General features: G+C 42.4%; 93 protein-coding genes and 2 riboswitches (2 of these 95 only partly in view). Of the genes, 78 read left to right on the top strand and 15 right to left on the bottom strand.

Going from position 1 to position 115,343, the window contains the following annotated elements:
• The 6 genes from HOP45_RS06655 to HOP45_RS06630 all read left to right on the top strand — a co-directional run.
• Positions 1-998: the 3' portion of an NAD(P)H-dependent oxidoreductase gene (locus HOP45_RS06655; protein ID WP_181348133.1), read on the top strand. The gene continues 430 nt to the left of window position 1, outside the view; only the last 998 of its 1,428 coding nucleotides appear in the window; the start codon falls outside the window, past its left edge; it ends in the stop codon at positions 996-998.
• A 341-nt stretch (positions 999-1,339) separates the two neighbouring features.
• On the top strand, positions 1,340-1,984 hold the full coding sequence (locus tag HOP45_RS06650) for a GntR family transcriptional regulator (protein WP_255437506.1): 645 nt from the start codon (positions 1,340-1,342) through the stop codon (positions 1,982-1,984).
• A gap of 16 nt (positions 1,985-2,000) precedes the next feature.
• Positions 2,001-3,023 (top strand): zinc-dependent alcohol dehydrogenase, encoded by a 1,023-nt coding sequence (locus HOP45_RS06645; protein ID WP_181348132.1) that lies wholly within the window; start codon positions 2,001-2,003, stop codon positions 3,021-3,023.
• A gap of 24 nt (positions 3,024-3,047) precedes the next feature.
• Positions 3,048-4,331 (top strand): 3-oxo-tetronate kinase, encoded by a 1,284-nt coding sequence (gene otnK / locus HOP45_RS06640; RefSeq protein ID WP_181348131.1) that lies wholly within the window; start codon positions 3,048-3,050, stop codon positions 4,329-4,331.
• Complete coding sequence (locus HOP45_RS06635) at positions 4,321-4,923, top strand: class II aldolase/adducin family protein (protein WP_219914500.1); 603 nt, start codon at positions 4,321-4,323, stop codon at positions 4,921-4,923. Before otnK ends, HOP45_RS06635 begins: the two co-directional genes overlap by 11 nt.
• Positions 4,924-5,845: 922 nt before the next feature.
• Positions 5,846-7,072: a DUF819 family protein gene (locus HOP45_RS06630; RefSeq protein WP_181348129.1), complete on the top strand. Its 1,227-nt coding sequence runs from the start codon at positions 5,846-5,848 to the stop codon at positions 7,070-7,072.
• A 569-nt stretch (positions 7,073-7,641) separates the two neighbouring features.
• On the opposite strand, the gene HOP45_RS06625 is transcribed toward HOP45_RS06630, so the two are convergent.
• Positions 7,642-8,118 carry a hypothetical protein gene (locus HOP45_RS06625; protein ID WP_181348128.1) on the bottom strand — a complete coding sequence of 159 codons (477 nt, stop codon included), beginning with the start codon at positions 8,116-8,118 and terminating at the stop codon, positions 7,642-7,644.
• 261 nt (positions 8,119-8,379) lie between these two features.
• Here HOP45_RS06625 and HOP45_RS06620 point away from each other — a divergent pair, with 261 nt between their 5' ends.
• From HOP45_RS06620 to HOP45_RS06595, 6 genes are all read left to right on the top strand, one after another.
• Complete coding sequence (locus HOP45_RS06620) at positions 8,380-9,204, top strand: STAS domain-containing protein (RefSeq protein WP_181348127.1); 825 nt, start codon at positions 8,380-8,382, stop codon at positions 9,202-9,204.
• Between the two features lie 500 nt (positions 9,205-9,704).
• Positions 9,705-9,816: riboswitch (TPP riboswitch) on the top strand.
• 139 nt (positions 9,817-9,955) lie between these two features.
• Positions 9,956-10,060: riboswitch (TPP riboswitch) on the top strand.
• A gap of 87 nt (positions 10,061-10,147) precedes the next feature.
• Complete coding sequence (locus HOP45_RS06615; protein WP_181348126.1) at positions 10,148-11,437, top strand: acetylornithine deacetylase; 1,290 nt, start codon at positions 10,148-10,150, stop codon at positions 11,435-11,437.
• Positions 11,437-12,123, top strand: coding sequence for a thiaminase II (gene tenA, locus HOP45_RS06610; protein WP_370457966.1), 687 nt, complete (start codon positions 11,437-11,439; stop codon positions 12,121-12,123). The genes HOP45_RS06615 and tenA overlap by 1 nt, the downstream gene beginning before the upstream one ends.
• Before the next feature lie 70 nt (positions 12,124-12,193).
• Entirely contained in the window at positions 12,194-12,772 is a 579-nt protein-coding gene (locus HOP45_RS06605; protein ID WP_181348124.1) for an ECF transporter S component, read from the top strand.
• A 13-nt stretch (positions 12,773-12,785) separates the two neighbouring features.
• Positions 12,786-14,255: an ABC transporter ATP-binding protein gene (locus HOP45_RS06600; protein ID WP_181348123.1), complete on the top strand. Its 1,470-nt coding sequence runs from the start codon at positions 12,786-12,788 to the stop codon at positions 14,253-14,255.
• Positions 14,256-14,267: 12 nt separating this feature from the next.
• Positions 14,268-15,071: an energy-coupling factor transporter transmembrane component T family protein gene (locus HOP45_RS06595; RefSeq protein ID WP_181348122.1), complete on the top strand. Its 804-nt coding sequence runs from the start codon at positions 14,268-14,270 to the stop codon at positions 15,069-15,071.
• 42 nt (positions 15,072-15,113) lie between these two features.
• Here HOP45_RS06595 and HOP45_RS06590 read toward each other — a convergent pair whose 3' ends face one another.
• The gene (locus HOP45_RS06590) at positions 15,114-15,662 is read right to left on the bottom strand and encodes a TetR/AcrR family transcriptional regulator (protein WP_370457970.1); all 549 of its coding nucleotides are present in this window, start codon (positions 15,660-15,662) and stop codon (positions 15,114-15,116) included.
• A gap of 277 nt (positions 15,663-15,939) precedes the next feature.
• Here HOP45_RS06590 and HOP45_RS06580 point away from each other — a divergent pair, with 277 nt between their 5' ends.
• The 3 genes from HOP45_RS06580 to HOP45_RS06570 all read left to right on the top strand — a co-directional run bounded on the left by HOP45_RS06580 (position 15,940) and on the right by HOP45_RS06570 (position 19,113).
• Positions 15,940-17,001, top strand: coding sequence for a sulfotransferase (locus HOP45_RS06580; protein WP_181348120.1), 1,062 nt, complete (start codon positions 15,940-15,942; stop codon positions 16,999-17,001).
• A 321-nt stretch (positions 17,002-17,322) separates the two neighbouring features.
• Positions 17,323-18,258: an ATP-binding cassette domain-containing protein gene (locus HOP45_RS06575; RefSeq protein WP_181348119.1), complete on the top strand. Its 936-nt coding sequence runs from the start codon at positions 17,323-17,325 to the stop codon at positions 18,256-18,258.
• Positions 18,259-18,282: 24 nt separating this feature from the next.
• Positions 18,283-19,113 carry an ABC transporter permease gene (locus HOP45_RS06570; RefSeq protein ID WP_181348118.1) on the top strand — a complete coding sequence of 277 codons (831 nt, stop codon included), beginning with the start codon at positions 18,283-18,285 and terminating at the stop codon, positions 19,111-19,113.
• A 126-nt stretch (positions 19,114-19,239) separates the two neighbouring features.
• Here the strand turns inward: HOP45_RS06570 and HOP45_RS06565 are convergent, their stop codons facing one another.
• Complete coding sequence (locus HOP45_RS06565; protein ID WP_370457969.1) at positions 19,240-20,619, bottom strand: NADP-dependent glyceraldehyde-3-phosphate dehydrogenase; 1,380 nt, start codon at positions 20,617-20,619, stop codon at positions 19,240-19,242.
• A 1,093-nt stretch (positions 20,620-21,712) separates the two neighbouring features.
• Here HOP45_RS06565 and HOP45_RS06560 point away from each other — a divergent pair.
• From HOP45_RS06560 to HOP45_RS06520, 9 genes are all read left to right on the top strand, one after another.
• Complete coding sequence (locus HOP45_RS06560) at positions 21,713-23,155, top strand: DUF2254 domain-containing protein (protein ID WP_181348117.1); 1,443 nt, start codon at positions 21,713-21,715, stop codon at positions 23,153-23,155.
• 468 nt (positions 23,156-23,623) lie between these two features.
• The gene (locus tag HOP45_RS06555) at positions 23,624-23,815 is read left to right on the top strand and encodes a hypothetical protein (RefSeq protein WP_181348116.1); all 192 of its coding nucleotides are present in this window, start codon (positions 23,624-23,626) and stop codon (positions 23,813-23,815) included.
• 537 nt (positions 23,816-24,352) lie between these two features.
• Positions 24,353-25,570 carry an ROK family transcriptional regulator gene (locus HOP45_RS06550; RefSeq protein WP_181348115.1) on the top strand — a complete coding sequence of 406 codons (1,218 nt, stop codon included), beginning with the start codon at positions 24,353-24,355 and terminating at the stop codon, positions 25,568-25,570.
• A 22-nt stretch (positions 25,571-25,592) separates the two neighbouring features.
• Positions 25,593-26,468: a carbohydrate ABC transporter permease gene (locus tag HOP45_RS06545; protein ID WP_181348114.1), complete on the top strand. Its 876-nt coding sequence runs from the start codon at positions 25,593-25,595 to the stop codon at positions 26,466-26,468.
• A 3-nt stretch (positions 26,469-26,471) separates the two neighbouring features.
• Positions 26,472-27,356 carry a carbohydrate ABC transporter permease gene (locus HOP45_RS06540; RefSeq protein WP_181348113.1) on the top strand — a complete coding sequence of 295 codons (885 nt, stop codon included), beginning with the start codon at positions 26,472-26,474 and terminating at the stop codon, positions 27,354-27,356.
• Between the two features lie 27 nt (positions 27,357-27,383).
• Positions 27,384-28,658 carry an ABC transporter substrate-binding protein gene (locus HOP45_RS06535; protein ID WP_181348112.1) on the top strand — a complete coding sequence of 425 codons (1,275 nt, stop codon included), beginning with the start codon at positions 27,384-27,386 and terminating at the stop codon, positions 28,656-28,658.
• Between the two features lie 22 nt (positions 28,659-28,680).
• Entirely contained in the window at positions 28,681-32,055 is a 3,375-nt protein-coding gene (locus tag HOP45_RS06530; protein WP_181348111.1) for a glycoside hydrolase family 31 protein, read from the top strand.
• Between the two features lie 19 nt (positions 32,056-32,074).
• Positions 32,075-34,339, top strand: coding sequence for a glycoside hydrolase family 31 protein (locus tag HOP45_RS06525; RefSeq protein ID WP_181348110.1), 2,265 nt, complete (start codon positions 32,075-32,077; stop codon positions 34,337-34,339).
• 13 nt (positions 34,340-34,352) lie between these two features.
• Positions 34,353-36,020, top strand: a complete 1,668-nt coding sequence (locus tag HOP45_RS06520; RefSeq protein WP_181348109.1) for a glycoside hydrolase family 13 protein — start codon at positions 34,353-34,355, stop codon at positions 36,018-36,020.
• A gap of 100 nt (positions 36,021-36,120) precedes the next feature.
• On the opposite strand, the gene rpoN is transcribed toward HOP45_RS06520, so the two are convergent.
• Complete coding sequence (gene rpoN, locus HOP45_RS06515; RefSeq protein ID WP_181348108.1) at positions 36,121-37,389, bottom strand: RNA polymerase factor sigma-54; 1,269 nt, start codon at positions 37,387-37,389, stop codon at positions 36,121-36,123.
• A gap of 605 nt (positions 37,390-37,994) precedes the next feature.
• Here rpoN and gucD point away from each other — a divergent pair.
• From gucD to HOP45_RS06430, 17 genes are all read left to right on the top strand, one after another.
• The gene (gucD, locus tag HOP45_RS06510; RefSeq protein WP_181348107.1) at positions 37,995-39,455 is read left to right on the top strand and encodes an alpha-ketoglutaric semialdehyde dehydrogenase GucD; all 1,461 of its coding nucleotides are present in this window, start codon (positions 37,995-37,997) and stop codon (positions 39,453-39,455) included.
• 116 nt (positions 39,456-39,571) lie between these two features.
• Positions 39,572-40,525, top strand: a complete 954-nt coding sequence (locus HOP45_RS06505) for a U32 family peptidase (RefSeq protein WP_181348106.1) — start codon at positions 39,572-39,574, stop codon at positions 40,523-40,525.
• Positions 40,526-40,612: 87 nt separating this feature from the next.
• Entirely contained in the window at positions 40,613-41,380 is a 768-nt protein-coding gene (locus HOP45_RS06500) for an IclR family transcriptional regulator (protein WP_181348105.1), read from the top strand.
• A 168-nt stretch (positions 41,381-41,548) separates the two neighbouring features.
• The gene (locus HOP45_RS06495) at positions 41,549-42,928 is read left to right on the top strand and encodes a GntP family permease (RefSeq protein ID WP_181348104.1); all 1,380 of its coding nucleotides are present in this window, start codon (positions 41,549-41,551) and stop codon (positions 42,926-42,928) included.
• A gap of 24 nt (positions 42,929-42,952) precedes the next feature.
• On the top strand, positions 42,953-44,110 hold the full coding sequence (locus HOP45_RS06490; protein ID WP_181348103.1) for a mandelate racemase/muconate lactonizing enzyme family protein: 1,158 nt from the start codon (positions 42,953-42,955) through the stop codon (positions 44,108-44,110).
• A 351-nt stretch (positions 44,111-44,461) separates the two neighbouring features.
• Entirely contained in the window at positions 44,462-45,151 is a 690-nt protein-coding gene (gene araD / locus HOP45_RS06485; RefSeq protein ID WP_181348102.1) for an L-ribulose-5-phosphate 4-epimerase, read from the top strand.
• Positions 45,152-45,169: 18 nt separating this feature from the next.
• A complete protein-coding gene (locus tag HOP45_RS06480; RefSeq protein ID WP_181348101.1) occupies positions 45,170-46,858 on the top strand; it encodes a ribulokinase in 1,689 nt (562 codons plus the stop codon).
• An 18-nt stretch (positions 46,859-46,876) separates the two neighbouring features.
• Complete coding sequence (gene araA, locus HOP45_RS06475; protein ID WP_181348100.1) at positions 46,877-48,352, top strand: L-arabinose isomerase; 1,476 nt, start codon at positions 46,877-46,879, stop codon at positions 48,350-48,352.
• Positions 48,353-48,482: 130 nt separating this feature from the next.
• Positions 48,483-49,613, top strand: coding sequence for a GntR family transcriptional regulator (locus tag HOP45_RS06470; RefSeq protein WP_181348099.1), 1,131 nt, complete (start codon positions 48,483-48,485; stop codon positions 49,611-49,613).
• 498 nt (positions 49,614-50,111) lie between these two features.
• Complete coding sequence (locus HOP45_RS06465; RefSeq protein WP_181348098.1) at positions 50,112-51,446, top strand: ABC transporter substrate-binding protein; 1,335 nt, start codon at positions 50,112-50,114, stop codon at positions 51,444-51,446.
• A 105-nt stretch (positions 51,447-51,551) separates the two neighbouring features.
• Complete coding sequence (gene arfA, locus HOP45_RS06460; RefSeq protein ID WP_181348097.1) at positions 51,552-53,069, top strand: arabinosylfuranosidase ArfA; 1,518 nt, start codon at positions 51,552-51,554, stop codon at positions 53,067-53,069.
• Positions 53,070-53,130: 61 nt separating this feature from the next.
• Entirely contained in the window at positions 53,131-54,144 is a 1,014-nt protein-coding gene (locus tag HOP45_RS06455; protein WP_181348096.1) for a carbohydrate ABC transporter permease, read from the top strand.
• The gene (locus HOP45_RS06450) at positions 54,144-54,983 is read left to right on the top strand and encodes a carbohydrate ABC transporter permease (RefSeq protein ID WP_181348095.1); all 840 of its coding nucleotides are present in this window, start codon (positions 54,144-54,146) and stop codon (positions 54,981-54,983) included. The genes HOP45_RS06455 and HOP45_RS06450 overlap by 1 nt, the downstream gene beginning before the upstream one ends.
• Before the next feature lie 61 nt (positions 54,984-55,044).
• Complete coding sequence (locus tag HOP45_RS06445) at positions 55,045-55,668, top strand: YesL family protein (protein ID WP_181348094.1); 624 nt, start codon at positions 55,045-55,047, stop codon at positions 55,666-55,668.
• Positions 55,669-55,804: 136 nt separating this feature from the next.
• On the top strand, positions 55,805-57,292 hold the full coding sequence (locus HOP45_RS06440) for an alpha-N-arabinofuranosidase (protein WP_181348178.1): 1,488 nt from the start codon (positions 55,805-55,807) through the stop codon (positions 57,290-57,292).
• A 29-nt stretch (positions 57,293-57,321) separates the two neighbouring features.
• Positions 57,322-58,539 carry a sn-glycerol-1-phosphate dehydrogenase gene (locus HOP45_RS06435; RefSeq protein WP_181348093.1) on the top strand — a complete coding sequence of 406 codons (1,218 nt, stop codon included), beginning with the start codon at positions 57,322-57,324 and terminating at the stop codon, positions 58,537-58,539.
• A gap of 310 nt (positions 58,540-58,849) precedes the next feature.
• Entirely contained in the window at positions 58,850-60,244 is a 1,395-nt protein-coding gene (locus tag HOP45_RS06430; RefSeq protein ID WP_181348092.1) for a DHA2 family efflux MFS transporter permease subunit, read from the top strand.
• A 312-nt stretch (positions 60,245-60,556) separates the two neighbouring features.
• Here the strand turns inward: HOP45_RS06430 and HOP45_RS06425 are convergent, their stop codons facing one another.
• Positions 60,557-61,759 (bottom strand): thiolase family protein, encoded by a 1,203-nt coding sequence (locus HOP45_RS06425; RefSeq protein WP_219914498.1) that lies wholly within the window; start codon positions 61,757-61,759, stop codon positions 60,557-60,559.
• Positions 61,746-63,809, bottom strand: a complete 2,064-nt coding sequence (locus HOP45_RS06420; protein WP_181348091.1) for a 3-hydroxyacyl-CoA dehydrogenase/enoyl-CoA hydratase family protein — start codon at positions 63,807-63,809, stop codon at positions 61,746-61,748. The genes HOP45_RS06425 and HOP45_RS06420 overlap by 14 nt, the downstream gene beginning before the upstream one ends.
• 161 nt (positions 63,810-63,970) lie before the next feature.
• On the opposite strand from HOP45_RS06420, the gene HOP45_RS06415 reads away from it, so the two are divergent.
• The 13 genes from HOP45_RS06415 (at position 63,971) to HOP45_RS06355 (ending at position 79,009) form a co-directional block, all read left to right on the top strand.
• Positions 63,971-64,750 carry an IclR family transcriptional regulator gene (locus tag HOP45_RS06415; RefSeq protein WP_181348090.1) on the top strand — a complete coding sequence of 260 codons (780 nt, stop codon included), beginning with the start codon at positions 63,971-63,973 and terminating at the stop codon, positions 64,748-64,750.
• A 5-nt stretch (positions 64,751-64,755) separates the two neighbouring features.
• Positions 64,756-65,535, top strand: coding sequence for an IclR family transcriptional regulator (locus HOP45_RS06410; RefSeq protein WP_181348089.1), 780 nt, complete (start codon positions 64,756-64,758; stop codon positions 65,533-65,535).
• Between the two features lie 325 nt (positions 65,536-65,860).
• Positions 65,861-67,408 (top strand): class I adenylate-forming enzyme family protein, encoded by a 1,548-nt coding sequence (locus HOP45_RS06405; RefSeq protein WP_181348088.1) that lies wholly within the window; start codon positions 65,861-65,863, stop codon positions 67,406-67,408.
• Positions 67,409-67,442: 34 nt separating this feature from the next.
• The gene (locus HOP45_RS06400; protein ID WP_181348087.1) at positions 67,443-68,819 is read left to right on the top strand and encodes a solute carrier family 23 protein; all 1,377 of its coding nucleotides are present in this window, start codon (positions 67,443-67,445) and stop codon (positions 68,817-68,819) included.
• Positions 68,820-68,863: 44 nt separating this feature from the next.
• Positions 68,864-69,268: an acyl-CoA thioesterase gene (locus tag HOP45_RS06395; protein WP_181348086.1), complete on the top strand. Its 405-nt coding sequence runs from the start codon at positions 68,864-68,866 to the stop codon at positions 69,266-69,268.
• A 170-nt stretch (positions 69,269-69,438) separates the two neighbouring features.
• Positions 69,439-70,671, top strand: coding sequence for an FAD-dependent monooxygenase (locus HOP45_RS06390; protein WP_181348085.1), 1,233 nt, complete (start codon positions 69,439-69,441; stop codon positions 70,669-70,671).
• Between the two features lie 23 nt (positions 70,672-70,694).
• The gene (locus HOP45_RS06385) at positions 70,695-71,270 is read left to right on the top strand and encodes a hypothetical protein (protein ID WP_181348084.1); all 576 of its coding nucleotides are present in this window, start codon (positions 70,695-70,697) and stop codon (positions 71,268-71,270) included.
• 210 nt (positions 71,271-71,480) lie between these two features.
• The gene (locus HOP45_RS06380) at positions 71,481-72,773 is read left to right on the top strand and encodes a phenylacetate--CoA ligase family protein (RefSeq protein ID WP_181348083.1); all 1,293 of its coding nucleotides are present in this window, start codon (positions 71,481-71,483) and stop codon (positions 72,771-72,773) included.
• A 55-nt stretch (positions 72,774-72,828) separates the two neighbouring features.
• On the top strand, positions 72,829-73,785 hold the full coding sequence (locus HOP45_RS06375; protein WP_181348082.1) for a fumarylacetoacetate hydrolase family protein: 957 nt from the start codon (positions 72,829-72,831) through the stop codon (positions 73,783-73,785).
• The gene (locus HOP45_RS06370; protein ID WP_181348081.1) at positions 73,782-74,273 is read left to right on the top strand and encodes a DinB family protein; all 492 of its coding nucleotides are present in this window, start codon (positions 73,782-73,784) and stop codon (positions 74,271-74,273) included. The genes HOP45_RS06375 and HOP45_RS06370 overlap by 4 nt, the downstream gene beginning before the upstream one ends.
• Positions 74,274-74,288: 15 nt before the next feature.
• A complete protein-coding gene (locus HOP45_RS06365; RefSeq protein ID WP_181348080.1) occupies positions 74,289-75,410 on the top strand; it encodes a cupin domain-containing protein in 1,122 nt (373 codons plus the stop codon).
• A 244-nt stretch (positions 75,411-75,654) separates the two neighbouring features.
• Positions 75,655-77,370, top strand: coding sequence for a pyruvate oxidase (locus HOP45_RS06360; protein ID WP_181348079.1), 1,716 nt, complete (start codon positions 75,655-75,657; stop codon positions 77,368-77,370).
• A 61-nt stretch (positions 77,371-77,431) separates the two neighbouring features.
• Positions 77,432-79,009, top strand: a complete 1,578-nt coding sequence (locus HOP45_RS06355; RefSeq protein ID WP_255437504.1) for an FMN-binding glutamate synthase family protein — start codon at positions 77,432-77,434, stop codon at positions 79,007-79,009.
• A 93-nt stretch (positions 79,010-79,102) separates the two neighbouring features.
• Here the strand turns inward: HOP45_RS06355 and HOP45_RS06350 are convergent, their stop codons facing one another.
• Positions 79,103-79,363: a hypothetical protein gene (locus HOP45_RS06350; protein ID WP_181348078.1), complete on the bottom strand. Its 261-nt coding sequence runs from the start codon at positions 79,361-79,363 to the stop codon at positions 79,103-79,105.
• A gap of 160 nt (positions 79,364-79,523) precedes the next feature.
• On the opposite strand from HOP45_RS06350, the gene HOP45_RS06345 reads away from it, so the two are divergent.
• Both HOP45_RS06345 and betA read left to right on the top strand, forming a co-directional pair.
• On the top strand, positions 79,524-80,039 hold the full coding sequence (locus HOP45_RS06345) for a pyridoxamine 5'-phosphate oxidase family protein (protein ID WP_181348077.1): 516 nt from the start codon (positions 79,524-79,526) through the stop codon (positions 80,037-80,039).
• Between the two features lie 454 nt (positions 80,040-80,493).
• Positions 80,494-82,179 (top strand): choline dehydrogenase, encoded by a 1,686-nt coding sequence (betA, locus tag HOP45_RS06340; RefSeq protein ID WP_181348076.1) that lies wholly within the window; start codon positions 80,494-80,496, stop codon positions 82,177-82,179.
• A gap of 83 nt (positions 82,180-82,262) precedes the next feature.
• Here betA and HOP45_RS06335 read toward each other — a convergent pair whose 3' ends face one another.
• Positions 82,263-83,177 carry a LysR family transcriptional regulator gene (locus tag HOP45_RS06335; RefSeq protein WP_181348075.1) on the bottom strand — a complete coding sequence of 305 codons (915 nt, stop codon included), beginning with the start codon at positions 83,175-83,177 and terminating at the stop codon, positions 82,263-82,265.
• Positions 83,178-83,368: 191 nt separating this feature from the next.
• Between HOP45_RS06335 and HOP45_RS06330 the strand changes: the two genes are divergently transcribed.
• From HOP45_RS06330 to HOP45_RS06305, 6 genes are all read left to right on the top strand, one after another.
• Entirely contained in the window at positions 83,369-85,543 is a 2,175-nt protein-coding gene (locus HOP45_RS06330; protein WP_181348074.1) for a malate synthase G, read from the top strand.
• A gap of 28 nt (positions 85,544-85,571) precedes the next feature.
• Positions 85,572-86,903, top strand: coding sequence for an FAD-dependent oxidoreductase (locus HOP45_RS06325; protein WP_181348073.1), 1,332 nt, complete (start codon positions 85,572-85,574; stop codon positions 86,901-86,903).
• A gap of 135 nt (positions 86,904-87,038) precedes the next feature.
• Complete coding sequence (locus HOP45_RS06320) at positions 87,039-88,199, top strand: ABC transporter ATP-binding protein (protein WP_181348072.1); 1,161 nt, start codon at positions 87,039-87,041, stop codon at positions 88,197-88,199.
• Positions 88,200-88,217: 18 nt separating this feature from the next.
• Positions 88,218-88,862 carry an ABC transporter permease gene (locus HOP45_RS06315; protein ID WP_181348071.1) on the top strand — a complete coding sequence of 215 codons (645 nt, stop codon included), beginning with the start codon at positions 88,218-88,220 and terminating at the stop codon, positions 88,860-88,862.
• A gap of 17 nt (positions 88,863-88,879) precedes the next feature.
• On the top strand, positions 88,880-89,803 hold the full coding sequence (locus HOP45_RS06310) for an osmoprotectant ABC transporter substrate-binding protein (protein ID WP_181348070.1): 924 nt from the start codon (positions 88,880-88,882) through the stop codon (positions 89,801-89,803).
• 15 nt (positions 89,804-89,818) lie between these two features.
• Entirely contained in the window at positions 89,819-90,493 is a 675-nt protein-coding gene (locus HOP45_RS06305) for an ABC transporter permease (protein WP_370457968.1), read from the top strand.
• Positions 90,494-90,791: 298 nt separating this feature from the next.
• Here HOP45_RS06305 and HOP45_RS06300 read toward each other — a convergent pair whose 3' ends face one another.
• The 5 genes from HOP45_RS06300 to gabR all read right to left on the bottom strand — a co-directional run bounded on the left by HOP45_RS06300 (position 90,792) and on the right by gabR (position 94,177).
• Complete coding sequence (locus HOP45_RS06300) at positions 90,792-91,499, bottom strand: FAD-dependent oxidoreductase (protein ID WP_181348068.1); 708 nt, start codon at positions 91,497-91,499, stop codon at positions 90,792-90,794.
• A gap of 21 nt (positions 91,500-91,520) precedes the next feature.
• On the bottom strand, positions 91,521-91,892 hold the full coding sequence (locus HOP45_RS06295) for an iron chaperone (RefSeq protein ID WP_181348067.1): 372 nt from the start codon (positions 91,890-91,892) through the stop codon (positions 91,521-91,523).
• Positions 91,893-91,919: 27 nt separating this feature from the next.
• A complete protein-coding gene (locus HOP45_RS06290) occupies positions 91,920-92,309 on the bottom strand; it encodes an SRPBCC family protein (protein ID WP_181348066.1) in 390 nt (129 codons plus the stop codon).
• Positions 92,310-92,312: 3 nt separating this feature from the next.
• On the bottom strand, positions 92,313-92,633 hold the full coding sequence (locus tag HOP45_RS06285) for an ArsR/SmtB family transcription factor (protein ID WP_181348065.1): 321 nt from the start codon (positions 92,631-92,633) through the stop codon (positions 92,313-92,315).
• A gap of 131 nt (positions 92,634-92,764) precedes the next feature.
• A complete protein-coding gene (gene gabR / locus HOP45_RS06280) occupies positions 92,765-94,177 on the bottom strand; it encodes a MocR-like transcriptional regulator GabR (protein ID WP_181348064.1) in 1,413 nt (470 codons plus the stop codon).
• Between the two features lie 108 nt (positions 94,178-94,285).
• Here gabR and gabT point away from each other — a divergent pair, with 108 nt between their 5' ends.
• The 10 genes from gabT to HOP45_RS06230 all read left to right on the top strand — a co-directional run bounded on the left by gabT (position 94,286) and on the right by HOP45_RS06230 (position 105,549).
• Positions 94,286-95,593 (top strand): 4-aminobutyrate--2-oxoglutarate transaminase, encoded by a 1,308-nt coding sequence (gabT, locus tag HOP45_RS06275; RefSeq protein ID WP_181348063.1) that lies wholly within the window; start codon positions 94,286-94,288, stop codon positions 95,591-95,593.
• A 20-nt stretch (positions 95,594-95,613) separates the two neighbouring features.
• Entirely contained in the window at positions 95,614-97,008 is a 1,395-nt protein-coding gene (locus tag HOP45_RS06270) for an NAD-dependent succinate-semialdehyde dehydrogenase (protein WP_181348062.1), read from the top strand.
• Between the two features lie 25 nt (positions 97,009-97,033).
• Positions 97,034-97,207 (top strand): hypothetical protein, encoded by a 174-nt coding sequence (locus HOP45_RS06265; protein ID WP_181348061.1) that lies wholly within the window; start codon positions 97,034-97,036, stop codon positions 97,205-97,207.
• Between the two features lie 14 nt (positions 97,208-97,221).
• Positions 97,222-98,814, top strand: a complete 1,593-nt coding sequence (locus tag HOP45_RS06260; RefSeq protein WP_181348060.1) for a sodium:solute symporter family protein — start codon at positions 97,222-97,224, stop codon at positions 98,812-98,814.
• A 31-nt stretch (positions 98,815-98,845) separates the two neighbouring features.
• A complete protein-coding gene (locus HOP45_RS06255) occupies positions 98,846-100,063 on the top strand; it encodes a Zn-dependent hydrolase (protein WP_370457964.1) in 1,218 nt (405 codons plus the stop codon).
• Positions 100,064-100,094: 31 nt separating this feature from the next.
• Entirely contained in the window at positions 100,095-101,360 is a 1,266-nt protein-coding gene (locus tag HOP45_RS06250) for an ArgE/DapE family deacylase (protein ID WP_181348058.1), read from the top strand.
• 347 nt (positions 101,361-101,707) lie between these two features.
• Positions 101,708-103,147 carry a sodium:solute symporter family protein gene (locus HOP45_RS06245; protein WP_181348057.1) on the top strand — a complete coding sequence of 480 codons (1,440 nt, stop codon included), beginning with the start codon at positions 101,708-101,710 and terminating at the stop codon, positions 103,145-103,147.
• Between the two features lie 412 nt (positions 103,148-103,559).
• Positions 103,560-103,769 (top strand): hypothetical protein, encoded by a 210-nt coding sequence (locus HOP45_RS06240; protein WP_181348056.1) that lies wholly within the window; start codon positions 103,560-103,562, stop codon positions 103,767-103,769.
• A 152-nt stretch (positions 103,770-103,921) separates the two neighbouring features.
• The gene (locus HOP45_RS06235; RefSeq protein ID WP_181348055.1) at positions 103,922-104,650 is read left to right on the top strand and encodes an MOSC domain-containing protein; all 729 of its coding nucleotides are present in this window, start codon (positions 103,922-103,924) and stop codon (positions 104,648-104,650) included.
• 149 nt (positions 104,651-104,799) lie between these two features.
• Positions 104,800-105,549, top strand: coding sequence for a L,D-transpeptidase family protein (locus tag HOP45_RS06230; protein WP_304650462.1), 750 nt, complete (start codon positions 104,800-104,802; stop codon positions 105,547-105,549).
• 69 nt (positions 105,550-105,618) lie between these two features.
• On the opposite strand, the gene HOP45_RS06225 is transcribed toward HOP45_RS06230, so the two are convergent.
• Positions 105,619-106,944 (bottom strand): MFS transporter, encoded by a 1,326-nt coding sequence (locus HOP45_RS06225; RefSeq protein WP_181348053.1) that lies wholly within the window; start codon positions 106,942-106,944, stop codon positions 105,619-105,621.
• 73 nt (positions 106,945-107,017) lie between these two features.
• Entirely contained in the window at positions 107,018-108,166 is a 1,149-nt protein-coding gene (locus tag HOP45_RS06220) for a winged helix-turn-helix domain-containing protein (RefSeq protein ID WP_181348052.1), read from the bottom strand.
• Positions 108,167-108,324: 158 nt separating this feature from the next.
• Between HOP45_RS06220 and HOP45_RS06215 the strand changes: the two genes are divergently transcribed.
• The 6 genes from HOP45_RS06215 to HOP45_RS06190 all read left to right on the top strand — a co-directional run.
• Positions 108,325-110,073, top strand: a complete 1,749-nt coding sequence (locus HOP45_RS06215) for a sigma-54-dependent transcriptional regulator (protein WP_181348051.1) — start codon at positions 108,325-108,327, stop codon at positions 110,071-110,073.
• Positions 110,074-110,267: 194 nt separating this feature from the next.
• On the top strand, positions 110,268-111,272 hold the full coding sequence (locus tag HOP45_RS06210; RefSeq protein WP_181348050.1) for a 2-keto-3-deoxygluconate permease: 1,005 nt from the start codon (positions 110,268-110,270) through the stop codon (positions 111,270-111,272).
• 27 nt (positions 111,273-111,299) lie between these two features.
• On the top strand, positions 111,300-112,631 hold the full coding sequence (locus tag HOP45_RS06205; RefSeq protein ID WP_181348049.1) for a four-carbon acid sugar kinase family protein: 1,332 nt from the start codon (positions 111,300-111,302) through the stop codon (positions 112,629-112,631).
• Positions 112,594-113,592: a 4-hydroxythreonine-4-phosphate dehydrogenase PdxA gene (gene pdxA / locus HOP45_RS06200; protein ID WP_181348048.1), complete on the top strand. Its 999-nt coding sequence runs from the start codon at positions 112,594-112,596 to the stop codon at positions 113,590-113,592. Before HOP45_RS06205 ends, pdxA begins: the two co-directional genes overlap by 38 nt.
• Positions 113,593-113,896: 304 nt before the next feature.
• Positions 113,897-114,766, top strand: coding sequence for a DMT family transporter (locus tag HOP45_RS06195; protein WP_181348047.1), 870 nt, complete (start codon positions 113,897-113,899; stop codon positions 114,764-114,766).
• A gap of 93 nt (positions 114,767-114,859) precedes the next feature.
• Positions 114,860-115,343, top strand: the 5' portion of a protein-coding gene (locus HOP45_RS06190; protein WP_181348046.1) for a TetR/AcrR family transcriptional regulator. 71 nt of this gene lie beyond the right edge of the window; only the first 484 of its 555 coding nucleotides appear in the window; the start codon lies at positions 114,860-114,862; its stop codon lies off the right edge, out of view.

Raw genomic sequence — 115,343 nt, 5'->3', positions numbered from 1 at the left:
AGTACTTAGCTAATGAAAAAGGTGTAATATATACACCTGTTGATGGTGATCAGCATGGTTTGTTGATGTCTCTATATGAATGGGCAAGGGAAATTGGATTGACAGTCGTATCTGGTGGTAAAGCTAGGGATGGTGAATTTATTTATGATGAAAAGAATCAATCAGTATATATTGAGGCTGATGGAATTACCGTACATGAAACCACCTCAGTATCCATATCAGATGATGATGCAAAGTACCTTAAAAAAATTCCAAAGGGTCACGTGACGGAATATATTAAAAAACGGGAAGAAATTCTAAAATCCTTACCTGGTGCAGGGGCTTTTGATTTATGCGAACTCACAATAATTGTTAACTCCACAGGTTTAAAGCCCGATGTATCAGAATTAAATAAAGCAGCTCTGAAAATTTCAGAGCTACCTATTGCATACGCGAGTCATACTGATGGGGGAATATTTTCTGAAGAAGGTATTATTGATTTGTTCACATGTTTCCGAAGAGAGGACGAAGCTGGTATGGGTGGCGGCGTCTTTATAGTTGTAAAATGTGATAATGCCTACTCTAATTACATTCTTACCACTAAGGGACAAATTCCAAATTATGATCGTTCTACTGCTGTTATATACCGCCCATATCATTTGTGTGGTATTGAAACTTCAATATCAATTGCCTCTGCGGGATTACTTAATATAAGTACTGGGTCGTTAGATTATCAACCTAAATATGACCTCATTAAAAGAGCCACAAGAGACATTAAGGCTGGGGAAACTTTTGGAAATGATCATGATTTGTCTCTGGAAGGATTAATAGCTCCGGCTAAAACAATGGAAAGCAACCATCCAGTTCCCGGTCATTTGATCACATACCAACAGGCAAAAGTGGACATACAAAAGGGAGAAATTATCACGTATGATAAAGTGCGAACCCCCCATAATTCAACGTTGTGGGAACTGAGAGAAAGTCAGGATGAAATTTTTCTATCGAGTGAGGAAAGTTAATATAACCCTTTTGAGAATTATATTATAAAAAAGTTTAGAAGCAGACGGAGAAGATTCGAAGTTAGTAAAAAATAACTTCCTGAAGCAACTAGTTTATGTTTAGCTGCCCGGCAGTATTATATTTAACATAAGGAAATTAAATAAAGAATGAGAAGGCTCGCCAAGCCTTCTCATCAAATTATTTGCAGTGGTCTAAAGAATTTATTATTGGAGAGTACTATCTCTTTTATAGTTGGGGGGGGAGTATAGTTCTTATTTTGATGTGTTTAATAAAGTTATAGCTTTTGACCGACTATTCTGTATGATTTTAACCGTCCTTGACAATGAGGAGGCAGTATTAATTGAAACTAGATCCAAATACTAAATTGTTACTAAAAGATTTTGCATATGAAAAAATAAAAGAAGGTATTCTTCATGAAAGGTACAAACCTGGATCTTTCATTTCTGAGAAAGATTTAATTGAAGAATTAGAGATGAGTAAAACCCCAATTAAGTCAGCAATTGTCCGTTTAGAATCAGAGGGATTTGTTAAAGTGTCATCAAAGCGGGGCATAATCATAAATGATTTATCCATTGATCGCATTAATGATATTTATAATTTACGTATCGCTCTTGAGTCGTTTAATTGTGAGCAAATTTATAACAAAATAACGGGTCACGAGTTAGAAAGTATTGAAAAGAACCTTAATGATATGGAACAAATCGTGGAGGAATTAAATGTAACTGAATTTGCTAGGGTGGATCACGAATTCCATCGTATGATCAGTAAAATAGCTGGAAATGAAGAAATTCAACGAATATTAATAAATTATGGGGATCATTTGTTCCGTATCACGTTGAAACATCTAAATAGGGATCCAATCCGAATGAGACGATTTTATGAAGATCACATTTTAATATTTGATAAATTGAAAAATCACGATATTAAAAGTGCAAAAATGATGAGGAAGCATTTAGAGAATTCAAAATTAATATTATTTCAATAGTATTGGGGCGGAATATATGAATGCGGTTGTTATTAAAGACGTTGATCACGTTACTATAGAGAAAAAAACAGTTCCTAAGATCAGATCCGATGAGATTTTGATTAAAGTGAAGATGGCTGGAATTTGTGGTTCAGATATTCATACTTACAAAGGACTTCATCCATTTCGTAAACCTCCAGTATTAATTGGCCATGAAGTATCAGGTGAAGTTGTCGATCTAGGTTCTAGCGTCAGCGACTATGAATTGGGAGATAAAGTAACGGTTGAACCACAGTTAGGATGTGGGGAATGTGAATATTGTAAAGAACACATGCAAAATTTATGCACATCCCGTCAGGCTCCTGGTGTTGGTGAATGGGACGGAACGATGGCTGAATACTTTAAAGCACCTGCATCTTGCGTTATGAAGCTCCCAGAATGCATTAGTCATGAGGTCGGGGTTTTAGCGGAGCCATTAGCTGTTGCGATACATGCTGTAAACAAAGCGAATATACGTCCAGGTGAGGAAGTAGCAATATTAGGCGGAGGCTCGATAGGATTACTAACCCTAGCAGTTGCCCATGATAAAGGTGCCCAGCAATTGTTGGTAACTGATGTTCTCGACTACCCTTTAAATCTAAGTGAACAACTAGGTGCATCGTATACTATAAACGTGACAAACCATTCTAGTTGGCCAGAAGCAGCCATTAAAAAAACTGATGGTCTTTTTGACAAAGTAATTGTTACCAATAATGCGGACAATATTATTAATGAAGCACTGAGCATCACAAAAAAAGCAGGTAAAATTGTAACGGTGGCCATGTTTGAACAAAATCAAAATGTCAATATTCACAATTTACAAAATACAGAAAAAGAAATTATTGGTTGCATGACATATAATCATGAAGATTTTCTTGGAGCTATTCGCTTTATCCAAAAGGATCAAATTCCAATTAAAAATATTGTTTCTCACAACCTTCCTTATCATCAAGCACCTCAGGCTTTTCGGTTAGTTGACAGAAAGGAAGATAAATCTTTAAAAGTGCTACTCCATTTTTAAAATTCAAACAAGGAGAGGTTAAGAATGGGTGAAATTGTTTTAGGGGTTGTAGCTGATGATTTTACTGGAGCTAGTGATGCTGCTTCTTTTTTAGTTCAGCAAGGAGTAAAAACTTTATTGTTCAATGGTACACCGCAAGAACCATTGCCAATATCAAATGAAAAAATAGCTGTGGTCATAGCCCTGAAAACAAGAACCGAAGAAAAAAATAAAGCTATAGTTGAATCTTTAAGTGCATTTTCATGGTTAAAAGATAATGGGGCTAAACAATTCTATAGTAAGTATTGCTCTACTTTTGACTCGAATGAAACAGGAAATATAGGTCCTGTAATTGACAATTTTTTGGAGTACCAGAATATAAAATATACAATTATCGCCCCCTCCCTTCCTATTAATGGACGGATCGTAAAAAATGGTCACCTGTTTGTCCAAGGGGTTCCGTTGAACAAAACTCATATGAAGGACCACCCACTCACACCGATGTGGGATTCAGATTTAGAAAAATTAATAAGTCCTCAGGGAAAATATGAAAGTTTGAAAATTACAGAGGATATGTTATTTGCCAGCGATGAACAAATTTTTAGCTTAGTTGATGAGTTTGGTAGTGATAAAGATCATTTCTATGTTATACCCGATTATGTAAATGAGAACCATGGTGCGAGGATAGTAGAATTGTTTGGGGACTTACCTTTTTTAACTGGGGGGTCCGGTCTGGTGGGAAATCTTGGGCGAAAATACCGTAAGGAAGGCAAAGCCGTTTCAGAAGTAAACTATAGTTCAACCGAGGGGAAAGCAATTATTTTATCTGGAAGTTGTTCTGAAACAACACTTCAACAAGTTGAGAATTTCCAAATAAATGATGGGAACTCTATAAAGCTTGATGCAAATAAATTAATTGAAGGCACTCAGACGAAAGAACAAATATGGGAAGAGATATCCTCGAGTAAAGATGATGCAGCGCTAGTATATAGTTCTGACACACCAGAAAATGTAAAAAATGCACAAAGCTCAGGTGTTGAAAAAATATCAGAAATTCTTGAACAGACAACTGCTTATATTGCGAAAAGAGCAAAGCAGCATGGTTATAATCGTATTATAGTAGCGGGTGGCGAGACTTCAGGTGCTGTGACACAAGCTTTGGGTTATGATGCATATGTAGTGGGAGAAAGTATTGCAAGTGGTGTTCCTATAATGGTACCGCTTAATAATAAAAAACTTCGCTTGGTCCTAAAATCAGGTGATTTTGGACAGGAAGATTTTTTTATGAGAGCAGTCAATCTTACAAAGGGTGATTCGAATGACAGTTGAGCAAAAGCTGGAAAGTGCAATATGGATTGCCCAATCATTATTTGATAGAGGAAAAGCAACTGGTTCTTCCGCCAATTTAAGCTTTCGTGAGTATAATAAGATTTATATCACAGGAAGTGGTACTTGTTTTGGAGGTTTAACAAGAATGGATTTTTCTGTAATAGACATGGAAGGGAATCATATTGAAGGGAAAAAACCGAGCAAAGAATTATCGCTTCATAAAACTCTCTATGATAAGGATTCAGATATCCAGTCGGTGATCCATACTCATAGTTTTTATTCAGCCTTGTGGTCATGTTTAAATCATCAAAATGAAAATGATATTATTCCAGAATATACACCTTATTTACGAATGAAAATAGGAAAAATAGGTTTAGTTCCATATGCTCCTCCTGGGTCTACAAAGCTCTTCGAATATTTTGAAGAAAAAGTTAACGATAGTGACGGTTTTATTTTACAGAATCACGGACCTGTTGTAGGTGACAAGGATTTAATGTCTACTTTTTATGATTTGGAAGAGTTAGAAGATAGTGCTCGAATTGCTTGGGAGTTAAGGCATGAAAATGCTAATTTAATCAGTCAAATAAATTAGTTCCTTTCTTAAGTATTTTTTAAATTGGATGTTCAGGAGATATTCAATAAATATTTTCGTAGAGGACGTTTGATTTTGCGTAATTAGATATATTCGTATTCACACATAGGGGAATTTGCGGGGCTAACTGCAACATATTAAAAATGCATTCTACTCAACGGCTAAAGGTCCATTTCTTTTAGTGTGAAAATCTAGTCTCAAATGGGAGACTTGATATTACAATGTTCCTCTGTCAATGCCGCCCATTCATTCACCTAGTTAAGGAGACAACAATATATTCGCTATATTCGTCACGTCATTTTCCAAAACGAGGACCTTGCTGAAAGTAGCAAGGTCTGTTTTATGTGCAGGAGTTAATAAGTGATACTCTTTTCCTCGAACAATCACGTTTCCAATTGTTCAACCCTGCTTTGTAGAACACCCGCATAACCACACATATCTAACATCTGAAACCTCGGAAGAAAAACAATCTTTATGTAGAAACATATCTTCACGTAAAAGTAGGACAGTTCGCACTTGTTCACCATATTATCCAATCATACAAAATAAACTGCTGGACATACACCTACACCACTTCTTTTCCCATCTTTCAAATCGTAATTGAAGGCGTTAATGAATTATAGTATTATGAAAAAATATACATAATTTTGAATAAAATTTTTGATCTTCATTCAAACATCATCACGAAATAGCCTTACGCTATGAAAAAGGTGAAACAATGACGTTTGAAAGAAAACATCTCCCGAAGCATAAGAAAAATGGTGTGATCGGTCTTATTTGTGTGATTTGAGTTGAGCTGAAAGTTTCGGCATAATAGGCTCCAAAGATTTTACCAGCTTTTGCAGTATGCAATGTGAATCGGCGATTCCTGTTTGGGCAATAACCTCGCCATGCTTTTGAAAATATCAAAGAGGTGAATAAATTGGATAACACTTTAATATCGTCAGACAATACGTGGGCGCTCTGGTCGTTTCTGACAGGGTGGGCAGCAATCAGTATTTATTTGGAGCAAAAGTACAAATGGGCATCTAAAATTTCCGGAGCAATTATTGCATTAATCGGTGCTATGGTATTAGCCAATTTAAATGTTATACCGCTTGAGTCTAGTGTGTATGATGCTGTATGGAATTATGTTGTACCGTTGGCGATTCCGTTACTCTTATTTCAGGCGAATATTAAGAAGGTTTGGCAGGAAAGCGGACGTATGCTGACTATTTTCCTGTTAAGCTCAATCGGTACGGTTACTGGTACCATTATCTCATTTATGCTCTTAAAAGATGTGATTCCCCATCTGGATAAAATTGGTGGCATGATGGCAGGGTCCTATACGGGAGGTGGCGTGAACTTTGCAGCAATGGCCGCAAAATTCCAAACACCAAGTGATCTTGTTTCGGCTACAGTGGTTGCCGACAATATGATGATGGCTACCTTCTTCTTTGTTTTGATGGCCATTCCGTCATTTTCATTTTTCCGTGACAAATTCAAAACACCTCATATTGATGAGGTAGATGCGGGCTTTACTGGAGATGAGAGTGAAACGCAGGCAGCTTCTTTCTGGAAAGGAAAAGAAATATCATTAAAAGATATTGCTATCAGTGTGGCGAGTGCATTCGCCCTTGTTACAGTATCCTTTAATCTCGCAGATTTTTTTGCAGACATCCTTCCTGGTGATGAGGGTGTAAACATCATTTATCAGGTGTTGGGTGGTATCATTGGCGATCGTTATCTGATGCTTACGACCCTTACAGTGCTAGTAGTTTCATTGTTCCCCAGACAATTCGAAAGTATCAAAGGTACACAGGAGATTGGAACGTTCTTGATTTATCTATTCTTTGTAGTCATCGGGGTACCAGCTTCTATCGCAATCGTAGTAACAACATCACCTTTATTATTAGTTTTTGTTTTAATTATTGTTCTGATGAATGTGCTATTCTCTCTGGTATTAGGTAAACTATTTAAATTTAATTTAGAAGAAGCCCTTCTTGCAAGTAACGCAAACCTGGGAGGTCCCACAACAGCTGCAGCAATGGCGATTGCAAAGGGTTGGCATAAACTGATTGTGCCCATTCTTCTTGTTGGTACACTGGGGTATATAATTGGAAACTACATTGGCACAGGACTTGGATTCTGGTTTCAGAGTCTAATGTAATTCAGGTGAAGCCGGGTATCGTTAAGGTATTCTAAGTTAGGCGGTATCTTCGAGTGTAGAATGGATGCAGCAACTCAACGATTTGAACTCTCTTTGATTGTAGGAGGAGTAGCTGGAGGCATGTCTGGTGCAAAGTATAAGTCATTTAGTAAGTAAACAGCATACCTTTATATACTAACTGGAATCATAGGTTTTTTCTTTTTCCACTTTTTCTTTCAAGCCAACATGTGGTGGAGTATTCTTCTACCAGCACCATGTGTGTTAGTGGGAAGTTTAACATTGAAAGAAAACAATAATGATGAGGGCCCTCTTAATGAAAATACTATAATTTAATGAGATTTAAGCTCCTTGTGAAACGTTTCTGTTCCAAGGAGTTTTTTGCATGGAAGAAAGGCCAGGAGTACAGGAGGGTGGTTAAGGGGTAACCCAGACTTGCCCCGGTTGATCAACTTGAAATGCTAGTTTATTGGAGATGAGTAAACTATCCATTTTTAAAAAAATAGACGGTTCTCATGTGGCAGCCGTTTTTAAAATTGATGACTCTACCTCTGTGGTTAGGGCTTATCTCGTTAGTGATAAGCCCTAATTATTTCATGTTTATGGGAATAAAGGAGCCGTATGCCAATGATAAAACCCAAAACTAATATCAGCCAAAACTCTCCTGTTACAAGGGAGTATGAGAAATTTCTTTCGGCAATAGGATAGAATAGATGTGCACCATTTCCAAGAAAATCTATCAGGATCCCGCCCATCAATAACGTGCACATAATTCCGATCCATTGCTTAATAAAAGGTTCTGTCATTATTTTTCCCGTTAACAAAGCAACTCCTGCACCAATAAAGGGGACAAAAAAGAGCGAATGAGTAAATATAAATCCAAATAGTTTGGGAATGTCTAATGTAAACACCACTATACTGCCTAAAAGGATAATTAATAAGCGTCTTTTTATAGAATATTTATTACCAAAGAAGATATCTATTATTAAGGCTCCCGCTAGTGCATGGAGTGAGCTTGAAGGAATATGATCAATTATTAACTGCAGCATGTTTATTATCCTTCTTCCTTACATAAGAATGACCGTTGTATATAAACTTCTAATAAATCGAATGCTAATGATAAGGGAGGTTCATATTAATTATTTTCAATTGATTTTTACTTTATCTGTATCATCGAAAGGTAACTACTGAGCCTATGAAGAACTTACCCATTAAATGTTTTTCTAACACATACCCTCGTTAGAGCCCCTTCATTGTTTCTGACATCTATGAAATAATAGGTTTTATAAAGTAGAGAAAGGGGCCAGTCTATGGCACAGTCTTCTGGGTACTCCAAGCAATTTAAAGAATTTTATATGGAAAATAGTAAGGCCTTTGAACAAACGCTTTTATCGGAAGCGGTGAATGTTCAAGATAAGATTGATGAAATTATGCGAGTAGGGAATATCGATCTTGTTAACAATGCGCATACCTTAGTCATGTATATCATTAATGGGGAAGATGAGCATTTGAAGCAATTCGCTGAACAAGAAGGGATAGCCTGGGCCACGCATGCCATTGATCTATCATTCAAATTAGAATGGGTCCATTCTATACGTAGAACGTTGTGGTTATTTATTGAAAAATATTATAAGGGGAACGATAATAACGAAATAGAGGATTTTTTCCAGTTGGAAACTGAAATTAACAATCGGGTCGATGACTTTTTAAATACCTTTTTCATTCGTTATTCCACCTATAAGGATGCGTTAATTCAGACTCAGCAGCAGTTGGTTGAGAATCTTTCTGTACCCATTATTCCCATTAATGAGTCCATCTCCGTCCTTCCTCTCATCGGTACAATGGACCCTGATCGTGTAGATATTATTCAAGATAAAGTGTTAACGAAGGTTTCGGAGTTAGGCATAGCCACTTTGATTGTGGATTTATCTGGAGTTGCAAAGATGGAACGAGAATCTATCGTTGATTTAAAGAAGAGTATCGATGGTTTAAATATGATGGGCTGCAAAGCTGTCATTACGGGTTTAAGAAAGGAAATCGTACGAGAGGTACTGGACACCGGGCTTGCATTCAATCAACAGACCGAAACCTTAGCTACCCTGCAACAAGCGTTAAGCAAATATTTTCTTCCTTAGAAAAAGGAGGGAGCTCTTTCATAAATTGATGCATATTCGCTAGTATGCAAAAAAGCCTTCCCTATAAAAAGGAAGGCTTTCGATTTTTGTCGCGAATGTACCGACGACCACATTCGTCGTTTAGCATTTAAGCTTGTACTTCGTCTTATACAAATAGCTCATCGCCCTTAAACTATACACTATTTCTTCATGGTTAGCAATGAAGTTTTTTCAGAAACCGATTTAAATGAATATATGCCAAAGTTTATCTTGTTGGGTAAAGCCTAGACTTGCCGTAGTTATATATAAAGAACGCCGGGAGACTTGAGTCATTTGTTACCATGGGGGTCTTTCTATTAATTGTTTGAAACGTCCGGATTGCTGAAATGACAGACCTCAATAGCCACCTAAAGTAGTTTCGTCGGGGCAACCCAAAAATTGAAAAAAAGTGAAACAACAGTATAGACGATTGAATAAATATGATGTATGGTATTAATTAAATCATTACAAAACTTAATAGGAGAATTCACTAGGGGAGCCTTTGTTTTAAGGCTGAGATCAAAGTATAACTTTGGAACTCTTTGGACCTGTCCTGGCTAAAAAACCAGAAGAGGAAAGTGAAAGTGCATAAATGAATTATATTTTATCTTGCTAGTAATAGACATGTCACTTTTCTTTTCTGGAAAGTGACATTTTTTATGTCTAAAGAGTGCTACTATGAGACTGCGTTATCTATTACCCGTTCACTATGTTTAATTACAACTTAATAAGGATCCTTCACTGGGGGAGCCATGAAATGGCTGAGAGAAGCTTGGAGCTTTGACCCTTATAACCTGATCTAGATCATACTAGCGGAGGGAAGTGAAGCGAGTGGAATTTTTTTCTATTATCTATATTCCAAGGTATGAGCTCGCTCCTTCGCGTGAAGGGGCGGGCTATTTTATTTTAGAAAGGAGGAAGGATTATGGATAACAAGTTACATCGGTTATGTAATGAAGTGGAAGAAAGAGAAGGAGAAATTTTGACCCTATTGTTCGATTTGGTATCCTATCCAACTTTGAGTCCGCCCGCCAGAAATGCGGCGAATGCTCAAGAGTACATGGCCGATAGATTGAAAGGTATGGGCTTTTCAATCGACTCCTGGGATCTGTATCCCGGTGATCCTGTAGTTGTAGGTACTAAACGGGGAGAAGACGAGGAACAAGCGAAGAGTCTGATCATTAATGGCCATCTCGATGTAGCAGCCATCGAGGAAAATGAGCGATGGGATTATGATCCATTCGTATGTACGATAACGAAGGACAACGTATTCGGGCGCGGGGTAGCAGATATGAAAGGAGGCATGGCTGGGGCTCTCTTTGCATTGCAGGTGTTGCATGAAGCTGGTGTAGAACCTAGAGGAAATCTCTATTTCCAATCCGTTGTTGGGGAGGAGGTTGGTGAAGCAGGGGCTAAGTCTTGCTGTGAAAGAGGATATCATGCTGATTTGGCGTTAGTAGTCGATACAAGTGACTGTCATATCCAGGGCCAGGGCGGTGTAGTCACTGGCTGGATTATAATCGAAAGCGCAGAAACACTTCATGATGCCCAAAGGCGGTCGATCATCCATGCTGGCGGTGGTGTGCATGGAGCGAGTGCGATAGAGAAAATGATAAAAATCATTACTGCGTTGCAAGAATTGGAGCGGTATTGGGCGGTCACGAAATCGAGTCCTGGCTTTCCTTCCGGTTCCAATACAATCAATCCGGCTGTAATTGAAGGCGGCCGTCATGCGGCTTTCATTGCCGATCGCTGCTCGTTATGGATCACTGTACATTACTATCCGGAAGAACACCATGAAGAAGTAATCAGTGAGATAGAAGCGCACATTAATCATGCCGCAAAGGCAGACCCCTGGTTAAGAGATCATCCACCTCAATTTTCATGGGGAGGTAAGTCCATGATAGAAGACCAAGGTGAAATATTCCCTGCATTCACAGTGGACACCAGTCATGTCGGGGTTGAGATGCTGACAAACGCACATCAATGTATTCACCAAACTCCAGTTGACTATTCTATGTCTCCTACTGTTACAGATGGGGGATGGTTAGCGGAGGCCGGCATTCCTACTGTCCTGTATGGCCCGGGCGCCTTGGACCAGGCACATGCTATTAATGAGTCGCTGAACCGGAATCAGCTTCTACGCTTCACCAAAACAATGGTCACTTTTTTATATAACTGGTTTCAACATTCTGAGCGAAAGGATGATATATGATGTTTACCGATCGTCTTTATAATCAGGCTAAACCGATATGGGATGCCTATCTCGAACACCCTTTTGTAAAGGGCATTGGAGATGGGAGTTTAGAGCTTGAAAAATTCAAGTTTTTTATGGAGCAGGATTACTTATATTTAATAGACTATTGCCGGGTATTTGCGTTAGGAAGCGTGAAGGCAACTCGTTTAGATACTATGACAATGTTCGCTGATTTACTGCATTCTACCCTGAACGAAGAAATGGAGCTGCATCGAAACTATGCTGAAAAACTTGGAATAAGCAAGGAAGAATTAGAAAACACCGTACCTTCTTCTACACTTCTAGCTTATACGAGCTACATGCTGAACAAGGCCCATCAAGGATCGGAGGCTGAGGTGGCAGCATGCGTGCTTGCCTGTACGTGGAGCTACAATGTTATCGGGCAGGCACTGAACGAAAATGAGGGGGCCAGTGACCATGAATTCTATGGTGAATGGATAAAGACATACGCTTCGGACGAATTTACGGAGCTTGCGGAAGTAACGAAAAACCTGATGAACGAACTTGCGGATGATAAGCCAGAACGAGAAAAAGCTCACTTAGAAGAAATCTTCCTTCATACGAGTAAACTAGAATATTTATTCTGGGACATGGCTTACCACAAGAAAATGTGGCTGGACAATTCGGATCTACTGAACAACTGAAAGGTTTGGCTGACATGAACCTAAATAAATATTCATTTACATTCACTAAGCAAGGGAGATGGAGAAAAATATGGGAAAAGGGTTAAAGCTGTCAGATATTTTAGTAACCATCATTATCGCACTGATATTTGGGGTTATTTATAAATTGTGGGGACCGCTATATGGAGTGGTTGCTACATTGGGACTTCATCTGGAGCAGCTGCTTTATGGTATGTGGTTTATAGCGGCGGTCGTTGCTTATTTGGTCATACGAAAACCTGGCGTCGCTCTATTGGCAGAGGTTGCTGCTGCCCAGGGTGAATTTATTTTTGGAGGGGAGTGGGGAGTCGCTACTCTTATCTTCGGACTTGGTCAGGGACTTGCCGCTGAATTAATTTTCGCAGCGTTCCGTTATAAGCGTTATGACATGTTAATTGCATCTTTAGCAGGTATTGCAGCTGCGTTCGCTTCTCTCGGAATTGATTTTTATTACGGCTACATCGGGGACTTGGCACTTTGGAATATGCTGGTTTTATGTGGCACAAGAATAGCCGGAGCGGTTCTGATTTCAGGTGTTTTTTCTCATCTCCTTGTTCAATCATTAGAAAAGACAGGGGTTACGAACCTGGTTCGACCAGCTGCTAAAGAAGATTATCAGGCTTTAGGCTAACAGGGGGGATTAGATGACAACAATCGCTAGTATGACAAATATGCGGTTAAAGTTTCCCGGAGCGGAATCTTTATTGTTCGAGGACTTCTCCCTTTCTTTTGATAAGGGAGAGAAAGTATTGATACTTGGACCATCCGGTTCGGGTAAATCGACACTATTACACGTATTGACGGGGCTCATACCTCATGCGGTGGAAGTACCAATGAAAGCTGATGCACTCACTATTCCAGAATCCTGGGGGGTTTTATTTCAAGATCCGGATTCCCAATTTTGTATGCCTTACGTAGATGAGGAGATCGCATTTGTATTAGAAAATCTTCAAATTCCCCGGGAAAAAATGAAGCTTTATATCAACCATTATCTCGAGCAAGTTGGATTGGAATTTGCTGATACTCATACGAAAATCCAGACGTTATCCGGGGGGATGAAGCAGCGGCTGGCCATTGCCTCGGTACTCGCTCTGGAACCCGAGGTGTTATGTTTAGATGAGCCGACAGCCATGCTGGATCCGGAAGGTACTAAGCTGGTTTGGGACACGATCAAGAGTGTAGGAGAAGAAAAGACTGTAGTGATCGTCGAACATAAAATTGGGCAGGTGGTCGATTTTGTCGATCGGGTCATCCTTCTCGATGAAAATGGGACAATCATTGCTGATGGGCCAAAACAGACGGTGTTTGATCAACATAGCCACGTGCTTGTCGAACAGGGAATTTGGTATCCAGGCGTTTGGGAGGATTACATGCAGGAGAATGACAGACAGATGCCATCGCCGATAAATACAGCTCACGTGAAACCGGCTGTTCACTTATCCGATTTTTCAGCTTTTAGAGGAAAAGTTACAGCTCTCCATGTGGAAGAGGCTCGTGCATACCCAGGGGAGTGGGTAACGGTACTTGGCAAAAACGGGGGCGGGAAAAGTACGCTGCTTCTCGCCATGATGAATCTGATAAAGACCAGGGGCACTTATCACATTCTTGGACAAGATTATAAGCGGATCAAACATATGGCTGCGTATGTCAGCTTTGTCTTTCAAAACCCTGAATATCAATTTGTTACGAATTCAGTTTATGAGGAAATCGCATTCAGCCTTCATTTAGCGAAATGGGACCAGGAGGCTATTTCCCAGCGCGTCAACCAGATGATGACCATTTATCATCTGGAGGAGCATAAACACACCCACCCTTATCAGCTATCCATGGGGCAAAAGCGAAGGTTGAGTGTCGCTGCTTCGATTGTGAAAGAACAGCCCATTATCCTTTTGGATGAACCTACCTTCGGGCAAGATGCGAAAAACACATTTGCAATTTTAGAACAGCTCGAACAGTTGAGGGCTAAAGGGACTACCATTATTATGGTGACCCATGATCTGAATATAGTGAACTACTTTGCAACGAAAGTGTGGGAGATAGATCACGGGAAACGCGTCAAAGAATCTTCTGCTTTAAACTATATAGAAACATTACAACAAGCCGTTAATTCATAGGGGTGAGCAGCGATGCCAATGGACTTTTCTTACAAGGAAACATGGCTCCATAAAATTAATCCGAGCTTGAAATTACTCGTTATGGTTCTCATATTCATTCATCTGTTGCTGATTCATAATACGAATATCCTTATCAATTATATGATAGGAATGCTCGTACTCTACTTGTTCTTTACCGGTCACCCATGGAGGCGTCTATTGGTGATTTCTATTCCGTTTCTCTTCATTTTTCTTACCTCGTCCACATCGATGATATTCTTTGGGAAAGGGGAGATCACGTGGGCCGAGTGGGGACTGGTCCATATTACCGAAGAGAGTTTCTTCCGGGGGTTACATTTAGGCTTTCGCGGGATTATCTTTGCCGTATTAGGCATTGTTTTTGCCCTAACAACTAGGCCAGTGTTTCTCTTTTATTCCTTAATGCAACAATTAAAACTGAAACCGAAATATGCCTATAGCTTTATGGCCGCCATACGGTTGATTCCGTTGATGATTGAAGAGATGCAGACGTTGCATTATGCCCTGAAAGTACGCGGTGTTCAAGGAGAAAAAGGGGTAAGAGGGTTTTATAACAAACTTAAATCCTATTCCATTCCCCTTCTTTCTCAAAGTATCAGAAGAGCGTATCGGATTGCGGTAGCGATGGAAGCCAAGCGTTTTTCAATCCCCGGAAACCGAACGTATTTTTATCGGTTGGGTTTTTCTAAATTTGATGTTATTTTTCTGTGCTATCTTCTAGTCATCATTCCATTAGCTTATATTACAGCTAACCACTTTCCCTACTTTTCCATCACGGATGTTCGATTTGGCAGGTAGAAGGTCTTTTAAATCGGAGGTTGGCTTATTTGTGCGGAGATTTTAGAAATTGGAACTAATGGAAGATAACAGGGAATTTAATTGTTCTCCCATCGTTTCAGGTGAATCGGACATATCATTATCTAACCAATAATTGATAACGCCGAAATGGACATGAGCGATGGAGTAAATAATCAATTCCTTGTTCATCTTTAATTCTTCATCATTCACATTTAGATGTTTAGCCTCCTCATGAAAATGTTTTTTAAACACTTCGATAAATTGAATGTAAAAATATTTACCGCCTTTATACTTGAAAATGGGTTTATAGAAGTGAGAATAGCGTTGGAAGTGTTTGAAGAATTGCACGTAGGGATCGTTATCCCTCCTTTTTATGCCGTTCTTTATTTGTTCTCGTTCCCGACTCGACATCTCAACTGTTGAAATAAGATCGGTTAATAACTCGTCTACGTATTTTTCATAGAGTTCATATTTATCCCGATAATGTAAATAGAAAGTCCCGCGATTGATATCTGCCCTGTTTGCGATATCATAAACACTGATATTCTCAAATCCTTTGTTATCGAGGAGTTCAGTAAATGCCTGTTTGATCGCTTTCCTCGATTTTTGAATACGCCGGTCCTCTTTTTTTTGTCATGGATAGGCTCCCTCCAATATGACTCATTCATTTATAAATTAATCAGCAATTTCTCAATTTTGTTCATTATTCAACAGACTCTGAAAATTGATTATTGAACGTGCGTGCTATCTGTTGCTACGATTTTAATGTATAAATTGTCCATTAATCAACAATGAGTTCAGTATTATTAGTTCGTTGGGCTCCTGTAAATCATTTTGACTACGCATTCTATTTTTAGGAGATGGTCACATGACAAATCAATTTTTTATTATTTCAACCGGAAGAAGCGGGTCAACGGCACTTTCCAATTGTATTAATCTTCACCCTAATCTTCTAAGCCTTTCAGAATTCTTATTATCTATCAACATGCAACCTTCCGGACCAGAAAATAGCAGCTGGCCGGGGTTGTCACTGGAAAGATGGGATGGGAAACAATTTTGGGACTTTCTTTCAAAAACACAGCCCATGAATTTGGCTCCTTATATTAAAGAAGGGGTGCAGATCAAGGAATTTTTATATGAGGTCTCTGATACCTCACGTTTTAATATGGAAACTGGGATTCCAAGTATTCTAGGTATGACGCTTCCGCATTTAACGGATAAACCAGATCAATTGTTTGAAGAATTGGAGTCGGTTGTTCCCCAATTTCCGGAAGATCAACTGAACAACCAGTACCAACGCCTATTCGATTGGCTGCTGCAACGGTTTCAAAAAGATGTTTGTGTTGAACGGTCCGGCATGTCGGTCGATGTCGTGGATCGTTTGATCACCATGTTTCCAGATGCTAAGTTTATATTCTTATACCGTGATGTTAGGGAAACGGCAATGGCGTTCAATCGATTTCAGCCTTATAAATTAGGCACAGCATTGAAGGAGGCGAAGGAAACAACCGGAGAGGACCCATCGAATCCGACTACTGATATTTCCCGACTTGGCGAGTACAAATGGTTACACCCGGATTACTTTACTGTAGAGAAATTGAAACAGTTTGAAGTACCATACGAGGAATTGGGTGAAAACTTATCTTCATCTCTGGTGTCAGCTGCTGAGCACCTTTCCAAACTACCTTCAGAGCAAGTGCTTAATCTTCGGTATGAGACGCTTATGGAAGCGCCGGAGGATCAACTAAATCGTGTCATTCAATTTATACAGCCGGAATCAACTACACCGGAGCAGGACAAAGCGTGGGTAGAGCAGAGCGCCGCTATTATCCGGCCGAAGCCTGATACATGGTCCGATTTACCTGCAGACAAGCGAAAGCAGCTCGAAAAGGCGAGTGAGCCTGCGCTGAAATTGCTTAATTATGTCTGATCAATAGACGGAATCGATGAAGGTTGACAGTGTGATAATCTACATAAAGTAGAAAGAACCCCGGGTTACCTGAGTTAACGTTACCATGGGGTTCTTTCTACTTAAGTGTATAACTGAATAAAAACGCACAGGACTTCCGACTGGATATCGATCTTCTATACAACTAAACTATTTACATACGGACTACAGAAAGAGGTATAATGTCACTGTTGCGTATGATTCATGTTCCTGCCTGGAAAAGAATTGTATGCTACATACCAGGTTGGATTGAAGAAGTAGAGCTTAGGATAACAGAACGATTCAACGAGGGGGAGTATAGTTGTGGCGCCAGTCATCTCAGTACATGATTTAAGAAAAACCTATAAAAAACTCGATGCTGTGAAGAGCATCAATTTCGAAGTGGAAGAAGGGGAGATCTTTGGATTCCTCGGTCCCAATGGAGCAGGGAAAAGTACCACGATCAACATGATTTGTACCATGTTGGCCCCGAGTGAGGGCTCCATTATGATTAATGGATTTGATGTGAAAAAGCAAAAGAACAAGGTGCGGGAAAGTATCGGCATTATTTTTCAGGAAAATACGTTAGATGAAAAACTGACTGCCAATGAAAATCTCATGCTGCATTGTCGATTCTATCAAGTACCGAAGGATAAACGGGAACAGCGCATTCAAGAGGTGCTGGAAATTGTTGATTTAGTCGGGCAGCGAAAAGACCGTGTGGAGACTTTCTCTGGCGGGATGAAGCGGCGTCTGGAGATCGCCCGGGGACTGCTTCACTATCCTAAGGTACTGTTTCTTGATGAGCCAACAGTCGGTCTCGATCCGCAAACGCGTGCGCACTTATGGGAATATATTTTGAAGCTGAAAGAAAAAGAAGGCATTACGATGTTTTTGACGACGCATTATTTAGATGAAGCGGAAATCAGTGATCGCGTTGCAATTATGGATCAAGGGGAAATTATTGCGATCGACTCGCCTTCCGCTTTAAAAGGTCAACTTGGCGGCGATATCATTGAACTCTCTACAGAAGATAATCAGAAAGCATTAGAAGAAATACATGACAAAATTGATGGTGCCGAAGTGTCGCTTAAAGATGACACCATCCATTTGAAGGTTTCGAGCAGTGATGTTTTTATTTCTTCCATTATAAAAACGTTGAATATCCCTATTACGAAATTAAACATACGCAAACCGACGCTTAATGATGTATTTTTAGCCTTTACGGGCAGAAAAATTGGTGAATCCGATGAAAGCTAATCAGGTCGAGAGGAGGCGCTTTTAATGGAAGGAATTTTAGCTATTTGGCAAAGAGATCTAACGAAGTTTTTTCGAGACAAGGCTAGATTGTTTGGCTCATTTACGATGCCTATTCTATTTTTGTTAATATTCGGTGGCGGCATGAGTGGCACGATGGAAAATATGATGACGGGAAGTATGGGAGCAGCAGGGGGAGCTGAGTTCAACTATGTCGAGTTCGTTTTCCCAGGAATTGTAGCGATGACGTTACTGATGACCTCGATCTTTTCCGCCTTATCCATCATTGAGGATAAGGATTTCGGATATATGAAAGAAATTCTCGTATCCCCGATTTCGCGGGTGAGCATTGCAGTGGGGAAAATGCTGGGAGCAGCAACCGTTGCGACCATCCAAGGTATTATCCTATTTATTCTCATTCCGTTAATTGGATTGTCTTATGATTATATGGCGCTCCTTCAAGTGATTCCTTTTATGTTTTTGCTTGGTAGTGCTTTGTCCGGATTGGGGCTTTTATTTGCTAGTTTCATCCGGTCGACTCAAGGCTTTCAAATGACCGTGCAAATTCTCGTCATGCCAATGATCTTCCTATCGGGTGCTTTGTTTCCGGTTAACAACATGCCTGCCTGGATGGACTTCATCGTCAAAATCAACCCCATTACGTATGGCGTTGACGTTATGAAGAAAATCATGATTGATCTTGAGGGCGTTTCTCCGGTAGTACGTGAAGCCATGGGGCTAGATCTAATGGTCTTTGGAAGACAAGTGTCCGTATTTGAAGAGATCTTATTTATTCTTGGCTTTGCGGTTTTACTCGTTCTGCTTGCAACCTTAAGTTTCAGAAGAGCAAATGCTTAGTTACCATAATACTAGAGGATTGCCTGAGTTCCACTACGTGAGAGTAGCGGGACTCAGGCTTTTTGCTCAGGAAAAAGTTCCCGATAAGCATTACTTTGCTTGATCAGGAACCCTTAAGTGCTGGCGTTATAGATTCAAAATGAATAATTTGTCGCGCGTCATGGATTCAATACTGCGGCGTATCCCTTGGGACCCGAGTCCGGAGTTTTTAGCCCCGATGAATGGGAAATGGTCAGGGCCGCGTTCTGTTTTTGCGTTCATTTGCACGGAACCGACGTCCAGTTTGGTAGCGATGTCCCTGGCTTTCTGAACGTCTTTTGTAAAAATACTTGCTTGCAGACCGTATTGTGATTGGTTGGAAAGCGAAACGAAGTCTTCCGTTTCGTTAATCCGAATAATCGGCAGGACGGGCCCAAAAGGTTCTTCCCACGCGACCTTCATATCTGAATTTACGTGATCGAGTAAGGTTGGATAAACTAAATGATCTTCACGTCTATTGCCCGTAACGAGCTCTGCTCCTTTGCTTAAGGCATCATCAATCAAATCTTGCACAAAGTCAGCTGCCTCATTATTGATCAATGGCGTCACTGTGGCATTATCTTCAGGGGTTCCGACGGAGAGATTTTCAACCTTCTGCTTAATTTTCTCTGATAGATCATGAGCAATCGTGTCGGATGCTAGAACGCGCTTAATTGCCGTACAACGTTGGCCCGAATAAGAGTAGGCCCCACTCACGATGTGTTCAGCTGCCAGATCAAGGTCGGCATCCTCCAGGACAATCGCTGGATCCTTACCCCCGAGTTCTAACACAACAGGGATCATTTTTGCCTTTTGGGAGATGGCTTGTCCTGTTTCTGTACTGCCTGTAAATGTAATCATATCAATGTTCGGGTGGGTAACGAGGAAATCACCAATTTCTGACCCTTTCCCGGAAACAAATTGAATGGTATCAGAAGGCAGATCTGTTTCTAACAGCGCTTCGATCATCAGCTTCCCGCTCAAAGCTCCTTGTGAAGCTGGTTTGAAAACAACGGCGTTGCCTGAGATGAGGGCGGGCGCAATTTTGGAGGCTGCTAAGTTAACTGGATAGTTGAATGGAGAAATGGCGAGGACAACACCGAGCGGCTCCTGCTCTACCATGGCCATTTTGTTTGATGATCCGCCTTTGGACGAATCCCCTTTTAACAGTTCACCGTGGATGCGGCAGCCTTCCTCAGCGGTGTAACGGATGAGATCTGCCGTCCGTACCACTTCTTTGACAGCGGAAGCCAGGTTTTTACCGACTTCTTTAGAAATAACCTCACCAATTTGGTCTTGTTTTTTTACTAATTGCTCGGCCCATTCGTGTAAAATTTCTGCCCGCTTATATACCTCTGTTGAGCCCCAACTTCCTTGGGCGGCACTTGCCTGATGTATTTTATCGCCTACTTCCTCTTGTGACATCAAGGGAAGAGAGCCAAAAACTTCGTTTCCAGAAACAGAATAGACTTTCTTTTCATTTTTGATGGCAATACTGATGACTAATCAATCCTCCTAATATATTTGATTATTCTGATTATTAAGTAAAAACGAAAAGTCATCAAACTCTATTAAAGCGGTTACATCATTCGTTTAACCGCTTACATGTTGCGCAAAGTTACTTATAATCTATTATTCTTTTATTTTGATGCAAGTGGTAAAAATTGGATTTTAGCGCAGGCAGTTAGATCCATGTATGGTGATCGTTTCAGTAGCTTGATAAATTTTATGAACAATATAGAACTGAAAGTTGGCCATTGCTTCTTTTGATAAATTGAGTATAAGGATCCATCAATTTAAAATCTCTAAAAACGAAAAAAGGTTATACAAAGATTCATTCTACATATAAACGAAAATGGATATGTAAATAATACGATTGATTAACTTGCTGATGAGTACGACATTTCTCTTGCCTTTGCTGAACGCTGCCTCATCCATTTACAACAACTCGACCCTCCTGGAATTGGTGTGCTCTTTAAAAGAATCTCTACTACTTCAGGCAAAGCGAACTTTTCGGAGGATAATAAACTGACTTGACTCATTGCCAATTATCTTACAGCCTGTACTGGAATAAACATCCCGAATTGTTAGGCGTTAATAGGGGGTCAATCAACTTCAAGTAACTTTAATTGGGGATGTAATAGTTATTGCTTATTTGACCTTAAGCTAATATTGTAAAGTGGGCTCACCGATAGGTTTTTAACTCTTACCTCGAAGTGTTTTTAATTCAGGGATAAGCAGCATGATTTATAACGCCAAATCCTCCTTAGTTATCATGTTTTTTGCGAATAGAAAAACTAATATATGATTAGAAATTCAGTTTCTTAACAGTCTATTAATTGTTGAGAGGCTTATTGTTATTTATGAAGTGAGGGGGAGCAGTATAATTGTTTTTAGGGTATTCAAAAAATGTAGGTAATAGAAGACCTTCTGTGTTGGTTGCGTAACTATTCTATAAGTTTAAGACAGGATAATAAGGTGAAGTACTACTACATAAAGAAAAAGACTGATTATGAGAGACCCTGAACATAAAGATGTTATTATTGAAAGATAATATTTTCAGGAACTTAGGTGATGTAATATGTTGAAAATATATCACAAGTTAAAAGAACATAAGAAAAAAACACCGTGGGAGAAAAAATTAAATTTTTACGCTAACCTTTGGGTTACACCAATCATTTATACAGGTATTGCGATTTTACTTTTTCTCTTCGCCGTTATTGCAGATCTTCAAATGGACGTGGGGGAAAATTTATCTTCAGCTATAACTATATCCTATCAATTGACACAAACAATTCTCAGTACATTGACGGCAGGTATACTGTCATTGACAACCTTCACATTTTACGGCGTACTTTCTGCTTTGACCACATTCTCTGTTCAGTTTTCGCCTCGGATTTTAAAAAATTTCATGATGAATTCAGTGACTCAGAGGACTTTAGGGATTTTTATTGGAAGTTTCCACTATGTACTTCTATGTTTATTATTTGTTAATAAAGAAACTAGCTTTTTCTTTATTCCGATTATTGCAACGGGACTTACGATGACAACCATTGCTACGTTTATTATTTTTATTAATCATATAGTGACTTGGCTGCAAGTAACCAATATGACAGAAGATATGAAAGAAGAGTCTGCTATTATCGCCAAAAATTTATTAGTAGAAGAAATGGATAACCATCGAGTGGAAAATACAGAGTCTATCAAGCATCAAATTCCCACTTCTGATCATCAAAGCCATTTCATCAAGGTGAAGAATTCAGGGTATATTCAGACAATTAATTTTGTTGCACTCATTAAGGAAGCCGAGAAAGACAATATAGTGCTCAAATTAGAATACAAGGTAGGTAGTTATGCGTTTCAATCCACTCCATTATTCACATATTGGAAAAACGAAAATAACTCTATCGATGAGTCTAAATACTATAAAATGGTTGAAATAGGAAAAAGCCAAAATGAAGTGCAAGATATTGAATATAGCTTAAGTAAGTTAGTAGAAATAGCTTTACGTACTATAGGAAATAATGACCCTAAGACTGCCACAAGGACAGTCTACCAAATTGGGGATTTGTTGATCGATATTTCAAAAATGGCAATGTTTACTCCGTACCTGGCTGATGATAAAGGCGATTTACGGCTAATGATTCAAAATCTCGTGTTTAGAGACTACATATACATTGGCTTAGCCTCTATAAGACACTATGCAAGAACAGATGTGATTCTTACTGTTGAAATATTAAAAGTTCTTTATGCCATAGCCTTGGTAGATGAAATGGATGAGCAAGAAGCTATTTGGGAATTCGCTGAATATACGACTAGATCCCTAGAGGTGCATTTCATTCATAGCTTAGATCGGGAAAAGCTATATTATACTCTTTTCGGAATTGCGAAGACTACAGGGTATCAGGAGCGATATGATAAGTTAGTTAACGGCATGTTGAAGATTATAGAAGATGAAGAAGACAGGAGTGAGTTAAAGAGAAAGTTTCCCTTAGATAGTAGTATAAATAAAGAAATGAATTAGCAATTTGCTCTCCGTACAAAAATTACCCCCTCCCATGCTCCGCATACGAAAAAAATGCCGAACGATCTTGCTGAAATCGTTCGGTATTTGTGTGTTTCATACAGTTTTATCCCAGCCCCGTCTTTTTTTGTCTTAATAACCTAGGCAAGCGGACAGACAAAATCTGAATAAAAATAGCCTAATAAAATGCAAAAAGGAGGGAGAAAAGTATGGCATTTCCGTCTAATAATTAGTTTCTTATTAGGGCCCAAATGATGGATTACATTTTGGTGGTAAACCAGACTATCTCTTAGGTTTTCAGTTTTCAGCAAGTGAATTCTTAAAACGTTAGGAATTTCAGAAAGCACACTGCTTCAATTTATCATTAAGCAAACAGCGGGTAGTGTTGGAGAAGTTGCTGGAGGCGCCATTGATGGAGACTCGGAACGTTGGAAAAAAGGGACAACAGCTGCAGTTGGTGTCATCGGAGTGAGTGTAGATGCTGCAGACGTTGTCGATATAAACGGAAATGAAGGTGGGACAGACATCAAGCAATCTTCTAAAAGCGTAGCTGATGATTACTTTAAAGGAGAACTCGTGGAAATAAAGCAGAGTGAGGTAGAATATAAGGAAGTAGAAAATTTGAATCATCATCATGTTGATCCCCACTTCAATAGTTAATGGCCGTTGCAGAGGATTATCGCGTCAATAAGTTATAGAATCTACATTATTTTTCTTAAATCGTTTGTATTAAAGGTAAGTTAAACACGTTTAGTTTGGAATACAGAAACTAAATTGTTTCAGGCAGTATTTTATAGCTAAACGGTAAAAAGGAAGTTATCAACTGAATGACCAAAAAACAGAAAAAATTTTTCTCAAAACGAGAGGGGACTCTGCTTTCTCCTCTCTTTTTATATTGGACATAGCTTTCATTCTGAAAAGAGCGTTGGAAGACTTTCAGGAAAAAAAGATTATTTTATCTGTATACTCTACTACTTCAAAAGGGGGGGCATTAATAGAAGAAGTGAAGAGTGTGATACACCAAAATCTATACGGCTATTCAAGAAATAATTCACCTCTCATGTGAAGAAAGTACAATAAGTACCACAGATAATATTTTGAAAATTGTTGCAAAATTATTTCAAGTAGTGTACGCTTTACTTAAACTTATTTCGTTCACTGAAAAAAGTAAGTTATTCGTTTAATTGAGGTGAGAAAATGAAGGCTTTAAGAACAGGCAGCAAAGAACTCATTAAAGAAATTAATCGATTCAAAGTATTGAATATCATTCGGCATCAGCAGCCCATCAGTCGGGCTGAAATTTCGCGACAGTGTGAACTTGGAATTTCCACCCTTTCCTATATCATGGATGAATTGAAGTCACAAAATCTTATATACGATGTTGGCGAATCAACCTCTACCGGAGGAAGAAAAGCTAAGCTTTTGAAGTTTAATGAGAACCATGGCTATGTCATCAGTATCAAAATTGAAGAAGAACAAATTTTGATAGCGCTTACGAATATGGAAGGAGACATCCTGTTAAAAACGTATGTGCCGTTTGAAAAGAAAGCAGCGGCTGAAAAGGTTGTCTCTTTGATTGAAAGAGAAGTGACCTCTATTTTCGCTAGTCAGAACAAGGATATGGCGCATCTTTTAGGAATTGGCGTTTTATCTTCTGGGCTTGTAAACCGGCATGAAGGCAAGATTATTCGTTCGTCTATGCTGGAATGGGAAAATGTTCCGATTACCACCATGATGAAAGCTCATTTCCCGGGTGTTCCTGTCTTTGTCGACAACAATATCAATGGGTACAGCTTAGCTGAATTGGAGAGAGGGGAAGGGCGGGAGGATCACAATTTTCTCATTGTTTCCATTGGAGCTGGTTTGGGGCTATCCGTCGTTATTGACCGGAAGATATACTACGGGGCTGTCGGCGGAGCGGGAGAATTCGGTCACACGAATCTCGTGATGGGAGGCTATCCGTGTCACTGTGGGCAGGATGGCTGCCTGGAAATGTACGCCTCGGAGTTTTACTTCGAAAATAAGTACAACGAAAAAGCTAAGGAGAACCCGGAGTATAACGAAAGCGATTATCATTTTTCCGCCGTGGCGAAGGCTGCTGAAGATAACGACGTGTTCGCAAAGTCTTTGATGAAGGAGATGGGGACGCATCTGGGTTATGGCTTAAGGAATCTGATCAATACCTTGAATCCTGAAAAGATCATTATTGTGGGTGAAGGTGTGAAATATAAACATCTATTCGAAGAGGACGTTTTTGAGATTTCTCATGCTAACTTTTTTGAGAAGGTGGACATTCCTACCGAGGTTGTGTTTTCCCATCTAAAAGATGATTCCTGGTTTACGGGAGGCGCTTTGCTGGCCATCAATCAGCTTTTTCAAGAACCGATTTATGAACAAATGAAAACAGACGTTTGACTATTAAGGGAGGTGAATAGGGATGGTCGGAATGACAAGGAAGAAAACGTTGTTTTGGCTTTGTGTCTTTCTTCTTCCCAATCTGCTTGGCTTTTTAACATTTATAGGTGCTCCAATTGTTTCGTCATTAGTTATTAGTTTTACGGATTGGGATTTGCTTGGAGAGATAGAATTTATCGGTTTTGACAATTACATACGGCTGGCGCAGGACCCGGAGTTTTGGGTATCCTTTCGCAATACTATTTTCTTTATTCTTGGATATATTCCTTTGGTTTTAATATTTGGCTTAAGCTGCGCGTTGTTGTTAAACAAACAAATGAAATTCCGGGCCTTTTTTCGAGCTACGTTTTTCCTGCCGGTTATTACAAGCTGGGTTGCTGTGTCGCTCGTATGGAAATGGTTGTATAACCCGGAATACGGCCTGATCAATTACGCGTTGTCAACGATCGGGATTGCGGGCCCTGAGTGGTTGAATGATCCTAACACGGCCATGATCGGTGTTATTTTGGCTAGTGCCTGGAAGGACATCGGGTTTGTCATGGTCTTGTTCCTGGGAGGCTTGCAGAATATTTCACCTTCCTTTTATGAAGCGGCTTCTATTGATGGGGCAGGGAAGGCGAGGCAGCTTTGGAATATTACGATTCCACTCTTGGCTCCGACGACATTTTTTGTCACGATTATTTCGCTCATCAATTCGTTTCAAGTCTTTGACCAGGTCATGATCATGACAGGTGGGGGACCAGGGGGATCCACCGAGGTGATGGTGCAAAACATATATAATCACGCGTTCCGGTATTTCGATATGGGCTACGCATCGGCCATGAGTTGGATCTTGTTTTTGGTTATTTTCCTATTCACCTGGATACAGATGAAGTTTCAAGATAAGGGGGCGCATTGATGTATGGCTGGGGAATACTCGAGTAATGCTTTGATTGACAGGAACACCAGGTCGAAACAATCAAATAAACGCCCGATTCTAAACAAAATCCTTTTTTATTTACTGTTAATTGTAGGCGCTTCCACTATGCTCATCCCTTTTCTCTGGATGATTTCAACGTCTTTGAAGCCGGACGGAGCGACGATGGTTCTGCCGCCGGAGTTCGTGCCCAATGAACCGACGACGCAAAATTATGAACGCGTGACGCAGCAGTTTCCGATGATGCGCTTTCTGTGGAACTCTATTGTTGTCGCTGTATTGACGACGGCGGGACAGATGATCTTCAGTTCCATGGCTGCTTACGCGTTCGCACGCATGCAGTTCCGCGGCCGGGATAAATTATTCCTTTTATACCTGGCGACCATGATGGTTCCAACGCAGGTTACGATGATCCCGCAGTTTATTTTGATCAAACAGTTTGGATGGCTGGATTCTTATCCAGGACTCATCATCCCTACGATGTTTGCTGTGTTTGGAACCTTCTTGATGAGGCAGGCGATGCTGAGTATTCCGAGAGAGCTTGAGGAAGCGGCCTTCATGGATGGCGCGAATCATTTTCAAGTTTTTTACCGCGTCTGCCTTCCTTTAATCAAGCCGATGCTGGCTGCGCTTGGGATTTTCACTTTCATGCAATCCTGGAATAACTTCCTCTGGCCGCTGATTGTGATCAGTAATGAGGAGTTAGCGACATTGCCATTGGGTCTTTCTCTGCTGCAAGGCCGTTGGGCCACAGACTGGGGATTGATGATGGCTGGGGTTGTCATCAGTGTCTTACCGATTCTGATTGTCTATCTTTTCGCTCAGAAGTATTTCATTCAAGGCATGACGATGAGCGGAATGAAAGAATAAATAAATTTCTATAAAGGGGAGTATAACATGAAGAAATTATGGCTTTTTTCACTGCTTTTTCTTATGGCTGTCGGCGGTTTAATAGGGTGTTCGTCTGATGAGGAAAGCGGAGGAAGCGATGGTGACGGCGGCGAAGGTAAAACAGAAATAACGTATTACAGCTTTTCTGCTGCACCTGATTACGAAGGGGTGCTGGAGGAGATCGTGACAGCGTTCGAAGAAGAAAACCCGAATATTACAGTGAATACCGAACTCGCTGCTTACGATGATTATTTTACGAAACTGCAAACTCAGTTAGCTGGCGGGAATGCCCCGGACGTATTTGAATTGAATTATGAAAACTTTGTTCAATACGCGTCGAAAGGAACATTGGCGGATCTTTCAAGTTTTATTGAGGAAGATGAAGATTTCGATCCTTCGCAACTGAATCAGGAAGCTTTTGAAGCCTATCAATATGACGGGAAGCAATACGGGATGGTTGAAAGCTTCTCAAACGTGTTGACGTTCTATAATAAAGATCTGTTTGATGAAGCAGGTGTCGAGTATCCTTCAGCTGATTGGACCTGGGAAGACGAACTTGCTGCAGCAGAAAAAATTACAGATGAAGAGAACAATGTCTGGGGCACATACGCTCCAGTGACCATGAATGAGTATTTTAAGATCGCTCAACAAAATGGCGGTCAGCTGTTCAATGAAGACGGGGAGCCTACCGTCGATACGGAAGAAAATTTGGAAGCGATGAATTATATGGTGGATAAGGTTACAGAATCAGGGGTCTCACCATCGCCTGGGGAAATGTCCGGCCAAGCGCCAGCCGACCTGTTTATGAATGGTCAATTGGGAATTGTGCATACAGGTATCTGGATGTTTGAAGCGTTCAAAGATGCCTCGTTTGAATGGGACGTGGCTTTAGAAGCCGGAAACACACAAAAAGCGCACCACTTCTTTGCCAATGGCCTTGCTGTTTCAGCTGAGACAGATAAGAAAGAAGCTGCTTATAAATTCGCGCGATTTATGAGTGCCAGTGAACAAGTAGCTAAACTTCGCGTGGAGAACTCTTGGGAATTGCCGGCTGTAACCAACGAGGAAGTACTGCAGCCTTACCTTGAGCAGACTCCTCCGGAAAACCGCGAGGCTGTATTCAATGCGCTGGATACCCTGGTCCTTCCACCAGTAGTTGAAAACTGGAGCCAAATCAGTGACACGACGAATCAGGAATTCGAAAAAGCCTTGAACGGCAGTAAGTCAACGGAAGACGTAATCAAAACGCTTCAATCCGAGTATGAAAATATTTTGAACTAACGTTAATGAAGGGGAAGGATATATGTGGATCATCTTCACATATATCCTTTTTCATGAAAGGGTGGTAAAAGTGGAAGAGGCTTATATACAGTTGCTTCGTGCGCATGTTCATCAGCTGCATGGTGAGTATGCAAAGGTGGAAACCTTCATCAAAGCCTATCAGCCGGATATCGATAAAGCTTCCTTATATAGCATCGCGACATGGGTATGGCTATTGCAGAAACACGTGCATCTTGAACCGCAAAACGAAGACATGACAGCCATTGATTACAAACCTTACACTGACTATCTCGTACAGGAGTGGAAGAAGCCGCACGCTGAGATCTGGGAGAATGAAAAAGATATTTACCTCTCCAATGTTGCTATGGTTTACGCGGCATTGGCCGAAACAAAAATGAATCGTGATGCGTCAATCTTACAGAAGGTGATGACTGAGATCCGTGATTTTGTATTCGATGAGTTGCTTTCCGGAGGCACCGCCTTAAATGGGGTAGAAACAAGAAGTATTTCTGTAGATCAAACGTTGGCCGTAATGCCTTATGGATTGTTTTCGCCGGAAGATTTGATTATCGTGGAAGCGACGAACAAAATGGTGCTGCATCTGGAAGAAGATAGCGGGTTGCTTCCTTATCGGGGAGCGCACCAGACTTCAAAGGCGGCCACAGCTATGATGGCCCTTTATTATCTGGAAAAATCCGATAAAGAGAATGCGTTTCACTATGCTCATTTAGCGCGCGTTCACCGGGAGGAAGATGAGCTTGGCGAAGTCGTGCTGTCTCTATTTGAATATTATGCTTCCCAGTTTGGCGAAGGTGAAAAAATCATTCATGCCCCATTAGGGAATGAAAATGTTTACGTGCCGCAGCTAACGGAACGTTTTCCCCACTACCCTGCGTTGGACGATCATGTCCACGTAGCTTGCCAGGTTATCAGTGAAAGGGAAATCGCTGAGTTAGACGTACACATACAAACGAACACGAAGGATTGGCAGGGTGCTCACAACCTTCTACCGAAAATGAAGGAGGAGACGCTCATTTATCAAGGGAAGCTTCCTCCATTACAGGAGCATGGGGAGTATGCCTATCGCTTCCATGTGACGTTCACGGATGGGGAGCATCTGAACTCTGATACGTATACACTCCCTACCCGGCAAAAAAAGGTCGCCGAGTCTTTCTCGGTACTCGATAAGACGGACAACACGTTAGAACTGGGATTCGGCGACCGACATAAGCTGACCTTTATCATGAAAAAGAGCGGCATGGATATGGCTGTTCAGCAGTATAGCGGTGGGAAGTCGGATTATCATTCAGCCAAGAAGACCGCCTCTATTTCAAATGGCGATTATCGCCTTAACGTAGAAGCGGAACATGGGGAAATTATTCTATTCCACAAAGATGAAAACATTATGCGGACGCATCCTTTATTGCCGTCAATCGAATGGGAAGAGGATGTGAAAGGCGTTGTCCGATCGTTCCAGGTTCACTGGTATGCGCCTGAAGACGAGGCATACTACGGATTCGGCGAGCGTTACAACGCCATCGAACAACGCGGCGAAATCATCGATTGTTACGTGTATAACCAATACAGAGATCAAGGAACACGAACGTATATACCTGTACCTTTCTACATGACGAATAAGGGGTATGGCTGTTTCATAGATACGGCTGCATACACCACCTTTGATCTCGCTGCGTCTCTGAAAGATAAGTGTACGTGGACGTTTGAACAAACCAGAGATCTCCAGGAAACGACCGTTCATTTTTATTTTGGCGATTATAAACACCAGGTTCAGCAATTCACGGGAGAGACAGGTAAACCTGCGATGGTTCCTGCCTGGGCGTTGGGACCCTGGATGTCGAGTAATAACTGGGACCGCCAATCCATTGTGGAGCATGAAATCGCAACAACGAATAAACATAGTATCCCGGCGACAGTGATTGTGTTGGAACAATGGAGCGATGAAGCAACGTATTATATGTTCAACGACGCCGCTTATGAATTGAAAGAACCCGGTCATATTTACGCCTATGAGGAAATGACGTTTCCTTCCTGGGGGCGCTGGCCAGATCCAAAAGGGATGGTTGAGCACATACACGAGGAAAACTTAAAGCTTATCCTATGGCAGATTCCGATCCAGAAATATTTGAATAAACAAACCCACCCGTTAAAAGACCAAGATGAGACGTACATGATCGATCAGGGATATGTCGTGAAACATGAAGATGGACGCCCTTACAGGATTCCTGAGAACTGGTTTACGAAAAGCCTGATCATGGATTTCAGTCATGGCTCAGGACGGAAATGGTGGTTCGGGAAACGTCAGTACCTGTTAGACATAGGCGTCGATGGCTTTAAAACCGATGGAGGGGAATTCGTTTTCGGTAAAAACCTGCAATTTGCGAATGGCCAGACCGGAAGTGAAATGCGGAATCAGTATCCGAATGATTACATTCAAGCCTATTATGATTTCGCTCAGCAAAACGACGGCATCACGTTCAGTCGCGCAGGCTATACCGGTGCTCAAAATTTCCCGGCGCACTGGGCTGGTGATGAACGATCGACATTCGCTGCTTTCAAGCGATCGCTCGTAGCCGGATTGAATGCTGGACTGGCCGGTATTGTATTTTGGGGATGGGACCTGGCCGGATTTAATGGAGAGATTCCTTCAGCAGAGTTGTTCATGCGTTCTTCATCGATGGCGGCTTTTTGCCCGATTATGCAATATCATGCGGAGAGTAAAGCCGAATTCAATCAGGATCGGACACCCTGGAATATCGCTTCCCGGACAGGGGATGAACGGGTAATTGAGGTTTATCGCTTTTACGCCAATGTCCGTATGAATTTAATGCCTTATCTTTATCAGGAGTCCGAGAAAGCTTGCAGAGACGGGGAACCGCTGATGAGAGCCCTTATGCTTGATTATCCGGAAGATGAACGCGTAGCAGGAATGTATGATGAATATTTATTTGGCGAATCGCTGCTTGTGGCTCCTGTCATTGAAGAAGATCACATTGAGCGTCAAGTCTATTTGCCGGAAGGAACATGGGTGAATCTCTGGACAGAAGAGCTGCATGAAGGGCCTGCCTATATCACGTGCAAGGCAGAAGTGGAGGAGATTCCTGTGTTCATCCGTATGAATCGCGCGCTGCTTTTAAACCTTGCGCCATCCGAAGGTCTTGGAAGCGCCGTGGGAAATGATGTATCGGCTTATAAACAACCGGTGTGTCGTGTCTATTGTGATGCTTCTTTCCAGCAAACGTTGAATGATCATCTTGGTCATACGATAAAGTTGCAGGTCGAAGTGTCTGAAAAAGAAATCACGGTACAGGCAGATACGGACATCGACGATCTGTGCATAGAAGTGAGAGGGAACGAGAAGGACTTACGCGTTCTTTAAGACAGGGAGGGACGAACCATTGCTTGAACATACGAGTTATGCCATATTGCCATCGAATATAGAAGAAACTGACGAAACTCTACACGAAGCCGGTGCTGTAGAGTCGGTCAAATGGGATGGAGACGTGATTGAAGGGACGCTGACAGAAGGGACTTTCCTCGTTTACCTCCTTGACGAAAAAACGCTCCGCTTCAGTGTGCATCCTTTCGAGAAGGTCTCCAGAAACAGAACGCTGGCAGTGGAAAACGACGAACCTGCTCCAGGTACTGAGTTTTCCGAAACGGCAACACATATCTGCTTGCGTTATAAAGGAATGAAAGTGACGATCGGAAAGGATCCTTTCTCCTTAACAGCTGAAAGGCATGGCGAAACCATGTTTAAGACCTCGGAACCTGCGATAGCGTTCGATAAACATAAGCGCGTGCTTTGTACATTTGAAAAGGAATTCGATGCGCCGGTTTATGGACTGGGGGAGAAGAGTGGTTTTATCAATAAGAACGGAGAAAACATAACGAACTGGAACACGGATGTGTTTGCGCCTCATAACAAGGATACAGTCGAACTGTATCAATCCATTCCTTTTGCAATCATCCATGAACCGGGGAAAACGACGACGGGCGTTTTTCTGGATAATTCCCATCGAACGGAATTCGATATGCAAACCTTCAGGAATCGGATGAAAATTGCGGCAGAGGGAGGCAAGCTAAACACGTATATCATTCTGGCAGAAGATATCAAAGATACAGTGCGCGCTTATACAGCCATCACAGGTACAACGCCACTGCCTCCGCGATGGTCCTTAGGCTATCATCAATCCCGCTACAGCTATCGTTCCGAAGAGGAAGTGAGGGCAGTAGCCGAGGCTTTTGACACATACGATATCCCATTGGACTGTCTGTTTTTGGATATTCACTATATGGATGACTATAAAGTGTTCACGTTCGACAAAGACCGTTTTCCTCATGCAAGCGGACTGATTAAGGATTTAAACCAACAGGGTATTGATGTCGTTCCAATCGTGGATCCTGGCGTAAAAAAGGATGTGGAATACCCGGTATATCGCGATGGCGTGGAACAAGGTCTGTTCAGTACGTATATCGATGGAAGCATTTATTACGGTGAGGTGTGGCCGGGTCTCAGTGCCTTTCCTGACTTTTTTCAGTCGAAAACGCAAAAATGGTGGGGGCACCTTCATACATTTTATACGGAAAAAGGTGTCCGGGGCATTTGGAATGACATGAACGAGCCCTCTGTTTTCAATGAGACTAAAACGATGGATCTTGAGGTGATGCATAATCAGGACGGGAATCTCATCAGTCACCGGGAAGGCCACAACCTTTACGGGTTGTATATGAGTAAAGCGACATATGAAGGGTTGCAAGCATGTCTGCCCAACACTCGGCCTTTCTCCCTGACACGCGCAGGTTACGCGGGCGTGCAGCGCTATTCGGCTGTTTGGACTGGTGATAACCGCAGTCATTGGGAACATCTCGAAATGTCGCTTCCGATGATAATGAATCTCGGCATGTCCGGCGTGGCTTTCAGCGGCGCTGATGTCGGAGGGTTTGCATCGGACTGCTCGTCTGAGTTATTGGTTCGCTGGACGCAGGTTGGAGCTTTTCTCCCGTATTTTCGCAATCATAGCGTTCAGGATTCCATTTACCAGGAGCCCTGGGTCTTTGACGAACAAACCCTGCGTATCGTGAAAAAGTATATTCAGCTCAGATATACCTTTCTCCCTTACGTTTACACCCTGTTTCATGAAACGGAGCAGAGTGGGGTGCCTGTGGTACGATCATTAGTGATGGAGTATCCGGATGATAGGAAGACGATGGATATCAGCGATCAGTTTCTCTTAGGAAAAGACATCATGGTAGCGCCCTTGTTGCGGCCTGGCCAAACCCATCGTGCCGTGTATTTCCCTGAAGGCACCTGGTATGACTGGTGGAGTGGCGAGACGATCGAGGGTGGCCATTATCAGCTTGTGCATGCAGCGTTGGACACCATTCCGGTCTTTGTCAGAGCAGGAACTGTTCTTCCGCTGGGCAGTGACGTGAGAAATACCAAAGAGAATCAGCACGTCCGTCTTATCGCCTTCTATGATAATGAGCGGCAGATGAGCGGTCGATTATACGAAGATGATCATATTTCTTATAACTATCGAGCAGGAGAATATGCTTTAACGGATATTGTTGTATCACCAGACGGAGACGTGACCATATCGAAACAAGGAAACTTTGAATCGAATTTGGTAGAATCAGACGTAAAAATAATCGGAAAATAAAAGGATGGTTCGTATGACCACGGATTGGTGGAAGAAAAGCACGGTATATCAAATTTACCCCAAAAGCTTCAATGATACGACCGGGAATGGAGTAGGTGATATCCCGGGCATCATTGCAAAGCTTGATTACTTGAAAACACTCGGAATTGACGTTATCTGGCTATCTCCCGTGTACGATTCCCCACAAGAAGATAATGGCTATGATATACGGCATTACAGGATGATCGATGCCCTCTTCGGCTCGATGGAGGATATGGATAAGCTGTTGGAAGAAGCGAACAGCCGCGATATAAAGGTCGTCATGGACCTCGTCGTGAACCATACGTCCGATGAACACACATGGTTCGTGGAATCGAAAAAAAGAAAGGATAACCCGTACCGCGACTATTATATCTGGAAAGACGGGAACCCAGACGGAACGCCTCCGACAAATTGGGGGTCGATTTTCAGCGGTTCTGCATGGAAGTATGATGAAAAGACAGCGCAGTATTACCTTCATTTGTTCGCTGAAAAGCAGCCTGACCTTAACTGGGAAAATCCCGACATGAGAGAAGACATTTATGCGATGATGAACTTTTGGATGGATAAAGGCATCGACGGATTCCGTATGGACGTCATCAATTTTATCTCGAAAGATCAGTCATTTCCAGATGGGGAAGTGAAAAGCGGGGATAAGTACGGTGACCCTGGCCCCTATTTCGTTAATGGTCCACGCATCCATGAGTTTTTGCGGGAAATGCACGAGAAAGTTCTTCAAGGCAGGGACGTGATGACCGTCGGCGAGATGCCGGGAGCGGCTCCTGAAGATGCGAAAGTTTATACCGACCAGGCAAATGAAGAGCTCGATATGATTTTCACATTTGAACACATGTCACTTGATGAACAGGAGGGAGGCAAGTGGAATCTCAAGCCTCTCGATCTGCGTGATTTGAAAGAGAATTTCGAGAAGTGGCAAACCTCCCTGCACGGTGTGGGATGGAACAGCTTGTACTGGAATAACCATGACCAGCCTCGCATCGTTTCACGGTTCGGTGATGACAGAAAGTACCGGGAGAAGTCTGCGAAAATGCTTGCAACCTGCCTCCATATGATGCAGGGCACCCCGTACATATATCAGGGAGAAGAGCTCGGCATGACGAATGTGCATTTTGATAGAGTGGAAGATTATAAGGATATTGAAACCCTGAATATGTATAAGGAAAAATCAGAGTTGGGATGGCCGCATGAACACATTATGGAAGCCATCTATGCAAAAGGACGCGATAATGCAAGAACCCCAATGCAATGGGATACGTCTGAGCATGCTGGTTTTACTGAAGGCACCCCCTGGCTGCCTGTGAATGAAAACTATCAAACAATTAATGCTGAAGCCGTGCTTCGTGACAAGCAGTCCATTTTTTATTACTATCAAAAGTTGATCAAACTCAGAAAAGAACGGGATATTATCTCAGAGGGCGCTTTCGAATTGTTAATGAGGGAGCACCCAAACGTGTTTGCATATGAAAGAATAGGTGAAGAAGAATCGCTTGTGGTTTTGTGTAATTTTTCGAGTGAAGCGCAGGAAATAGATGCGGATATAGCGACTCGTATTAAAGATGCTGATCGCTTGATCTCGAATGAAAATCAGGGGAATAGAATGGCGTTGCGACCTTATGAGGGAAGTGTTTATCATATCACGTAGATAGTCATACATTTTCAACCCAAATTAACTGTGCAAGTAGAACTGCGTGTGGTTTCTACTTGCACAGTTTTTATGTTGGTACATTGAGCATAATGATCCCTCAATTTAGAATCTGCACTTTTTTCCGTTTGCTGGAAGAAAGAATATGCATGGAATCACGATATTTTGCTATCGTTCGTCTTGAGGCATGGCAGCCTTCCTCCGCTAATAAATGAACCAGTTTTTGATCAGAGAGCGGACGTCTCGGGTCTTCATTCATGACGAGGTTGCGGATGCGGTTTTTAATCATAGCAGAAGAGGAGCCGTTTCTCGTGCGAGAGGGGAACAACGCTTCCATGTCATAAGTACCAGCAGGCGTTTCAACGATTTTATTTCGAACTGCGCGGCTGACTGTAGACTCGTGAATCTCAAGGCTATCTGCCACTTCTTTTCGCGTAAGAGGAGAAAGCGACTGCGTTCCCAGTGATACCAGAGTTGGCTGCTGCCGTACAACTTCTTCGGTGATCGCTAAAATGGTATGCTGCCGCTGTTCAATGCCTCTTTTGAGCCATAAAAATGCATTATATTTCTCTTCAAGGAAAGAAGCAGTTTCTTTATGTTCTTTCATCATGTGTTTGTATTCCTGGTTCATGTCAAGTTTAGGAACGATTTGGTTGTTAAGGGAAATGGAATATGTGCCTTCCTGAGCATTGATAAAGATATCAGGAACTAGAATATCGGCACGTGAGGTTCCGATCAGAAGTCCAGGTTTAGGGTGAAGGGACTGAAGGCGTCCCAGAAGGTTGTTTAATTCAGTAGGGGTAAGCCTCAGGACCTTGCAAAGATCATCCTTTTTATGAGCTGCCGCTTCCTGGAGGTAATCGGTGATGAGACGAGTCAGTTTCTGATCCCCGGGGAAAACTCGCTTTGCCTGAAGCAGTAGAGATTCTTTTAAAGAGCTGGCGCCAATTCCAGGCGGGTCGAGTTGTTGTAAATGGGTGAGGCAGCGTTCAGCAAGGGCAAGAGAAATGTCGTACTCCTCAGCAAGTTGCTCAAGCGTATCATTCATATAGCCATGTTCGTTTAAATGAAGAATGAATCGTGGTATCATCTTTTTTTCGTTTTTATGTATAGACAGGAATGCTGTCTGCTCCAGTAAATACTCATAAAGGTCTGGCTGCTGGTCTTTTTGATAAAGAGGGGTGTCATTCGGGTTATCTGTACTAGTGAAAGAAGGTTCTTTGAGATCGATCCACGGGTTTTCAAGCGCTTCCTTCTCTATGTATGCTTTCAGTTCGGAGGAAGACAACTGGAGTAGATGAATAGCTTGTTGAAGAAACGGCGTCATGGTTACGTGTTGTGTTTGCTTGGTTTCCATGTTAAGTTTCATCTTACTACCTCCGTTTTTAAAAAAATATTGAAAGCGCTTTACAAACTGATTAAACTGCTAACAACTTTATCCCGTAGTATAGCATGAAAAAAGTGTTGGTTGTCGAAAAATTTAGTCAAAAAATTTCGAGAGAAGTGGAAAACCTTGGAGCAGCTTTTACCGACCAGAATAAATTACACTAAAAACAAGAAAATACAACAAATTAAAAAAGTTTATGGTAACGTTCTCCCCCGTGATGACAGATTTTTTAGCGAAAATAATAGTATTTTCAGAATAATCGCACTTGACTGACTAGTATTGCGGATATATATTGAACATGTCTTAGCCGTAAGATCTATAGGTGGTGATGTTAAGTTTAGTTTTTCACTCGTTTGGGGCATTTTCTGCTTTTACTTTACGTAAAGTAGATATTTTTTGTCTATATATCAGAACAGAGTTCGATATTATAGAACAAAAAATCATTAAGATCTGTTTGGGGGTGTTAACTCATTTAAATCATCTGCGGCTAAAGACAAGAATTCCCTTTTTTTCCATGCAAAGATTTCCTCTCTAGTATCGAAACGGTTGCTCGTCGGAGAAGACCTAATGAACAGGAGGTAGTTTTAATGAAAGCGACGTTGGACAATTATACGTACATGAACTATGTGAATGGGCAATGGAGGGGATCATCCTCAAATGAAGTCACAGAAAGTAATAATCCTGCTAAACCGGATGAAATTGTAGGGAAAGTACAAGCTTCAACCAAGAATGATTTAGATGAAGCGGTCGAGGCTGCCAAAGCCGGGCAGAAAAAATGGAGCAAAATGACTGGTGCCGAGCGAGGGAATTATTTGTTCAAAGCAGCGGACATTCTAGAGCAGCATATAGAAGAAGTTGCATTATCAATGACGAAAGAAATGGGGAAAACCTTCCCTGAAGCGAAAGGTGAAACTGCTCGTGGAGTCGCAATTTTAAGGTACTACGCAGGAGAAGGAATGAGGCCGGAAGGGGACGTCATCCCGTCAACCGATAGTTCCGCTCTTATGTTTAGCAAACGTGTACCTTTGGGTGTCGTGGGTGTCATTACACCGTGGAATTTTCCGGTCGCGATCCCGCTATGGAAGTCCGTACCTGCTCTGATTTATGGCAATGCGGTCGTTTTGAAGCCAGCTTCAGAAGCGGCTGTAACCGCTGCCAAAGTGATTGAATGCTTTGATGAAGCTGGGGTTCCTGAAGGAGTTATGAATCTTGTTACAGGAAAAGGGTCTGTCATTGGTCAAGGGCTAGCTGAGCATGAAGATGTCACGGCTGTTACCTTTACAGGATCAAATTCCACGGGTCAGCTCATTGGGAAGACAGTCGCTGCCCGCGGAGGTAAGTATCAACTAGAAATGGGCGGTAAAAATCCTTTGATTGTGGCGGATGATAGCAATGTTGATCTGGCTGTCGATGCGGCAATCAGCGGAGGACTAAAGTCAACGGGACAGAAATGCACCTGCAGCAGTCGAGTTATCGTTCAATCAGGCATCTATGAAAAATTTAAGCAGAAGTTGTTGGCAAAAGTAGAAGATATCCGTGTAGGGGACGGATTGAACACGGATGCGTTTATGGGGCCATGTGCGACAAAGAGCCAATTTGAGAGTGTTAAAGAATATATAAAAATAGGGCAGGAAGAAGGGGCTGAGTTGATCTTTGGCGGTCACCCTGTCAGTGATGACGCTGGGGGGTATTATATAGAACCGACAATTTTTAATGAGGTCAGTACGTCTATGAAAATCGCTCAAGAGGAAATATTCGGTCCAGTTCTTGCGTTAATGAAAGTCGACACAGTAGAAGAAGCGATTGATCTAGCAAACGATGTGGACTTTGGTTTAAGTGCTTCTATTTTCTCAAAAAATATTGATCACATCCTCACTTTCATTGATGATATCGAAGCCGGGTTAGTGCGAATCAATTCAGAAACAGCCGGCGTAGAGCTTCAAGCTCCATTCGGAGGAATGAAAGCATCCAGCTCTTACTCAAGAGAGCAGGGTCAGGCTGCGAAGGAATTCTTTACGACGACTAAAACCGTGTTTGTAAAGGGGTGATATATGACAACTGGTTTTCTAGCACAGGTCCCTTTCACCACCTTTAATACATGATTGGAGGATTTATTAAAAAGTAAGTATTCAGGCGTCAGAACAATGAAAGGAGAGGTATATGAATGGATAGAACAAGGGATATGATTGAAAAACTCGGCTTTCCTGGAGGGGACTGTAACGATCTTCCAACATCACATAAGACCTTTCCTGATGGAGCTCAATATAGAATAGAAATTCCTAGTGTTGAAGGAGTCAAATCATTGGAAACAGTGGTAGAGGCTTCCCGTACGTATCAGGTTCCGGTTCATCGCATCTCCCAAGGAAGCGGGATCATGCTTTATACGGATGAGGAGCTTACCACTATGATTCAGTTGGCTAAAAAGGAAAGTCTGGAAGCCAGCTTGTTCGTTGGACCACGAGGGAATTGGGATATTACAGCGATGCCCTGGTCCAGCGGTGGTAAGGTTGCTGGGCAGCGTGTCGAAGGAATGGACCAGTTAGTATACTCAATCGAAGACATAAAAAGGGGCTGTGAAGCTGGGTTAAGAAGTATTCTTGTGGCTGATGAAGGTTTACTCTGGCTTGTTAATGAATTCAAGAAATTGGGAGAGCTGCCGGAAGACTTGAATGTGAAGATTTCTGTACAAATGGGCCAATCAAATCCAGTATCCATTAAAATGATGGAAGATAACGGGGCAGGGACGTTTAACGTGCCTACTGATCTGTCTCTTGCGAAGCTCGCGGCCATCCGTCAGTCTGTCGACATTCCTTTAGATATTTACGTGGAGGTCCCGGATGAATTAGGCGGGTTCATTCGCCATTTTGATATTCCTGAAATGATTAGGGTAGCTTCTCCGGTGTATATCAAGTTTGGTTTACGTAATGCCCCTAACATTTATCCGTCAGGAACTCACCTTGAACAAACATCGATTGATTTATCCAGAGAGCGCGTAAGGCGAGCCAGGGTAGGGTTTGAAATGATTCAAAGATACGCCCCTCATTTAAAAACATCGGAAATTGGTGCTGGAGACTTAGCTATTCCTGTAGAAGGACGGTTAATTTCACCCCCTCGTTGATGCTAGTCTTAGACGGGTACTTTTAATAAACTAGGATCGAATATGTTACGATAATTGCAAACATATTTTAATGAGGGATGAATGAAAATGGCGATAATCCAGTCAGTTGAGCGAGCTTTAAAAATATTAGATTTATTTAATGAATATGAAACTGAACTAAAAATAACAGAAATAAGTAATAGAATGCACCTTAGTAAAAGCACGGTTCATTCCTTGCTCAAAACACTTAATGAGTATGGTTACATTGAAAAAGTAAGTGAAAATGGAAAATATCGATTAGGGATGAAGTTATTCGAACGAGGTAACTTTGTCATTTACAATCTGGATATTCGTTCTGTAGCTAAGAAGTACTTGTGGGAATTATCCAGAAAAACAGGTCATACGTTACACCTCGTTATCTTAGAAGAAAAGGAAGGGGTTTACATCGACAAAGTCGAAGGCAGCTCGGGAAACGTACAATATTCTCGTATAGGCCGCAGAGCCCCTATTCATAGTTCAGGAGTCGGGAAAGCCCTGATAGCTTTTAGAGATCAAGAAGAAATCAACGATATATTGGCGGATTACGTTTTTGAAAAACAAACGAGCAATACTTTGACGAATAAACAGGATTTTCTAGAAGAATTGCGTAAAATCAAGGAAAGGGGCTACGCGATCGATCGTGAAGAAAATGAACCGGGGATCAGCTGCCTTGCGTTTCCGATTTACAATCACACAGGTGATGTGACAGCTGCCTTTAGTCTATCAATGCCAACTCCCCAGTTGAATAGTGAACAATTCGAAAGTCTTGTTCCGTTGATGAATGAAACAGCACAAAAGATCTCAAAGGAGATGGGGTATCAAAAGGGGGCATCTTAGGTGTATTTTATGCCTCAAATTTGGTTTGAGTATGTCCATATATCAGAACTTAGTTCGATAATGTAGAACAAAAATTACTCTTATTCTGCTTATGTCTCCTCAGGACGAGGTCAATTATTATCGCTTTTTATGTAAGCGCTATCTTATTAAGGCAAAGGAGAGGATTTTTTGGCTTCAACTTCTTGGCTGATTATTGTGGCCATTTTAGGCGTAGCTTTATTGCTATTCCTTGTAATGAGAACCAAACTCCAAGCATTTGTTGCACTGATGGTCACAAGTTTTCTTGTAGGACTGGCAGTAGGGATGCCGCCTGAAGAGATCATCGAAACGTTTGAAGAAGGTATGGGAGGTACGCTTGCTTTCATAGCCATCATCATTGGCCTTGGTGCTATGTTCGGAGAAGTATTAAAGGTCTCAGGTGGTGCAGAACGCTTAGCGTTATCCTTGCTTAATAAATTTGGTGAAAAAAACAGTCCCTGGGCATTGAGTATTGCAGGATTAATTATTTCAATTCCTGTTTTTCTCGACGTGGCCCTTGTCATTTTGATGCCGATTTTGTACAGCTTAACACGTAAATCGAACAAATCTTTGCTCTATTATGGAATACCTTTACTGGCGGGACTCATTGTAGCTCATGGCATGATTCCTCCAACTCCAGGTCCCATCGCTTCCGCCTCATTAATTGGAGCTGATTTAGGTTATGTGATCTTGTTCGGTGTTATTGCTGGTATACCCGCTATGATCCTAGCAGGACCTGTATTTGGAAACTATATATCACAAAAAATCCATCTTGGTATCCCGGAGTTTATGCAGGAACAAGCAGCGGCCCTTGCTGATAACGAACGGGAAACTGAAGGGCAATATAATGGAAAAGAATTGCCGAGTTTCATAAATGTGATTTCGATCATTCTATTACCCATTATCCTGATTTTATGTAGTACGACCGGAGATGTCCTGTTGGCGGAGGGAAGTACACTCAGGAGCATATTCACCTTTGTAGGGCATCCTTTTGTTGCCCTTACCATTGCTACACTCCTCACGTTCTATATTTTCGGAACGAAAAGAGGATATACAAAATATGAAATCCAAAAGATTACCACGAAAGCTCTTGAACCTGCCGGTATTATCATCTTAGTAACGGGTGCCGGTGGTGTATTTGGAGAAATGCTCATTGCATCAGGAATAGGTGATGTGCTTGCCGATGCTATGGAAAAAACTCAACTCCCGCTCGTTGTCTTTGCTTTTCTGACTGCAGCTTTATTAAGGATCGCTCAAGGTTCAGTAACGGTGTCAATGGTGACTGCTTCTAGCTTGGTTGCCCCGCTAATAAGTTCATTTGATGCAAGTGAGCCATTAAAAGGAATTGTGGTTATCGCTGTAGCATCGGGCGCAACAATTGCGTCTCACGTCAATGATTCAGGTTTCTGGATGGTTAACCGTTATTTTGGAATGACGGAGGGTGAAACACTTAAGTCATGGACGGTCATGTCAACTATTGTAGCTTTAGTAGGGTTTACAGTTTGCCTATTACTCAGTTTGTTTTTTTAATCTTTTTAGAAGAGGAGCGATACGATGAAAATCTTAGATGTCCAAACGTATATTGCAGGTAACGGATGGAAAAATTGGGTGTTTGTGCAAGTTGACACCGATGAAGGGGTGCACGGTATAGGAGAAGCCACATTAAATGGATTTGGTAAAACAGTCGAAGCAGCTATCCATGAGTTGAAGCCTTACGTTATAGGTAAGGATCCATTTGATGTAGAAAATCATTCTCTTCACATGTTCAGGGATGTGTTTTCCGATGGCGGGCAAATTCAAGGTGCAGCTTTATCAGGGATTGAATTTGCTTGCTGGGACATCATGGGGAAAGTATTAGAGCAGCCTGTTTATAAGTTACTCGGTGGAAAGTGTCACGAAAGCCTTAGAGTTTATGCAAACGGATGGTACACGAGCGGGCCGCGCACGCCTGAAAATTTTTACAGGTTGGCTAAACAAGTAGTAGATAAAGGATACACCGCATTAAAATTCGATCCATTTGGTGCGGCGTGGAAATCGGTGGAGCGGAAGGATTTTAAATTATCGCTTGAACTCATCGGAGCGGTGCGTGAGGCAGTAGGGGACGATGTAGATATTTTGATTGAAGGGCATAATCGTTTCAGTGTCCATACTGCACTTAGATTCTCGGAAGAAATGGCTAAATATGAACCAACATGGTTCGAAGCTCCTGTGCCCCCACAAAGTGTTTCATCGATGATTGAAGTTGCTAAGCGCAGCCCTGTGCCAATTGCATGTGGGGAGGATTATTACTGTAAGGAGCAATTTGCAGAACTTCTTTCACACAATCAAGTTCACATTATTCAGCTTGAGCCTCAATTTATGGGATTGACGTCAGCGAAGCAGGTAGCAGGAATGGTTAACGCTTTTAACGGTGTAATCGCACCACACAGTGCGCAAGGGCCGTTATGTTCGATCGTATGTGCTCACCTTAATACAGCTACACCTAACTTCTTTATCCATGAAATCTTCGAGGACTTTAATGAACCATGGACCCAGCATATACTTACGAACACGCTTGATATTGAGGAGGGATATATTCAGGTTAGTGATCGTCCAGGATGGGGGACTGATTTGAATATAGAAGAAATACGTAAGCATCCCTATAAAAGAGAAAATTTCTTGCCTTTGTTTAGAGAAGGGTGGGAGAAACGTGAACCTGTGGAAGGCTTTTAAGATTTTTAGTCAGGTCGTTGGGAAGTCATGTAATAGACATTCACTTTGAAGAGTAGAAAGTAACCAAATACAATATTGCTTGAAAGCTACTCAATCGTTCGCAGAACTTTTGGGTAGCTTTTTTTATCAGGGTCCATTATTAGAGGTATAGTTCAAGTTACTTAAAGCCCCGTCTTTTATAAGCTGGCTGTGACTATATTACTTAGAGCGTTGATCTACCATTCAAGCTAAAAAGGGAGAGAGAATGAAAGCAAAATTTTAACTTGCACGTACATATTTTTTATATTAAGATAAATTAAAGAAAAACTTATACGTACAAGATAGAAAGTTAGAGGGGAGGCGGTGACTCTCATGTTAAAAGATCTGAAGAACGAGGTGCTGAAAGCGAACCAAGAGCTGCCTAAACACGGACTTGTTACTTTTACGTGGGGAAATGTAAGCGGTTTCGACGACAAGAGTCAGCTGATGGTTATCAAACCGAGTGGGTTAGCTTATGAAGATTTAACCGTAGATAGTATGGTGGTCGTTGATTTGGAGGGGAATGTAATTGAAGGAGATTTAAAGCCTTCTTCAGATACGCCGACCCATCTCGTGTTATATCAAAGAATTCCCCAAATAGGCGGGGTGGTTCACACACATTCTACTTGGGCGACCACCTGGGCACAGGCAGGCAGAAGCATACCCGCGCTCGGTACCACCCATGGTGATTATTACTATGGCCAGATTCCATGTACGCGAAGAATGAACGATCAAGAAATCCAGCATAATTATGAGCTGGAAACCGGTAATGTCATTGTAGAAGCGTTCGAAGCGGTCAGCCCTCAGCAAGTACCCGGTGTTCTGGTGCACAGTCATGCGCCATTTAATTGGGGTGAAAGTCCAAGTGATGCTGTTCACAATGCGGTGGTTCTCGAAGAGGTGGCTAAGATGGCATTTCATACCTATCAATTAAACCCGCAAACTCCGGATATGGAACAAGCACTGCTGGATAAACATTATTTGCGAAAGCACGGTGCCAATGCTTATTACGGTCAAAAATAATAAAGGGGGGGGATATAAATGGCAGAAAAATACGCCATCGGAATAGACTTTGGCACAGAGTCAGGCAGGGCTGTACTCGTGTCGTTAGAGGATGGGACAGAAGTAGCGGATCATGTGACGAGCTTTCCGCATGGGGTTATGTCTGAACAACTGCCTCAAGGTACCCAGCTTGGCCTGGAATGGGCCTTACAGCATCCAGATGACTACATAGAGGTGATTAGAAGGTCGATACCTGCTGTGTTAGAGCAATCCAAAGTAAGGCCTGAGGATATCATCGGATTAGGCATTGATTTTACGGCTTGTACGATGCTTCCGATTGATGAAGACGGGATTCCTTTATGTTTTGATCCTGAGTTAGCAGCTCATCCGCATAGCTGGGTTAAATTGTGGAAACATCATGCGGCACAAAAAGAAGCAACTTTGCTGAATGAAATTGCGGAACAGCGCGGGGAAGCTTTCTTGCCTAGATACGGGGGAAAAATATCCTCCGAATGGATGATTGCGAAAATATGGCAAATTTTGAATGAAGACCCGGACATGTACAACCGAGCGGACCAATTCGTAGAAGCGACGGACTGGGTCGTTTCACAGCTTACTGGCTGTTTGATGAGAAATAGTTGCACGGCTGGGTACAAAGCCATTTGGCACAAGCAGGATACTTATCCAAGTAAGGAATTCTTCAAATCCTTAGATCCGCGGTTTGAATATCTCGCGGAAACAAAACTGCGTGGTGAAGTGGTGGAACTCGGTACCAAAGCAGGCGGTTTATCAGAGGAAATGGCAGAAATTACTGGTCTGAAATCAGGTACGGCTGTAGCAGTCGGTAATGTGGATGCCCATGCGGCTGTTCCAGCAATGGGAGTAGTCTCGCCAGGTAAAATGGTGATGGCGATGGGTACTTCCATTTGCCACATGGTTCTTGGGACGGAAGAAAAATATGTAGAAGGCATGTGTGGAGTGGTGGAAGATGGGATCATCCCTGGATTTTATGGTTATGAGGCCGGACAGTCTGCAGTTGGAGATATTTTCGCCTGGTTTGTAGATGAAGGGGTCCCGGGATATGTTTTAGAAGCTGCTGAAAAGGATGGCTTAAATGTCCATCAATGGCTTGAGAATAGAGCGATTAATTACGCACCGGGCGAGACAGGATTACTTGCACTAGATTGGTGGAATGGAAATCGCTCTGTTTTAGTCGATACAGAGCTAAGCGGTCTACTAGTCGGGGCTACACTCCAAACGAAACCGGAGGAAATTTACCGGGCATTGTTAGAGAGCACGGCCTTTGGTACAAGAAAAATTGTCGATGCCTTCCATCAAAATGGGGTCTCAGTCGATGAATTATATGCTTGCGGCGGGTTACCCCAAAAAAACCGACTGCTTATGCAAATCTATGCGGACGTGACCAACCGAAAGATAAAAATTGCTGACTCCTTCCAGACCCCGGCTTTAGGCGCTGCGATGTTCGGGGCAGTTGCGGCCGGGAGCGGTAAGGGCGGCTATGACTCCATTGTAGATTCAGCTAGCCAAATGGGGCGTATTAATGAAGAGGTCATTGAGCCCATACCTGAACATGTCGAAATTTATGAACAGCTCTATCAAGAATACAACAGGCTCCATGACTATTTCGGCCGAGGAGAAAACGATGTGATGAAAAGACTGAAAACCCTTAAGTCAGGAGCAAAGCCCCAAGCCGAATTGAATATGTAAACATAGGGGAGGGTTCATATGTTAAAGGTCAAAGACTATGAATTTTGGTTTGTAACGGGCAGCCAGCATTTGTATGGAGACGATGCTTTACGAACAGTAGAAGATCATTCGGTGGACATGATCAACAAAATAAACGAAAACGGGAATCTTCCTTTTTCAATCACATTTAAATCTGTACTTACTACGGCAGACGACATTTACAGACTCTGTCAGGAAGCTAACTCAAGTGAAAGATGCGCCGGGTTGATTACATGGATGCATACTTTCTCCCCAGCCAAAATGTGGATAGGCGGGCTGAATAGTCTGCAGAAACCATTACTTCATCTGCATACTCAATACAACCGCGATATCCCATGGGATAGTATCGATATGGAGTTCATGAACTTAAATCAGTCGGCTCACGGAGACCGGGAATACGGCTTTATTAGCACTCGGATGAAAATTCCGCGTAAAGTGGTGGTCGGGTATTGGAAGGATGAACGTGTATTAAAGAAATGCGCTGACTGGATGAATACGGCTGTTGCCGTGTCGGAGAGCAGGAACGTTCGTGTAGCAAGATTTGGAGATAATATGCGGAATGTTGCTGTAACGGATGGAGATAAAATAGAAGCGCAAATTAAATTTGGTTGGACAGTTGACTATTATGGTATAGGTGATCTCGTGGAGGAAATGAATACGGTGACAGACCAGCAAGTGGAGAATGTGTATCAGGAATATAAAGCGTTGTACGATTTTGAAGAGGATGATTTTTCGAGTGCCGCCATCAAAGAACAGGCTAAAATGGAGATTGGCTTGAAACAATTCTTGCAAAAAGGAAATTATACGGCATTTACTACGAACTTCGAGGACTTACATGGCATGCTTCAGCTGCCTGGCCTGGCGGCTCAGCGTTTGATGGCAGAGGGATATGGATTTGCGGGCGAAGGGGACTGGAGGACAGCTGCTTTATTACGCTTTATGAAGATCATTGCGCACAACAAGGATACGACATTTATGGAAGATTATACGTACCACTTAGAGCCAGGCAACGAAAAGATACTAGGATCTCATATGATGGAAATTTGTCCAACCATAGCTGCGACTAAACCTGAAATCGTCATTCACCCCCTTTCTATGGGCGATAAAGCTGATCCCGCCAGACTTGTATTCGATGGAAAAAGCGGTAAAGCAGTTAATGTCTCTCTTATTGAGCTGGGTGGCCGCTTTCGTCTCGTTGTCAATGAAGTGGATGCGGAACAGCCGCATATCGATACTCCTCATCTGCCTGTTGCGAAAGTATTGTGGAAGCCCAAGCCTTCTTTGAATGAAGCGACAGAGGCATGGATACACGCTGGAGGCGCCCACCATACCGTTCTCTCCTTTGAAGTTACCGTCAATCAGTTGTTGGAATTTGCAGAAATGGTCCAAGTAGAATGTTTGATTATCAATGATGATACTAAATTGAGAGAGTTTAAAAAGGAATTGAAATGGAACGACGTTTTATGGAGACAATAGCTGCAGTCTATAGCTGATTGTCTGCTAATCCTCTAATTAATGGCTTCTCCAGAAGCATAAATGGTATAATAAAATTAAGAACTTGTACGAATATATTAAAAGCAGTTCCAATAGCTTAGAGGTGTTAACTATGCAGACAAAGCATAATATGGTCAAACAAGCAATTAAATCAAAAATAATGGATGGCACGTTCCAGCCTAACCAAAAAATCAACTCGGAAAGCGAGTTAATGAAGCAGTTTAATGTGAGCAGGCATACGATCCGCTTAGCCATTGGAGATTTAGTCAATCTGGGATGGCTTTATCGCGAACAGGGGGCAGGCACTTTCTGTGCTGATAGAATGCCTGACCAGACTCAAGTAAAAAAGGACCGGAAAAATATAGCGATCGTCACAACTTATATTTCCGATTATATATTTCCGTCCATCATTCGTGGTGCGGAATCTTACTTAAGTGACCAGAATTACCAGGTAAGTTTATTCAGTACCAATAACAACCATGAGAATGAAAAGGCTATTTTGGAAAAAATTATTGATAAACAATTTGACGGTGTAATCATCGAACCAACCAAGAGCGCTTACGCTAACCCGAATCTTGGCTACTATTTACATTTGGAAAGGTTGAATATCCCTTACATCATGATAAACGCTTTTTATGATGAACTGGAACCTGTAAGCGTTATTGTCAATGATGAACAAGGTGGTTATTTACAGACGGAGCATCTAATTAAACAGGGCCATAAACATATCATTGGTTTATTTAAAACGGATGATATGCAGGGAACTAGACGAATGAAAGGATATTTGAAAGCTCATCGAAGCAATCATCTCCCTGTTGATCCCGATTACATTTTCACTTATAGTACAAACGAAAAATCGGAGCGGCCAGCTCAGTTTCTTCGGGAGATTCTGGATAAAGAAAAGAAAGCGACGGCCATCGTATGTTACAACGATGAGTTGGCGATTAATCTGCTGGATGTATTAAGAGAGCGCCGAATAATAGTACCAGATGAGCTGTCAATAGTAGGCTTTGATGATTCATTTCTTGCTGAAGTGTCCGAAGTCAAACTGACTACGATTTCACATCCTAAAACGGAATTAGGAACAAAGGCCGGTGAAATGATTTTGGACTTGATAAAGAATAAAAATAATAATCAATTAAAAGTCGACAACACTTCATTTGTTTTCGATACCGAACTTATAATCAGGAATTCGACTCGATCCTTGCAAGAAAAGGTGAAGCAGGAAACCTTCAGTAGTTAGTGTCTTTTCTATGTAAACATACTGGGACAAAACTGAATACAACATAAAAAACCCGAATGATTTTTATGAAATTGTTCGGATTTTTTATGTTTCAGCCTCTCTTACTAGGGTGCCCGCTAATCTTATACGTACAAGGTGTGAGCCGTTAAATCCTTAACCTTTCATAGAGCTCCATGCTTTCTCCTATTTAGATAGGGCGGAAAAGAGCGGTGTTAACACCCTTTATTTAGGATCGAGTCTATAATCTACCAGGAAAATTTTAAGAATTTTAAAAAAACAATTGAAATTGAGTATGACCTCTTTTATAATTTACTTAATGTTACTTATACGTACCAATTTTGATGAATGAAGAATTAAGATGTAGAAGTTGTAGGGTGAATCCATTTTTTGTATGTGGCTGTATGGAGAATGTGAATGAAACAAAAGAGGTGATAGAAATATGTCATTTTAAAAAAAAATTTTTGTAAGCGCTTTAAAAATAAGGGGGGGGAAGCAATAATGAAAAGTAATAAGCTTTTGTTATTTTTAGCAGTCGGCTTATTGGCTCTTTTACTGATTGCTTGTAGCGGCGAAGGAAACGAAACCAGTGGAGACGCGGATGAAACACAGACAATGGGAGATGGAGGGGAAGATGCAACTGAATTGACTTTTTGGACATTTGCTACACAGCATAACGCTTTTTATGAGAAAGCAGTTGATCGTTGGAATGAAGAAAATCCAGATCGCCCGATCACTTTAAATGCAGAGACCTATCCATTTGACCAAATGCACAATAACTTACTTCTGGCACTTCAATCGAGTGAAGGAGCGCCGGACATTGTCGATATTGAAATTTCCCGTTTCCCAAACTACTTAGAGGGTGAACCGCAAATACTGCCCATGAATGAGTATGTGGAACCGGTCATGGAAGACTTTGTTGAAGCCCGGTTCGATATTTATAGCAAGGACGGACAATATTATGGAATGCCGACGCACGTAGGTGCCAATATGATGTACTATAACACCGAGATTATGGAAGAGGCCGGAGTAGATATTGACTCTATCAAAACCTGGGATGATTATGTGGAAGCCGGTCACAAAGTGGTTGAGAACACCGATGCCATGATGACCTCTTTTCCTACAGGTGATTTTATCCAATATTGGGCGCTGATGTCTCAGCAAGGGTCAGACTTCGTTAGTGAAGATGGAGAGCTTACCATTAACAACCAAACGAACACCGAGACCCTGCAATTCCAGCAAGATCTAATTTATGAAGAGGAAATCGCTGAAGTGATGCCTGGGGGAGAACCTCATGCTGAAGAATATTATGCCTATATGAATGATGGAAAATCAGCTTCACTTACAATGCCTATGTGGTATATGGGGCGTTTCTTGGATAATATGCCTGATTTGTCCGGTAAGATGGCTATTCGACCAATGCCTCAGTGGGAGGAAGGCGGTAACCGTTCAGCAGGGATGGGCGGTACTGGAACCGTGGTTACAAACCAAACTGAGCACCCGGACCTTGCCAAAGAATTTTTAGCCTTTGCTAAGCTGTCGGAACAAGGAAACATTGATTTGTGGACCGTATTAGGCTTCGATCCGCCAATGTGGACAGTTTGGGAAAGTCCAGCTCTTCAAGAAGACAATGAGTATTTCCAATACTTTAGCGAGGATATTTTTGATACGTTGCTTTCTGTCAGAGAAGAAATTAATGGATTAAATATTACGCAACAGACACCGGCCATTTCAGAGCAAATGGGGACTAATGTATTAGACAGTGTACTAAGGCAGCAATCGCAAACGCCTGAAGAAGCTTTGGACGCTGCTCAGGAAGCGGTAGAAAATCAATGATAAAGAAGGGCAAGGATTTGAACCTTGCCCGTTACATACTAAATACTATCGTAACCGTGGTTGATATAAACCTCAAATTTTATTAAGTGTGAAAGGAGTGATTCAATGGTTGAACAGTTAAAGGCAAAAATGGTGGTAGATAAAAGTTATCAGATTGCTGAAATTGACGAACGCATTTATGGGTCTTTCCTTGAGCATCTAGGTCGTGCAGTATATGGAGGCATATATGAACCAGAGCACCCGGAATCAGATGAGCAAGGGTTCCGTACAGACGTAATAGAGCTTGTAAACGAACTGCAAGTACCAATCGTAAGATACCCTGGAGGCAATATGGTCTCCGCCTACAATTGGGAAGATGGTATCGGACCGAAAAAAGACCGCCCCCGCAGGCTGGAATTAGCCTGGCGCACGATTGAGACAAATGAAGTAGGGGTCAATGAGTTTGCAGACTGGACAAGAAGGGTCGGAGCGGAAGTCATGATGGCTGTGAACCTTGGGACAAGAGGTATCGATGCGGCTAGAAACTTATTGGAATATACCAATCACTCAGGCGGAACATACTGGAGTGAATTAAGAAAGTCGCACGGTTATGATATTCCTCACAATATTAAGACATGGTGCCTGGGCAATGAAATGGATGGTTCGTGGCAGGTAGGTCAAAAAACAGCACATGAGTATGGAAGATTGGCATCCGAAACGGCAAAGGCTATGCGGCTAGTGGATCCTACTATTGAATTAGTTGCGTGTGGCAGTTCGAGTACTCAAATGCCTACCTTTGCTGAATGGGAAGCTACTATATTAGACCACACGTATGAGCAAGTAGACTTTGTATCCCTTCACCAATATTATGGCAACCACGAAAACGATCCCGCCAATTACTTAGCCAAAAACATGGATATGGATCATTTTATTAAAACGGTGACATCGATTTGTGATTATATTAAAGCCAAGCACCGCAGCAAAAAAACAGTTAACTTGAGTTTTGATGAATGGAATGTCTGGTACCATTCCAACGATGCTGATAAGAAAATTGAGCCATGGACCATAGCGCCGCCTCAGCTGGAAGATCACTATAATTTTGAGGACGCCCTGTTAGTTGGCAGTATGCTGATTACTTTTTTACAGAACGCGGACAGGGTGAAAATGGCTTGTATGGCGCAGCTTGTTAATGTTATTGCTCCGATTATGACTGAGAATAACGGACGTGCCTGGAAACAAACCATTTTTTATCCATATATGCATGCTTCCGTTTATGGACGTGGTATTTCTCTAAAGCCGATTATCTCTGTACCAAAATACGATAGCCGAGAGTTTACGGATGTCCCTTATATAGATAGTGCGGCTGTCTATAACGAAGAAAACGAGGAAGTGACTTTGTTTATGGTCAATAAGCATCTGGAAGAAGCCATACAGGTGACTACCGACGTTAGAAGTTTTGAAGGATATCTCCTGGATGAACATCTCGTATTGGAGAATGATGATTTAAAAGCGGTAAATACTCCTCAACACGAAGCAGTTAGACCGCACCATTTGGATGCGTCCACACTGGATAGTGGCGTTCTTGACATAAGACTTCCAAAAACCTCTTGGAATGTAATTCGATTAAAGAAAGCTTCTTCCTAGTAATTGAATTTTCTGTGGCGCGTTTGAAAATCATCTCATGTCATATCGAGGGGAGTTTTCTATGACATCTACTTCTGCTAATGCAAAGAAAGATCCTGTTAATGGGGCGCAGGCATCTAAGCCAAGAAGACGTAAGCAGCCTGAAGGACCAAAATCAAACAGAAATAAAGGTCCAAATCAACCTAATAAAGTGCTGCGTTTTTTTAATTCCAAGAAGGTGGCGCCCTATATTTTCATTGCTCCATTTATCATTTCCTTTTTGGTTTTAACGCTTTATCCGGCAATCCAGGCAATTATTATGAGTTTTCAAAGTATTTTGCCGGGTCAAGTGAATTTTATTGGGCTTGAAAACTATGAGCGGATTACTAATCCTACTTTCTATAAAGCACTAACGAATACGACAATCTATGTCATATTAACCGTGGCTATCCTGGTCGCATTTCCGATTCTATTATCCGTTTTCCTGAATTCCAGGCTAGTAAAATATAAAACCTTTTTCAGAGCCTCTCTGTTCATCCCAGCATTGGCCTCAGTTATTGTATCAGGGATGGTTTTCAGGTTGATGTTCGGTGAAACGGATACGGCTGCAGCTAACCAATTCCTTGGGTGGTTTGGGATTGGACCTCTAGAGTGGAGATACGAACGCTGGTCTGCAATGTTTCTTATGGTTTTTCTGACGTCCTGGCGCTGGATGGGTGTGAATATTTTGTACTACCTGGCCGCTTTGCAAAATATACCTAAGGAACTTTATGAAGCTGCAGATATCGATGGCGCAACACCCATTCAAAAGTTTTTGTTTGTAACGTTGCCATTCTTGAAACCGATTACAATTTTTGTGACGACTATCTCCATTATCAATGGGTTCAGAATGTTTGAAGAAAGTTTTGTCTTCTGGGAATCGGGATCGCCTGGCAATATTGGGTTGACGGTTGTAGGTTACCTGTATCAGCAAGGGATCCAGCAAAATGATATGGGATTTGGAGCGGCAGTTGGCGTGGTCCTGATGTTGATTATCTTCGTTATCAGTTTTATCCAATTGATCTTAACTGGTGCCTTTAAACGGGGGGATGAATAATGAAACCTAATCAAAACAAACTCCTAAAGTTGATCATAAATGGGATCTTTTTCATCATTTCGTTCCTTGCATTGTTTCCAATTATCAGCTTGTTTATTTCCTCTTTTCGACCATCATCGATTTTAATGAGAGAGGGTATCAGCCTTACCTTTGATCCAAGCACATTAAACTTAGATAATTATCTGTATATTTTTACTGAAGGCGGCGTGTATTGGCAATGGTACACAAACAGCCTAATCATCTCTCTGCTTGTCATTGTCCTTTCTTTATTTTTTTCCTCAATGGTCGGTTATGCTCTGGCCGTGTACGATTTTCGGGGGAGAAATTTCTTTTTCATTCTCGTATTGTTTATCATCATGATTCCGTTTGAAATTATGATGTTGCCTTTATATCAAATGATGATTAGCTTCCAGTTGATTAACTCTTATACGGCGGTTATATTGCCGATGATCGTCGCACCGATTGCCGTCTTTTTCTTTCGGCAATATGCGCTTGGCCTTCCAAGGGAATTAATGGATTCCGCACGAATTGACGGGGCTACTGAGTATGGCATTTTCTTTAGGATTATGATGCCGCTTATGCTTCCGTCGTTTGCGGCTATGGCAATCCTGCAGGGTCTTGGCAGCTGGAATAATTTCCTGTGGCCGTTAATCGTCCTTCGCTCTAACGATATGTTTACTCTGCCGATTGGACTCGCTACGTTGCTGACCCCTTACGGTAATAATTACGATCTTCTAATTGCCGGATCGGTCATGACCATCTTGCCTATATTGGTATTATTCATTTTCTTCCAACGTTACTTCGTGGAAGGGCTTACAGTCGGAGGGGTAAAAGGCTGATGAGCGGTGGTAGTTATAGAAGCTGATTTTTAGAGAAGTAAAGAAAGGTGGGAAGTCGGTTATGAATGGTAAGGGTATAGTGACGACATTAGATTTGCTTCTGCAATGGATTACCAGGCTGGTGACGGTCAATCTATTATGTATTGGAGCTTCTCTTGCAGGTTTATTCATAGCAGGCGTTTTCCCAGCTACTGCTGCTGCATTGGGGGTATCGAGAAAATGGCTGAGAGGAGAGGAGGATTTTTCAGTTTGGAAAACGTTTTTCCACAGCTATAAAAAAGATTTTATTGCAGCGAATTTGATTGGTTGGCTTATCGCTATTGTCGGTATTATTCTTTACGTAAATTATCAGTTGATCATCGGTAACCAAGGAGACTTTCCCTTCTTTATTCCTTTTGCTTTCTATCCTGTCTTATTCCTTTACTTTATTATGGCTATCTGGACATTTCCATTATTCGTCCATTATAAAGCCAAGTGTTTTCATCATATCCGGAATGCTGTCATTATTGGCCTCTCTAAAATTCATTATACACTCGGAATAGGGGTGGTGCTTTTTTCTATAACGTATCTTTCATTAAGTTATCCGGGACTGATCCCGTTCTTTTCAATTAGTGTCGCTGCTATATGCAGCATGTGGTTTACCTTGAGAGTATTTAATCAAATTGATGATAGGAAAGCTTCTTAAACCAATAAGTTCACGATTTCCTTTATTACACGTAGTTATATGTCATGTTGAGAAGGTTTAACCGTTGACTATGGCCAGTTCATCCAGTTTCACATGGTTTTAAGTAACTCATTTTCTTTAGTGAATTGAGGTGGAAATAGTGCACAAAGTTATCGTAGAAACTGATATAAAGCAGGGAAAGATTAACAAGAATATTTATGGTCACTTTGCTGAACACTTGGGCAGGGGGATTTATGAAGGGATTTGGGTTGGCGAGGATTCCTCAATACCGAATACCCGTGGCATCCGAAACGATGTATTAGACGCCCTGAAAGCGATTGAAATACCTGTATTGCGTTGGCCTGGTGGGTGTTTTGCTGACGAATACCACTGGAAGAATGGAGTAGGGACGCGTGAGCACAGGAAACGTATGGTCAATACTCATTGGGGAGGGGTGACTGAGAGCAATCACTTTGGTACCCATGAGTTTTTAATGCTATGTGAACTGGTGGGGGCAGAACCGTATATTTGCGGAAATGTGGGAAGCGGAACTGTTCAAGAAATGTCCGAATGGATAGAATATTTAACGTTAAATGGCGAGTCGCCAATGGCTAATTGGAGAGCGGAAAACGGCAGATATGAGCCATGGCAAGTGACGAATTTTGGTGTCGGGAACGAAAACTGGGGATGCGGGGGCAACATGCGCCCGGAGTATTACGCGGATTTGTACAAACAATTTCAGACTTACATACGAGACTATAGCGGCAATAAACTTTATAAGATTGCCGGAGGCGCAAGTGATGATAATTTCCATTGGACTGATGTGCTGATGAGGGAGGCCGCTCCTCACTTGGATGGTTTAAGCCTCCACTACTACACTATTCCAGGTGAGCACTGGCACGCTAAGGGATCTGCAACAGATTTTTCGGAAGATGAGTGGAACACGACTATGGAGAAGGCCCTGCTCATTGAGGAGCTTATTGAGAAACATGGTACGATCATGGATAAATATGATCCGGAAAAAAGGGTCGGTATGATAATTGATGAATGGGGTACTTGGTTTGATGTAGAACCAGGGAGCAATCCGGGATTTTTATATCAACAGAATACGATTAGGGATGCTTTAGTGGCTGGTGCTTCCTTGAACATTTTCAACAGCCATTGTGATCGTGTGCAAATGGCTAATATCGCCCAAACCATCAACGTGTTGCAAGCAATGGTATTAACAGAACGGGAAAAAATGATTCTTACGCCGACCTATCATGTGTTTAACATGTTTAAAGTTCATCAAGATGCAGATAAGCTGGCTCTACACCTGGAAACCGAAACCATTAGACATAAAGAAAAGTCTTTCCGGCAAATAAGCGCTTCTGCTTCGCAAGCGCAAGATGGCAGAATAAACATCAGTCTGTGTAATTTGGATCACCAGAGGCAAGCCAAGCTTCATCTTGATTTTCGCGGAGCCCAATTCTCTGAAGTCACGGGGAGAATTCTAACTGCTGAAAGTAAGAATGCTCATAATACGTTCGAGGAACCGGAAAATGTACATCCTGAAGCGTTTAACGATATAACAAACGGTGATAATGGATTGGAGCTGCAGCTGCCGGCCATGTCTATCGTTGTATTACGCCTTAAGGAAACGTAATAGGAGGAATCGTTGTAGGAGGGGGAAGTATGGCAGCATTTCAAGAATTAAATCAGTTAGCGCAAGAGTTGACGGGCGAATCTGTCTCTTTGCCGGAAATAACGATTAAAAAGGGCGCGCTTGACCTTATTTCTGATTATTTAAGAGCACAAGACATGAAAAATATCGTCATCGTCGCAGATGAGCATACTAAGTCAGCAGATGGCAACCATCTTTACGAAAAGCTGGAACATATGGTTATGGTTCAGCTGGAACAGGATGATAACGGACAGGTCATTGCAGATGAACAGACAATCGTTCAGCTATTGGCAGAAGTACCAGTGGAAACTGATGTATTGCTGGCAGTAGGAGCGGGAACTATCCATGATATTGTCCGGTTTGTCGGATATAAAATGAACATTCCGTTTATTTCTGTACCCACAGCTGCATCTGTGGACGGTTTTACCTCCAAAGGAGCTCCATTAATTTTTAAAGGGATGAAGAAGACGATTCAAACGGCTGCACCGATTGCTGTTTTTGCTGATCTTAATGTGCTGATGCATGCACCAAAGGAACTGACTGCCTCTGGTTTTGGAGATATTCTCGGTAAATATACCTCGCTTACGGATTGGAAAATCTCACAGTTAGTCGCTAATGAACCATATAGCGAGCTGGCCGCTGCTATCACACGCCAGTCGCTGGAAGCTTGCGTGACACATGTTGATAGCATTGGAGCAGGCAACGAAAAAGGTATTCGCATTCTTACCCAGGCATTAATTGAATCAGGGATGGTCATGTTAGTGCTTGATCATTCCAGGCCAGCTTCAGGAGGGGAACACCATCTTTCTCATTATTGGGAAATGGAGCTTTTGAAGACAAACGCCAGACAGCTTCTTCATGGAACGAAGGTAGGCGTTAGCACAGCTATTATTACAGCACTATATAAAGAAAATGTGCGTCATTATAAGCGTGAAGACATCTCAATAGAGAAACTTCGTGAGAACTGGGAAGAAGTGCAGCAATTAATAGAGTCGCTTCCTAATCCAGAAAGAATTCGGCAGTTGCTCACCGGAGCTGGAGGGCCGAGTACTGCTGAAGAACTTGGACTCCCCGGTGCGTTAATTACAGATAGTCTGAATGAGGCACATCATTTAAGAGATAGATGTACCGGACTGTATATATTCAATCAGTTAAAGAATGAACAACTTACAAGCCTTGATTTATACAGGGATAAACATCAGGAAGCCTATAAATGGCTTTATCGCTAGTAACCTATCCAACATTCTCCCCGCCCCCTTTGATTCATTAGTCTATCAAAACTCTCTAAAAGAGGAATAATGAAAATAGATTAGATGGCGTTTCCGTACAAATTTTTCACTTTGTCGGGAGCGTTTTTTTTCGTGTTTTGTTAGAACGCGAATTCTACAATGGTTTGAATCGAAGTCTCGATAGGTCATACATATACATCACATATATATCCTTCAAAAGGCTTACTATTTCTCACTTTAAATTCTGATGAGATTTTTCGTGTATTTTAGTAATTTTTATGAACACACACTTTTGAAGGAGGACATTAAGATGCGTAAAGACAAGATTAACCAAATAAAGAGAGGTCCTATGACAGCTGTATTAATGGTAGGCAGCTTTATATCGATTTTGAATTTAACGCTGTTGACCACTGCAATTCCTTCAATTATGGAAGTTTTTCATTTATCTGCTAATGAGGGCCAGTGGTTGAATACAGCATTTATTGTAGTATTGGGAATTCTTATCCCAATAACCGCTTACTTTATCAAAAACTATTCTGTTCGAAAGCTTTTCTATAGCGCTATGGGAGCTTTCACGCTGGGAACTTTTTTATCTAGTATAGCTTTTAGTTTTGAAATTCTACTATTAGGGAGAGTGATTCAGGCAGTTGGGGCAGGTATTATGTTCCCTTTAGTCAAATCGATTGTAGTCCTGATGTACCCGATCAACAAAAGAGGAACCATTATGGGGATAGGAGGGTTGGTTGCCTCTTTTGCTCCAGCAATAGGGCCTACGTTGGCTGGATGGCTCATCGAATTATTTTCATGGCGAGCCGTGTTTATAACGGTTTTACCCATAGCAGCAATAGATATGCTAGTGGGCTATTTTGTGTTAGCGGATGTTACAGAACAAGAAAGGTCCAACTTAGACATTAAGTCATTGCTGCTTTCTACAATAGGATTCGGAGGTCTCTTATTAGGATGCAGTTTAGCAGGGCAAAAAGAGATGAGTATTATTTTTGGAGGAAGTTCAATTATTTTGGGTGCACTATCAGTGGTTTTGTTTACCTATAGACAACTAACATTAGATAAACCCATACTAGAATTTCGAGTGTTTAAAAATTCGATGTTCACTGTTGCGACTATTGTTGCTATCATAAGTTTCTCATTAATGATTAGTGCTGAAACGATTCTCCCTATTTACATGCACCAAGTATTAGAATACTCTCCTTTAGAAGCTGGGTTGGTTTTGCTTCCAGGCTCTGTAGTGTTTGGTATTGTGACACTAGTCTCCGGGATTATTTATGATCGTGTTGGAGTGAGGTGGCTTGCCATTATTGGGCTGACGATTGTTGCGATATCAACTTATCTCTTTACCGATTTAACATCGGAGCGTTCGTTTGCTTATATTACGATTATCCAAACGGTCAGAATGCTGGGGATCTCGATGTTAAATATGCCAATTCAAACCGCAGGACTTAATCAGCTCCAGGAATCGCTTATACCTGATGGATCAACTATGATGAGCGCATTAAGACAAGTTTTCGCAGGGGTTGGAACTGCCCTGTTTATCACGATTATAACGCTAACCAGTAAAACAGAAGGAGGGGCTGGGTTAATAAAAGGAGTGAATCATTCCTTCTTAGCTGCCACTCTTATAGCCATTATAGGTGTTCTTTTATCCACTGTTATAAATGAAAGAGCCAAAACCTATGCACCAAAATAATTCACACAACCTAAATGACACCCAAAAATTCCGAATGACGCCAAATTGCTCGGCATTTTTGGGTGTCAAGGAAAGGGGTTCCACGACCGTTCCGTCAAAACACTTCGCTCTGCGTGGCCGTCAGCTTCCCTGTAAAGCGAAGGTCGCTTTCCTGTGGGACTTCGGCTCGCGCTGTCACCGCATGCGTTTCTGTGTTTTGACTATGAAAAAGTAGATAGGTTTCCAATGTTTGCTCATAATAACCTCTGATTTACTTATGTTTCATTCGCTTTGTACATGAAGTGGAAGTACTGAGTTAGTTTTTTATGAAAATTAACTACCGACCTTTAATACGATTGCAGCACCATTATCACCTGCGGCACACCCCGTTACCAGGGCATAACCGCCGCCTTTTTCTACCGTTTCTTCTATCGCTTCAATAGCTAAACGGCCGACTGTTGGCGCCTGGGGGTGGCCAAAGACTAAAGAACTGCCGTAATTATTAAATGTCATCGGGTCTATTCCGAATGCTTTTGCTAGATATAAATCATTCACTATAAAAGGGTTGTGATTCTTAATGGTAGTCATGTCTTCAATCGTCAGCCCAGCTTTCTCTAAAGCCGTTCTAACGGCATGCACAGGGGCAGTCGGCATCATGGCTTTATTTACTCTGGAAAAACCATACGACATAATTTGGATCGGAATGTGTGGGTCTTTGCTTAGCCGTTCTGCATGCGCTTGGGTGGTTACAATCATACCCGCATTTCCATCAGCCGGGTGAGTCTGGCCGCCAAAGGATACAACCCCGTTTTCCATAGTCGGATTCAACCGGCGCAAAGCGTCTTCGGACGTTTTCATGACACCTTCATCACCAGCTACGATTTTTGATTCTCTTTTTGATACAGCGATTTCGACTGGCTGCATATAGCGTTTCTGAAAGGAAGCATCATTTATTAATGAATCCTCATATTGTTCGTACCTTCTTAACGTAAGTTCATCGGCTTCTTCCTTCGTAAATCCATTCTCTTTAGCGACATTTTCAGCAGTCATGAGCATTCCTTCACCTGTGGAAGGATCGGCAGCCATGTTATCAAGGTTCCAATTCTCGGATATAACCTGGCCGCCTAATCCTTTAGGGTTGGGCCAAATCGTGTGGGGGCCGTTTGAACATCTATCAGTCAATAGGCAGTAACCTATATCCATATTACCGACTTCTATGGAGGCCGCTGCATTATAGAGTGAAGTAGATGCTGTAGCACATGCATGCATAACCGTCTGCCCAGCGACGTCTTGTGCACCCATCATTGTCGCTGCCCATGAAGAACCATAAAATACACCTTTTTGCCCGACGGTAATTCCCAGATAGAGAAAGTCTAATTCTTCATTAGGGTCCATATTATTTGATTCAAACCATTTCTTACTGCTTTTAGCTCCTAACTCGATCGAATTTTCATTTTGAAAGCTATTTTGCCATTTACTGAAGGGCGTGGAATAATATCCGCCATAGGGTATATAAGCTTTATTAAACATGCTCATAATGATCAGGCCCTCCTACAAAAACAGGCTGGGTATTTCGGATAGAAGCGGTAAGCCCTCTCAATGCGTCTTCGGTGCTGAAGATTTCTGTTAAGTGATTCAATTCAAGCTCAATGCCTTCGTCAATCGAGAGGTCTGCTTGTTTGTTAATTAAGTGATTAATCGTTTTTAACGCGATGGGTCCTTTAGCTTTAAGGATGCCGATTAATGTGTCGGCTGTTTTTTCGTCTATACCTTTAGGTTGTTCACCCTTCAGGAGCAATTCAATATTATGATCTGAGAAGGCTTGTTGATGAGGGGTGAATGAGTTGGGAATGCTTCTCTCTTCATACTTATCAACGCGGCCTTTTTCAACTATTGCTTCTACAGTTTCCTGCATGTTATCTAAATCCGTTACGTCCGTTACTAGCTTTAAATCTCTGGCTTCTGCTGCTCTTATGGTTTTACCTGTCATGACATAATATTTTGTTAGCTCTTTTCCGATTTGGTGGTTTAAGCGAAGCATGCCTCCAAGCCCTGGGTATATCCCTAAACCGCTTTCAGGAAATGCCATAGTTCCCTGGTTTGTAGCTGCGATAGCTTGGCATGCTAGTGCTAGTTCACTGCCCCCTCCAAGCGATAGCCCATCTAAAATAGCAACCGTCATTTTATTCGACGTTTCCAACTTTCTAAATAAATGATGGCCCTTCCTCGTAAAAGCTACGTTTTCTTGGATGTGGTCATGTTTAATGCATTCAATAAAGAAGTTGATATCTGCTCCAGCCACGAAGGCTTTCCCAGACCCTTGTATCGCAATGCCTTTAACGCTAGGGTTCTCTTCAGCCCTATCAAATGCCTCTTCTAACTGTTCGACTACGACCGGGTTTAAAGCATTCATCGCTTCTGGACGCTTAATTGTCAGATAGGCGATGGCGTTTTTATGATGTGTTTCAACATATTTAAACGTAAAAGGGGTGTTGTTTTCAGCGTGATCTTTCAGCAGTGCTGGATGATGAAAGGTGAGACGTTTGGAATGTAGCTCCTCTACAATGCTATAAGATTTTTTAATCCCGATTTTATTCATTAGTTCGAAAGGTCCCAACTTCCATTTCAAGCCGACTTTAGAACCTATATCCGTGTCTTCTATACTTGCGACGCCTTCTTCAACCTGAGCTGAAGCTATACCAAATACTGTTGCACGTAGATGCTGTTTTATTTTATCGAATTTTTCCTCAACAACTTCTCCGTTCAGATCCCATTCTTTTTGACGTTCTGTTTGCTTTTTTAATAAGTTCGCCGGTGCGTAAAATTCACTGATTTCGTTTGCTAAATGAGTGGAAGCATGTTCGGCAATAGGTACGCCGGTAACATTCATTAATTCAAAAGGCCCCATGCCAATCTCAAATGCTTGTTTTGCTGCAGCATCTATAGTTGGAATGTTGCCGAATCCTTCTTCTAGCAGCTGGACGGATTCATTCAAAAAGGGGACAAAATAACGATTAACTGCAAATCCAGGCGAATCCTTCACTTGTATACATGTTTTATTATGAAGCTTTCCAATTAATAGTGTGGTTTCAATCGTCTCTTTGCTCGTCCCTTCATGAGGAATGACTTCGACTAATCTGTTTTTAGCAGGGTGGTAAAAATAATGCATGCCGATGACCCTATCCGGTCGATTCGTATAGTGAGCTAGGTCCTTCACATATAGACTTGACGTATTCGTAGCAAGGATTGTTTTGTTTGAGCAGACGGCATCTAGCTTCTGAAACACACTTGACTTAATGCCGATGTCTTCAAAAACGGCTTCTACGACTAAATCGGCATCCTTTAAATCACCATAAGAAGTAGTGCCATGGATATGATTCATGACGTTGGTCACTTCGCTTTCTTTAAAAATCCCCCGGGATACACCTTCTTCCAGCGTCGATTTTATATTGTTAATCCCTCTATCTACTTGTTCCTCTTTTAGGTCAACTAAGGTTACGTGCAGACCTTCCTGAGCCATTTTTTGTGCGATTCCGGCCCCCATATTCCCTGCTCCTACAACGCCGAGCTTAAATTGGTTACCCATTTGATTTCTCCTCCTACTATAATCAAATTCATTGTAAGCCTTTACTTGATTGATATGGTTTACATTTTAAGCCGTTGAGTAAGGGAGCAAAAGGTTGATTTTCTTTTATGTGGAACTTATAGTAGGAGAAACTAAAGCAACAACCTTCAAGGAGGGTAAAAATGGGCGAACGTTCACCTACAAGTCTTGAAAATGCACTGTATGCATTAAAATGTTTTTCCAGTAGTAACCCGGAATTGGGTGTTAGTGAACTTTCGGAAGAATTAGGTGTTGGGGTCAGTACGGCCCACCGTCTGCTCGTTTCGTTGGCAGAAGAAAATTTTATCGTTAAAAATAGGGAGACCCAGAAATACGCGCTTGGCCTTTCTATCCTGGAATTAACACATACTGTGACGGAGCAGATCCACATTATTCGCGAGTCCACCCCTATCCTAAAACATCTTAGAGATGAAACAGGGGAAAGTGCTCATTTGAGTATTATCGATGACACGCAGCTTATTTATCTGCAAAAAGAAGAAAGTCCTTATTCCACTCAATTGGATACTTTCCTCGGAAAGCATAATCCTGTTTATTGTACAGGGGCAGGCCAGACGATATTAGCCTATCAGTCGAAAGGTGAAATTAATAAAGTCCTCAGCGGTGAAATGACAGCGTTTACTGAGAATACATTGACACGTCCTGAAAAATTGAAAGAAAAACTTGCTCACATTAGACAAGCTGGTTACACCATAAGCGATCAGGAATATCAAACAGGCATCTTCTCTATTAGTTCGCCGGTATATAATAAAGAAAACGCCGTAATCGCTGCTATAAGTATCGTAGGTCCTGTTCAGAGGATGAAGCCCTCTGAAGATAGTTTAATCGGTAAAGTTATGATGGCAGGAAGAGATCTATCTGACATAGTAAAGCGGCGGCAGGCACATGCCGCTAGAAAAGGGTGATGTGTATGTCTTCCCAGAAGTACCTGCTGACTTCAATAATGAATGCTATGAGAATCCTTAACCTATTTAAGACAAGCAAAAGCAAGGAACTTAGTGTTACTGATATAGCTAACCAGGCAGAGCTGCCGAAAAGCAGCGCGCACCGCTTGATTACTACATTATGCAGAGAAGGCTTCTTGTCACAAAACCCACGCAATGGAAAATATCGGCTGGGTTTATCACTACTGACCCTTGGCGGTGTAGTTTCTGTGCATAAGGAAATTTATCGCGATACGTTTCCCTTCGTGGAAAATCTTGTTAGGCAGGTAAACGAAACGTGCCAAATATGTCTGCTTGAAGAAAAACATTTGGTTTTTTATTATCGTGTTCAAAGAAACGAGCCTGAGCATCTTATCACAAACGAAGGGCGAAAAGGCCCTATCCACTGTACAAGTGCAGGATTAGTCCTGCTTGCTTATCAGGATATGGCGTTTAAGGATCAGGTTTTATCAGCACCTCTGCAACGTTACACTTCCCACACTATGACACATCCAAATGAACTCAGAGAACGTCTTCAATCTATTGAAGGCGAAGGTTATGCAATTTGCGATGGAGAATTCTATGAAGGATATTCCAGTATAGCTGTACCTATTAGGGATTACTCTTCAAACGTTGTGTCGGCATTAACAATGATAACTCCATCTAAACGCCTTGAGAAAAGGGAGCGTTCCTTTTATGTAAGCCATTTGAAGGAAACGGCTAATGATATTTCTGAAGAACTGGGTTTTTACGGTGATCTTTATTAGGGAAGCTCGGGACAAAAGACCTTCACTATATAACACGTTTTCCAACGGTTGCATAGTGAAGGTCTTTTTAATATGGATGCTCTACAATTTGGGGTTAAATGGCAATTATTAAAACAATCTTCTCCTTAGTAAAGAACGCTATATAATGGTAATTAACACGTCATATTTTTAAAATTTTCAAAAAATATACGATGTGTTCCACATAAGAGAAAATTCGATAGCTCGAAAGTAGTAGATATTTTTATAATTTGGTGTAAGCGGTTTCAATTAGTCGGCTCTCTAAAGGCAAACGATTAAAATGAGTAATTCTAAAGAGGGTGAATGTATGGTGAAGACTCAATTTAGGGAGACAATAAGCGGCTTATTAAATGAGTCAGCAAGAAATTTCGGACATACGGAGGCTTTGTACGATCAGTATGAACGTCTTACGTACAGTGAATTACTTTCGCAAAGTATTAGTTTGGCAGAAGGGCTACAGAAATTAGGCGTAGGAAAGGGGGATAGAGTAGCTGTCTGTCTGCCTAACTGGAATGAAACAGCTGTTGTATTTTTTGCCACAGCGAGGCTGGGTGCAGTTTTGGTGCCTTTTAACCCGATGTACCGTGCAAATGAAATTGAGTATATCTTAAAGAATGCTGAACCAAAGGTCCTGTTTATGACGCAAAAATTCATTGAGAATGTTGATAAATCAAGCGTATTGCCTCTAGTAAGGCATGTCATTTCTGTTCGGTTTTATGAAGAAGGTTTCGTTCCTTATAAAGAATTGCACAACAACGAGGTGACCAGTACCACAGAACCTGTTGCTTCTCCCGACGATTTATTTTGTATTCTTTATACATCCGGAACGACCGGGCTACCGAAAGGCGTTATGATTACGCATCGAAGTGTTGCAAAATGTGCAGCAGCTGTCGTAGATGAAATGCGCTGTAATCCTGAAGATGTGTTTATTGTTCCGGCACCGTTATTTCATATATTTGGAATCGCTTGCAACTTGATCGCCGCAGTTGGTGCCGGAGCAAGAATGGTGCTCGTAGAAAGGTTCAATCCAAATCGTATGCTTGAACTGATCGAACAAGAGAAGGTTACCGTGCATCAAGGCGTTCCCACCATGTTTTTGAAGGAAATTGACGTTGAGAACTTTGAAGAATACGATTTATCGTCTCTTCGTACAGGAATGGTAGGAGCTGCGCCAATCTCTCCCGAACAGATGAAAAAGATACGAGATAAAATGAAGTTTCATTTATGCCAATCTTTTGGCACGACTGAGACGGGCGGAGGCGTAACCATTAATGGCTATGAAGATGCTGAAGCATCTATTCTAGAAACGTTAGGAAAACCTTTCGAAGGAATAAAGATAAAAATTGTAAATGAATTCAAAGAGGAGCTTCCCTTTGGAAGTACGGGTGAGATTGCAGTACAAAGCTTTGGAAACATGAAGGGCTATTACAAACTACCTGAAAAAACCAACCAGGTCTTAGATGAAGGAGGTTGGTACTACACGGGGGATTTAGGTGTACTGGACGAGCAAGGAAACCTTCGCTATGTAGGCAGAGAAAAAGAAGTGATCATACGGGGAGGCCTTAATATTTATCCAAAAGAGATCGAAGCGCTCCTTTATGAACATGACAACATTTCAGAAGCTGCTGTAATAGGCATCCCTGATGAAATACTGGGGGAAGTTGTATGTGCAGTCGTCCAGCTCCATTCAGGAACAACGCTGCCAGAGCAAGAAGTGAAGGATTATGTATCAAACCACCTAGCCAAATATAAAACACCATCTTCCGTTATTTTTGTCGATCATATTCCTATGACGTCCAGCGGTAAAATTCAAAAAGTAAAACTAAAAAAACAGCTAGTCTCTGAAAACGACTAAAGTAATCAGTTAAATATACAGAGGAGGGTATATAATGGGAAAACAAAAGCAACCTAACGTTCAGTCGCATTGGAAAATAGGAAACTATCAATTAAGACTGCCTTTCATTCATTATCGACTTGAAGCTCCAGAATTAATTCAAGGCGTTGTGATATTTACGATCGGATTAAGTATGATCGAAATAATGACGGGCCCGCTTGGCATGCCTTATAGTGCAGCATTAGCGATCGTTATTTTCGGTCAATTCTTTATGCTGCTTCCCCCTATGTTAGGCGTCCCTTTTGTACCGGGGTTTATTACGCCGCTTATTCCTGTGCTTATTGTATTCTTGGGCGGGTTCGAACCTGGTACTCAGGCTATACAAGCATTAATAGCTCTGCAACTAATAGTCGCCCTGATCTTCTTATTATTCGGGGTTACGGGGCTTGGGAGACTATTTGTAACGAAACTTCCTAATTCATTAAAGGCAGGCATTCTAATTGGTGCAGGTATAGCAGCGATTATGACAGAAATTGAATCGGGAGGAAGACTTGCCGAAACCCCGATCACCCTTATAATAGGCGGGTTACTATGTTTATATACGATGTTTTCGAGATCTTTCCGCAACCTTCATGATAATAATAGAGTCCTCCGTTTTATCGCAAATTACGGGATTATGCCTGCTATTATTGTAGCTATATTAATAGGGTGGCTGATTCAAGAATATCCTTCCCCTCAAATTGAATGGGGCATCACGATTCCTTCATTACCTGCCATGTGGAGTGTTACGCCTTTTGCAATCGGTTTTCCAGGATGGGAGATTTTCATTGCTGCAGCGCCTACGGCTGTTCTGGCATACATTATCGCCTATGGGGATATCATTGTCGGAGATAAACTTATTGAGAGGTCGAGTACGTTTAGACCAGATGAAAAAATTGAATATAACTCCAATCAAATTCATATGTTGACCTTTATTCGCAATTTCGCTCATGCTCTGTTTTTCCCTCATCCAGGGTTGGCTGGCCCTATATTTACCGCGGGAACGGCTTCAGTCGCAGAACGGTACACGTTTGGAAAAAAAGCGATGCAATCTATTTTCTCAGGCACCAATTCACTGCTGATCTCTTTATCCTTAGCCATATTTATTTTACCGCTTGTTACGCTGTTTCAACCATTCTTGCCGATCGCTTTATCCATTACGCTTATCCTAACTGGATATTTATGTATTACAGTCGGTATTCAACAAGTGAACAATGAGAAAGAGATTGGGGTCGCAGGTGTTATGGGGATTGTGCTTGCGGTGTATGGTGCCGGGCACGCCCTTTTAGTTGGTATCGTGCTTTATTTTATTATTCAACGGGAGACCATATTCCCAAGGAAATCGCATGTCACAGAGGAGTCACATGAACAGGAAAAAATAGAGAATATGTAGCCTTACAACATTATACCGGTTCATCAGCTAGGAGGAAGCGCTAAATGCATAATGTTTACGATATTAAAGTTAGATGGGGAGATACCGATGCTGCCGGGATCGTATTCTATCCGAATTATTATAAGTGGCAGGATGAATCCACCCATGAATTATTTGAAGCTGCAGGTTATAGTGTATCCAAGTTGCAGAAGGAAGAACTGGTGATTATTCCGCTCTTGGAGGCGTTTTGCCAGTTCAAAGCGCCGCTTGTTTTTGAAGATAAGGTGAGCATTAAGTCAGAGGTTAAAGAGATTAATAATAAAATTTTCAAAGTGGAGCATTTATTTTTCAGGAGCGGGGAGTTGGTCGCCCTAGGGTATGAACAAAGAGCATGGACCTCTACAGCTGAGGGAAAACCAACAGCAGTCCCTGTGCCTGACTCCATACAAGCAACTCTGTTAGCTGAGTGAAGTAAGTTTAGGAAAGAAGTTATGTTCCACGCTATAGAGGAACATAACTTCTTTAATTTCATTGGTAGAGTTCCATATATAAGAATTCATCTCGCCTATAGAAAAAATCGTTATTCTATAATGAACGTAATTGGAAAAGGTGTAACTATCTGAAAAGGGTGTGTTTGAATATGAGTGTAGAGACAAAGAAGCGTACGGCTATCGTAGTAGGGGCGGGGCCAGTCGGTTTAACAGCTGCCCTTACCTTGCAGAGCAGAGGCATATCTTGTGCGGTGATTGAAGCAGAGCCAAAAGATCGTCCGCGCCCTGGAAGCAGAGCCATATTTTTGCACAATGCTTCATTAAAATTACTAGAAAACCAATATAAAGGTTTAGGCTTCACACTTGCTAGAAATGGGATTGTCTGGCCCGTGAAACGCACGCTTTACAAAGGAAAAGAAGTGTATAAAAAAGATTATGGCATTACGAATACGAACGATCCTCATAAGCTTCCTCCATTTACCGCGCTTCATCAAGATGAAATTGAAGGACATATATATGACGCTTGTATGGCTTCAGGGGTAGAGTTTATCTGGGGGAGTCCAGTTGCTGATTGCCAAACGACTTCTGAAGGGGCGACAATCACTACTGAGTCAGGGGACGTATGGGAAGCTGATTATGTCATCGGCGCAGACGGGGGACGCTCAGTAATTCGACAGTCGGTCGGTTTAGAATTTGAAGGCCCCCGCACTCAAGATACGTTCCTGGTTGTAGATTTGGAAGAAGACGAAGATCATCCCCTTCCGCTTGAGCGGATTTTTCATTATCAACATCCTGCCATGGGTGGAAGAAATGTGATGCACGTCCCTTTCAAAGGAGGATGGAGAGTCGATCTGCAATTGCTAGAAGGGGATGACCCAGAAGCTTTCAAGGATGTCGAAGGGGTCAAGAAGTGGCTGCCTAAAGTGATGGATCCTAAGTACACGGAGCGCATTAAGTGGGTGTCTTCTTACAGTTTCCATCAAGTTGTGGCGAATTCTTTTACAGATGATCATTACAGAATTCTGCTGGCCGGGGAAGCGGCTCACTTATTCGCGCCTTTTGGGGCAAGAGGGCTTAATTCTGGCGTTCCGGATGCCATCATTGCTGTGAACGGGATTGAACAAGCATTACAAAGTAATAGTGATGAACAAAGACAAGCAGCCATATATGCTTCCGCAAAGGAACGGAGAATAGCTGCCCAATGGAATAGGGATAGCTCAACAACCGCTCTGCATCATTTACAAGGGGACTCACCGAAAATGAATATGAAACGTGAAGTAGCAGCTTCTTTGACTACAATAGCTCCTAAGCTGGGACGCTGGCTTGATGAAGGGCCTTATGGACCGAAGTTTGGCCCCCCTGAATTGACCACTAAATACTAATTATATTGAAGGAGCGAGTTACTATGGCCATAACAACGTATGCTCCAAAGCAAGAGCTCTTTGGGCCCAATGATAAGCAAGTCAAAACTTTGATCGACAGACTTTTAAATGTGGAATGGTATCAGCACATTGGAACTGACCATGTAAGAATAGAAAAAAACCTGCAACAGTTTATGGAGGCATTTGACTTACATGCCTATGAAACAGAATGGGTACCTTTACAAGATGTACCTGGTACAATCAAAAGTTTGGAATTAGAGGGTAGTCAATTATGGGATGTCGTAAAGGAAGTTCCAGATAAAATCAGTGAGAAAGGAAAAGCGACGGGGAGAAAAGATAGTTTGGATCAGCTAGTCCACGATATTCCTGAGCTTGTTTATCATGGTGCCTTTGCAGGAGCTTATAACCATTTTCAAAATCAACAAGCCGTCTCCTTACTAGTGGGGCATGCCATGTATATCAGTCTATTAGCTTGTGCATGGGAAGTTGTAGCAGACCAGAGTGGATGGGAAGAGAACCCCTTTATTTATCTGATAGAGATTAGGGAAGAAGGCCACATGCCGATTGGTCCGAAGCAGAATATATTTTATTTGGCATGACTAGCACGAGACTGGGACAAAACGGAATAAACACAAAAACTCCGAACGATTTGCTGAAATTGTTCGGAGTTTTTGTATCGAAAAATCAAAAAATTCAGCAACTATTCACGTAACGTTCCACATATCAGAATTCCGCTGTTTTTCATCAATTCAGTACATTCTATAATTAACACCAACACTGCTGATACAAAAAGAGGAAGGAGCTTTGTTATGGAAACGGCAGCTCTATATCCATTATATGAAACGAAAATGGACCTCAAATCTTACCAATTTCAGCGATTGAACCAGATGTTGGTGTTTCTCTTACAAAATAATGCATTTTACCAGGAAAAACTGAAAGAGATCACGTTACCGATTAGAGGGTATGAGCGTTTGGCAGAACTGCCTTTTACGTTTAAGCAAGAACTCTCAGAGGACCAGGAAAACAATAAACCAGTCGGCAAAATTTACTCCTATCCGCTAACCAGTTATGTCGAATTTCATCAAACATCAGGCACGACAGGAAAACCGATCCGCGTCATGGACACGAAGGAAAGTTGGGAATGGTGGAGCACATGCTGGCAGGAAGTTTATAAAAGCAGTGGCGTCACCGCAGAGGATACCATTTTCATTGCTTTTTCGTTTGGACCTTTCGTCGGGTTCTGGGGCGGGTATCAAGCTGGGAAGGATGTTGGATGTCTTGTGATTCCTGGAGGAGGCCAATCTACAAAGCAGAGACTGGACAATCTGATAGAAAATCAAGCGACCGTTCTGTTATGTACGCCTAGTTACGCCCTGTATTTGGCTGAAGTCGCCGAACAGAATGATATCGACATTTATCATGCCTCACTAACAACCATCATAACCGCTGGAGAGCCGGGCGGATCTATCCCTTCCGTGCGGGAAAAAATCGAAGCCAGTTGGGGAGCAAAAGTTTTCGATCATGTAGGGATGACTGAGATGGGTGCTTACGGTTTTTCTTGCTCCGAACAAAAAGGATTGCATATAAACGAATCAGAATTCATCGCAGAAGTGATAGATCCCGAGACGGGTAACCATGTGAGGGAAGGTGAAAGAGGTGAACTCGTACTGACGAATCTAGGAAGATATGGTTACCCGCTGATAAGGTATCGCACGGGAGATGTCGTGGTACATTCGATGGCCCAATGCGGGTGCGGTAATCCCTATCGTTTTCTTCCAGGGGGTATAGTAGGAAGGCAGGATGACATGGTGGTCATTCGCGGTATTAACATTTTTCCTCAATCTATTGAATCTGTTGTGAGAGAGTTCAAAGAATTAAACGAGTTTAAAATTATGTATTATCAAGAAAATGGAATGGATCAAGTGAAAATTCAGTATGAAGGTGATGCGTTTATTTTAGACAAAATGAAAGCGCTTTTAAGAGAAAGGCTGGGGTTGAGAGTAGAAGTAGAATTGGTCGATGATAACGTACTGCCCCGGTTTGAATTGAAGTCACGGAGGGTGGACGATCGAAGGCATGACATAAATAAACCCATTCTTTAAACGCTTTATGCAACGATGAACACAGTATGGAAATTGAAATGGAGGAGAGAAGCATATGAAACTAGTCAATTACATTGCAAACAAACAGGAAAAGAGAACGGGAGTCTATGAAGATGGCGTCATTATCGATTTGAACAGAGCTTATGCGAACTACCAAACTTCAGAAGGAAGCCAATTGGCGAAAAGAGCTGCTGATGTCTATGTGCCTTCGGATATGAGTTTACTGTTAGAAGGGGGAGAGGAAACCCTGACGAAAGCTAAAGAAGCTGTGGATTATGTCGTCTCTCGCGGACTAGAAGCAGACGGAGAAGTGGTGTTCGACAAAGGAGACGTCCAGTTGGAAGCGCCGGTCGGGAAACCGACCAAGATTATCTGTGTCGGGCATAATTACCGCGAACACATTTTGGAAATGAAGCGGGAGCTGCCCGAAAACCCCGTATTGTTCGCTAAATTTAATAACACCATTTCAGGACCAGACGCCCCGATTGTAAAAAAGAATGTATCAGACCAATATGACTTTGAAGCGGAATTTGCTTTTGTTATGGGCAAGCAAGCGAAGGAGGTCAAAGAAGACGACGCCCTTGATTATGTGGCTGGTTATACAATTGCCAATGATGTTAGTGTCCGCGACCTCCAGAAGCGTACTTTACAATGGCTTCAAGGGAAAAGCATTGACGGCACCCTCCCGCTAGGTCCATGGCTAGTAACGAAAGATGAGGTGCCTGATCCGCATAACTTGAATGTGGAGTTAAAAGTCAATGGCGAAACGAAACAAAAATCTAATACAAGCAGTCTCGTATTCAACGTTAATCGTTTGGTTGATTTTGTCTCGCATCTGATCACGCTGGAACCAGGCGATATCCTGCTTACCGGCACACCAGGAGGCGTCGGTGCCGCTCGAGACCCGCAGGAGTTTCTGCAGGAAGGTGATACAGTCACTATCAGCATCGACCAGATCGGAGTATTGGAAAATGAAGTGAAGAATGAAGCAAAAACGGGGGTGCATGTATGAGTAAAGTAGACGAATACCAGCAGCAAATTAAAGAAAACGTAAATACGTACTTGGAGGTTTCCGATGTATCAAAGGAAATTGTGAAATGGCGGCCCTCGCAAGATGAATGGTCAATTTTACAAATCCATGCTCACGTGAATGAGTCGCTTAACTTCTGGATTCAAGACCTTATGGAAGCGGTAGACGGCAAGGAAAAATGGGGGCGTACATTGAAACATGAAGGGCGTCTTGCAGCTGTGGAAAATGTTGAGGAACTTAACATTGACGTTATTCGTGACAAAATTGCAGCCAGTAAGGATAAGGTTTTTGCCGAGATCGGGAAGCTGGATCCCGAAGAATTTGAACTAAAAAAAGAGCACGTCAATCCCAAATTCGGCGTGAAACCTCTATCCTTCTTAGTCGAGCATTTCATTATCGAACATATCGGAAAGCATATCAGTCAAGTGGAACGAAACATCGCTAATTATAAAGAAAACGTTCATCATTAAAGGAGGAGCATAAAAATGGAACAAAACGATTTTATGCAAAGTAAGGAAGTCCAGGAATTTGATGAAGATATTAAACAACACCACCTCGGCCCGCTCTGGCACGCAATCCCGATGCTTGCTTCAAAAGAGCCGAATCAAAGTGTGAAGCCTTATCTGTGGAAATGGAAGTTGATTAAAGAAAAATTAGAAGATGCTACAGAAATATTCACTCCAGAACGCGGTGGGGAAAGACGTGCGATTTACCTGCAGAATCCCGGTCTGGAAAATCGGGAGCCCTACGGATGGGGATCGACTACATCCACCATGTATGTGGCGGTTCAACTGATTCTCCCAGGGGAAACTGCCCCTTCCCATCGCCACACCCAAAGTGCCTTACGGTTCATTAAAGAAGGGGATGGAGCCTATTCCATTGTGGATGGTGAACGATTATTTATGGAAGAAGGCGATTTCCTTTCCACACCAAAAGGACGCTGGCACGGTCACTCCCAGCCAGGGGATAAGCCGATGTTCTGGATTGATGTATTGGATATTCCAACCATTTACTTCTTAAATGGCTCGTTTTTTGAAGGACATCCAGATGGCATTGAAAACCCTTCATTGCCGGATAATTATTCTGCCAGAAAATATGCAGGAGGACAGGTAAGGCCGCCTCAAGACAGAGATAGTGAGCATACGCCGCTTGGAGCCTATAAATGGGAGCAAACGAAACAGGCGCTGGACAGTATGTCGGATTTCGAGCCCGACCCTTACGACGGTTTTTCAGTTGAATATTTAAGTCCGTCTAATGGGGAAACAGCGCATCCGAACATTTCATCCAGAATTCAGAAGCTTGAACCTGGTTTTCATTCAAAAGCTCACCGCCACACTAGCTCTACAGTGGTCCACGTATTTAAAGGTCAAGGTTATACAGTTATAGATAATGTCCGCTTTGATTGGGAAGAAGGTGACCTTCTCGTTATTCCGAACTGGGCGTGGCATGAACATGTGGCCACATCTACAGGTAACACGTATCTGTTTACAGTAAGCGACCTGCCGATGATGGAGAAATTCGGTTTGGAGAGGGAAGAAACTTATCCAGAGAATGAGGGGCACCAACAGGTAAATGAGGTGTTTAAGCCTGAATTGCAAAAGATATAGGATTGATGAATTGTAAAGGGTATGTTTCCATTCGAATTATAAGGTCAATCAGGTCTATATCTGGTTGACCTTGTTTTAATGGGATAATTATAAGAGGAACGGCATTAGGAGAAGTATTATTTAAGATTTAACCGGATTTTTTCTGAATCGATGCCCTTAAAGTTTTGTCCATAGTTGTAAGGGTAAAGACCAATATTCCTCATAAACAATAGATTAGAAGGAAGTCGAAAAGGGAGTGGTCTAAATGAAAGCATCAGAAACAGTGATTGAAATGTTGAAAGAATGGGATGTCGATCATGTCTATGGATATCCAGGGGACTCGATCAACAACCTCGTGGAGGAGCTCCGTAACGTGAGGGACGAAATTCAATTCTATCAAGTTCGTCACGAGGAGGTCGCAACACTGGCTGCTTCAGCTGAAGCGAAATTAACCGGAAAAGTCAGTGTATGTCTCTCCATTGGCGGTCCCGGTGCCATTCATCTATTAAACGGCATGTATGATGCAAAAGAAGACGGAGCTCCCATGGTAGTAATCACGGGACAAATCTCTCATGACCTATTAGGCACGGAAAACTTCCAGGAGGAAAACCTAGAACGCATCTTTGATGATGTTGCAGTGTTTAATCGCCGTGTTACGTCAGGAGACCAGATGCACCCGCTGCTCGAACAGGCTTTTCGAAATGCGTATAGTTATAATGGTGTCGCTGTGTTAAGCGTGCCTGATGATATTTTCAAAGAAACGGCAGGGAATACAAACCTTCGTTCTTCTGCTTACCATCCACCTAAAATTATTCCGGAGCAACCAACGATTGATCAAGCAGTAGAACTGATTCGTCAATCTGAAAAGCCTGTCATTCTAGCCGGTAAAGGAGCATTTCCAGCAAAAGAAGAGCTGGTCCAATTTGCAGAGAGGATTTCAGCCCCCATCATAGTTTCGTTACGAGCAAAAGGGCTGATTCCTGATCAACACGCGTTGAATTTAGGAAATCTCGGGCAGATCGGTACAAAACCAGCGTATGAAACGATGGAGGATGCAGATTTATTACTTATGGTCGGAACCTCATTTCCATATCGGGAATTTCTGCCTGATGATGCGCCAGGCATTCAAATCGATCTTCACGCCGAACAAATCGGCAAGCGCTATCCTGTCGATGTCGGTTTAATTGGCTCGTCGGATAAGGTTCTTGCAAAGCTCAACGATCACCTGGAGCCTCGTGAAAGAAGCTCCTTTTTAAAAGCGTGCCAGGCTAACATGGAGAATTGGTGGGCGCATTTGGAGGAGATTTCGGACCCTGAACAAGACCGCGCCTTAGAAGCTCCGCAAGTACTAAGGACACTAGAGCCTTATGTGGACGATGATGCGATTATCTCGCTCGATGTCGGGAATGTCACGGCTTGGACAGCTCGTTTTTTCCGGATGACGAATCAACAGATGGTGGTCTCAAGCTGGCTTGCCACGATGGGCTGCGGGCTTCCCGGCGCCATTGCAGCTAAGGTGGAGCACCCTGAGAAACAAGTGGTCGCAATTTGCGGCGATGGCGGCTTCTCGATGGTCATGCAGGATTTCTTAACAGCGGTGAAATACGATCTTGCCATGATCGTCGTCATCTTTAATAATGAGAAAATCGCGATGATTAAATACGAGCAAGAGGAGATGGGTAACCTGCCGTATGGCACGGATCTCGAAACATTTAATTTTGCAACATTCGCTGAGAGTGCAGGAGGGGCAGGCTATAAAGCTACGAATCATCATGAGCTCAATGAAGCGTTTAGAAAAGCGAAAGAGAACGACAAACCAGTCATTATCGATGCCGAAATTGAAGACAGGGCGCCTCTCCCTGGAAAAATCGAATTCGGGCAGGCGGTCAGCTATTCGAAATATTTATGGAAGAAAATCGTGGAAGGGGAAAAAGGAAACGATATGCCTCCTCTAAAAACGATACTGAAGCGCTTGCTTTAATAAGCTAGTATGATTTCGGACTTGTCACTCCTATATTGAATCAGGAAGGAGTTGGATCAGTTTGGATAGCGTACTGTTAACCATTTTAATCGTTCTATTCGGTCTACTCATTTTGGTCCCGCTATGTCTGGCCCTATGGTTATATATTCACGATGAAAAGCAGAACGAGCATTCCGTATTGCAAAACTATCCGTTGCTCGGGAAATTCCGGTATATCCTTGAGAAAATGGGCCCAGAGCTTCGCCAATACCTCTTTCATAACGACCGTGAAGGAAGGCCCTTCCATCGCAAGGAATTTGAATACGTCAATAAAGCGGGAAAGTATCATACGCGCATGATGGGATACGGAGCGGAACGCGATTTTACCCAGGACGGCTGGTATTTAGTGAACGATATGTTTCCCGTTCAAGATGATGAATTGCGCGTAGATCAAAGCGATACAATTAAGACGAAACTTTACGAAGTCGATAAAGAGAAGCTGTTCAATCGCAAAGAGCACCGTATCGACTCGGAGCTCAATCCACATTATTTGCATGACGATGATTGTGTAGTCCTTGGGGAGCATACGGCCGAGCAGCCGTTTCGATTGAAAGGGTTGATTGGACAATCCGCGATGAGCTTCGGATCCCTCGGCGACCATGCCATCACAGCGTTATCGAAAGGGCTCGGACGTGCGGGCGGTACCTGGATGAATACCGGTGAAGGCAGTGTTTCCCCGTATCATTTGAAAGGGGACGTCGATATCATCATGCAGATCAGCCCCGGTCTATTTGGGGTTCGTACAAAGGGCGGCGCGTTTTCGTGGGAAGATTTTCACCATCACGCATCGAATGAGCAGATTAAAGCGTTCGAGTTGAAGCTGGCTCAAGGGGCTAAAACACGCGGAGGCCACGTGGATGGCGATAAAGTTACTGAGGAGATTGCAACTATACGCAAAGTCGAGCCGGGTGAGGATATCGATAGTCCAAACCGCTTTCCGGGGATCGACACCCCGGCGCAGCTTCTTCGTTTTTTGGATGAGCTGAGATCTGTGGGCGGCAAACCCGTGGGACTGAAAATTGTCGTAGGTAACGAACAACAGGTGGAGCGATTGATGTCAGAGATGGTGGAGGAAGATATTGTGCCTGACTTTATGACGGTTGATGGCGGTGAAGGGGGCACAGGCGCCTCGTATTATGCACTCGCTTATTCTGTGGGGCTTCCCGCTTTTTCCGCTATTCCGTTAGTAGACGACAGGTTAAAAAAACACGGGATTCGCGAACGTACCAAGATCATTGCATCAGGTAAACTGCTGACTCCCGACAAAATTGCGATGGCGTTGTCATTGGGAGCGGACTTGGTAAATATCGCGCGCGGATTCATGATGAGTGTCGGCTGCATCATGTCTCAAGTTTGCCATAAAAATACCTGCCCAGTAGGGGTAGCGACGACCGATGAAAAATTACAACAGGGCCTTGTCATCGAAGAAAAAAAATACCGTGTCACCAATTATTTGCTTGCACTGCGAAAAGGGTTATTCGATCTGGCGGCAGTTGCTGGGTTAGATTCGCCGACTAAATTTAAGAGAGAACATACCGTCTATCACTCTGATTTTCGTAAAGTGATCAATGAAAGTGGTGAAGTTGATAGTAATCTGTAAAAGCCAGAACACTGCAATTATTTATGCCGTGAAAGAGGTGAGACGTTCTTCTGAAACATATAGGTGCTGACTTTTGACAAGGAAGCCTCAAGCCTATATTTTAGGCCGTTTCGGACAAACGGAGCAATACTTCTCTCCATCACATACTTCATAATAAGAGCAACATGTTCTCCGCTTTCGCACAGCTATACCATCATGATTGTTTCGTTTCGGGCCGTAAAATGGCTGCAGCGGATTTCTATTTTCTCCAAACAGACTGCCTTCTGCTTCATAAACAAGATAATTGAGGTCTTCTTGGATGCGTTTCGTCTCAGTAATGATTTCAATTTCAGTTACTATGAAATAACTGATCATCATTCTCGTCAATAGAAATGTTTTGAACTTTGCATGACATGAAGTGTAATTCTATGACGAGCCGGGAAAAGAAAGAATGAAATATGGTGAGTATTTGAGGATATTATTCTAGTGCATAAGAGCGTAACAACGGTGAATGATCAGAAGGAGGGAAACGAAAATGACTGACAAAAACTCAGAAAATCAGGAAGCCCTGAAGAAAATTAAAGACTTGATTAAAGATGAGAAAGTGGCCATGCTGACGACTGTATCGCCTGAAGGCAACCTCATGTCGCGGCCCATGCATACACAGGATGTAGAATTGGACAAGGAAGAGTTTTGGTTCATTACAGAAAAAGATACAGAGAAATACCGGGATATTAGTGCCAATCCTGCCGTAAACCTGGCCTATGCAGGTGATTCCTATGTATCGATCAGCGGCACTGCGGAATTTGTACAAGATGAAGCTAAAAAGAAAGAATACTGGAATAAGATTGTAGAAAAAGTGCTGAACGTTTCAGCTGATGATCCGAACGTTATCCTGGTCAAAGTGACCCCAGAAATCGCCGAATACTGGGAGTCTGGCGTGAATGTCAAAACGGTCAAGGAATTTGTGAAAAAGATGGCCAGTCGTAAATCAATAGAGGATAGCAATGAATTAAAAGATACCGTTCGCTTTGATGAAAAGACACGTTAATTTCATTCATCTAGCAAACCAAAATAGACTATTTTCTTTACAGGAAATAGTCTATTTTGGTTTATTCGGGTACAATTTTGGCGTTACCACAATACGTTACCACCCGAGCGATTTTCCAACGGCTATTTATCTCCTCGTAACCCCCCAAATTCCTGCAATGGCGCCGTTTAATTCCTGTGTAAAAGTGAACGTGTCCCCACTTACAACCCAAGCGATTCTTCCAATATAACTTAAGCCTACGACTCTAAAATGACTTTGACAGTCTTAAAAAGACGTGTTACCGTTAAAATTGTTAAATAAATTCTTAACAAACTTAACTTATTTCGCAATTGGAGTTGATCGTTTTGGAACACCTTAAACGTCAACAATACATTAATGGTAATTTTAAGGAAATACACGAGATTTAAAAAAGTCGAGTGTCTGAAGCCAAATCAAACACGAGGAGGAATTAAACATGAGTGAAGCATATGATATTGTCATCGTTGGAGGCGGCAGCGCGGGTTCTATTCTCGGCGATCGCCTAAGTGCAGATGGAGAGAAAAGCGTGTTGGTTTTAGAGGCAGGACGCAGTGATTACAACTGGGATTTATTAATTCAAATGCCAGCAGCATTGCCGTTTCCTGCAGGCAAAAGCCTGTACGATTGGAAATACGAATCGGATCCTGAGCCTTATATGAATGGACGACGTGTCAAACATGCCCGAGGAAAGGTGCTTGGAGGTTCAAGTTCCATCAACGGTATGATTTATCAACGCGGTAATCCAATGGACTATGAACGCTGGGGAGCCGAGGAAGGTATGGAAACGTGGGATTTTGCTCACTGTCTTCCGTATTTCAAACGCTTGGAAAATGCTTTAGGGTCCCCTAAGGATGATGAGATGCGCGGTCACGACGGGCCAGTTAAACTGGAACGCGGTCCAGCGACCAACCCTTTATTCGAAGCTTTCTTCCAGGCAGGGGTAGAGGCTGGTTACGCCAGAACTCCTGATGTGAACGGGTTTCGCCAAGAAGGCTTCGGACCGTTTGATAAGCATGTGTACAAAGGGCAGCGATTGTCAGCTTCACGCGCCTATCTGCATCCGGCCATGAAGCGTGAGAATTTAACGGTGAAAACGCGTGCTTTCGTTAAACGTATCGACTTCGACGGCAAACGAGCCAAAGGATTGACCTATCAACGTAACGGGAGAACGCATCAAGTTGAAGCAGGTGAAGTCATCCTTTCAGGCGGTGCGATCAACTCACCGCAGCTCCTGCAATTATCAGGTGTAGGGGATGCTGAACATCTTCGTTCAGTTGGCATTGAACCTGTCCACGATCTTCCAGGTGTAGGAGAAAACCTCCAGGATCACCTTGAAGTTTATATCCAACACGCATGTCCGATTCCTGTTTCCGAACAGCCTAATTTAAATAAATCGCGCATGCCATGGATTGGGTTGCAGTGGATGGTCGGCCGCACTGGACCAGCAGCGACCAGCCATTTCGAAGGTGGAGGATTCGTTCGTTCAAACGATGATGTCGAATATCCGAATTTGATGTTCCATCTCCTTCCGTTAGCGGTCCGTTACGATGGACAAAAAGCACCGACGGATCACGGTTTCCAAGTGCACGTCGGCCCGATGTATTCGGATGCCCGAGGATCCTTGAAGATTCGCTCGAAAGATCCTAAAGAGCATCCAAGTATGGTCTACAACTATCTGTCGACTGAACAAGACCGACGCGAGTGGGTAGAAGCCGTAAGAGTCACGCGGAACATTATGGCACAGCCTGCCATGAAGCCTTACAATGCTGGGGAAATCTCCCCAGGTCCTACTGTGCAGACAGATGAGGAAATTTTGGAATGGGTGAAAGAAGATGCTGAAACGGCCCTTCATCCATGCTGCACGGCAAAAATGGGGCCTGAATCAGATCCTATGGCTGTCATCGATCCGGAAACCTTGAAGGTTCATGGACTCGAGGATCTACGCGTGGTCGATGCTTCGTCCATGCCATTTGTTACGAACGGCAACATTCATGCTCCTGTGTTGATGTTGGCGGAAAAGGCCGCAGACATCATCCGAGGACGTAAGCCGCTCGAGCCCAATCACGCCGATTACTATCGTCATGGTGTGCATTCACCTGATGCAGGCACAATAACGAAATAACGCTATTAAAAAGAAGGCCTCTTTCAAAATGGCTTTGCTCTTGGAGCATCCCTTTTGATCGAGTGCCTTCTTTTTTTATCTTATTACACTTCAGTTTGCCTAGGTGGTGAGGGGTCATGGATCAGGTGACTTTCGGCCATGTTAATGAACTCTCTGACGGAATAAGGGACGTATTTGTCTTTTTTCCACACCATCCCTAATTCGAGACTGGCTGAGGTGTTGACCAACGGGATCGTTTTAAGATGAGGGTTTATGATTTCATCTGCTACTTTACTAGGTAACAGCGCTATACCTAATCTAGCGTCTACCATTTCAATCATGAAGTCGCGCTGGGAGCTATGGCAGACGACGTTGGGGTAAAAACCATGATTAATACATTCTTTCATGATGCGGTCATGTAGCGTGAAGTCTTCTCCGTAAAGAATAAAAGGTTCATTTTTTAAATCCTTTAAATCTACCGACTCTTTCAGAGATAAGCGATTCACTTTATTTACCACTAATTTTAATGGATCCTCAATTATTTTTATTACCTCAAATTTACTTTTACTACTAGGCACATTACAAACCAGTCCAATATCTAATGAACCATCTTCTACCCCTTGTTTAATCATTTTGGAGCCCACTTCGTTGAGCTTTAAATTAACAAAGGGATATTCTTCAATAAACTGGCTGATCAACTGCGAGAAGAAGGATGCGCCTATGATGGGTGGAATCCCTATTTTAATTTCCCCTTTTCTTAACCCAATCACTTCACTTAATTCGGAGTTTAAATTATTGAATGACGTCAGGACTTGTTTCGTATTTCCGAGCACAGCTTTTCCGGCGTCGGTTAATTCAAGTGTTTTGGATCGATAGAATAGAGGCACGTCCAGCTCTTCTTCTAATTGTTTAATAGCTTTACTTAAAGACGGTTGAGAGATGTGTAACGCTAAGGCCGCTTTCGTAAAACTCGCGTGCTTGGCAACTTCTGAAAAATATTCTAAATGTCGAATTTCCATGAAGATTCCCTCCTGAGATTATGGTGGTAACCGGCATTCCGAAGCGATTATGCCTATTAAGCATAATGCGAATTCGATATATATATTTTAATTATGAATACTAATAGTATAAGCTAAATAACTAACAGTTGAAAGCAAGGACAGGAGCAAGCATACAGTTCTATTATTTATAAAATCGGGAGGGCCTAAGCATGAGTGATTATAAAAAGGTCAGCAATATTCAAGTGGAATCCACTTTATTTCATTTTATTGAAAACGAAGCTTTAGAAAAGAGCGGGGTGTCTAGTGAAACGTTTTGGAAGGGTTTAAGCGACATTATTCATAGACTGGCACCGAAAAATAAGGCGTTATTAACGAAGCGTGAGAACATTCAAAAAGCAATTATTGAGTGGTATGAACAAAACAAGACGGAGGACGCTCAGCATTATAAATCGTTTTTGCAGGAAATCAATTATATTGAGCCAGAGGTTGAAGATTTTGAAATCGGTACGGCTGATATTGATGACGAAATTGCTGTGAAACCAGGACCGCAATTAGTGGTTCCTGTCAATAATGCGCGCTATGCCCTTAATGCGGCCAATGCTCGGTGGGGAAGTCTTTATGACGCATTGTATGGTTCAGATGTTATTAGTGAAGAGAACGGAGCAGAAGCTACTGGCGCATATAATCCGGTTCGTGGAGAAAAAGTTGTTGCTTATTCAAAAGACTACCTGGATAACATTTTCCCTCTAGCGGAAGGGTCCCACCATAATGTACAGGAATACAGCGTGATAAATGGGAAGTTGAACGTCATGTTAAATGATGGAGAGTCCACTTGCTTAAACGAACAAAGCCAATTTGTTGGTTATCAAGGTCGCCCGGAAAACCCAAGTGCTGTATTGTTGCGGAACAATGGAATTCATGTCGACATTCAAGTAGACCGGGACGATGCGATTGGAAAGCGTGATAAAGCGGGTGTGAAAGATATCATCGTTGAATCAGCGATCACCACCATCATGGATTTTGAGGATTCCGTTGCAGCTGTAGACGCTGAAGATAAAGTGGGTGTATATCGAAATTATTTACAGTTGCTGAAAGGGGATTTATCCGTAACCTTTACAAAAGGAAATGAAGAAATAACGCGGACGTTAAATCCTGATCGTACTTATACAACTCCAAGTGGATCAGAATTTTCTTTATCAGGGCGTTCGTTAATGTTTGTTCGAAACGTTGGTCATTTAATGACAAGCGATGCCGTCTTAGACAAGGATGGCAAAGAAGTTCCTGAAGGGGTCCTGGATGCTGTTGTTACCGGCCTCATTGCCAAACAAGACGTACTGAGAAATGGAATATATCAAAACTCTGCAAAAGGATCCGTTTATATTGTAAAACCTAAGATGCACGGTTCAGAAGAGGTCGCGTTTGCGAGTGAACTGTTTGATTTAACAGAAGACTTGTATGATTATCCTCGGCACACCCTGAAGATTGGGGTGATGGATGAAGAACGGCGGACCTCCCTCAACTTGAAAGCCTGCATAAAGGAAGTGAAGGATAGAGTCGCCTTTATCAATACCGGTTTTCTAGATAGAACAGGAGATGAAATACACACGTCCATGGTTGCAGGGCCTGTTATTAGAAAGAATGATATGAAAGGAGCTACCTGGTTTGATAGCTATGAAAAATCCAATGTAAAAAACGGGATTGAAACTGGGTTCTCTAAGAAAGCACAAATTGGAAAAGGAATGTGGGCCATGCCGGAACGAATGGCCGAAATGCTGAGTAAGAAAGATGGTCAATTAAAAGCAGGAGCTAATACAGCATGGGTGCCTTCTCCAACGGCAGCTACTTTACATGCGCTTCATTATTTAGAGATAGACGTTTTAAATATTCAACAAGAACGATTTAAAAATCTACCAAACTATGTGGATGACATGCTACAGATCCCTGCTGTAACTGATGCTGATTGGGAGCCTGAAGAGATTCAGGAAGAATTAGATAATAATGCTCAGAGTATTCTTGGCTATGTGGTGCGTTGGATTCAACAAGGGATAGGGTGTTCAAAAGTACCGAATATCAACAACGTTGAATTGATGGAGGACAGAGCTACTCTGAGAATTTCGAGTCAACATATCACAAATTGGCTTTATCATGGCGTAGTTAGTGAAGAGCAAGTCATGGAAACTTATAAGCGTATGGCCCAACTCGTAGATAAACAAAATCATCATGATCCTAATTATCGGAATATAGCACGTGATTTTGATAACTCGATCGCCTTCCAAGCCGCTTGTGATTTGGTATTTGAAGGTCGCTATCAACCTAACGGATATACGGAACCCATCCTCCATCGTCGGAGAAAAGAAGCAAAGTCTAGCGCATACGTAAACTAAAATTTTTCAAAAATACGGAGGTAAGAAAATGAGCTCAACTATAAAAGAACACGATGCAGATGTAGTTGTCATTGGAGGCGGGTCAGCTGGCGTAGGTGCCGCTGTTTCTGCAGCAAGAAAAGGACTTCAAGTTTATTTGATAGAACCGACAGACTTGCTGGGTGGTATCGTTGCCAAAACCTTAGGGATGCCTGTAGATGGCGCCTATCCAAAAGGGAAATCTGTTGGAGGTCTTTGTGAAGAGTGGTTAGAATCGCTCTATCAAAATGACCCACCCGCAGCCTTAAGAAGACCGTGTCTTCTTCCTGGATTTGAAGACGGGCTGGCTAGAGAAGTCATGTATGACCCCGATATAGCGGTTCATAAATTATTCGAAATGGTGGAAAATGCGGGCGTTCACTTATTATTGAATGCTACTGCTGTAGATGTGGCCAAAGAGGAAAATAAGGTGAAAAGTGTGACCTATTACGATCGACAAGGTGCTCACACGCTTAACGCCAAAGTCGTGATTGATACGTCTGGCGATGGCGATATCGCTGATAAAGCAGAGATCCCTTTTGAAAAGGGAGATGAAAAAGGCGACATGATGGGGGCTACGTTGACCTTCTTAATGCAAAATGTTGATCAAAACAAAGCGTTTGATGGAGTGGAAGATCCTTTTCGAAGAGAGTTAGTCAAACAAGGCATTGAAGAAAATAGGTTAGATGAGGATATGTATAACATCTATATGATGCCAGGTTTCCGCCCTGATACCGTTTATTTTAACAGTATTCATATTAAAGGGATTGATGGCACCAACCCTAAGGAAGTTCAGGAAGGGACTATCGAGGCACGAAAGCGAGCTTATGAATTAATTAAATTCGTAAAAGAAGAAGTACCAGGCTTTGAAAACGCGGAACTTGAACAGATGGCTCCCACGCTCGGTATCCGTGAAACAAGAAGAATGGAAGGCATGTACACCTTAACGAAAGACGACGTTATGGATGGAGCGAAATTTGAAGATGGTGTCGTGTGCTGTGATTGCACCATTGATGATGTGGTGCGAGGGGAAGGAAAAGACAGTAAAGTCATTCACGTCTCCCTCATTGATAGAGGCGTTTATTACCAAGTGCCATACAGGTCGCTTTGTCCAAAGGAAGTGGAAAATGTCTTATTTGCGGGCAGGTGCTTTTCTGCAGAAACAGAAGCCTTCGCATCTGCAAGAGGAATATCTACGAGTATGATTATGGGGCAAGCGTGTGGTACAGCTGCCTATTTGGCCATTAAACATGATACACCGGTTCAAGACATTGATTATAAAGAATTAACAAACGACCTCAGTGCTCAGGGTGTGAATGGTGTAGGACAAAACGAGCTTTAGATAAAAAGAAAGGGGGGAGACTACTCTTTTGTTATCACATAAAAGACTTTTCATCGAAAAGAGTAGTTTCCTTTCATCTCTAATAGAATTCTAGAAGAGCGTTGGTAACATTTTAAACAAGGAGGTGTTTGTTACTTGTTGGAATTCAATCAGGTAACAAAAGTGTACGATGGAACCGAAAAAGCTGTGAACAATTTAACTTTAGATATTGAGAAAGGTGAATTTATCGTCTTTATTGGACCAAGTGGCTGCGGTAAAACGACTACCATGAAGATGGTTAACCGATTGATTGAGACGACGGAAGGGAGTATATCGATAGAGGGAGAGAATATAAAAAACAAAGATTTAGTAGAGTTAAGACGAACGATAGGGTATGTCATCCAGCAGATTGGATTATTCCCCCATATGACCATCCAGGAAAACATTTCACTTGTCCCCAAATTACTTAAATGGCCGCAAGATAAACGACGAGACCGAGCAAAAGAATTATTGAAGTTAGTAGAGATGGAAGAAAGTTATCTGGATAAGTTCCCAGAAGAATTGAGCGGAGGGCAGCAGCAACGTATTGGCGTGCTCCGAGCTCTTGCCGCAGATCCGCCCCTTATTCTAATGGATGAACCTTTTGGAGCGCTTGATCCGATAACGCGAGAGACGTTGCAAATGGAATTCAAGCAATTGCAGAAATCGCTGCATAAAACAATTGTTTTCGTTACACACGACATGGATGAGGCACTTAAGCTTGCCGATCGCGTTGTGATTATGAAAGAAGGTTGCGTGGTCCAGGAAGGAACCCCGAGCCACATCGTTAGAAACCCGGCAAATGACTTTGTACGCGAGTTTATTGGAAAAGATCGTTTAGTTCAAAACGATCCAAGTAATCAAACGGTGGAAGAAATAATGAATCCCAACCCTGTAACTGTTCAAGAAGACATGAATCTAAGAGAAGCGATTAAAATAGTGAAGGCCAACAGAGTAGACACGGCTGTTGTCGTCAATGAAGAAAAAGAATTGAAAGGCTTCATAGATGTTGATACCATCAATCGCTATCATAGGGACAACTTAGAAGTTGGGAAAGTGTTGAAAGAATTCCCTATCGAAGTGAAGAAAGGAACCCCACTAGCAGCTGTCATACGCAAAATACTCGTAAGTGAAGTTAAATACATGCCCGTTATAGATGAAAATAAGTCTCTTATTGGCATTATAACAGGAGCGAGTTTAGCTGATGTTGTGTATGAATCGATTTGGGGCGAAGAGGAACATCAAAACGGCGAAAACGAGACAATAGGAGTGAAGTAATCTAAGGGAGGCAGTTCATTGATTGAATTTTTAAGTAATAATGGAAGTGAATTATTGGTTAAAACATGGGAACATTTTTATATCTCCTTATTAGCGATACTTCTCGGTGTAATTGTCGCTATACCACTGGGAGTAGCATTGACCAGGGCTCGTAAATTAGCAGGTTTTGTCATTGGGATCGTCGGTGTTGTTCAGACTTTCCCGAGTCTTGCCATATTAGCGTTCTTTATTCCCATTCTTGGCGTCGGGCAAGTACCGGCAGTCATAGCATTGTTTTTTTACTCTGTATTACCAATCTTAAGAAATACGTATACAGGGGTTAATGGCGTTAATAAAGATCTATTAGAAGCTGGAAAAGGCATGGGAATGAGTAATTGGGAACGAATCAAAGACGTGGAAGTCCCTTTAGCCACACCTGTTATCATGGCCGGGATTAGAGTATCTACCGTTTATTTAATTGGTTGGGCAACGCTTGCATCTTTTATCGGTGCCGGAGGTTTGGGAGACTACATTTTTCTAGGCCTTAACTTATATCGACCTGACTACATTATTGCGGGGGCCATACCCGTGACGATTATAGCCTTAATCACCGATTTACTATTAGGAAAACTAGAGAACAAAGTGGTGCCTAAGGGGCTTAGTAATACGCAGAAGGCTGCTTAGTAAGGAGGAAGAAGAACGTGTTCACTAAAAATTCAAAATACAAGTTGACTATAGTACTACTTATCTTTACGTTACTTAGCGGTTGTTCTCTACCAGGATTAAGTGGTCCTCCAGAAAAAACGATAACCATAGGGACGTTCGACTTTGCAGAATCATCCATAATGGGGAGAATGGTTAAGCAAATGATTGAAAGGAATACTGACTTAAGTGTAGAGATGGTAGATGGGTTAGGCTCTGCAATAGTACAACATAAAGCACTAGAAAACGGCGATATTGATATCTCCGCAACACGCTATACGGGTTCTGAATTAGCGGGAACCCTTGGAATGGAATTGGTCACTGATCCTGAAAAGGCCATGAACATAGTAAAGACTGAATTTAAGGAGCAATTTGATCAAGCCTGGTTTGATTCTTATGGATTTGCGAACTCCTATGCCTTTACGGTAAAGGAGGAATTAGCCGAAAAAGAAAATTTGGAAACAATTTCAGATTTAAAACCCCTTGCATCTTCACTGAAATTGGGAGTTGACAGTGACTGGATCAAGCGGCCGGGAATTGGTTATGAAGCATTTAAGCAAGAGTATGGTTTTAAATTCCAAGAGGCCTATTCCATGCAAGTGGGCTTGGTGTATCAAGCCGTGAATAACGGGAAAATGGACGTCGTTCTAGCGTACACTACAGATGGCAGGCTGGAAGAATTTAATCTCAAAACATTGGAAGACGATAAAAACTTTTTCCCACCGTATGATGCATCTCCAGTCATCTCAGAGGAAACGTTAGAAAAGCATCCAGAAATAAGAGACGTGCTGCAAAAATTGACGGGTGAAATTAGCACAGAAGAAATGCGCAAGATGAATTACGAGGCTGATGTCAATATGAAAGAATCGGCAGTTGTTGCACGAGAATTCCTTGAAAAACATAATTATTTTGAAAATAAGTAACATGGAGGTGGCATTATTTTAGAAACATTAGCGCAATTAGTAGATTATTATGAAAAAAATGTAGGCTATATTTTTGAACAATTTATCCGGCACTTCTTAATGTCCGCTTATGGCGTGTTATTCGCTGCGCTGGTTGCGATTCCATTGGGCATTTTTATAGCACGCTATCGAAAATTGAGTCCGTGGGTATTTTCGCTTGCTAATGTTATACAAACAATTCCTGCTTTAGCGATGCTAGCCGTTTTAATGCTCGTCATGGGATTAGGAGCTAACACCGTGGTATTTTCCTTGTTCTTATATTCCATCTTACCTATCTTGAGAAACACCTATACCGGGATTACGAATGTAGATCATTCAATGTTGGAGTCTGGTAGAGGGATGGGCATGACCAGGAATCAATTACTGAGGATGGTCGAGCTGCCGCTAGCGTTGTCTGTCATCTTAGGTGGTATCCGCACTGCAATGGTTATTGCAATCGGAATTACGACGATCGGGACGTTTATTGGAGCAGGTGGCCTTGGTGATATTATCATTAGAGGTACGAATGCTGCTAACGGTGCTGCTATTATCATGGCAGGTGCTATCCCTACAGCCATGATGGCCATCATTGCAGATATTCTGCTAGGTGGATTAGAAAAAGTGCTCTCTACTTCAAAAAAGAAACCTGATGTCTCACAGAAAGCGGCCTAGGCGTAATTTTTGTGAAGACTCCGATACGATACAAACCTCATGCAAAAGGGTATTAGGTCATTATGCCTCGCAGCTTGTTAGCTTCTCACAATATTCGTAAAGTGTGAAAAAGAGCTTCTCAGTAGTTCATTGAGCTACCCGAGAAGCTTTTTTTAATTCCAACTATAGAAAAGATTGGAAAGTCCTAAACCCCGTATCATTTTGTAGGAAAATATAGCGGAATCAATTCTTTCTTTAGAAAAGCAGGGGGCGGTTTCTTCGAGCATTATCAACGGATTGGTCAACTTACTGAAAATGATTAATAACCAATCAGTACATCTTTCTTGATGTTTTGCTTGGATATCTTTTTCGTTTGTAAATATGCAGATGTGTCCTTCACCATTGACTTCGGCCCTGCAATCAAGTATTTACCATTATTCCCATGTAAACTAGTATGCTTATCTATCTCTTGCAGCAGTTGGTTTCTCGTTTCTATATAATCAATACTGACGGAGTTATTGTTAGCTATATGTTCCAGTTCCTCGCGAAATACATAGGATTCACTGCTGTCGTTGTATAGCAAATGAATGGGATTCTCTTGTCTGATTCCTTCTGCCTCAATTTGCTTTAGGATTGATCGAAAAGGTGTAATGCCAATACCGCCGGCTATGAGAATGATAGGGTTATTCTCTTTTAAGTGAAATGACCCTACAGGTCCAGCCATTTTTATGGTATCTCCCTCTCTGAATTCTAGCATTGTCTTTTTAAACTCACTTGGGGCATCATTAATTTTCATGGTGATCTGAACAGCATTCTCACTAGGTGCAGATGCTATAGTGAAGGGTCTTGTATGATCTTTGATTTTCTGATGGGTAATGGTGAATAGACCATGTTGACCAGCCTTCCAAGTCATATCGTTTACTTTTTCAAATAAAAACGTATAGACCCCTTCTTCTTCTTGATTGCGTTCAACAAATGGTAAATCTCTTTTCTTAAAGATGGAAAATACATCTTGTAAAATTGCCATCTCAGCCATCCCTTCGTCCCATTATTTTCTCCAAAACGTTTTACAATTTGCTTTGTCATTAATGTTAAAATCTATCATTTTCTTTAACAGCGAATAATCCACTTCACTTTTCCAAGGAATCCGTATTGTTTCCTTCGTGTAATCATATCCAGCGTTCTGAATATCTTCTTCTACATGCTTAACCGCTATATGTTCAGGCGCAACTGCTAAATGGTTTTTGGATATGCTAAAACCGATGATGAAGGTACCATGGTCAACAAACATTGGTTGATTCCATTTGAGTTCTGTTTCTAAATTCGGATAATGTTCTGTTATAAAATCAAATATCTCTTTTGTTCTAGCTTGTTGCGCTTCACTATCAATTCCTGCTAAAAATTCAGTGAAAACTGTCAAATTCGTCCCTCCTGTAATGATCGTTTTTTATCTTTCCCCTAACACTTCTTTCAGCTCGTCTACTTTATATGCCCAACCGTATTTAGCACCATTAAAGGCTTGATCTTCTTTTGTAAATCCTGTATGGGCAAGATGTAGATGCGTTATGTCACCCTCTTGTTTCAGCGTCCATGTTACGACTGTGTCGATTGGACCTCCTCTCCAGGTGTACGATAACGTATGGGGTTCATCTACTAGTAAAACCTCACTATCTACTACTAAATCAATGCTCTTATCCCAAAACTGACATTTGTGCCCCACAATGGGCTTGAAATCATTTTCCATCACCCATTGGGCAAGTGTATCTGAGTTAGTTAACGCATCCCATACTTTACTAACCGGACTCTTGAACTCAAAATTTAAAGATATATCTGCCATGTGCTATTCCTCCAATATATTTTTAAGTATTGCCGCTCGCTCGTTCCAAAACTGTTCATAAGAGGCTATCCAATCTTTCACTTCTTTCAAAGGTTCTGGATTTAGACGGTACTTTGTTTCTCTGCCTATTTTACGATTTCTTACTAAATCTGCTTCTCTAAGAACCGTCAAATGTTTTGAAACCGCTGTTCGACCCATTTGAAAATGAGGTGTTAATTCATGCAAAGGCAGCTCCTTGCCATCTGCTAATATACCAATTAATTGCCGTCGTGTTGGATCCGCAATCGCCACAAACACATCACGTTTTTCATCTGCCTGTTTCAAGGTGCTATCCTCCTTATCAGACACTAAATGGTGTCATATTTATTATACGACACCATTTAGTGTCGAGTCAATTTATTTATGGGTAAGTAGGTAAGGTAGGGTTTTCCAAGCGAAGAAGGTTTACTTCTTTATTATGAAAAGATAGAAGCGAGACGTTTTACGGATTCTCGCACTTCATTTTCTTTCATATTGGCGAACCCAATTATGAGTTTTTTCTTACGATTTGGATCTGGATTGAAATCCTGTAGGAAGAAGCGGCGAATCGTATATAATTCTACTCTTTTCTCTATTGCTCTCTCTTCAATATCTTTATACGAGAGAGTTGTATCAATTTCCATTAAAAAATGAAGGCCAGCCGGTATATCATGAATCGTTATTTTATCAGAGAAAAATCGGTGTAGCTCACTAATTAGTGTAGCGCGTTTCGTTTTGTAATGGGCATTCATCCGTTTCATATGTCTTCCGTACTCTCCTCTGTCAATAAAATACTTCAGCGTCCATAAATTGAGACTTGACGGCCCATCAATCCATTCGTTGAATGCGTTGCGATAAAGTTTCAATAAATCAGGAGGCAGCACGATATAGCTGATACGGAGACTCGGTAACAGCGTTTTGGAAAAGGTCCCGGTATAGATGACCTGTTGGTTTCGGTCTAGACTTTGGAGAGAAGGGATGTGGTCGGTTTCATATTTAAATTCACTGTCGTAATCATCTTCGACAATGTAACGGTCCGGTGATTCAGCAGCCCAGTTCAATAGTTCGATCCTCCGGTTGATTGGCATGATCGTCCCAGTCGGAAACTGGTGTGAAGGAGTAACGAAAACCCACTTAGGATTGCTTTCTCTTATAGCATCAATGGAAATCCCGTGGTTGTCGAGGTCTACTGGAGCTACGGGGAACCCCATGTCTTTTAAAAGGTGATAGAAGCGCTGGTACCCTGGGTTTTCCACAGCGATGCGTGTGAATTCCGATTGGAGGGACATTAACTTATGAATAAGTGGTTGGGTTCCCGATCCGATAACAATTTGTTCGGGCCTGCAACGGACACCCCGGGTAAGCGCGATCATCGTAGCGATGGATTCGCGTAGTTCATAAGGTCCTTGGGGATGGGGGAGAAGGGCTAGTTGATTACGGTGGTTTTCAATCACATTTTGCTGGTACCTTCTCCATTTTTTAAAGGGAAAATGCTCAGCATCTATAGAGATATGCGAAAAAGTAACTTCAGGAGAGAAGCTTTCCTTCTTACCGTTCTCTTTCAGTTCATCGGGAAACGGGTCGTCCTCTCCTTCTCGTTTGATATAACGCATAATATCTTCCACGATATATCCTTTCCGTTCCACACTGTATATGTACCCTTCCACAAGCAATTGTTCATAGGCGTGAGCTACAGAATTAACACTTACCCTTAAATCTTGTGCAAGTTTTCGTTTCGACGGGAGTTTCTGATTAGATAGGCTTTCATCTAAAATCAAATCTTTTAGTTGTCTGTAAATCTGTTTGTAGATGGCGGGGTCTCCGTTCCCCTTTTTTATTTGAAAAAACACGAGGACTCCTCCTGCATTAATCTGGTGCCATATATTTTAAATAACTGGTTCTTTTAATTATACCAGATAATTGTCACAATAATCTACAAATTCAAAGGAGGGTTTTAAGTGACTGATGAAGCTCTATTGAAAGATAATTTACAGAAAAAAAGAGAGACATATATTCCAAGAGGTATCGGAAATGGAAATTCAAATATCGCTGATTACGCCAAGGGAGCGACTTTGATAGATAACGAAGGACGGAAATTTATTGATTTTGCGGGAGCTATCGGGACGCTTAACGTCGGTCATAGTCACCCCAAAGTGTCTGAAGCTGTAAAAAAACAGGTGGACCGCTATCTTCATCCAGGCTTCAATGTAATCATGTACAATAGTTACATCAATCTGGCGGAAAAACTTTGCGCCATTACACCGGGTTCTTTCGATAAAATGGCAATGCTGTTTAACTCTGGAGCGGAAGCAATCGAGAATGCAGTGAAGGTGGCGAGAAAATATACAAAGCGTCAAGCAGTTGTATCGTTCGAACGAGGTTTTCACGGACGTACGAACCTGACAATGGGGATGACGAGTAAGGTGAAGCCTTATAAATACAACTTCGGACCCTATACACCAGAAGTATATCAAGCTCCTTTCCCTTATATGGCGAATAAACCTGAACAAATGACAGATGAGCAGTATATCGATTACAGTATCATGCGCTTTAAAGAATTTTTTGTTACATCGGTCGCCCCGGAAACAGTGGCTTGCGTGGTCATGGAGCCAGTACAGGGAGAAGGCGGTTTTGTTATACCTCCCGAACGCTTTGTTAAGGAAGTGAAAAAGTTCTGCAGCGATCATGGCATTGTATTTGTCGCGGACGAGATTCAGACGGGCTTTGCCCGTACAGGGAAACTATTTGCGAGTGAACATTTCGATATCGAACCGGATGTCATGACACTATCGAAGTCACTCGCAGCTGGTCTTCCATTAAGTGCTGTGGTTGGAAAGACGGAAATTATGGACGCCTCGTCTCCAGGCGAACTCGGTGGGACTTATGCCGGTAACCCGGTTGCCTGTGAAGCTGCATTGGCAGTTATCGATATTATAGAAGAAGAGAAATTAACCGAGAAAGCTGAAAAGATTGGCGCTGTTCTTGAAGAGAAATTGGTGGAATTGAAGTCTCTTCACAACTTTCTCGGTGATGTCCGTCGGCTGGGGGCCATGGTCGCTGTAGAAATCAACGACGCTGAAGGAAGGCCGGATAAAACGAGAACAGGGGCAATCACGTCCTATGCAAATAATAATGGATTGCTGTTGCTGTCTGCGGGTGTAAAAGGCAATATCGTTCGCTTCCTTTCTCCGCTTGTCATTACTGATGAAGAGCTCCAAGAAGGTTTGGACATTCTGGAAGAGGCGTTTAAAGCAGCGGCAGACTGATATAGGAAGGAAGTGTACGGATGAGAGATACGATTAACGTTAAAAACCCAGCTACCGGCGAAACGGTTAAAGAAGTTAGCGTAACGTCGTCTTCACATATAAAAAAAGCAATAGAGCAGGGGAATGAAGCTTTCAAGACATGGTCTAAGGTCAATGCCCATCAGAGATCCGCTCTATTAAAAGAGTGGTCGGCGAAAATAAAGAGTGAAACAGAATATTTAGCAGAAGTGATGACGTTAGAGAGCGGGAAGCCATTGAAAGAGTCTCGAGGAGAGGTCGCATATGCAGCAAGTTACATTGACTGGTATGCGGAGGAAGCGAAGCGTGTGTATGGAAGGACCATCCCTTCCCATACGGAATCAAAACGAATTATCGTAACGAAAGAACCGGTCGGACTCGTTGCTGCAATCACACCGTGGAACTTCCCGGCAGCAATGATGACGAGAAAAGCAGCCCCTGCTTTAGCTGTCGGCTGTACCTTTATCGTTAAACCTGCCGAGGAAACGCCCCTCACTACAATGAAACTCGTAAGTTTAGCACACGAAGCGGGCATTCCAGAAGATGTTGTTCAATGTGTGAACGGATACGGTGAGGATATCGGACCGATTTTCACAGACAGCCCATTGGTTCGTAAAATCACCTTCACAGGCTCGACGCCAGTAGGGAAACTATTAATGAAAAACAGTGCCGCAACGATGAAGCATGTATCAATGGAACTCGGCGGGCATGCGCCGCTCATCGTCGCAAAGGATGCTGACATCGATTTTGCTGTGAACCAGGTCCTGGCTTCAAAATTTCGGAATGCCGGGCAGACGTGCATCTGTGCGAATCGTGTTCTCGTGCATGAAGATATTGCTAAAGTGTTTTCTGAACAGCTGATTTCACGGGTGGCACAGTTGAATGTCGGAAACGGACTCGACGAAAGTACCGATGTTGGTCCAGTAATCAATGCGGCAGGTTATGAGAAGATTGATAGCCAAATAGAAGATGCCGTAGGTAAAGGGGCCAGGGTGCTCTACGGTCATCAATATGATAAAGATGAGGAAAAAGGTTATTATTTTGTCCATCCGACCGTACTCGAAAATGTCGGGGAAGAAATGGATATCATGCAAGAGGAGACGTTCGGTCCGGTTATTCCCTTGTCCACATTCCGCGAAAATGATCAAGCGGTGGAGATTGCTAACAACACGCCATTCGGCTTGGCCGCCTATTTCTTCACAAATGATTACCGAAATGGTATATATTTCCAAGAACATCTGAAATTTGGAATCCTCGGCTGGAATGACGGAGCGCCTTCTGCAGCGCACGCCCCTTTCGGTGGTATGAAAGAGAGCGGAATCGGCCGAGAAGGTGGTCCTGAAGGCATTGAGCCATATGTAGAGACGAAATATCTGTCCATTGGGGGCATTCAATAATCGTACTGAAAATGGAGGTGAAATGATGAATGTTGAAGTTCTAATATTATTTATAAACGCGACGTTAGTGACGGTCATTTCTTCGATTGTCGTTATTGTCATTCTTAAGAAGCAATACCTCCCTGTAATCAAAGAGATGGAGAAGAAAGAAGATGAGGAAGTGGATGCTCATAAAGAAAATATCACAAGTAACTTTTAATAGGAGGAACACATATGGCAATAACTATATTTGCATTTGTTTTATTACTTTATGTGGTCGTAGGAGCTTTTATTGCGCGTTATGTAAAAAACAGTGACGACTTTTATACCATGGGAGGCAGAGGGTCGACGCTGCTGATTGTTGGTACGCTTGCAGCCACCTACCTAAGTGCCGCTACTCTATTGGGGATAGCCGGACAATCCTATGCCGAGGGTCCTCTGGTCATCGCAACGCTAGGTTCTTTCGGTGCCTGGCTAGGGACATTGCTTGCGGTCGTATATGTAGGAAGGAAAATGAAAGCCTTAAACTGTAAAACGATGCCTGACTTCTTTGATAAGCGGTTCAATAACAAGTGGGTAAGCATTATCGCTATTATTATTATGATCGTGGGCCTTGTCGGTTATGGCGTCATCCAGTTCATAGGAGCAGGTCTGGTATTAAGTGAAATAACAGGTATCAATTTCCAGTTACTCATTGTACTATTCACGGTGGCTTTGATTGCTTTCACTGCATTTGGGGGGATGTACGGTGTTGTCGTTACGGATACGATCATGTTTTTCACCATGCTGGCTATTTCTATCATCATAGCACCAATGATTATCGGACAGGCCGGATTTGAGCAAATGAAAGGCCTTTCGGAGGTAATGCCGAACTATTGGACCATCGGTGGTACGGAAGAGAGATCAATCGGATGGTCGGTTTCGCAGTTCCTCGTCTGGATTCTTTTCTTTGCATGCATGCCAGCACTCGTGTCCCGTGTCTTCCCCGCTAAAAACGATTTCGTCATTTTAAAGACTGCCATCATAGGTGTATTTTTCGCTCCTTTCATGCAATTGACGGTTTTCATTGCTGCAGGAGGCATGCAAGTGCTCGAACCCAATATTACACCTACCGATAACGCTATGATTGTCGGGTTTATGGAATTTACTCCTCCTGCGATTGCAGGCGTTGGCCTTGCTGCTCTCATGGCTTCCATCATGTCCACGGCCTCCACACTTTTCGTTCTAGTAGGTTTCGCGTTATCTCGAGACTTGTATGAAAGGTTGTTTGAGAAAGAACTCAATGAAAAGCAGAGTCTTAGTGCAGCTCGGATCGGTCAATTGATTGTCGCAATCGTAATTTGTGCCATCGCCCTCTTGAGACCGTCTGCTATTTACTGGATTTCTATTTATGCTGGTTCTATTTTCGCTGTCGGCTGGCTCCCAACCATTGTCGCTTCCTTTGAATGGAAGAAAATGAATAGTAAAGCCGCTTCGACCAGTATGATTGCGGGAGTAGCTTCGTTTATCATATTTGGGGAACTCATTAGAGCTGGTATAATGACGCTCCCGACTGGCGTAGATGAACTTATGCTGGCGCTGTTTGTTTCAGTGGCCACTCTAATCGTTTCAGCTTTGGTAACAAAGCCAACAACATATGAATTGAATTACTTCGTGGAGATGAAGCGTACAGGTATGGCAAAACTGACGATCCAAGAGTTTTTGAGCCAGCCTGATGGACTTCAAAAGATTAAGAAACAGTATAGACAGCTGATTACGATATCTGTATTGTTCACGTTCATTTCCGTTGTTGTGTGGGGGTATTTCTTTATTAAACTTGGTTTTTAGATAAAAGTGATGCTAAGGAGCGATGATAATTTTGAACAACATCAACAAAGAAAGGTTATTTCAAAACCTCGCCACAAGCTCTGAAATAGGTTCTATTCCAGGGAAAGGGCTAAGACGCTTGGCTCTGTCTGATGAGGATAAAGTGATGAGAGATATCTTCAAAAAGTGGTGTGAAGAAGCGGGTTTGAGTGTACGGGTAGATGACTTAGGGAACATGTATGGCAGAAGAGAAGGTAGGAAGTCCCTTCCACCCATAGTGATGGGGTCGCATCTGGACACCCAGCCGGAAGGGGGAAGGTTCGATGGCGTACTCGGGGTGTTGTTAGCTTTGGAAGCAATTGAAACATTGAATGATAATGGCATCGAACCAGATAGGCCAGTGGAAATTGTCAATTTCACGAATGAAGAAGGAGCCAGGTTCGAACCGCCTATGCTAGGATCTGGAGGCATAAGCGGTGTGTTTGACCAGGCGTATGTACACAGCAGGCAAGATCGTGAAGGCCACCGTTTTTTGGAGGAACTGCAAAGAATCGGCTACAAAGGGAAAGAAGAAAACAGGATCGGTGATTTTGATTCTTTTCTGGAGCTTCATATTGAACAGGGGCCAATTCTTGAAGATGAAGGAAAACAAATTGGGATTGTTGAAGGTGTGCAAGGGATCAGCTGGCTGGACGTAACCATTACGGGAGAAGCGGATCATGCAGGAACCACACCGATGCATTTACGGAAAGATGCACTTATGGCTGCTGGGGAAATCATGCACAAACTGGAAACAACAATTGCTCGAGATGACGTTTCGGTCACCATCGGCAAAATTTCCGTTTCTCCTAATACAGTTAATTGCATCCCGGGCAAAGCTTTGTTTACGGTAGATATTCGAAGCACTGATGATGATGTGCGGAAAACAGCAGTAAACGCAACTAAAAACAGTATTCGTGACGTGTGCCGACTCAGAGACGTAGGTGTAGAGATAGCTGAACTGTGGGAAACTGAAAAAATCGTCTTTGACGAAGGCATTACCGGAGCTATCGAACAGAGTGTGAAGCACTTAGGCTATTCATCAAAGAGAATGGTCAGTGGAGCTGGGCATGATGCTAAATATATCAACAATCTCGGCCCGACAGCGATGATTTTTCTTCCGAGTGTCAATGGTAAGAGCCACGTACCTTCTGAATTGACGCTTGAGGAAGATATTGTAAGAGGTGCCAATGTACTTTATCATACATTACTCACACTATCGCAAGAATGAAGAAAATAGAAGCATAGGAGATGGATGAGGTATGGTAAGAAACAACGAACAACTCGTAAAGAAATTAGATGAATTATGGGAAGAAGAAAAGCTGTTTTTGAAAACGCTCGGAAGTTTTCCAAGTACGTTAGGAAATGAAACAGAAGTCCAAGAATTTGTCTATCATTATTTGCAGGATATGGGGCTGCAGACAGAATCGTTGAAAGTCGATCCGGAGTTATTGAAGAAATATGATAATTTTGGGAAACCGGAGTGGTCCTATGAGGATCGCCCGGTAGTGGTCGGACAATGGAAGAGCTCAGGCCCGAAAAAAGGGAAAAGTCTCATCCTTCAAAGCCATATGGATGTTGTCAACGCAGGACCTGAAGAACAGTGGGATACAAACCCGTATTCGCCGGTGATAAAAGGCGATAACATGTATGGAAGAGGACTGCTCGATATGAAAGGTGGCTTTACAGCGATCGTTTTTGCAGTCAAAGCTCTCCGTAATCTCGGAGTGGAGCTGGGTGCAGACCTGCAAATCCAAAGTGTTATCGAAGAGGAATGTACCGGAAATGGAGCCCTGGCCATGTTGGATCAGGGATACACAGCGGAAGGCGCTTTAATTCCCGAACCGACTCATATGCGCCTCGTCCATTCACAACTGGGCGTATTATGGCTTCGCGTAAAAGTGAAAGGAGCGGGGGCTCATGTGGAGCGGGCGGAAAACGCGCAAAATGCGATTCTGAAGGCGCAAAAATTGATGGAGTCGTTAATGCATTACCGAGAGCATATCAACAGCCGGGAGAAACACCCTGATTTTGCCCACCACCCTCACCCGCTCAATGTCAATATAGGTACTATTGAAGGAGGGAACTGGGCCTCCAGTGTCCCGACAGAATGTACGTTTGAAGCGAGAGTCGGGTTTTATCCAGGAACCGATCCCGACACTGTTCAGGAAGAAGTCAAGCAGTGGTTATGGGATGCAGCTAATGAAGATGAGTGGCTGAAAGACGCACAGCCAGACATCACATTTTTCGGATTCTCTGCTCCAGGCTATACTATTTCTAAGCAAGAAGATGTTATGGAACAGGTGACCTCCACCCATTATGCTGTAACCGGCGCACAGGCGGAGAACTTGGCTTTTACTGCAACGACCGATTTGCGCGTTTTCGGGGAGTTTAACATTCCGGCTACGTGTTATGGGCCTAGTGGCGGTAATATGCACGCTCCGAATGAATATATTGAGCTTTCCAGTTTGAAAACGGTAACTCGCGTAATCGCCGAGTTCATTTTGCGGTGGTGTGAAGAAAAATAAGTATCCGTTGCTTAATGTTATGAACGCCCTACTTTAACTTTAGTTATTAGAAAATTTAGAATAATAAGTTGATATTATGAGGGGTTCTTGCTACAATGAAAAAACATTACATGGGATTTGTTAAAAAATGAGCATTCTAATCGACTCTGTTGGAGCACCCCATTTGAAAGTGACCAGTTTTATGCCTAGAGATAAGTATGTTAAATACTACTCCCGTGCATATTGCTGGTTTTTTTATTAAGTTCATTGTTAAAAAGTCTCGCCGTGGTCAAGCTGCATTGATCACAACTTACGTAATCGTAATATCAATTATAGCAATCATACAACCAGGGGAAGGATGAGTCTATTTGTTTAGTAATCAGCAAGAGACCCTATTAATCATAATCATAGCCATTTACTTCGTATTTTTATTCGGACTATCTTTATTCGTCAATCGAAATGTCAAAACCTACGAAGATTACAATGTCGCTGGTCGCTCCACAAGTCTGATGCCGCTTGTGCTGACGTTTGTCGGGACAGCTATCGGCGGGTCAATTCTGCTTGGGTATATGACCAAAGGCTATCAATTCGGGATGGGGCAGCAATGGCTGGCTATCGGGTTTACGTTAACCTCGATTGTCATTGCGGCCTTTTTATTAAAGCGAATTCGTCTGCTTGGTAAAAAATATAACATGGTTACCATGGGAGACTTCACTGCGCTCAGGTTCGGTGAAGGGGCACGGGTGCCCACAGTACTTAGCATTCTGTGTGCTTATTCTGCTATTACCGGGATGCAATTTGTGGCTATTGCAACCATTTTGAAACTGACGATTGGACTTAGCATAACGACAGGGATCCTTATCAGTTGGGCACTTCTGACATTAAAGACTTACTTTGGCGGGCTGAAGTCCGTCATGTGGCAGGACGCGATTCATGGAACGATCCAGACCGTGGGTATTTTCTTTTTACTAGTTGTCATCATGGTTATGGTTGGTGACTGGGGCGCGCTTGCCGTTCAGGCCAGAAATGCAGAAGGTGGAAATATGCTGAGCATATTCAATATCAGTCCATCAGAATTTCTTGTCTATATGCTTACCATAGGTGCTTATCAGTTTGTCAGACAAGACTTATGGCAACGGTTTTGGGCAGCCAAAGATGATAAAGTCGCAAAGACCGGTTTCTGGATTGCAATCGTTCTTGGGTTTTTGACAGCAGCAGTAACGATTGTGATCGGATTCTTGGGTAAATACGGGTTGAATATAACGGGCATCGATTCCTCTTTAATCTATTATGAAATCATCGGTCAAATACTGCCATTCTCACTTGTGGTCGTCATGCTGATTGCATTATTGGCGACAGTCATTTCCTGTGCCGACTCGTTCTTCCTGGCAGCTGCGTCTTCTGTGGTTAATGATATTGTTAAACCGCGACTTGGAGATGTGAACGATAAAAAAATGTTGCTTTATAGTCGACTGTCCGTCGTGGTAGTCTCTATCATTTCACTTCTGCTGGCGCTTTATATACCTCAGCTCGTCACCCTATGGATCACGGGTACGGCCATGCTTGTGTCTGGCATGCTGGCACCGGTTTTGTTCGGGTTATTTTGGCGTAAGACGACTAAAGCGGCAGGTCTAGCTGCGATGTGGATTGGACTCATTATCGCAGTTGGCTGGCAGATTGCCGGTCACCCTTTTGGGCTACATCCTGTATTCTTAGGGTTGCCTATCTCGATCATTACTTTGGTGACGGTTACGTTAGTTTCGGGACAAGAAAAGGAACATGAGATGTATTCGGCGTTGAAAAAATAGCTGGATACGCCACATTCTACGAGAGAGGCATTTTTAAAAAATCTCCTCTTGTAGCAGAATTGAAAAAATCGAGGCCGAAAATGCGTTCAAGTGCATTTTCGGTCTCTTTGCGACTTTTGTCTATACTTTGTATCCAGTGACAAAAGGAATCCTCATTTCCCCAGAAACTAAGTCATTTACCAGCTCATTTCTAGGATCGTATTGGGTCCGCCGACATAGGCGGAATTCTCGGCTGTTGGCAAGACTTCCCCGAAATTCTGGAGCTGATGACGCCCCTTCCATAGCGCCGGTATAATGCATCATCTAGTTATTTACTACTTCGTTTAAGGCAACTAGGTATATTTTTTAGATTCTCCGCTTACAATGAAACTATGAATCCTTTTTATTTAAAACAAATAGAGGGAGAGATTCGATGCAGACTGCGGAGTATACGTTAGCCGATACAGGATTAAAATTGAGTGATCAAGAGATTAAGCAGCTGACCCATGAAGAAGAGTATTGGTATCTCAATGGAAAATTTGCTCAAGCGATAAAAAATGTAGAAGCTTATTATCGATCTCAAGCGAAAATCCCGGAAGATCTCTATAGCCCCTATTTAAAAACTGAAACAGCTTTGGTATAAGTGCATGATGGACAAAACCTCCGATTCGGAGGTTTTTTTATAACAGATTGCACAGTAGAACGGCAGCTGACTCTTTGTGGGAGGTATCATCATAATCTTAAGTAAACATGTTAAACTCCTAGTAGGATAAAATGAATAGTGGAGTGAATAAAATGTTAATCGGTCATATTGAAGAAGTTGTCCGTCATCCAGTAAAATCGTTCCGCGGTGAACATGTCCACCAAACCAACATAATGGAATACGGTTTATATGGAGATCGCAGCCATGCGTATTTAGACGATACTAAAAAAGGAAATTTCTTAACCATTACACAATTCCCAGAAATGGTCCGCTACAAAGCGGAATTTGAAGGAGAAGAATTAGTGGAGGAATATCCTAAGGTAAAGGTCACAACACCAGAGGGTAAGGTTTTCGATTGGCAAGACCAAGCATTAATAGAAGAAATCGAAAACAAATCGAATCGGGAGGTCACTACTGTCGAATATTCGCCTTCACATGTGCCTATAGGGCCCATCGCAGTAGAAGACATTCTACTTGCAACCGATGCGTCATTAGATAGATTGAAAGAATTATGGGGGAAAGACGAAGTTGATGCGAGACGTTTTCGTCCTAATTTAATGCTGTCATTAAAGGATAAAGTGCCTTTTATTGAAGAAGAATGGATTGGTCGACGTATTAGAATAGGAGCTGAGGTGGAATTAGAATTCGTCAGCCATTGTAAAAGGTGTATGATTATTACCGTTGATCCTGATAACGCTGAACGAGATGCGAGCTTACATAAAACAGTTAACAAAGAAAGGAACAATAATTTCGGCGTTTATGCATCTGTGATAAAAACAGGTCGCATTCATGTAGATGATGAAGTTCATCTTCTTGATTGAGACATGTCTGATTTACCTAAACCCGTTCTCTATTAGTTCATCTGCCAGATTCCTCCCTTAATTTACCATGACCGTTTATATTACAATTATGTTACAGTTATATTACAAACAAGGTAACATACACCAACAACAGAATAGGGGAAATGATGATGGGCCGTTTGCTAAGCAAGATTGCATTAGTAATGGGAATTTTAGGACTGGGTTTAAGTATGACAGCTATGCCGGCAGAGGCTGGGCAAAGTGAAGTCATTATTATTAATAAAAGCAACAATCAACTAGCTTTCTATGAAAACGGAACGCTTGAGAAAGTATTTCCTGTGGCAACCGGAAGAAAGCAGAGTTTTACGCCAGAAGGGAAATTTTCTCTCGTAAATAAGGTGAAAAACAGGCCGTGGTATAAAGGAAATATTCCGGGTGGTACTCCGAATAATCCACTAGGTGCAAGGTGGCTCGGAATCAAAGTCCCGGGGGGTTGGGGCCGAACCTCTGGAAATGTTTATGGCATGCATGGAACCAACAAACCATCTTCAATTGGCACCTTTGCCTCTAGTGGATGTATCCGAATGTACAATGAAGATGTCATCTGGTTGTATGACCGTGCTGATCAAAATATTCCAGTCTATATTACAAGTTCTACTTCATCTTTCACTGCGTTAGCGCAGATATATGGAGTTGGAAAAGCAACAGCCGTGGCAGCAGGTGAAACCTTTAATGACACCTTATATTACGGCAGCAAAGGGAAATCGGTAAAAATTCTCCAGCGCAACCTTCACATTACGGCTGATGGTTTGTTCGGCCCGAAGACCTTAAATGCTGTGAAGTCGTTTCAAAAATCAAACGGGCTAGTGGTCGATGGTATTGTAGGACCCAAAACAAGGGCGGCATTATTCAGTAAATAATCAAAATGTCATGTACCAGGTACTGGTGCATGACATTTTTTATTTAATTTACACACTTATCTTGGGTTTTTATATGTTTAACGTATTGTGCGGGAATCCACCGAAAAATTGATTACAATACAACTTTCCCCTCACGTTCGAATTCGTTTTCAAATTCGACCTATTTTTATGTCTCCAAATAAATCTTTGCAAGATGATCCCAGTGAACCCGATCAGTGATAAACAAATTCCGATTACCTTGAATGCTGATAAGACACCAACCAGACTAATGAGGAAACCGCCAAGGAGGGGACCGGCTATAAATAAAATACTTAAGGTGGAGTCAATGATGCCAGATACCCTGCCAATCGCTTCTTTTGGAGGTTCCGTTTGGATTAAATAGTTTACAGCTGTAAACGTAATGCCATTTCCGATACCGCCGATTAAAGCAAATCCAATGGCCAAACTTATAAATCTGTAATCTGCAAGGTAGCCGAAACCCGCTGTCATAATTCCGACCAGGAGACTGCCTGTGCCAAAAAACCAGCCGTAACGGTTGATACCTTCCAATCTATTTAGAAGGAGAACGACTAGAAAAGAACCGACTCCAATTGAAGAGATCGCCCAGCCGGTGAGCTCTGCTTGATTGGGGAAGACCTCACTGAATAACGTTACAATTTGAGCATCTATCATTTGAATCGTCAAGGTGCTGACAATGCCGAATACGATGCTTGCGAGGAGGATCCTGCTCTTCAGAACGATCCCCCATCCTTCTTTCCACATCGTAAAAACGCCTATGTCGTCTTGAAGGTTATGCTCTTCCTCGTTATCTGCTTCTTCATAGTGTAAGTGCACGCGAGTCAGGATGATGCCGGATAAGACATAAGAGACGGCGTTAATTACAATGGAAACGTCGGGTGAAAAGATTCCTGCTACGGATCCACCAATTAGGGGGCCGACTACTTTGACCAATTGGAACAGACTCCCATTAATGGTTACAGCTTTCATAATATGATCGTCACTAACGATCCTTCTCATCAAACCTTGTTGGGCGGGTAAACTGATCGATCCCACTGTGTTGCGCAGCAATAAGATGGGCAGGGCCAGCCATGGTGATGTGGTGAATACAATAAGCAGTGTAAGGGCAGCCCGTATCCATTCCGAATAAATAAGCAGTTTCAGCTTATCGGTTTTATCAGCGAAGACACCGGCGAATTGTCCTAACACAATACTGGGAATGGCATACATGACAGGGATTAAAGCGATGAGCATTGGGTCAGCCTGCCACACATATCTGAATAATATAAGGACGGCTACAAAATCGAACCAGTTCCCTAAATTGGAAAGCGCATTTGCTGTAAAGAATTTCACAAAATTAACGTTTATCCATATTGAAACATTGCTGTTTTGTTCCACTCTGATTCCCCCTGAGTTAATGTTAGTGACTAGTGTACCGTTTGAATATCAGAGGAAAATCAGAGGGAGTAAATTATTTTAAATGATGAAAAAGGAGCCTGCTTAGGCGTTGATATAAATGGTCAAGTTGGTATTCAGCCGCGTAATGGCTCCAAACACCCTTAAAGTAGGCCGACAGTTTTTGGTCGTTATTGAATTCCTCCAAAAAGAAAACGATTGTATGGAGGCCGGCAAAAATCCCGGGTACATATTTCGCTTTTTGAAACTGTTCCAGTCCTTCATCAAAGTAACCTTTAGATTTTGTTGGCTCCTGAGATATAAGAGCGTCAATCCCTTTGATGATCGAGAAGGCAGCTTTCTCTCTTGAAAAAGGATACGTCGTCAACAAATTTTCCATTACGTTCATATTTTCCTTTATCGCCGCTCGATCTTTTCGGAGAAAACTAAGATACAGCTCAGTTAAATGAATAGGGGGGATGAACCCCTCTAATTTTTTGTGCTGAATGACGTTTTTGGAATCAACCAGAACACGCTCAGCTTCATTAAGATGTTTAGTAAAGATTAAAAGGGACAAACGGTTCAGCAGTTTTATTTCGAGTCTATGGTCATCCGGTAGCCCTTTAGCGTTCAGAGCTTTTGTGAAATAGGCTAGACTTTTGTTCTTGTCAGGCTCGATATATGAGTAGATATGGAGAAGGTAATAGCATTTCTCCCAGAAAGGGACATCTTGTGATTCGAGCAACCAATGAAAATCTCCGTTCATAAAGCGCAGGTAAAGACGACGCTGGAGGTCTAGCTCGAACCCGAAGACATGCTGGTTCTCTTCCAACAGTTTTAAGGCGTCGCCTTGGCCATAAAGGTGGTATTTACGAAAGAGATTGGTCACATGGGATGATACTTCTGCATCCTCGATCAAAGGGTTATGATCTTCTTCGATGTTGAGTCTCAATACATAGCCCTGGCCTCTTACTGTGTCGATCTTTATCGCGAAAGAAAGCGGTTCTATGTGTTTTCTAATCCGATAGATGTGATCATCAACTGTTCTGTCTGTGGGGGACTCCATCGGCCATACCTTTTCTAACAGTTGTGCTCTTGTGAAGATTTGGGAAGGGTTTTGATATAAAAAGTAAAGTGTCTCAAACTCTTTTGGTAATAAGGAAATTTCGTCGGATAAATATTTGATTTTATACTCGTCATGGAAAAACTTAATTTGATTGCTCATCATGTCACCCGATTCAACGTGGATTTAACTCGTCATTATGATAACAAATATAAAGATAAAGCGCTGTAAAATCTCAAATCATCTCAGAAGTTGCCACCACAAGGATAATATGAAAAAATAGAAGTGTTGAAATATGAAACATAAATGAGGGTGGACATATGATCAAAGCCTTAGTGGTGGCGCCTTATTCAGGATTAGCTGAAGTGGCGAAAGGTTATCGGCATTACGATGATGAACTGCAGATAGACGTCAAAATCGGCAACTTGGAAGACGGTTTGCAGGTTGCTAAGACGGGTGAAGCGCAAGGCTATGATGTGATCATTAGCCGTGGGGGCACAGCCAGTCTGATTGAGGGACAGGTCAGTATTCCTGTCGTTGATATAAAGGTCAGCGGCTATGATATGCTGCGGGTATTTACGTTGTTGAAAGGTGTGCAGGGGAAGGCGGCTTTGGTCGGTTTCCCTAATATTTCGCGCGGGGCTTCGACGATTTGCAGCATTTTAGATATGGATGTGAAAACCGTTACCATCAGTAGCCGTGAGGAAGTGACGGAGCTTTTGCGGGAATTGAAAAGCGAGGGATATACGCTCGTGATCGGTGATGTGGTAACGATCCGGCAGGCGGAGCGGATTGGTTTGCAGGGCATTTTAATAACTTCAGGCAAAGAGGCGGTGATGGAGTCTTTTGAAGAGGCGAAGCGCCTTTATCGGTTGACGCAACGGATGGAAGCTCAATCCTTCCTTTATGCAGAAGTTCTGGAAAGATCACCTCAGCCTATGTTGACCTTGCGTGCTGATGGCCAAGTGGTGCTCATGAATCATCGGTTCCGCGAGCAGGTGGAGCCTGATCTCGTAGAGGATCCTGATTTTCTGGATTTTAATGAGCAGGTGAGTGAGCATGACGAGGGGATTTGGAGAACGTTGCAAGTAGGGGAAGAGACCTATCTGATCTATGGTTACCGGCTCGACAGTGATAAATCGCTTAATCACTTTGTTTTTCAAAAGCATTTGTTTGACGGGGAAGAGGGAGTAAAGATATGGACCAACATTTCGAACATCCCCATTTCTGGGGAGAGCCAAGTTGCTGAGGATATGAGGAGAAATTTAAACCATTACGCGGAATTGGATTCTCCCGTTTGGATAGAAGGAGAGCAAGGAACCGGGAGGATGATGCTTGCTTGTAACCTCCATTTTGAAGCGTTTGGTCCGTATAAGCCCTTAATCTCGTTCGATTTATCCGTCGCTTCTTTTGAGCAGGTGATGGCGTTCTTTGACTCCGAGCAACACCTGCTTCCTGAGGACGGAACGATCGTCCTGAAAAATGTTCAAAAACTGCAGGCACAGGAGCAGTTAACGATTAAGCCTTTTATTGAAAAAGCCAGTAAGCAATACAAAGTCCTGCTGATCTCTGATGCAACCGTTTCGACCTTAGTTGAGCAACGATTGTATGACCATGATCTGTACTATAAAATTCCGTACCTTAACGTTCACATGCCGCCTCTTCGTCATCGCATGAATGATATCCGAGACCTTGTCCAGGCGTTTATTACTGAGAATCATATGAACTTCGGCTATGAAGCGATCGGAATCAGAGAAGACGCACTGACGCTGCTCACACAATACGATTGGCCGGGGAATATCGACCAGCTGAAGCAGACGGTGGAAAAATTGATGATGGTCGGTACTCAATCGTATATCGAACGAGAGGATGTAGACAGCCTTCTCGAAGAAACGGAAGAGGACGAACCGGAACATTCAAATGCAACCATCAAGATTGAAGGATCGTTAAAAGAGATGGAGCAGCGCATCATTCAAAAAGTCTTGGAACAAGAAGGTCATAACCAGTCTAAAGTAGCTGAACGATTGAAAATGAATAGAACGACACTATGGCGCAGACTTAATTCATAAGTTTGCGCCTTTTTGTTTCATTATGAAACAGTTTAGTGCTTTTATCTTCTTATTTTTTCGTGTAAGTCTATTTAATAGAAGTTTACTGTTGCAATAATAAAATGTCAGCGTTATCATTGTGAATGAAATCGCTTTAATTTAATATTTTGTGTTTATTTTTGCAACACATATGATAGTATGGAGGAGGAGAAAAGATGAAGATTAAAGCAACGTTGGAAAGAATCCCTGGGGGCATGATGGTGGTACCGCTCTTGTTAGCGGCCATTCTGAATACGGTAGCACCTGACCTGTTGCGGATCGGTAATTTCACTCAGGCTTTGTTTGTTGATGGAGCTGGCACGCTCATTGCGTTGTTCCTATTAGCAACAGGTGCTCAAATTAATTTAAAGACCGTCGGAGTAAGTTTAGGTAAAGGCGCAACGTTGTTAACGGTGAAGTGGATCGTGGGTGCGGCCTTTGGTTTGCTTGCCTATCTATTTGCTGGCGAAAACGGCTTGTGGCTGGGACTGGCTCCGATTGCCATCGTGGCTGCCATGACGAACAGTAACGGCGGCTTGTATATTGCGGTGGTAGGTCAATATGGTAATAAGACAGACCGGGCGGCCTATTCCCTTCTTGCTTTGAATGATGGACCATTCTTTACGATGGTGGCCTTATCCATTTTCGGTGCGATGGGATTTGTTGATGGTTTGTTTTCATTAACGTCTTTCATTGCCGTATTGCTTCCGATTGTTGTGGGTATGGTGCTTGGTAATCTTGATGAGGAGATGCGAACATTTCTGGATCAAGGCAGCGCCATGCTGATCCCGTTCTTTGCTTTTGCGTTAGGGATGGGAATTGATTTCGGAAAAATTATTGAAGGTGGTTTAGCTGGTGTAGCGTTAGGCATAGCGACAACGCTCTTCACAGGTACCGCTGGTTACATGGCGTTCAAGGCTTTCAAATGGAATCCGATTGCTGGAGCAGCAGAAGGATCAACGGCCGGAAACGCGGTGGCTACTCCTGCAGCTATTGCGGGTGCGAATGCCGGGTTTGCCAGCACAGCAGAATTGGCAACGGTTCAAGTGGCGGCTTCAACGGTTACGACGGCTGTCTTGCTTCCGATATTTGTCGGCCTCTTAGTCAAGCGACTCGAACGAAAAGGCGTGCACCTGCCGGATGATTATTCGGATAAATCTGAACAACATGCTAGTGCCTAGTAAGTAATGTGAAGTGGGGAATGAATGATGAATGTTCGATTTGGGATGATAGCAGACGATTTAACGGGAGCGAATGACAGCGGGGTGCAGCTTAAAGAAAAAGGGATAGAGACATCCGTGTTTTTCGAAATTCCAACCCTCAACGAATCGCTGGATGAAGCGATCGTAATTGATACCGATTCAAGAGCCCTTAATCAAGATCAAGCCTATCACGCAACGGAAGCAGCTGCTCAATTTTTAAGCGATAGCGGCTGTCGACATATCTATAAAAAAATGGACTCGACGCTAAGAGGGTATATAGGGGCTGAATTGAAGGCGATGGGCCATGTGTTCGACCCCGTTTTCACCGTGGTGGCTCCAGCATTTCCGCCCTATGGTCGGACCACAAAGAACGGGTGGCATTTGCTGGATGGTCGGCCTATTTCAGAAACAGAATTGGCTCATGATGCAAAGCACCCTGTTAAGCAGGCGCATCTTCCTACCTTGATAGAAGAAGAGACAGGCGAGAAAACAGCTCTCATTTCGGAAGCATTGCTGCACGGAGATGCAGACGACTGGTTAATGGCCCTTAACGACTGGAAAGCGAAAAACATCACCTATCTCATATGTGATGCTGCTTCTGGAGACGATCTGTCAAAAATAGCAACCATGATTAACCGTTTTACTTCCCGGGTGGTGTGGGCCGGTTCAGCTGGCTTAGCAGAGGTTTTGCCCCAGGTATTGGAGTTGGAGAATGAGACAACATCCCCCGCTCCAATTGAAGGCGGAGCAATCCTGACGATTTGCGGAAGTTTATCACAGAAGACACAAGAGCAAATCATTTATACAACTGAACAACCTGGTATTCATGCGATCCCAATTGATACCGGCAACATATTTACTAAGGAATGGCAACGTGATGCCGAAGACTACTATCAATCTAGTATGGAAGCATATGAAGAGGGGAAAGATGTTGTTTTATATGTCCCCGCGACAGACGAGATGAGGCAGGAAGTCAAACAGAAAGCAGAAGCAATGGGATTAGGCTCATTCGAGATAGGCAAAAGAATATCAGAAGCCCTTGGTGAGCTGACACATAAGCTTGTAAAGGCAAATACTGATATCAACTCGCTCGTTCTAACAGGAGGGGACACGGCTAAGGATGTAGCTAAAAGCCTTGGTGCGACAGGCTTCAGTTTAAGCCATCAATTGGAGCCAGGCATTCCTGTTGGGACGCTAATAGGAACAGAGCGCGTTATAAATGTTGTAACAAAAGCGGGTGCATTTGGAACGGAAACGTCCCTGTACCAGGCAATCGTTACGTTGAAAGGAGCGCATCAACATGAGCCGCAAACCGATCATTGGCATTACCATGGGTGATGGAGCCGGAGTAGGACCAGAAATAATTGTGAAAAGCCTTAACGATGAGGTTTTCGATCAAGCGATTCCACTCGTTATCGGGGATCAGAAACGATTGGAGACAGCAGCTGAGATGCTAAGTAGTGACTTAGCGTTAAAAAAGGTAGGGGTAGAAGATGATTTCAACCCGTCCGATGGAGACGTTTTGTGCCTTGACTTGGATTTATTGCCGGATGAATTGCCATTTGGTGAAGTGTCAAAAGAAGCGGGGCATGCTGCTTTTGCGTATTTAAAAACAGCCATCGAACTTGCCAATAAAGGGAAGATTGATGCCATCTGTACCGCACCTTTGAATAAGGAAGCCTTGCATAAAGGCGGCCATCACTATCCGGGTCATACCGAAATTTTAGCAGAATTGACCCAGACCCGTGATTTTGCCATGATGCTGTCTTCTCCCAAGTTGAAAGTCATCCATGTTACGACCCATATTGGGCTGCGGGACGCCATTGATCGAATTGAACCGAACCGTGTTTACGATGTTGTGAAAATGGCCCACGATACCCTGAGTCAATCCGGGATTAAGCAGCCGAAAATTGCTGTGTGCGGCATTAACCCCCATGCAGGTGAAAATGGACTGTTCGGATACGGCGAAGAAGAAGAAAAGGTGATTCCTGGGGTTGAGCGCGCCCAGGGGCAGGGTATCGACGTGATCGGTCCCTTGCCAGCAGATACCTTGTTTTTCCGTGCCGTTCGTGGCGATTTTGATATAGTCGTGGCTATGTATCACGATCAGGGACACGGGCCAATTAAGGTCCTTGGTTTAGATGCGGGAGTCAATATAACGGTTGGCCTTCCCATTATCCGTACCAGTGTGGATCATGGCACAGCATTCGATATAGCTGGCCAAGGCATAGCTGATGAAAAAAGCATGTTAGAAGCGATCAGGCAAGCTATCGAATTAGCGCCGAAACGCGAACAATGAAAATATGAGAAACATAGAGTCCCGATAGGAAGCTATCTTCTTATCGGGGCTCTTTTATATTGACGTTAACCCCTCCTTAAATTGCATAAGACAGGAGCATTATTTTATTATTTGGGCGTGCCGATGTTGAAAACTCCTAACAGAGATAATTTTGATAGATTCATTAAAATCAAGCTTAGATCTGAGATATTAAAGGAATTACCGATAATACCTTTGTAAAACCTCTAGAAGCTAAATTAGATTACATTAACTTTCAGATACCGTTATTACTACGTACTATATTTATCATACGAGGAGGCAGACAATGAGATTTGCTGGTGTAGGCTTAGTGATGTTGGCTGCTATATGTTGGGGCATTAGTGGAGGCATCGCCGATATTTTAATAACCAAAGGGTGGGATCCTATTGTGATTTCACTTTATCGAGGGTTGGTTGGTTTTATCTGTTTTTTAGGGTGGATTCTCTTCCGCTTTAGACAAAATTGGATCTTCTCTACTCGTTTATATATATGGTCCTTACTTGCGGGTTTCGGGGTGGCTGGAAATTTCACGTTTTATTTTCTCAGTATCCAGGCCTCGAGCGTAGCTGTTGCTGCTACTTTAATGTACACCGCACCTGTATTCGTCCTGTTAATCTCATTTTTATTGCGAATAGAACGTTCGAGCTGGTTTAAATGGGGGTGCATTTTCGGTGTGCTCATGGGGATCATCCTGCTTACGGGCGCTTATAATACCGAATCGATTTCAGTGAGTTTTCTAGGGGCGGCAGCGGGACTTGCTGCTGGTCTTTCCTATGCATTGTTTATATTCGGGTTTAAAAATGCCTCCAATATCGGAAAACCCCAGACGACGTTGACCATCGCCTTTTTTTCATTTTGTCTCATTCTTTTTGTTGTGGCAGATAAGGGTGAAGCAGCTGCTGTGGTAACGTCAAGCGACATCGGATGGTTTCTTCTGTTAGGGCTCCTGGGGGCTGGAATTTCTTTTATCTTTTATGTGTTTGGTATTCGATGGACGGCCCCGACAACGGCTTCGATGGTCGCGATGGTGGAGCCGGTGACAGCTTCATTATTTGGCGTTCTGATTATCGGCGATCATTTGTCCATCATTCAATTCCTGGGCATGGTACTCATCCTGGCTACGATCACCATACTTAGTATGAAGCAGTCAGATTGAGTTCGATAAGGTTGGCTTGCTAAAACTCATTCTGATTGGTACAATCTAAAATAGAAAGACCGTTCTATCTAATTATAAGGAGATGTTGTTTATATGGGACGATCTAGAAAAAAAGAGGCCATCCTTCAAGTCGCCGAACGATTATTTTATGAACATGGATTTCGAGGGGTAGGATTAAAGCAAATCATCAATGAAGCTGACGTCGCTACGATGACGATCTACAATCACTTTTCATCAAAAGATAACTTGGTAGAAGAAGTCCTGAAGCAGCGCGAAGAACGCTATTGGTCCTATTTAGATGAATATGTAGAAATGGACTCCGATTCGCCGTTTCTTCTTGCTGTTGAAGCCCATGGTCGTTTTTTAAAAGAACAATCTTACAAGGGGTGTATGTTCTTAAGGGCGATAGAGGATTATGCTGGAACGGACAATGAAATTGAAACGATTGCACGAGGGCACAAATCCAAGCTTCTCAACTATTTTCAATTATTGGCGCAACGAAAAGGCAAAGATAATGAGCGAGATATAGCTAATCAATTTACATTGCTGCTTGAAGGAGCGACGTCCATGACGACAT

The sequence above is a fragment of the Thalassobacillus sp. CUG 92003 genome (assembly GCF_013618635.1).
Taxonomy (GTDB): Bacteria; Bacillota; Bacilli; order Bacillales; family Halobacillaceae; genus CUG-92003.
The sequence above is the reverse complement of the archived record's forward strand: the minus strand, read 5'-3'. Positions and strand labels throughout refer to the sequence as shown.

Bases quoted from the DNA above. Each gene is read 5' to 3' on its own strand.
- HOP45_RS06645 (WP_181348132.1), top strand. From the start codon at position 2,001: ATGAATGCGGTTGTTATTAAAGACGTTGATCACGTTACTATAGAGAAA.
- otnK (WP_181348131.1), top strand. From the start codon at position 3,048: ATGGGTGAAATTGTTTTAGGGGTTGTAGCTGATGATTTTACTGGAGCT.
- HOP45_RS06635 (WP_219914500.1), top strand. From the start codon at position 4,321: ATGACAGTTGAGCAAAAGCTGGAAAGTGCAATATGGATTGCCCAATCA.
- HOP45_RS06625 (WP_181348128.1), bottom strand. From the start codon at position 8,118: ATGCTGCAGTTAATAATTGATCATATTCCTTCAAGCTCACTCCATGCA.
- HOP45_RS06620 (WP_181348127.1), top strand. From the start codon at position 8,380: ATGGCACAGTCTTCTGGGTACTCCAAGCAATTTAAAGAATTTTATATG.
- HOP45_RS06615 (WP_181348126.1), top strand. From the start codon at position 10,148: ATGGATAACAAGTTACATCGGTTATGTAATGAAGTGGAAGAAAGAGAA.
- tenA (WP_370457966.1), top strand. From the start codon at position 11,437: ATGTTTACCGATCGTCTTTATAATCAGGCTAAACCGATATGGGATGCC.
- HOP45_RS06605 (WP_181348124.1), top strand. From the start codon at position 12,194: ATGGGAAAAGGGTTAAAGCTGTCAGATATTTTAGTAACCATCATTATC.
- HOP45_RS06600 (WP_181348123.1), top strand. From the start codon at position 12,786: ATGACAACAATCGCTAGTATGACAAATATGCGGTTAAAGTTTCCCGGA.
- HOP45_RS06595 (WP_181348122.1), top strand. From the start codon at position 14,268: ATGCCAATGGACTTTTCTTACAAGGAAACATGGCTCCATAAAATTAAT.
- HOP45_RS06580 (WP_181348120.1), top strand. From the start codon at position 15,940: ATGACAAATCAATTTTTTATTATTTCAACCGGAAGAAGCGGGTCAACG.
- HOP45_RS06570 (WP_181348118.1), top strand. From the start codon at position 18,283: ATGGAAGGAATTTTAGCTATTTGGCAAAGAGATCTAACGAAGTTTTTT.
- HOP45_RS06560 (WP_181348117.1), top strand. From the start codon at position 21,713: ATGTTGAAAATATATCACAAGTTAAAAGAACATAAGAAAAAAACACCG.
- HOP45_RS06550 (WP_181348115.1), top strand. From the start codon at position 24,353: ATGAAGGCTTTAAGAACAGGCAGCAAAGAACTCATTAAAGAAATTAAT.
- HOP45_RS06545 (WP_181348114.1), top strand. From the start codon at position 25,593: ATGGTCGGAATGACAAGGAAGAAAACGTTGTTTTGGCTTTGTGTCTTT.
- HOP45_RS06540 (WP_181348113.1), top strand. From the start codon at position 26,472: ATGGCTGGGGAATACTCGAGTAATGCTTTGATTGACAGGAACACCAGG.
- HOP45_RS06535 (WP_181348112.1), top strand. From the start codon at position 27,384: ATGAAGAAATTATGGCTTTTTTCACTGCTTTTTCTTATGGCTGTCGGC.
- HOP45_RS06530 (WP_181348111.1), top strand. From the start codon at position 28,681: ATGTGGATCATCTTCACATATATCCTTTTTCATGAAAGGGTGGTAAAA.
- HOP45_RS06520 (WP_181348109.1), top strand. From the start codon at position 34,353: ATGACCACGGATTGGTGGAAGAAAAGCACGGTATATCAAATTTACCCC.
- rpoN (WP_181348108.1), bottom strand. From the start codon at position 37,389: ATGAAACTTAACATGGAAACCAAGCAAACACAACACGTAACCATGACG.
- gucD (WP_181348107.1), top strand. From the start codon at position 37,995: ATGAAAGCGACGTTGGACAATTATACGTACATGAACTATGTGAATGGG.
- HOP45_RS06505 (WP_181348106.1), top strand. From the start codon at position 39,572: ATGGATAGAACAAGGGATATGATTGAAAAACTCGGCTTTCCTGGAGGG.
- HOP45_RS06500 (WP_181348105.1), top strand. From the start codon at position 40,613: ATGGCGATAATCCAGTCAGTTGAGCGAGCTTTAAAAATATTAGATTTA.
- HOP45_RS06490 (WP_181348103.1), top strand. From the start codon at position 42,953: ATGAAAATCTTAGATGTCCAAACGTATATTGCAGGTAACGGATGGAAA.
- araD (WP_181348102.1), top strand. From the start codon at position 44,462: ATGTTAAAAGATCTGAAGAACGAGGTGCTGAAAGCGAACCAAGAGCTG.
- HOP45_RS06480 (WP_181348101.1), top strand. From the start codon at position 45,170: ATGGCAGAAAAATACGCCATCGGAATAGACTTTGGCACAGAGTCAGGC.
- araA (WP_181348100.1), top strand. From the start codon at position 46,877: ATGTTAAAGGTCAAAGACTATGAATTTTGGTTTGTAACGGGCAGCCAG.
- HOP45_RS06470 (WP_181348099.1), top strand. From the start codon at position 48,483: ATGCAGACAAAGCATAATATGGTCAAACAAGCAATTAAATCAAAAATA.
- HOP45_RS06465 (WP_181348098.1), top strand. From the start codon at position 50,112: ATGAAAAGTAATAAGCTTTTGTTATTTTTAGCAGTCGGCTTATTGGCT.
- arfA (WP_181348097.1), top strand. From the start codon at position 51,552: ATGGTTGAACAGTTAAAGGCAAAAATGGTGGTAGATAAAAGTTATCAG.
- HOP45_RS06455 (WP_181348096.1), top strand. From the start codon at position 53,131: ATGACATCTACTTCTGCTAATGCAAAGAAAGATCCTGTTAATGGGGCG.
- HOP45_RS06450 (WP_181348095.1), top strand. From the start codon at position 54,144: ATGAAACCTAATCAAAACAAACTCCTAAAGTTGATCATAAATGGGATC.
- HOP45_RS06445 (WP_181348094.1), top strand. From the start codon at position 55,045: ATGAATGGTAAGGGTATAGTGACGACATTAGATTTGCTTCTGCAATGG.
- HOP45_RS06435 (WP_181348093.1), top strand. From the start codon at position 57,322: ATGGCAGCATTTCAAGAATTAAATCAGTTAGCGCAAGAGTTGACGGGC.
- HOP45_RS06430 (WP_181348092.1), top strand. From the start codon at position 58,850: ATGCGTAAAGACAAGATTAACCAAATAAAGAGAGGTCCTATGACAGCT.
- HOP45_RS06425 (WP_219914498.1), bottom strand. From the start codon at position 61,759: ATGAGCATGTTTAATAAAGCTTATATACCCTATGGCGGATATTATTCC.
- HOP45_RS06420 (WP_181348091.1), bottom strand. From the start codon at position 63,809: ATGGGTAACCAATTTAAGCTCGGCGTTGTAGGAGCAGGGAATATGGGG.
- HOP45_RS06415 (WP_181348090.1), top strand. From the start codon at position 63,971: ATGGGCGAACGTTCACCTACAAGTCTTGAAAATGCACTGTATGCATTA.
- HOP45_RS06410 (WP_181348089.1), top strand. From the start codon at position 64,756: ATGTCTTCCCAGAAGTACCTGCTGACTTCAATAATGAATGCTATGAGA.
- HOP45_RS06405 (WP_181348088.1), top strand. From the start codon at position 65,861: ATGGTGAAGACTCAATTTAGGGAGACAATAAGCGGCTTATTAAATGAG.
- HOP45_RS06400 (WP_181348087.1), top strand. From the start codon at position 67,443: ATGGGAAAACAAAAGCAACCTAACGTTCAGTCGCATTGGAAAATAGGA.
- HOP45_RS06395 (WP_181348086.1), top strand. From the start codon at position 68,864: ATGCATAATGTTTACGATATTAAAGTTAGATGGGGAGATACCGATGCT.
- HOP45_RS06390 (WP_181348085.1), top strand. From the start codon at position 69,439: ATGAGTGTAGAGACAAAGAAGCGTACGGCTATCGTAGTAGGGGCGGGG.
- HOP45_RS06385 (WP_181348084.1), top strand. From the start codon at position 70,695: ATGGCCATAACAACGTATGCTCCAAAGCAAGAGCTCTTTGGGCCCAAT.
- HOP45_RS06380 (WP_181348083.1), top strand. From the start codon at position 71,481: ATGGAAACGGCAGCTCTATATCCATTATATGAAACGAAAATGGACCTC.
- HOP45_RS06375 (WP_181348082.1), top strand. From the start codon at position 72,829: ATGAAACTAGTCAATTACATTGCAAACAAACAGGAAAAGAGAACGGGA.
- HOP45_RS06370 (WP_181348081.1), top strand. From the start codon at position 73,782: ATGAGTAAAGTAGACGAATACCAGCAGCAAATTAAAGAAAACGTAAAT.
- HOP45_RS06365 (WP_181348080.1), top strand. From the start codon at position 74,289: ATGGAACAAAACGATTTTATGCAAAGTAAGGAAGTCCAGGAATTTGAT.
- HOP45_RS06360 (WP_181348079.1), top strand. From the start codon at position 75,655: ATGAAAGCATCAGAAACAGTGATTGAAATGTTGAAAGAATGGGATGTC.
- HOP45_RS06350 (WP_181348078.1), bottom strand. From the start codon at position 79,363: ATGATCAGTTATTTCATAGTAACTGAAATTGAAATCATTACTGAGACG.
- HOP45_RS06345 (WP_181348077.1), top strand. From the start codon at position 79,524: ATGACTGACAAAAACTCAGAAAATCAGGAAGCCCTGAAGAAAATTAAA.
- betA (WP_181348076.1), top strand. From the start codon at position 80,494: ATGAGTGAAGCATATGATATTGTCATCGTTGGAGGCGGCAGCGCGGGT.
- HOP45_RS06335 (WP_181348075.1), bottom strand. From the start codon at position 83,177: ATGGAAATTCGACATTTAGAATATTTTTCAGAAGTTGCCAAGCACGCG.
- HOP45_RS06330 (WP_181348074.1), top strand. From the start codon at position 83,369: ATGAGTGATTATAAAAAGGTCAGCAATATTCAAGTGGAATCCACTTTA.
- HOP45_RS06325 (WP_181348073.1), top strand. From the start codon at position 85,572: ATGAGCTCAACTATAAAAGAACACGATGCAGATGTAGTTGTCATTGGA.
- HOP45_RS06300 (WP_181348068.1), bottom strand. From the start codon at position 91,499: ATGGCAATTTTACAAGATGTATTTTCCATCTTTAAGAAAAGAGATTTA.
- HOP45_RS06290 (WP_181348066.1), bottom strand. From the start codon at position 92,309: ATGGCAGATATATCTTTAAATTTTGAGTTCAAGAGTCCGGTTAGTAAA.
- HOP45_RS06270 (WP_181348062.1), top strand. From the start codon at position 95,614: ATGAGAGATACGATTAACGTTAAAAACCCAGCTACCGGCGAAACGGTT.
- HOP45_RS06265 (WP_181348061.1), top strand. From the start codon at position 97,034: ATGAATGTTGAAGTTCTAATATTATTTATAAACGCGACGTTAGTGACG.
- HOP45_RS06260 (WP_181348060.1), top strand. From the start codon at position 97,222: ATGGCAATAACTATATTTGCATTTGTTTTATTACTTTATGTGGTCGTA.
- HOP45_RS06250 (WP_181348058.1), top strand. From the start codon at position 100,095: ATGGTAAGAAACAACGAACAACTCGTAAAGAAATTAGATGAATTATGG.
- HOP45_RS06240 (WP_181348056.1), top strand. From the start codon at position 103,560: ATGCAGACTGCGGAGTATACGTTAGCCGATACAGGATTAAAATTGAGT.
- HOP45_RS06235 (WP_181348055.1), top strand. From the start codon at position 103,922: ATGTTAATCGGTCATATTGAAGAAGTTGTCCGTCATCCAGTAAAATCG.
- HOP45_RS06230 (WP_304650462.1), top strand. From the start codon at position 104,800: ATGGGCCGTTTGCTAAGCAAGATTGCATTAGTAATGGGAATTTTAGGA.
- HOP45_RS06220 (WP_181348052.1), bottom strand. From the start codon at position 108,166: ATGAGCAATCAAATTAAGTTTTTCCATGACGAGTATAAAATCAAATAT.
- HOP45_RS06215 (WP_181348051.1), top strand. From the start codon at position 108,325: ATGATCAAAGCCTTAGTGGTGGCGCCTTATTCAGGATTAGCTGAAGTG.
- HOP45_RS06210 (WP_181348050.1), top strand. From the start codon at position 110,268: ATGAAGATTAAAGCAACGTTGGAAAGAATCCCTGGGGGCATGATGGTG.
- HOP45_RS06205 (WP_181348049.1), top strand. From the start codon at position 111,300: ATGAATGTTCGATTTGGGATGATAGCAGACGATTTAACGGGAGCGAAT.
- pdxA (WP_181348048.1), top strand. From the start codon at position 112,594: ATGAGCCGCAAACCGATCATTGGCATTACCATGGGTGATGGAGCCGGA.
- HOP45_RS06195 (WP_181348047.1), top strand. From the start codon at position 113,897: ATGAGATTTGCTGGTGTAGGCTTAGTGATGTTGGCTGCTATATGTTGG.